Source organism: Rhizobium sp. 05L429, from assembly GCF_056397645.1.
Genome location: NZ_JBFTNV010000027.1, coordinates 1 through 100,084 on the forward strand (window position 1 = coordinate 1; position 100,084 = coordinate 100,084).

82 protein-coding genes and 4 pseudogenes are annotated in these 100,084 nt (G+C 60.0%); 26 read left to right on the forward strand and 60 right to left on the reverse strand.

What is annotated here, in order from left to right; translation table 11 throughout:
* Together AC1DNW_RS24705 and AC1DNW_RS24710 are read left to right on the forward strand one after the other, a co-directional pair.
* Positions 1-753: DUF4082 domain-containing protein (locus AC1DNW_RS24705; protein ID WP_477854628.1), on the forward strand; the 753-nt coding region annotated here is incomplete at its 5' end.
* Between the two features lie 89 nt (positions 754-842).
* On the forward strand, positions 843-2,027 hold the full coding sequence (locus AC1DNW_RS24710; RefSeq protein ID WP_477854629.1) for a GTP-binding protein: 1,185 nt from the start codon (positions 843-845) through the stop codon (positions 2,025-2,027).
* A gap of 65 nt (positions 2,028-2,092) precedes the next feature.
* Here the strand turns inward: AC1DNW_RS24710 and AC1DNW_RS24715 are convergent, their stop codons facing one another.
* The 5 genes from AC1DNW_RS24715 to AC1DNW_RS24735 form a co-directional block, all read right to left on the reverse strand.
* The gene (locus AC1DNW_RS24715) at positions 2,093-3,274 is read right to left on the reverse strand and encodes a M20 aminoacylase family protein (protein WP_477854630.1); all 1,182 of its coding nucleotides are present in this window, start codon (positions 3,272-3,274) and stop codon (positions 2,093-2,095) included.
* An 87-nt stretch (positions 3,275-3,361) separates the two neighbouring features.
* Positions 3,362-4,141, reverse strand: a complete 780-nt coding sequence (locus AC1DNW_RS24720) for an amino acid ABC transporter ATP-binding protein (RefSeq protein ID WP_477854631.1) — start codon at positions 4,139-4,141, stop codon at positions 3,362-3,364.
* The gene (locus AC1DNW_RS24725; protein WP_477854632.1) at positions 4,138-5,079 is read right to left on the reverse strand and encodes an amino acid ABC transporter permease; all 942 of its coding nucleotides are present in this window, start codon (positions 5,077-5,079) and stop codon (positions 4,138-4,140) included. The genes AC1DNW_RS24720 and AC1DNW_RS24725 overlap by 4 nt, the downstream gene beginning before the upstream one ends.
* On the reverse strand, positions 5,076-5,966 hold the full coding sequence (locus AC1DNW_RS24730) for an ABC transporter substrate-binding protein (protein WP_113307988.1): 891 nt from the start codon (positions 5,964-5,966) through the stop codon (positions 5,076-5,078). The genes AC1DNW_RS24725 and AC1DNW_RS24730 overlap by 4 nt, the downstream gene beginning before the upstream one ends.
* A gap of 47 nt (positions 5,967-6,013) precedes the next feature.
* Positions 6,014-6,985 carry a substrate-binding domain-containing protein gene (locus AC1DNW_RS24735; protein WP_477854633.1) on the reverse strand — a complete coding sequence of 324 codons (972 nt, stop codon included), beginning with the start codon at positions 6,983-6,985 and terminating at the stop codon, positions 6,014-6,016.
* Positions 6,986-7,085: 100 nt separating this feature from the next.
* Here AC1DNW_RS24735 and AC1DNW_RS24740 point away from each other — a divergent pair, with 100 nt between their 5' ends.
* Entirely contained in the window at positions 7,086-8,414 is a 1,329-nt protein-coding gene (locus AC1DNW_RS24740; RefSeq protein WP_477854634.1) for an aminotransferase class I/II-fold pyridoxal phosphate-dependent enzyme, read from the forward strand.
* Positions 8,415-8,432: 18 nt separating this feature from the next.
* On the opposite strand, the gene AC1DNW_RS24745 is transcribed toward AC1DNW_RS24740, so the two are convergent.
* From AC1DNW_RS24745 to AC1DNW_RS24770, 6 genes are all read right to left on the reverse strand, one after another.
* A complete protein-coding gene (locus AC1DNW_RS24745; protein WP_477854635.1) occupies positions 8,433-10,118 on the reverse strand; it encodes a GMC oxidoreductase in 1,686 nt (561 codons plus the stop codon).
* Between the two features lie 73 nt (positions 10,119-10,191).
* On the reverse strand, positions 10,192-11,271 hold the full coding sequence (locus tag AC1DNW_RS24750) for an ABC transporter ATP-binding protein (RefSeq protein WP_477854636.1): 1,080 nt from the start codon (positions 11,269-11,271) through the stop codon (positions 10,192-10,194).
* Positions 11,272-11,277: 6 nt separating this feature from the next.
* Positions 11,278-12,156 carry a carbohydrate ABC transporter permease gene (locus tag AC1DNW_RS24755; RefSeq protein ID WP_477854637.1) on the reverse strand — a complete coding sequence of 293 codons (879 nt, stop codon included), beginning with the start codon at positions 12,154-12,156 and terminating at the stop codon, positions 11,278-11,280.
* A complete protein-coding gene (locus AC1DNW_RS24760; protein ID WP_113308007.1) occupies positions 12,153-13,043 on the reverse strand; it encodes a carbohydrate ABC transporter permease in 891 nt (296 codons plus the stop codon). Before AC1DNW_RS24760 ends, AC1DNW_RS24755 begins: the two co-directional genes overlap by 4 nt.
* 74 nt (positions 13,044-13,117) lie before the next feature.
* Positions 13,118-14,347: an ABC transporter substrate-binding protein gene (locus AC1DNW_RS24765; protein WP_477854638.1), complete on the reverse strand. Its 1,230-nt coding sequence runs from the start codon at positions 14,345-14,347 to the stop codon at positions 13,118-13,120.
* A gap of 55 nt (positions 14,348-14,402) precedes the next feature.
* Positions 14,403-15,356 carry a sugar phosphate isomerase/epimerase family protein gene (locus AC1DNW_RS24770; protein WP_477854639.1) on the reverse strand — a complete coding sequence of 318 codons (954 nt, stop codon included), beginning with the start codon at positions 15,354-15,356 and terminating at the stop codon, positions 14,403-14,405.
* A gap of 231 nt (positions 15,357-15,587) precedes the next feature.
* On the opposite strand from AC1DNW_RS24770, the gene AC1DNW_RS24775 reads away from it, so the two are divergent.
* Positions 15,588-16,667, forward strand: coding sequence for a LacI family DNA-binding transcriptional regulator (locus tag AC1DNW_RS24775; protein WP_477854681.1), 1,080 nt, complete (start codon positions 15,588-15,590; stop codon positions 16,665-16,667).
* 225 nt (positions 16,668-16,892) lie between these two features.
* Here AC1DNW_RS24775 and AC1DNW_RS24780 read toward each other — a convergent pair whose 3' ends face one another.
* The 6 genes from AC1DNW_RS24780 to AC1DNW_RS24805 form a co-directional block, all read right to left on the reverse strand.
* The gene (locus AC1DNW_RS24780; RefSeq protein ID WP_162747081.1) at positions 16,893-17,096 is read right to left on the reverse strand and encodes a hypothetical protein; all 204 of its coding nucleotides are present in this window, start codon (positions 17,094-17,096) and stop codon (positions 16,893-16,895) included.
* Positions 17,097-17,218: 122 nt separating this feature from the next.
* The gene (locus AC1DNW_RS24785) at positions 17,219-17,956 is read right to left on the reverse strand and encodes a TfuA-like protein (RefSeq protein ID WP_477854640.1); all 738 of its coding nucleotides are present in this window, start codon (positions 17,954-17,956) and stop codon (positions 17,219-17,221) included.
* Entirely contained in the window at positions 17,953-19,110 is a 1,158-nt protein-coding gene (locus AC1DNW_RS24790) for a YcaO-like family protein (RefSeq protein WP_477854682.1), read from the reverse strand. Before AC1DNW_RS24790 ends, AC1DNW_RS24785 begins: the two co-directional genes overlap by 4 nt.
* A 47-nt stretch (positions 19,111-19,157) precedes the next feature.
* On the reverse strand, positions 19,158-19,376 hold the full coding sequence (locus AC1DNW_RS24795) for a hypothetical protein (RefSeq protein WP_007815536.1): 219 nt from the start codon (positions 19,374-19,376) through the stop codon (positions 19,158-19,160).
* An 11-nt stretch (positions 19,377-19,387) separates the two neighbouring features.
* On the reverse strand, positions 19,388-21,229 hold the full coding sequence (locus AC1DNW_RS24800; RefSeq protein WP_477854641.1) for a peptide antibiotic resistance protein: 1,842 nt from the start codon (positions 21,227-21,229) through the stop codon (positions 19,388-19,390).
* Between the two features lie 9 nt (positions 21,230-21,238).
* A complete protein-coding gene (locus AC1DNW_RS24805) occupies positions 21,239-21,673 on the reverse strand; it encodes a helix-turn-helix domain-containing protein (RefSeq protein ID WP_113296939.1) in 435 nt (144 codons plus the stop codon).
* A gap of 436 nt (positions 21,674-22,109) precedes the next feature.
* Here AC1DNW_RS24805 and AC1DNW_RS24810 point away from each other — a divergent pair, with 436 nt between their 5' ends.
* The 5 genes and pseudogenes from AC1DNW_RS24810 to gltS all read left to right on the forward strand — a co-directional run bounded on the left by AC1DNW_RS24810 (position 22,110) and on the right by gltS (position 28,834).
* Positions 22,110-22,367: a YMGG-like glycine zipper-containing protein gene (locus AC1DNW_RS24810; RefSeq protein ID WP_113296938.1), complete on the forward strand. Its 258-nt coding sequence runs from the start codon at positions 22,110-22,112 to the stop codon at positions 22,365-22,367.
* A gap of 413 nt (positions 22,368-22,780) precedes the next feature.
* Complete coding sequence (locus tag AC1DNW_RS24815; protein ID WP_477854642.1) at positions 22,781-24,328, forward strand: AbgT family transporter; 1,548 nt, start codon at positions 22,781-22,783, stop codon at positions 24,326-24,328.
* 54 nt (positions 24,329-24,382) lie between these two features.
* Positions 24,383-25,585 (forward strand): M20/M25/M40 family metallo-hydrolase, encoded by a 1,203-nt coding sequence (locus AC1DNW_RS24820; protein WP_477832902.1) that lies wholly within the window; start codon positions 24,383-24,385, stop codon positions 25,583-25,585.
* A gap of 113 nt (positions 25,586-25,698) precedes the next feature.
* A pseudogene (locus AC1DNW_RS24825) lies at positions 25,699-27,536 on the forward strand (SLC13 family permease).
* 92 nt (positions 27,537-27,628) lie between these two features.
* The gene (gene gltS / locus AC1DNW_RS24830; protein WP_477854643.1) at positions 27,629-28,834 is read left to right on the forward strand and encodes a sodium/glutamate symporter; all 1,206 of its coding nucleotides are present in this window, start codon (positions 27,629-27,631) and stop codon (positions 28,832-28,834) included.
* Positions 28,835-28,965: 131 nt separating this feature from the next.
* Here the strand turns inward: gltS and AC1DNW_RS24835 are convergent, their stop codons facing one another.
* From AC1DNW_RS24835 to AC1DNW_RS24855, 5 genes and pseudogenes are all read right to left on the reverse strand, one after another.
* On the reverse strand, positions 28,966-30,105 hold the full coding sequence (locus tag AC1DNW_RS24835; protein ID WP_477854644.1) for a helix-turn-helix domain-containing protein: 1,140 nt from the start codon (positions 30,103-30,105) through the stop codon (positions 28,966-28,968).
* Between the two features lie 560 nt (positions 30,106-30,665).
* The gene (locus AC1DNW_RS24840; RefSeq protein ID WP_477854645.1) at positions 30,666-31,709 is read right to left on the reverse strand and encodes an AI-2E family transporter; all 1,044 of its coding nucleotides are present in this window, start codon (positions 31,707-31,709) and stop codon (positions 30,666-30,668) included.
* A 157-nt stretch (positions 31,710-31,866) separates the two neighbouring features.
* Complete coding sequence (locus AC1DNW_RS24845) at positions 31,867-32,364, reverse strand: DUF1269 domain-containing protein (protein ID WP_113296932.1); 498 nt, start codon at positions 32,362-32,364, stop codon at positions 31,867-31,869.
* Between the two features lie 88 nt (positions 32,365-32,452).
* Positions 32,453-35,542, reverse strand: a pseudogene (locus AC1DNW_RS24850) (efflux RND transporter permease subunit).
* A complete protein-coding gene (locus AC1DNW_RS24855; protein WP_113296930.1) occupies positions 35,539-36,645 on the reverse strand; it encodes an efflux RND transporter periplasmic adaptor subunit in 1,107 nt (368 codons plus the stop codon). The pseudogene AC1DNW_RS24850 and the gene AC1DNW_RS24855 overlap by 4 nt, the downstream one beginning before the upstream one ends.
* 591 nt (positions 36,646-37,236) lie before the next feature.
* Here AC1DNW_RS24855 and AC1DNW_RS24860 point away from each other — a divergent pair.
* Entirely contained in the window at positions 37,237-38,388 is a 1,152-nt protein-coding gene (locus tag AC1DNW_RS24860; protein ID WP_477854646.1) for an alpha/beta hydrolase, read from the forward strand.
* Between the two features lie 40 nt (positions 38,389-38,428).
* Here AC1DNW_RS24860 and AC1DNW_RS24865 read toward each other — a convergent pair whose 3' ends face one another.
* From AC1DNW_RS24865 to AC1DNW_RS24895, 7 genes are read right to left on the reverse strand one after another with little or no spacing between them, the layout of a single operon-like run.
* Positions 38,429-41,545, reverse strand: coding sequence for a complex I subunit 5 family protein (locus tag AC1DNW_RS24865; RefSeq protein ID WP_477854647.1), 3,117 nt, complete (start codon positions 41,543-41,545; stop codon positions 38,429-38,431).
* Positions 41,539-41,907 (reverse strand): sodium:proton antiporter, encoded by a 369-nt coding sequence (locus AC1DNW_RS24870; protein ID WP_477832908.1) that lies wholly within the window; start codon positions 41,905-41,907, stop codon positions 41,539-41,541. The genes AC1DNW_RS24865 and AC1DNW_RS24870 overlap by 7 nt, the downstream gene beginning before the upstream one ends.
* Positions 41,908-41,924: 17 nt before the next feature.
* Positions 41,925-42,626 carry a hydrogen gas-evolving membrane-bound hydrogenase subunit E gene (gene mbhE / locus AC1DNW_RS24875; protein ID WP_113307970.1) on the reverse strand — a complete coding sequence of 234 codons (702 nt, stop codon included), beginning with the start codon at positions 42,624-42,626 and terminating at the stop codon, positions 41,925-41,927.
* Entirely contained in the window at positions 42,623-42,967 is a 345-nt protein-coding gene (gene mnhG, locus AC1DNW_RS24880; RefSeq protein WP_113307969.1) for a monovalent cation/H(+) antiporter subunit G, read from the reverse strand. Before mnhG ends, mbhE begins: the two co-directional genes overlap by 4 nt.
* Complete coding sequence (locus AC1DNW_RS24885) at positions 42,960-43,211, reverse strand: hydrogenase subunit MbhD domain-containing protein (RefSeq protein ID WP_113296924.1); 252 nt, start codon at positions 43,209-43,211, stop codon at positions 42,960-42,962. Before AC1DNW_RS24885 ends, mnhG begins: the two co-directional genes overlap by 8 nt.
* A gap of 5 nt (positions 43,212-43,216) precedes the next feature.
* Positions 43,217-43,477, reverse strand: a complete 261-nt coding sequence (locus AC1DNW_RS24890; protein ID WP_113296923.1) for a monovalent cation/H+ antiporter complex subunit F — start codon at positions 43,475-43,477, stop codon at positions 43,217-43,219.
* Entirely contained in the window at positions 43,470-44,072 is a 603-nt protein-coding gene (locus tag AC1DNW_RS24895) for a Na+/H+ antiporter subunit E (protein WP_477832910.1), read from the reverse strand. Before AC1DNW_RS24895 ends, AC1DNW_RS24890 begins: the two co-directional genes overlap by 8 nt.
* Positions 44,073-44,509: 437 nt before the next feature.
* Here AC1DNW_RS24895 and AC1DNW_RS24900 point away from each other — a divergent pair, with 437 nt between their 5' ends.
* Positions 44,510-46,234, forward strand: a complete 1,725-nt coding sequence (locus tag AC1DNW_RS24900) for a hypothetical protein (RefSeq protein WP_477854648.1) — start codon at positions 44,510-44,512, stop codon at positions 46,232-46,234.
* A 72-nt stretch (positions 46,235-46,306) separates the two neighbouring features.
* On the opposite strand, the pseudogene AC1DNW_RS24905 reads toward AC1DNW_RS24900, so the two are convergent.
* Positions 46,307-46,570: pseudogene (locus tag AC1DNW_RS24905) on the reverse strand (helix-turn-helix transcriptional regulator); the annotation flags it as partial.
* A 291-nt stretch (positions 46,571-46,861) separates the two neighbouring features.
* Between AC1DNW_RS24905 and AC1DNW_RS24910 the strand changes: the two are divergent.
* The 3 genes from AC1DNW_RS24910 to AC1DNW_RS24920 all read left to right on the forward strand — a co-directional run bounded on the left by AC1DNW_RS24910 (position 46,862) and on the right by AC1DNW_RS24920 (position 51,046).
* On the forward strand, positions 46,862-47,944 hold the full coding sequence (locus tag AC1DNW_RS24910; RefSeq protein ID WP_477854649.1) for a substrate-binding domain-containing protein: 1,083 nt from the start codon (positions 46,862-46,864) through the stop codon (positions 47,942-47,944).
* Between the two features lie 83 nt (positions 47,945-48,027).
* A complete protein-coding gene (locus AC1DNW_RS24915) occupies positions 48,028-50,271 on the forward strand; it encodes an ABC transporter permease (RefSeq protein WP_477854650.1) in 2,244 nt (747 codons plus the stop codon).
* Positions 50,264-51,046 (forward strand): ATP-binding cassette domain-containing protein, encoded by a 783-nt coding sequence (locus AC1DNW_RS24920; protein WP_477854651.1) that lies wholly within the window; start codon positions 50,264-50,266, stop codon positions 51,044-51,046. The genes AC1DNW_RS24915 and AC1DNW_RS24920 overlap by 8 nt, the downstream gene beginning before the upstream one ends.
* Positions 51,047-51,148: 102 nt before the next feature.
* Here AC1DNW_RS24920 and aptA read toward each other — a convergent pair whose 3' ends face one another.
* Positions 51,149-52,483: an omega-aminotransferase AptA gene (aptA, locus tag AC1DNW_RS24925; RefSeq protein ID WP_477854652.1), complete on the reverse strand. Its 1,335-nt coding sequence runs from the start codon at positions 52,481-52,483 to the stop codon at positions 51,149-51,151.
* A 138-nt stretch (positions 52,484-52,621) separates the two neighbouring features.
* On the opposite strand from aptA, the gene AC1DNW_RS24930 reads away from it, so the two are divergent.
* Positions 52,622-53,170 (forward strand): cupin domain-containing protein, encoded by a 549-nt coding sequence (locus tag AC1DNW_RS24930; RefSeq protein ID WP_113508176.1) that lies wholly within the window; start codon positions 52,622-52,624, stop codon positions 53,168-53,170.
* Here AC1DNW_RS24930 and AC1DNW_RS24935 read toward each other — a convergent pair.
* A complete protein-coding gene (locus tag AC1DNW_RS24935) occupies positions 53,167-53,949 on the reverse strand; it encodes a pyrroline-5-carboxylate reductase (RefSeq protein ID WP_477854653.1) in 783 nt (260 codons plus the stop codon). The two genes, AC1DNW_RS24930 and AC1DNW_RS24935, sit on opposite strands and share 4 nt — an antisense overlap.
* Before the next feature lie 3 nt (positions 53,950-53,952).
* Positions 53,953-54,434, reverse strand: a pseudogene (locus AC1DNW_RS24940) (FCD domain-containing protein); the annotation flags it as partial.
* Positions 54,435-54,804: 370 nt separating this feature from the next.
* On the opposite strand from AC1DNW_RS24940, the gene gfa reads away from it, so the two are divergent.
* Complete coding sequence (gene gfa / locus AC1DNW_RS24945; RefSeq protein WP_113335051.1) at positions 54,805-55,377, forward strand: S-(hydroxymethyl)glutathione synthase; 573 nt, start codon at positions 54,805-54,807, stop codon at positions 55,375-55,377.
* Positions 55,378-55,464: 87 nt separating this feature from the next.
* On the opposite strand, the gene AC1DNW_RS24950 is transcribed toward gfa, so the two are convergent.
* The 3 genes from AC1DNW_RS24950 to AC1DNW_RS24960 all read right to left on the reverse strand — a co-directional run bounded on the left by AC1DNW_RS24950 (position 55,465) and on the right by AC1DNW_RS24960 (position 57,099).
* A complete protein-coding gene (locus AC1DNW_RS24950) occupies positions 55,465-55,695 on the reverse strand; it encodes a BrnA antitoxin family protein (RefSeq protein WP_113296914.1) in 231 nt (76 codons plus the stop codon).
* Positions 55,696-55,726: 31 nt separating this feature from the next.
* Positions 55,727-56,017, reverse strand: coding sequence for a hypothetical protein (locus AC1DNW_RS24955; RefSeq protein WP_477854654.1), 291 nt, complete (start codon positions 56,015-56,017; stop codon positions 55,727-55,729).
* A gap of 434 nt (positions 56,018-56,451) precedes the next feature.
* The gene (locus AC1DNW_RS24960) at positions 56,452-57,099 is read right to left on the reverse strand and encodes a TetR/AcrR family transcriptional regulator (RefSeq protein WP_477854655.1); all 648 of its coding nucleotides are present in this window, start codon (positions 57,097-57,099) and stop codon (positions 56,452-56,454) included.
* 136 nt (positions 57,100-57,235) lie between these two features.
* On the opposite strand from AC1DNW_RS24960, the gene AC1DNW_RS24965 reads away from it, so the two are divergent.
* A complete protein-coding gene (locus AC1DNW_RS24965) occupies positions 57,236-58,447 on the forward strand; it encodes an HlyD family secretion protein (protein WP_477854656.1) in 1,212 nt (403 codons plus the stop codon).
* 24 nt (positions 58,448-58,471) lie between these two features.
* On the forward strand, positions 58,472-60,067 hold the full coding sequence (locus AC1DNW_RS24970; protein ID WP_477854657.1) for a DHA2 family efflux MFS transporter permease subunit: 1,596 nt from the start codon (positions 58,472-58,474) through the stop codon (positions 60,065-60,067).
* Positions 60,068-60,166: 99 nt separating this feature from the next.
* On the opposite strand, the gene AC1DNW_RS24975 is transcribed toward AC1DNW_RS24970, so the two are convergent.
* From AC1DNW_RS24975 to AC1DNW_RS24995, 5 genes are all read right to left on the reverse strand, one after another.
* Entirely contained in the window at positions 60,167-61,240 is a 1,074-nt protein-coding gene (locus AC1DNW_RS24975; protein WP_477854658.1) for an LLM class flavin-dependent oxidoreductase, read from the reverse strand.
* 103 nt (positions 61,241-61,343) lie between these two features.
* Positions 61,344-62,720 carry an LLM class flavin-dependent oxidoreductase gene (locus AC1DNW_RS24980; RefSeq protein WP_477854659.1) on the reverse strand — a complete coding sequence of 459 codons (1,377 nt, stop codon included), beginning with the start codon at positions 62,718-62,720 and terminating at the stop codon, positions 61,344-61,346.
* A gap of 22 nt (positions 62,721-62,742) precedes the next feature.
* Positions 62,743-63,483 (reverse strand): ABC transporter ATP-binding protein, encoded by a 741-nt coding sequence (locus AC1DNW_RS24985; RefSeq protein ID WP_477854660.1) that lies wholly within the window; start codon positions 63,481-63,483, stop codon positions 62,743-62,745.
* Positions 63,459-64,337, reverse strand: a complete 879-nt coding sequence (locus AC1DNW_RS24990; protein WP_477854661.1) for an ABC transporter permease — start codon at positions 64,335-64,337, stop codon at positions 63,459-63,461. The genes AC1DNW_RS24985 and AC1DNW_RS24990 overlap by 25 nt, the downstream gene beginning before the upstream one ends.
* Positions 64,338-64,378: 41 nt before the next feature.
* Positions 64,379-65,404 carry an ABC transporter substrate-binding protein gene (locus AC1DNW_RS24995; protein ID WP_477854662.1) on the reverse strand — a complete coding sequence of 342 codons (1,026 nt, stop codon included), beginning with the start codon at positions 65,402-65,404 and terminating at the stop codon, positions 64,379-64,381.
* 428 nt (positions 65,405-65,832) lie between these two features.
* Here AC1DNW_RS24995 and AC1DNW_RS25000 point away from each other — a divergent pair, with 428 nt between their 5' ends.
* Positions 65,833-67,404 (forward strand): diguanylate cyclase domain-containing protein, encoded by a 1,572-nt coding sequence (locus AC1DNW_RS25000; RefSeq protein WP_477854663.1) that lies wholly within the window; start codon positions 65,833-65,835, stop codon positions 67,402-67,404.
* A gap of 18 nt (positions 67,405-67,422) precedes the next feature.
* Here the strand turns inward: AC1DNW_RS25000 and AC1DNW_RS25005 are convergent, their stop codons facing one another.
* Positions 67,423-68,292 carry a LysR substrate-binding domain-containing protein gene (locus tag AC1DNW_RS25005; RefSeq protein WP_113296903.1) on the reverse strand — a complete coding sequence of 290 codons (870 nt, stop codon included), beginning with the start codon at positions 68,290-68,292 and terminating at the stop codon, positions 67,423-67,425.
* A 144-nt stretch (positions 68,293-68,436) separates the two neighbouring features.
* Here AC1DNW_RS25005 and AC1DNW_RS25010 point away from each other — a divergent pair, with 144 nt between their 5' ends.
* Positions 68,437-69,294: an urea carboxylase-associated family protein gene (locus AC1DNW_RS25010; protein WP_477854664.1), complete on the forward strand. Its 858-nt coding sequence runs from the start codon at positions 68,437-68,439 to the stop codon at positions 69,292-69,294.
* 35 nt (positions 69,295-69,329) lie between these two features.
* Here the strand turns inward: AC1DNW_RS25010 and AC1DNW_RS25015 are convergent, their stop codons facing one another.
* Positions 69,330-70,595: a glycerate kinase type-2 family protein gene (locus AC1DNW_RS25015; RefSeq protein WP_477854665.1), complete on the reverse strand. Its 1,266-nt coding sequence runs from the start codon at positions 70,593-70,595 to the stop codon at positions 69,330-69,332.
* 172 nt (positions 70,596-70,767) lie between these two features.
* Between AC1DNW_RS25015 and AC1DNW_RS25020 the strand changes: the two genes are divergently transcribed.
* On the forward strand, positions 70,768-72,060 hold the full coding sequence (locus tag AC1DNW_RS25020) for an MFS transporter (protein ID WP_477854666.1): 1,293 nt from the start codon (positions 70,768-70,770) through the stop codon (positions 72,058-72,060).
* A gap of 81 nt (positions 72,061-72,141) precedes the next feature.
* Here the strand turns inward: AC1DNW_RS25020 and AC1DNW_RS25025 are convergent, their stop codons facing one another.
* From AC1DNW_RS25025 to AC1DNW_RS25035, 3 genes are all read right to left on the reverse strand, one after another.
* Positions 72,142-73,602, reverse strand: a complete 1,461-nt coding sequence (locus AC1DNW_RS25025) for an MFS transporter (RefSeq protein WP_477854667.1) — start codon at positions 73,600-73,602, stop codon at positions 72,142-72,144.
* A 63-nt stretch (positions 73,603-73,665) separates the two neighbouring features.
* Entirely contained in the window at positions 73,666-74,502 is an 837-nt protein-coding gene (locus tag AC1DNW_RS25030) for an alpha/beta fold hydrolase (RefSeq protein ID WP_477854668.1), read from the reverse strand.
* Between the two features lie 13 nt (positions 74,503-74,515).
* A complete protein-coding gene (locus AC1DNW_RS25035) occupies positions 74,516-75,676 on the reverse strand; it encodes an FAD-dependent monooxygenase (RefSeq protein WP_477854669.1) in 1,161 nt (386 codons plus the stop codon).
* Positions 75,677-75,784: 108 nt separating this feature from the next.
* Here AC1DNW_RS25035 and AC1DNW_RS25040 point away from each other — a divergent pair, with 108 nt between their 5' ends.
* Positions 75,785-76,717, forward strand: a complete 933-nt coding sequence (locus tag AC1DNW_RS25040) for a LysR substrate-binding domain-containing protein (protein ID WP_113296896.1) — start codon at positions 75,785-75,787, stop codon at positions 76,715-76,717.
* 5 nt (positions 76,718-76,722) lie between these two features.
* Here AC1DNW_RS25040 and AC1DNW_RS25045 read toward each other — a convergent pair whose 3' ends face one another.
* From AC1DNW_RS25045 to AC1DNW_RS25065, 5 genes are all read right to left on the reverse strand, one after another.
* Positions 76,723-77,535 carry an inositol monophosphatase family protein gene (locus AC1DNW_RS25045; protein WP_113508185.1) on the reverse strand — a complete coding sequence of 271 codons (813 nt, stop codon included), beginning with the start codon at positions 77,533-77,535 and terminating at the stop codon, positions 76,723-76,725.
* A gap of 20 nt (positions 77,536-77,555) precedes the next feature.
* Entirely contained in the window at positions 77,556-78,596 is a 1,041-nt protein-coding gene (locus AC1DNW_RS25050; protein WP_477854670.1) for a LacI family DNA-binding transcriptional regulator, read from the reverse strand.
* A gap of 493 nt (positions 78,597-79,089) precedes the next feature.
* Positions 79,090-79,395: a hypothetical protein gene (locus AC1DNW_RS25055; protein ID WP_112546130.1), complete on the reverse strand. Its 306-nt coding sequence runs from the start codon at positions 79,393-79,395 to the stop codon at positions 79,090-79,092.
* Between the two features lie 190 nt (positions 79,396-79,585).
* Positions 79,586-81,481: an ABC transporter ATP-binding protein gene (locus AC1DNW_RS25060; protein ID WP_477854671.1), complete on the reverse strand. Its 1,896-nt coding sequence runs from the start codon at positions 81,479-81,481 to the stop codon at positions 79,586-79,588.
* Between the two features lie 23 nt (positions 81,482-81,504).
* Positions 81,505-83,358 carry an ABC transporter ATP-binding protein gene (locus tag AC1DNW_RS25065; protein WP_477854672.1) on the reverse strand — a complete coding sequence of 618 codons (1,854 nt, stop codon included), beginning with the start codon at positions 83,356-83,358 and terminating at the stop codon, positions 81,505-81,507.
* A 309-nt stretch (positions 83,359-83,667) separates the two neighbouring features.
* Here AC1DNW_RS25065 and AC1DNW_RS25070 point away from each other — a divergent pair, with 309 nt between their 5' ends.
* From AC1DNW_RS25070 to AC1DNW_RS25080, 3 genes are all read left to right on the forward strand, one after another.
* Positions 83,668-84,537, forward strand: a complete 870-nt coding sequence (locus AC1DNW_RS25070; protein ID WP_477854673.1) for an aldose 1-epimerase family protein — start codon at positions 83,668-83,670, stop codon at positions 84,535-84,537.
* 275 nt (positions 84,538-84,812) lie between these two features.
* The gene (locus tag AC1DNW_RS25075; RefSeq protein WP_477854674.1) at positions 84,813-86,219 is read left to right on the forward strand and encodes an FAD/NAD(P)-binding protein; all 1,407 of its coding nucleotides are present in this window, start codon (positions 84,813-84,815) and stop codon (positions 86,217-86,219) included.
* Between the two features lie 76 nt (positions 86,220-86,295).
* Complete coding sequence (locus AC1DNW_RS25080) at positions 86,296-88,221, forward strand: hybrid sensor histidine kinase/response regulator (protein WP_477854675.1); 1,926 nt, start codon at positions 86,296-86,298, stop codon at positions 88,219-88,221.
* A gap of 55 nt (positions 88,222-88,276) precedes the next feature.
* Here the strand turns inward: AC1DNW_RS25080 and AC1DNW_RS25085 are convergent, their stop codons facing one another.
* The 5 genes from AC1DNW_RS25085 to cyoA are packed head-to-tail and all read right to left on the reverse strand — an operon-like array spanning position 88,277 to position 93,312.
* Positions 88,277-89,035 carry an SURF1 family protein gene (locus AC1DNW_RS25085; RefSeq protein WP_477854676.1) on the reverse strand — a complete coding sequence of 253 codons (759 nt, stop codon included), beginning with the start codon at positions 89,033-89,035 and terminating at the stop codon, positions 88,277-88,279.
* A gap of 45 nt (positions 89,036-89,080) precedes the next feature.
* Entirely contained in the window at positions 89,081-89,482 is a 402-nt protein-coding gene (gene cyoD, locus AC1DNW_RS25090) for a cytochrome o ubiquinol oxidase subunit IV (protein ID WP_113296889.1), read from the reverse strand.
* A complete protein-coding gene (gene cyoC / locus AC1DNW_RS25095; RefSeq protein ID WP_113296888.1) occupies positions 89,479-90,099 on the reverse strand; it encodes a cytochrome o ubiquinol oxidase subunit III in 621 nt (206 codons plus the stop codon). The genes cyoD and cyoC overlap by 4 nt, the downstream gene beginning before the upstream one ends.
* A 6-nt stretch (positions 90,100-90,105) precedes the next feature.
* Positions 90,106-92,109 carry a cytochrome o ubiquinol oxidase subunit I gene (cyoB, locus tag AC1DNW_RS25100; protein WP_113296887.1) on the reverse strand — a complete coding sequence of 668 codons (2,004 nt, stop codon included), beginning with the start codon at positions 92,107-92,109 and terminating at the stop codon, positions 90,106-90,108.
* A gap of 42 nt (positions 92,110-92,151) precedes the next feature.
* Positions 92,152-93,312, reverse strand: a complete 1,161-nt coding sequence (cyoA, locus tag AC1DNW_RS25105) for a ubiquinol oxidase subunit II (RefSeq protein ID WP_477854683.1) — start codon at positions 93,310-93,312, stop codon at positions 92,152-92,154.
* 374 nt (positions 93,313-93,686) lie between these two features.
* Between cyoA and AC1DNW_RS25110 the strand changes: the two genes are divergently transcribed.
* Entirely contained in the window at positions 93,687-95,018 is a 1,332-nt protein-coding gene (locus AC1DNW_RS25110) for an MFS transporter (protein ID WP_113296885.1), read from the forward strand.
* A 73-nt stretch (positions 95,019-95,091) separates the two neighbouring features.
* Here AC1DNW_RS25110 and AC1DNW_RS25115 read toward each other — a convergent pair whose 3' ends face one another.
* From AC1DNW_RS25115 to AC1DNW_RS25130, 4 genes are all read right to left on the reverse strand, one after another.
* Positions 95,092-95,559, reverse strand: a complete 468-nt coding sequence (locus AC1DNW_RS25115; RefSeq protein WP_477854677.1) for a cyclic nucleotide-binding domain-containing protein — start codon at positions 95,557-95,559, stop codon at positions 95,092-95,094.
* Between the two features lie 96 nt (positions 95,560-95,655).
* Positions 95,656-98,370, reverse strand: a complete 2,715-nt coding sequence (locus tag AC1DNW_RS25120) for an ABC transporter transmembrane domain-containing protein (protein ID WP_477854678.1) — start codon at positions 98,368-98,370, stop codon at positions 95,656-95,658.
* Between the two features lie 194 nt (positions 98,371-98,564).
* Entirely contained in the window at positions 98,565-99,698 is a 1,134-nt protein-coding gene (locus AC1DNW_RS25125; RefSeq protein WP_477854679.1) for a glycosyltransferase family protein, read from the reverse strand.
* The coding region (locus tag AC1DNW_RS25130; protein ID WP_477854680.1) for a glycosyltransferase family 4 protein at positions 99,695-100,084 on the reverse strand (390 nt) is incomplete at its 5' end. The genes AC1DNW_RS25125 and AC1DNW_RS25130, both read right to left, overlap by 4 nt.

Consider the following 100,084-nt stretch of genomic DNA (forward strand, 5'->3'; position numbering starts at 1 on the left):
GGCTCGGCCTTCTCCTTCGTGCTGCCGACAACCACCTTCACCGATGTCGACGGCGGCGAGACGCTGACCTATTCGGCAACGGCTGCCGACGGCACGGCGCTGCCCGCCTGGCTGGCCTTCAACGCCACAACGCGGACCTTCTCCGGCACACCGGCAGCAGCCGGCACCTACGGCGTCAGGGTGACGGCGACCGACCTCGGCGGCCTCTCAGCCAACGAGACCTTCAATATTGCTGCCACAGTGGCGCCTGTGACCTACAGCCTGTTTAACGCCTCCAGCACACCGGCCCAGACCAACCTCAACGACGGTCAGCAGCTCGAAGTCGGCGTCAAGTTCCAGTCGAACGTTGCCGGTGACATTACCGCCATCAAGTTCTATCGCAGCGCCAACGACAACGGCCAGAATGTCGTCGACCTGTGGACCTCCACGGGCACCAAGCTTGCCACCGCCACCTTCACCACCACCACGGCAAGCGGCTGGCAGACGGTAAACTTCGCAACGCCCGTCACCATCACAGCCAACACTACCTATGTTGCCTCCTACCACACGACCGGCGCCTACGTGGCGACGGATGGCTTCTTCACGAACGGTGTCAGCAATGGTCCGCTGTCGGCGCTGTCGAGTGCCGCCGCCGGTGGCAACGGCCTCTATGCCTATGGCGGATCCGCCACCACGGGTCTCTTCCCGACCAACACCTACGATTCAGCGAATTACTATGCCGACGTGGTCTTCCGGCCGCAGCTCGCCGCATGAAGCATCGGACGGATCACGGGCGGGTTTCGAATGAGGCTGAGATGAAGCAAATGCTGGCCGCGGCGGAAGACCACATTCCAAGGAGGCCAATGATCAAGATCGAACGGCTGCCGGTGACAGTGCTCGCCGGCTTTCTGGGCGCCGGCAAGACGACGCTTCTCAGCCACGTCCTGAACAATCGTGAGGGCTTGCGGGTCGCCGTCATCGTCAACGATATGAGCGAAGTGAATATTGACGCCAGTCTCATTCGAGATGGCGGCTGCAATCTGTCGCACACGACGGAGACATTGATCGAGCTCAGCAATGGCTGCATTTGCTGCACCCTGCGCAACGACCTGCTGACGGAGGTCCGGCGATTGGCCGCGKAGGGACGATACGATTATCTGCTGATAGAAGGGACGGGCATTGCCGAGCCACGCCCCATCGCGGCAACATTTTCTTTCTGCGACGAGAACGGTGTCTCTCTTTCCGATTTTGCGAAGCTCGACACGATGGTGACCGTCGTCGATGCGGCAAGTCTCCTGGCCGATTATAGTAGCGCTGATCTGCTGCGTGACCGTGGCCTGCAGCGGGACGGTGACGATCGGCGGACACTCATTGACCTCTTGGTCGATCAGATCGAGTTTGCCGACGTCGTCGTGATCAACAAGATCTCGGACGCGAGCGAAGAGATCCTCAGAGACGTCCGCGAGACGGTTGCGGCCCTCAACCCGGATGCGCGCGTTGTGGAGACGGATTTCGGCAAGGTTTCTCTGGCAACCGTCCTCAATACCGGCCTCTTCGACGAAGCAAAAGCCGCCGCACACCCATTATGGTACAAGGAACTCTACAGCCCCCGGGAGCACGTCCCGGAGACGGAGGAATATGGGGTTTCGAGCTTTGTCTATCGCGCGCGGCGTCCCTTCGACCCGATGCGGTTTCGAGCATTTCTGGACGAACCCTGGCCAGGTGTCATTCGGGCCAAAGGTCATTTCTGGCTTGCCACGCGTCCGCGGCACGTAGGCTCAATGTCGGCTGCCGGGGTGCAACGGCGCTGCGAACCGATGGGGCTCTGGTGGGCGGCCGTTCCTCGACAGGACTGGCCGATCCATCAGCAGTTTCATCAGCATCTTGAGAGCCGGTGGGACAGCGCCTGGGGTGACCGTCGCCAGGAGCTCGTCTTCATCGGCGTGGGCATGGACGAGACAGGTATGCGGACCGCGTTGGACGATTGCCTGGCCAGCGCAGATCCGCGTGATTGGTCCGCTCTCGAAGATCCGTTTCCGGCCTGGTAGCAGGGGCGTGAGATCGTTCTGCCATGAACGCGCTGCGGCGATACTCTATCTGCCGTCGGATTGGCTCAATCGTCGAGATAGCGTTCGGTCAGGCGTGCCCACATCGCGGCCCCCACCGTCAGGGATTTGTCGGCAAAATCGTATTTCGCGCTGTGCAGGATTGCGGAATCCATACCATTGCCGAGCCGCAGGAAGCTGCCAGGCCTGTGCTCGAGGAAATGTGAGAAGTCCTCGCTGCCGGGGATGAGGTTGCAGAGGCCCACCTTTTCCGCACCGACGAGTTCTTCTGCAACCATGCGGGCGAATTCGGTTTCCACTTCCGAATTGACGACCACGGGGTGTCCGCGAGTGTAGTCGATTTCCGCAGTTGCCCCGTAACCGTCGGCAATCGTTTCAGTGAGCCTGCGGATCCTGGCCTCCAGCGTCTCGCGCACCTTCGGGTCGAAGGAACGGATGCTGAGCAGCAGTTTTGCACTTTCGGGGATGACGTTTGCGGCCTCGCCGGCATGGATCGCCCCGACCGTGACGACGGCGGTCTGTGTCGGATCGATGCTGCGCGAAACGACCGATTGCAGGCTGACGACGAGGTTGCAGGCAACGACCACCGGATCGACGGTCAGATGCGGACGCGAGGCGTGGCCGCCCTTGCCTTTGATGATGATCTCGGCGCTGTCGGCAGCCGCCATCAGTGGGCCCGACCGCATCAGCCAGGTGCCTTCGGGTGCGCCGGGATGATTGTGCAGGCCGAAGATAACGTCGAAGGGAAAGCGTTCGAACAGGCCGTCGGCGATCATGGCGGGCGCGCCACTCAGCGCACCTGCCTCTTCGGCCGGCTGGAAAATGAGGTTGACCGTACCGTTGAAGCGGCGCGTGCGCGCCAGATATTCGGCCGCGCCGAGAAGGATCGTCGTGTGGCCGTCATGTCCGCAGGCATGCATCTTGCCGGCAACCATGCTGGCATAGGGCCGACCTGTCTCCTCGGTGATCGGCAGGGCGTCCATGTCCGCGCGGATGGCGATGCTCTTCTTTCCGGCGCCGACCGTCATGCGCGCAACCACGCCATGGCCGCCGACGTTGCGGGTCACGTCATAACCCCAGGATTCCAGCTTTTCGGCAACAAAACGCGCGGTCTCGGCCTCCTCGAAGGAGAGCTCGGGATGCGCGTGGAGATGCCGGCGGACAGCCGTCAGCTCTGCTTCCATCGGTTCGAAATCGGAGAGGCGGGCAAAATCATTGTCGAGGGACATGGCAATTCCAGTTTCATGGGCGCGGTATCGCCGGCCGGCTCACAGTAAAGCCAGCCCGCAGGGCAAGAGCATGGAGGAGCCGCCGCGCTAGATAAAGCGCGACAGGAAACTTCTGGTGCGGGGGTGTTGCGGGTTGCCGATCACGTCTTCCGGCTTGCCCTGTTCCACGACCTTGCCGTCATCCATGAAGACGACGCGGTCGGCCGCTTCCCGCGCGAAACCGATCTCGTGGGTGACGACGATCATCGTCAGACCCTGGTTTGCAAGATCCCGCATGGTGGCGAGAACCTCGCCGACCAGCTCGGGGTCGAGTGCCGAAGTCGGTTCGTCGAAGAGCATCAGCTTCGGCTTGATGGCGAGAGCGCGGGCAATCGCCACGCGCTGCTGCTGACCGCCGGAAAGCTGGCGCGGATAGCTGTCGGCCTTGGCCGAAAGCCCGACCCGTTCCAGCAGCCTCAGCGCGTTTTCGGTCGCAACCTTCCGGCTTTCACCGTGGATGCCGACCGGCGCTTCGATGATATTCTGCAGCGCTGTCATATGCGGGTAGAGATTGAACTGCTGGAACACCATGCCAATCTTGCGGCGCTGCTGGGCGATCTCGTGGTTCGACAGCTGCAGCAGCCGGTCCTTGTGCAGGCGGTAGCCGATCTGTTCGCCGTCCACCTCGATCGAACCCTGGTTGATGGATTCGAGATGGTTGATGCAGCGCAGGAACGTTGACTTGCCGGAGCCGGAGGGGCCAAGGACGACGACGACCTCACCGGGCGCGACGTCGAGATCGATACCCTTCAGCACTTCCAGATCTGCGAAGGACTTGTGGACATTGCGTGCCTTGACGAGAGGCTCGATAGTGGCGATCTCGTTCATGCGCCTGCCTCCGTTGCCTGTGCCATGACGGCCGTCTCCTTTGCAGGTTTGGCGGCGCCCGTGCGGCGATCGCCGCGGCTGTAATAGCGCTCGATATAGGCCTGGCCGATATTCAGGACCGACGTGATGAGCAGGTACCAGAGGACGGCGACGAGCAACATCGGCACGATCTCGAAGGTGCGGTTGTAGATCGATTGCACCGAATAGAGCAGGTCGGCCATGGCGATGACGCTGACAAGCGAGGTGGCCTTGATCATGCTGATCAGCTGGTTGCCGGTCGGCGGAACGATCGAGCGCATGGCTTGTGGGATGATGATGCGGCGAAGCGCGCGAATGCGCGTCATGCCGAAGGCTTCCGCCGTCTCGTACTGGCCCTTGTCCACCGAAAGCAACCCGCCGCGGATGATTTCTGCCATATAGGCAGCCTCATTGAGCGCGAGACCGGCAATTGCAGCCGTCATCGGGCTGATCACCGAATTCGTATCCCAGCTCATGAAGGTCGGGCCGAAGGGAATGCCGATCGACAATGTCGGAAAGAGTGTCGAAAGATTGTACCAGAAGATCAGCTGCACCAGGAGCGGCGTTCCGCGGAAGAACCAGATGAACAGCGAGGCGAGCGAGCTCGCCAGCCGGTCGCTGGACATTCTCGCGACGGCCAGCACGAGGCCGAGCGCGATGCCGATGATCATCGCGACAACCGTCAGGCCAAGCGAGACGTAAAGGCCGCTGATGACGGTCGGGTCGAGGAAATATTGAGCGACGACCGGCCAGCCGAAATTCTCGTTCTGCGCGACCGACCAGGCCCAGTAGGCGGCGATCGCAAACGTGATGCCCCAGGCCGCGACGCGGCCCTTGGGGAAGGGCTTGTGGGCATGGGCCACATCCCGGCTTCTCGCATCGCCGGAGGGCGATGCGAGTGTTTGCGTTTGTGTGCTCATTTCGGAAGTGTCCCACCGAGGTTGATGCCGGGCTCCTTGATCATGTTGTTCTCAAGGCCCCACTTCTTCATGATCGCGGCATAGGTGCCATTGTCCATCAGCACCTTGACTGCGTCGCGCAGGACTGGGCCGAGCGGCGAGCCCTTTGCGACAACCGCGCCCTGATAGAGGTTCTCGAAGCCGTTCTTCTGTCCGACACCGGTCAGTTCCAGCTGGCCGTTGGCCTGCGACACGAAATAGGTAAGCGGCGCCTGGGAGGAGAAGAAGGCATCCGAACGCTTGGAGCGAACGGCAAGGATCGAGCTCGGCTGGTCGGTGAAGGACTGCACCTCGATCGCGCCCTTACCATCAGTCTTGCATTTTTCGGCCTGCACCTGGATGACCTTTTCGGCCGAACCGCCGGCCATGACTGCGATGCGGTTACCGCAGGCGGTATCGAGCGAGGTGATGCCCTTCGGATTGCCCTTCTGCACGGAGAAGACCACGAATTCCTGAACCCAGTCGACGAAATCGTTGGATTCTTCACGGCTCTTGAAATCGCCGACCGGACCGAAGGCAAACTGGTAGCGGCCGGAGTTGACGCCGGCCAGCAGTGCCGGCAGACCGCCGACGGTCTCATGCTCGATCTCGACGCCGAGAACCTGGCCGAGCGCGCCGGTCAGATCGGCGCTGGCGCCGCTCATCTCGGTGCCTGTTACGATTTCATAGGGAGGAAACGAGCCATTGTTGACGGAGATCATCTTGCCGGACGTKCGGATCGCTTCGGGCAACTGCGCATGAAGCGCGTCGTTGACGGAAAGCTTGGGCAGGGCCGCATCTTCAGCGAAGGCTGTCCCCGAGATCACTACGCTCGTCAGAGCAAGGCATGCAATTTTCCTGATCGACATTGTTTATTTCCCCTGTTTGGTTCGAATTTATGCGTTTTGTATTGCGCTCACCCGATGCGGCTACCGTCCACATCGAAGGAGAAGAGGTGTTCCGGCGTCATCAGCTGCGGCAGGATGCCCTGGACGTGAAGCTCGCTGGCGAAGTCGGCGATCATCTTGCGGTTGACCGCAAAGCCGCTGGACTCCCAGCCGACTGGAAGCTCGGTCGCCGACTTCAACAGCTCGTCCATCATGAAGGGCGTGGTGTCGGCGTATTTGCGGCGTTTGCTCAGCCACATCCGCTGCGATTCATCGATCAGCTTGCTGAGCTCTTCGATCACCCACGGGTTCTGCGCGACGATGCCCGCTTTGATGCCGATCAGATGCATGCCGGGAACATAGCCCACATCATCGAAATATTGACGTTCGGCACCTCTGAAATCGGAGAGGACCTGCCGGAACGGCGATCCTCCGCCGAAATAGCCGTCAGGCATGAAAGGCGTGAAGATCGCGTCGAGGAAGCCTTCCTTGAGAAGATCAACCATGGGGCGCTCGCCGGGAGCCGCTTCGATGCGGCCGGCCCGACCGAACCCGTCGAGGCGATCGACAATCGGATGCGCTTCGGTCAGGCGACCTGCATACCACATGGCGTCCTCGACGCCGACGCCCTCGCGGCGTAGCGCCGCTCTGGTCCAGGTATTTCCGGAGTCTCGCCATCCAGTGACGCCGATACGTTTTCCGGCCAGCTGGCGGAGTTCGGTAATGGGGCCGTCCTTGCGGGTAATGATGCAGCGGTGACGGAAGCCGCGCATGATGAAGTTCGGAATGCCAACGACGCTCTCGTCGCCATCGATGCGCAGCTGCGCATAGCGGCTGAAGGACATTTCCGCGACATCGTAGTGGTCGCTCTTGCCGAGATGCGAGAGCAAGGTGCCGACCCGGTCGACCTTGATGTCGAGCTTGTGCGAGGAGACATCGCCAAGAACCAGGGGCGTGATGTAGTCCCAGTCACGGAGGGCAAGTCGGAGGTTAAGGGGCATCGGCATTCACTCGCAAAGACCTTGTTTTCGGAATAATTAAATGTTCAAACTTATCCGATCAAATGTTATTACGTTATTGAACATTAAAAGTGGCGATTAAATGAGCGATATTGTCGATGCGGCATGGTTTGCCCAAAAATTGACCGATCGGACAATTCGAGGAATTGCGATTGAAACCAGTGCCTTGATCCGAGCTGGGGCACTTCCCGTCGGGACGAAGCTGCCGCCAATCCGCCATCTCGCCTTTGCGCTCGGGATCAGTCCGGCGACGATCTCCGAGGCCTGGAGCGAGCTGAGGCGCCAGAAAATCATTACCGGCAGGGGACGGAACGGCACCTGGGTGAGCGGCGATCGTTTCGTGGCGAAACCCGAACGGCTCGGCAGTTCCGGCCGTTATGGAGCCGACGTCCTCGATCTGACATCGGCCGTACCGGATATCAGGCTTTTGCCAAAGCTTACCGAAGCCATGGCCTACGGAGCGTCGGCGGAAAATCTCAACAGCTACGAGCGAAGCCGCATTCTTCCGGAACTCGAAGAGGCTGTCCGAAAGACCTGGCCCTATGAACCGGAGGCTTTTCTGGCGACGAACGGGGGCTATAACGCGGTCTACACGCTCATCCAGGCGCTCGTCATGCCCGGTGCGTCCGTTGCAATCGAAGATCCGACCGCGATGCGGCTTCTTGATATTCTGGAGGACCGCGGCGTGCAGATCCTTCCGGTCCAGTGCGATCGGGAGGGGCCGCTGCCTTCGTCTCTCGAAGCCGCAATGAAGCTGCGGCCCATCGCCTTCATTTTCCAGCCGCGGCTTCACTCGGTAACCGGCCAGCACGTCAGCAGCGAGCGGTTACAACACCTTGGAGACATCCTCGACGGTACGGACACCTTGATCGTCGAGGATGACGGCATTGCCGACATTTCCATGGCCCCGCGTCATTCGCTCGGCGATCGGTTTGCCGACCGGACAATTCACATTCTCTCCTATTCAAAGACGCATGGTCCGGATCYGAGGCTTGCCGTGCTGTCAAGTTCGCGTGCGATCGTCGAACAGATCCAGTCCTACCGCAGCTTCAGCGCCGGCTGGACAAGCCGCATCCTTCAGGCGGCCACAGCATGGCTTCTGCGGGATCCCGTGACGCAAACCTCGCTGCAACGCTCTCGTGATATCTATTTCCAGCGTYGGGCCGATCTGGTCGATGCTCTGAGGGAACGTGGGATCGAAGTGCAACATGGCAGCGGCCTGTGTGCCTGGGTGCCGGTCGCATCCGAACCTTTCGCGATGGTCACGCTTGCGGCGCGAGGCATTGCGGTTCATCCCGGTGCCAAATTCTCCATTCTTGCAAGCGCACATCTTCGCGTGGCGACGGCCATATTGTCGGATCGGGTAAATGACGTKGCCGACTCGATCGCGCTGGCTGCCAGCCCGGCCTAGTCTTTGGTGTTGCTCCAGTTACCCCAACACTTCACCGCGTTTGGAGACGCCGGCAGACCCGCGGTATTGCGCCGCGAGCTTCCGGCAGGCGCGCAGGGTCAGGGCCATGACGGTCAAGGTCGTACCCGCCGTTCCGCCACCGGCAAAGGCGCTGGCGTCGGTCACAAGAAGATTGGGCACGTCCCAGCTCTGATTCCATCCATTGAGGACGGAGTTTTCCGGCGAGGTACCCATGCGCGCGCCGCCGCTTTCATGGATTGCGGCACCCATGCACATGGTCTTTCGGAACCACTTGCGGAACAGGAAACGGCTTAAAGGGTCGGCATCCGGGAAAGCGCCGCGGCCCATTTCTGTCAGGCCAAGCGGTGATCCGATGAAATCGAGCTCGCCGCCGGCACTCTTCACCATGTCGATCAGGGTCATTTCCTGCTTGCGGATCAATTCCTGCTCGGGCTCATGCATGACGCAGCGGATGCGCGGCACCGGAATGCCCCAGGCATCCTTGCGGCTGGCATCGAGAGTGATGCGATTGTCGGCGTGCGGCAGCATCAGGCCGAAGCCGAAGAAGGCAAGGCTTGACGGCTCGTTATCGCCGACCGGCGCGCGGCCGACGCTGCCCTGATAGGCGAAGTCGCCGCGCGGCGCCTTTCCTTCCACATTGTCGAAGCGCGGGACGAAGATTCCGCCCGACGGATTGTAGAACGGGTCCTGCGGCGCCGAATCGTCATGCGACCAGCCGCGGGCAGGCGGAAAGGTTCCAAAGGCCAGGCAAGGCAGCTGGTCCATGAAGTAGCGGCCGAGCGTGCCGGAACTATTGCCAAGCCCGTTCGGGTGCTTTGCCGATGCCGAATTCAAGAGCAGGCGAACGCTTTCGATCGGCGAGGCGCAGAGGACGACGTTTTCGGCATTGACCGCATKGACGCTGCCGKAATTGCGATCAGCATATTCTGCGCCCGTCGCCCGGCCCGTCTTCGCATCTGTGGTAATGCGACGCACGATCGCATCGTGGCGGATCGTCAGCTTGCCGCTGGCGAGCGCCTCGCGCAGTGGGCGCGGCACGCGCTCGGCGTCCGGTGCGATATAACGCCAGGATACGACATGCCGTTCTGGCGCCTGGCTTTCGATGGTCTTCTTGAAGAGCTCTTCGGCCGGCGTAAGGTTGGCGGGGCGGGAATAGACGCCGTCCGGTAAGGTCGAGACATGATCCTGATTGCCGTAGAGGCCAAGATGGCTTTCGGCTTCGGCATAGAAGGGGGAGAGTTCGTCATAGGAGACGGGCCAGTCGACGCCGCGGCCGTTGCGGCTCTCAATCTTGAAATCGTCATCGCTCCAGCGCAGCAGCACGCGCCCGAAACTGTGCAGGCGCCCACCTGACTGCCGGCCGCGGATCCACAGGAAAGGTTCGCCGCGCGGCGTAGTATAGGGGTTCTTCCGGTCATTGACGAAGAAGTGGCTGAAGCGCTCGGTGAAGAAGGCGGCGCGCGCCTGCACCGGTTGGCCCCTAATGGTTGCCCGTGCCCGTTCCCAGATATTGATGGCACTTGCCGGCGGTTTCTTGCGCGTGGGATCGAAGTCTTTCCTGCTGATCTCAGGGCCGGCTTCGAGAACCAGGACGGATAGACCATTGGCCGTCAATTCCATGGCGGCAAAGGAGCCGGCGGCGCCGGAGCCGATCACCAGCGCATCATACACTTTCTCAGACATGTCGTTCAAAACCTGACTTCATCAATGGAATGGGACCGGCAGCGCGATCTCTCTGCTGCCGGCAGAGGACGGCTCAGAGGCGGTCGCCGTCCCCTGCAAAAAGTGATGCCTTGGAGAGATCGAGACCGATGCCGATGACATCGCCCGGCTGGAGCGCGAGATCACCCATGACCCGCAGCGACAGGGTCGTGTCTTTCCAGGTGAGCCAGACAACCGTATCGGAGCCCATCGGCTCCAAGACAGAGACGGTTGCCCTCAGTGCGACTGTTCCTCCATCCTGCCGGATACTCAGATGTTCCGGACGCACGCCAAGAGTTACCGGGCCGGCCGGCGGCCTTGCTGCAAAAGCGTAACCGGACATGTCGAGGGTGAGATCGCCCGCCTTGAATAGGACCTTGTCGCCGTCCGGTTCGATGCTGCCTTGAATGAAATTCATCGAGGGAGCGCCGATGAAGCTGGCGACGAAGAGATTGGCAGGCCGGTGGTAGATCTCCGCCGGTGTGCCCAGTTGCTGGATTACGCCATCGCGCATGATGGCAATGCGGTCGGCAAGTGTGAGCGCCTCCACCTGATCGTGGGTGACGTAGATCATCGTGTTGCCGAGCTGCTGGTGCAGCTTCTTGATCTCGACGCGCAACTCATTGCGCAGCTTGGCATCGAGGTTCGACAGCGGCTCGTCGAACAGGAAGACGTCAACTTCGCGCACCAGCGCGCGGCCGATCGCGACACGCTGGCGCTGGCCGCCGGAAAGCTCGGCCGGGCGGCGGTCGAGCAGCTTTTCAAGGTGCAGAAGCGATGCGGCTCGCTCGACCCGGCTGTCGATCTCCGGCTTCGGCAGGCCCGCGACCCTGAGGCCGAAGGAGAGGTTCTTGCGTACCGACATGCGGGGATAGAGCGCATAGGACTGAAACACCATGCCGATGCCACGATCCTTCGGTTCTTCCCAGGTAACGTTTTCCCCTGAGATCCAGATTTCCCCGTCGGTGATGTCTGCAAGGCCGGCGATCGCGTTCAGCAAGGYCGACTTGCCGCAGCCGGACGGGCCGAGCAGGACGAGGAATTCCTTCGGTGCGATATCGAGCGACATCTGCTCAATCACCGTATGGTCGCCGTAGCTAATCTTCAGGTCCTTGATGGAAACAGCAGAGTGCATTCAGCCTTACCCCTTGACGGCGCCGGCCGCGATCCCGCGGACGAACCAGCGTCCGGACAGGAAATAGATGGCGAGCGGAATGATGGCGGTGAGGATGGTGGCCGCCATGTTGACGTTGTAGTTGCGCTCGCCCATCGTCGTGTTGACGATGTTGTTGAGCTGTACGGTCATCGGCAGATTGTCGCGTCCGGCAAAGACGACGCCGAGCAGGAAGTCGTTCCAGATGCCCGTGAACTGGAACATCGAGGCGACGACGATCATCGGAAGCGCCATCGGCAGCATGATCTCGATGAAAATCCGCCAGAAGYCGGCGCCATCGACGCGCGCTGCCTTGAAGAGCTCTTCCGGAATGGTGACGAAGTAGTTGCGGAAGAGCAGCGTCACCAGCGGCAGACCGAACAGCACATGTACGAGAATGATGCCGCCGAGGCTGTTGTAGAGGCCCATGACCGCCATGGCGCGCACCAGCGGATAGAGAAAGATCTGGTAGGGCACCAGCGCCCCGGCCATTAACAGGCCGAACATCAGTCGTCCTGCCTTCGGCCGCCAGAAGGAGAGTGCATAACCGTTAATCGCGCCGATCAGGACAGAAATGACAACGGCCGGCACGGTGATCTTCACCGAATTCAGGAAGCCCATGCGTACTCCGGTGCATTCGCTCCCGGCACAAGCACCGGCCCAGGCCGTCTTCCAAGCGGTAAAATCCAGGCGCAGCGGCAGGGCGAAAATCTGCCCCAGGCGGATCTCGTCCATGGTCTTCAGCGATGTGACGATCATCACGTAAAGCGGCACGGCGAAGAACAGCGCGGCGGAGATGAGGAAGGCATAAAGGCCGATGCGCGCCACGGTAATCTGCGTCGGCCTGGGGCCGTGGGGATGGATCATAGCGTACCTGCCTGGCGCCGGGCGCGGATATATTGGGCATAGCGGAAGGGTGCGACGATGATCAGCACGGTCAGAAGCAGGACGGTCGCGGCTGCAGTCGCAAGGCCGAGATTCTGACGCTGGAACAGATTGTCCATAATGAATTTCGCCGGCACCTCGGTCGCCGATCCCGGTCCGCCATTGGTGAGCGCCACAACGATATCGTAGGTTTTGATCACGCCCATAGAGAGCAGCGTGCCGGCGGCGGCAAAGGCCGGCGTCAGTTGCGGCAGGATGATCGAAACATAGATGCGCCAGACAGGAATGCCGTCGATGCGGGCAGCGCGCCACTGCTCACCGTCGATGCCGCGCATGCCGGCCAGCACAAGGATCATGACGAGGCCTGCGCCCTGCCAGAGGGCCGCGATCACCACCGCGTAGATCGCAAGATCCCGGTTGATGATCCAGTCGAAGGTGAAACTCTGCCAGCCAAGCGCACGCACGCTTGCCTGAACGCCGAGCGTCGGGTTCATCATCCATTGCCAGATCAGGCCGGTGACGACGAAGGACATGGCATAGGGATAGAGGAAGATCGTCCGGAAAGCGCTTTCGAAGCGCACCTTGCGATCGAGGGCGGCAGCAAGGAGGAAGCCGACAAACAGGCAGCCGAAGACGTAGAGCACGCCGAAGATGACCAGGTTCTGGAAGGAGACCAGCCATTTGGCGGTCTGAAACAGCTTGGAATATTGCTCGAACCCGACGAAGTTCCACGATGGGAACAGCCGCGAATTGGTGAAGGACAGGGTCACCGACCAGACCATGGTGCCGAGGTAGACGACGACCACCGCAGCCCAGGTCGGGATGAGAGCGATGAGCGCCGCCTTCGAGCGGTTATGCTTCCGTTTCATCAGAGCGTCTTTGCAAGGGGCTTCGAAAGTCGCCTGCACCGGTGGTGCGGTGCAGGCGACAGGCTTGTCCGATCTTACTCGAAGATCGCGGCGAACTGCGCAGCCGATGCATCGACATCAGCGGACGGATTGGTCCAGAATTCGCCGATGAAGTCGGTCAGAGCGCCCACCTGCTCCGGCGTCGTGGTGATGGCGTGTTCGGGAACGATCTTGCCCTCGGCCATGAAGGCCATGCCCTTCTGGGTGCAGGCGTCGAACTTGGACTTGTCGACATCGATGCGCGCCGGGATCGAGCCCTTGTTCAGCGAGAATTCAACCTGAACTGCGGGGTCCATGACGACCTCGGCCAGCAGCTTCTGCGCTGCGTCCTGGTTGGCGTCGTTCGTCTTCAGATAAGCGAAAGCGTCTGCGATATAAATGAGGCCAGGGGAGGCGGGAGAGATGGCGCAGCCGAAATCCTTGTCGGCGACTTTGCCGGCAGCCGTGAACTCGCCCTTAGCCCAATCACCCATGAACTGCACGCCGGCCTTGCCGGTGATGACCATGGCGGTGGCGTCGTTCCAGTTGCGGCCGGCAGAGCCTTCATCGACGTAAGCCCGCATTTTGCCGAAGATTTCGAGCGCCTTCTTGACACCGTCGGATGTCAGAGCGGCCTGATCCTTGTCGGCATAGATCTTCATGAAGCCGTCCATGCCCACCTGGGACAGGAGAACCATGTTGAAAACCTTTACCTCCTGCCAGCCCTGGCCGCCCCAGGCAATCGGCGTCAGGCCGGCTGCCTTCAGCTTGTCCATGTCGGCGAAGAAGGCATCCCAATCCTTTGGCTCTTCGCTGATGCCGGCCTTGTCGAAGGCTTCCTTGGAATAGAACATCCAGCTTTCGCCATGGATACCGGTCGGCGTCAGATAAACTTTGCCGTCATAGGTGATGTAATCATAGAGCGCCTTGGGAAGCGCATCCTTCCACTTGCCGGCAGCCGCCACTTCATCCATCGGGTTCATCAGGCCCTGCTCGATCAATTCGGCCGGGTCCTTGCCGACGACGACCTGCTTTGCGGTCGGCGGATCGCCGGCGACGAGGCGGTTCTGGAAGGCGGCATTGGCATTTTCGAAGCCGGCGATCGTGGAGCTCTCCCACACTCCGCCGCGCTTTTCGAATTCCTTCTTGATGGCGTCGACGGCGCGGCCCTCGCCACCTGATGTCCAGGAGGTAAAGACCTCGGCCTTCAGTTTGTCGTCCGCATTCACAAGGCCGGCAGCGCCAAGCAGCATGGTACCGGCGAGCAGGAGCGTCATTTTCTTCATTGTTCCACCTCTTGAATAGGCCCTCTTTGCGGGGCCGTTTGGTTGCAAGGTACGGTTAGCGATAGATCGGCAGCAGCGCCTGACGCACGAGGGTCAGGCCATTGGCAATGTCGCCAACGGGATCGGCAGCGGCATCGAGTTCGAGGATTGCCCAGCCATTGAACTGGCGGTCCCGCAAGAGGCGGATCCAGGCCGGCCAGTCGACGCGGCCAAGGCCGAAGCCGCAGAAGAAGGGTCGGTGGCGCTCATGGATGTCGGCGCCGATCGGCGTGTCTGCCGGCATCTTGCCGGTTGCATCCTTCCAGTGGGCGATGATCATGCGCTCGTGATGGCGATCGACGAGTTGGATCGGGTCGGAACCCTCGAGAATGATGTGCGCCGTGTCCGGGCACATATGCACGTAAGCCGGATCCGTCAGCAGCATCAGAAGATCGACGTCGCGGGCAGCGGCAAAGATCGAATGCGCTTCCGTGTGTAAGGCGAGCTTGACGCCCTTCTTGTAAAGGATGGCACCTAGCCGGTTCAGGAAATCGGCGATGACCTTGGCCTGGTCGAAATCGCGAAAATGCACGGGCTCTTCGCCCGGTGTCTGGCGCATCGGCGCACCGATGACCATGATATCGCCGCCAGACGCCTTGATGAAATCGGCATATTGTTCGGCCTTGGCGATGATGGCCGCCTGTGCGGGAGCCTCGGTGAAATCGCCGGAAGCCTCCAGTTCCGCGAAGAAGCCGGAGGCCAGTTGAAGTCCGCGAGCGGATAGCTCGGCGCCGAAGGCCTCCACAGACCCATAGGTCTTGATCGCGTCCTGCCAGTTGAAGGGAGAGAAGGTGAGTTCGACGCCGGTCACGCCCGAGGCTTGCACACTGTCGAGGATCTTGTCCCAGAACTGCCGCGGCTGAGCCTTCGCATGTTCGACGATTGCGTCGTAGCTGTCGACGCCCCAGAAGCCCGGATGAAAGAAGGTAACCAGGTCCACACCAAAACGCAGATTATCACTCGCGGCCATTACTGTCCCTCCAATCAGGCATAGGTTATCCGTCGCGAAGAGAGTTTTTCGCGCCAGATTTTATTGAGATTATTCAATGTATTGGCAATTGGCAATCGATTGCCATCCCTCGATATTAGACAAGCCGATAAAATATGCAATCCATTTCTTCGGGTTTTTGGCAATCGTTTGCTATAACAGGAATCGTAGGTGTGGTTGATCGCGCCAGCGCTGGGCTAAGTGGATGGAATGATGAAGAAAACCGTAGAGAGCCTATCCACAGAGGGATCATCTGCCCTGATGGCCGACGTCGCGCGCCTTGCCGGCGTGGCGACGTCTACCGTCAGCCGTGCTCTGGCCAACCCGGGGCGAGTCAACGAAAAGACCAGGGCAAGGATTGCAGCGGCAGCCGAACAGCTTGGCTACACGCCCAACGCCGCGGCCCGCAATCTGCGCGTCGGCAAATCCAACGTGATCATGATCATCCTTCCGGGTTCGTTGCATTATGGCGCATCCCAGATCATCCCCCAGGTTCTGGAGGCCGTGAATCGTACAGTCATCCGCAACGGCTACAATCTMATGATTGCCAACCTCGACCGCGACGAAAGTTCCGAGCGGCATATCCTTGACCTTGCCTTCGGAGGGACGGTGAGGGGGGCTCTGATCCTGTCGTCGCAGCTGCCGGTGGTCGCAAACAGATCGCTTGCCGAGGCTGGTCTGCCGATCGTCTCGCTTTTGCTCGATATGAGCGACACTTCTGTTCCAAGCATCATCACCAACGACAGAGAGGCTGTCAAAGAGGCTGGCCGTGAGCTCCTGGCGCTCGGGCACCGCCGCTTCTTCTACATCGCCGGTCCGACGGGCAACTATCACGATATCGAACGCTATGCCGGTCTCGTCGAGGCCTTGCAGGAGGAGGGGCTTTCCGAACGGCATGTAACGCGCGCCGGTGGCGAATTCACCTTCCAGTTCGGATTTGAAACGGGTCTGCAGGCTGCCGAGGACTTTGCAAGACTCGACGAAAAGCCGACCGCTGTCGTGGCGACGAGCGACGATATGGCAATCTCCTTCATGAGCAAGGTTCAGAAGATGGGATGGCGTGTACCTGAAGACCTGTCGATCGTCTCGTTCGACGGATCTCCGGTCTGCGAATATTGTGCGCCTCCGCTCTCGACGATCGAGCAACCCATGGAGGCTCTCGGGGAGACCGCGACAGAATTCCTGATTGCCAGGATGGAAAAGTCGGATGAGAGGCGAGAACTGCGCGTCGTCATTCCGAGCCGGTTCATTCGCCGAGACAGTATCGCGGTGAACTCAAAATCGACGACCTGACTTCATTTTGACGCGAAGACGCGTCCTGAGCACCAAGCGCGATCGGGATTCCTTCTCGGAATCGTTTGGATGCAGCCTTCGGCTGACCGCATCGACAGGCGCGAAATCAGCCACCGAGTCCCAGTATGTTCTGCCAGCTTTGTTTCCGCGCCAACGAATCTTGGATGAGAGAGCGCTCAACGAGTTTTAGTGAAACAATGACCGAGATATTAGTCGCAGGGTCGATCAGTGCAGCTCGATACTCACATCCGCGAGCAACGGTTCCAGACCAGGAAGATCTGCATCCGTCGCCCTGCGCAGTTCCCGCGTAACCGCGGTCAACGCCAGGTCGAGAGACTGAGCGCCTAGTTCGATCTTCAGATCTTCCGCTACCGCCTTTGCATAGGTGATCATCCGAGCCAAAGCCGTGAGCTCGTCAAGATCATCCATGGCTGTCGCCGCTGCGTGCTGAAGCTTTCCCGACCCTATGACCGACATATCGATTCTCCAGATGCCGGAATGACCATAGGGAAAGTTCAGTACTAAAGTGCGTGAAAAACGCGTGAAACACCTTATGGGTGTAATATGACCGAAGCCTTTGAGCGGGACAGTTGTTTTGACCACAGCGTGGTTTTCCTGAATTCCCAATGGCGATTTATCGGCACGCGCTGATCATCCGCGTCGCGAACAGCTTCAAGAAGAGCCAAGGCATCGATCCGTTTCTGATCGATCGCGTAAGTCTTCAGCATGGCCAGCCAATACTGCTTTTGCGATGCCGGTATTGCCGCACATGCGGAAACGATGAGTGCCCAGCTTCTCTTCTTGAAGAAGAGGTTTGCGGCGGTTCGTTCGAGAGCCTTGCGAAAGGCTTTGTCGAAGAGCTCCAGCCTTTCCATCTCGTCCAAAGTGCTTCTCACATTGACCATCGGCACGGTCAGCGCTCTGCCGCCCAATTCCATCGGTTCGTGCAGAAGCGCGACATCGGCGTCGTCGACGATTGTTCCATTGACATAGTCGTTGAAAATCCGGCCAACGCCGATCATTCCAAACGCTTGGCATTCGGCGGCGCGCAAGGCGCCCATGCTGGCGGCGCCCAGGACCGCGACATTGAGGGAGAGAGCGAAGAGAATTTCCTTATGCCAAACCGGCGCGGTATTTTCAAAGCCGCCATCGACCAAACCGATGATGTTTGCGCCATCTTCCACCGCCCTTAACACATCTCCCTGAACAGCGGGGGGCCGGAAAACGACATCCGTAGCGGCGTGGCTTGCTGCGTCAGGCAAGCTCGGKCCAATGAAGACGACCTTCACCAGCGCATCGCCCTTGCAAGGGCGCGTTGGCCGAAACGATGGAGCCTGTTGCCCTCGGGGTTCTMGAGATCGGGTATGAATATCTTCACCACCGAGAATGGCAGGTTCGCAGGCGTCAGGGGAAGGGCAATCACCGAGCCGATCCCGCTGGCGCGAAGTCTCGTCAGCAGTTCACGCAACAGGACGGATATATTCCCGGCCGGTCTTATGATGCCAGCCGCAGGTACAGAAACGGGGGTGGCGAGAAATGCGCTACGGGTTTGTGCCGGAAGCGGCGTCGTGAACAATTCGGGCCAGACATCGTCGCGGGCGCCGCTGATATAGGTCAGTCTAGACTGAAGCGCTTCCGTTACGGCGCGGATTGCCGCCCGCACGGCCCAGGGATGAGCGCCGCTGCCGCCGGTTACCTCGACGAACCGGAGCGGCACTTTGCCGTTGACCGTTGATGGGGCGACGAGCGCAGTATAGCAGGGGATACCGATATCGCTCGTGATATCGAAGACTTTCAAGACGAGCCCGGCGGCCTCGATCCTGTCGATCAGGCCCGAGAGCGCGGCGTCGCCAAAACTCTTGGGATCGACGCAGCATGCGTCGCGCTTGTCATCGCTGGCAATCTGCCAAAGCACATGGGCATCGCGTTCGATGCGCTCCAGAATGCCATGGAATATTGCTTCTTCCATGGTGTTGCCCGAGGCAAGACCATCCGACGACATCCAGAACCGGTTATGCCGCGTTCGGTCGAGGAGGGCGGCATCCTGCGGGACATAAATCGGCTGGTCGTGAAGCAGCTCGGTTGCCAGACTCCAGGCCAATTGCTCGTCTTCGCCTACGACCTGCTCGCCGCTTGCGATCAGACAGTCGAGCGGTTCGGCGCAATCGCCCCGGCGTCTGAGCTCTCGTACCGACGAAACCGTGGTGACGGTGATGGGTTCGCCCGCTACCGCGCGTTCCAGAGCCTCCATCGCCGCCGAGACTTTGGCGTCGATATCCTCAAGTCCCTTGCCCTGCGCGATGACAATGGAGCGGGAGTTTGGGGTAAAGGCGCACCAGACCGGAAGACCGACACAATCGAGATCAGTCTGTCGTGACAGGCGGGTGATACCCATCGCCTCCAAATAGTGAGCGACGCGGGACAATGTGTCCCGCGGCGCAATTGTTCGGTCGGAATAAAGGTCGGAATGACCGGTCAGCGTCGCGCGCCTTAGCCGTCCACGTGGCCGGAGAAGACCGTATCAGCCGAGGAGACGGCAATTGCGAAATCGACATTCTTGATGAATACGCCGCCGGCATCGCGCTGCTTGACGGCTGCCGCCAGATCGCCGCTGGCGGGCACCTGCACCGGTGTTACTGTGCCCGCGGCGATATCCACGAGCCAGAGTCCCTTTTCGCCTGTTACACCCAATACAACAACTTTTGCCATAATATTCTCCTTCAGGTTTTTGAAAATCCGGCCTTGAAAAGACCGTCTCGGTAAAGCTCTTTTTGCCACTGCTCCTTGAAGGGCACCAAGGCGAGCCACTTCTCGACCTCGAAAGCAGGATTGAGGAGCTCGGCGCGTTGCCGATAAAACTGTGCCCGTTTTCGATCGCCGATCATCGCGCAGCTGGCGGCCGCGATGCGATAGGCCGGTGCCTTGTCTTTCATCCGGTCGACATAGGCGAGTGCTTCCTCGTAGTGTTCGAGGAAGTAGCTCGCCCCAGCCGCACACCAGAGGTAGGCGTCGGGTGCGATCGGATTGAGCGAGATCGCTTTCTTGATTTTCTCCAGCGCATCTTGCGGCCGCGATGCATGGACCAGCGTGTCCGCATGGCTATAGATCACATCGGCATAATGCGGGCTGAGGCTTTCGGCGAGGTCGAGTGCTGCAACGCTGTCATCGACAGCACCTTGGTAAAGCTTCGTTACGCCAAGTTCCCGATGCCCGGCTGCCGATTCTGAATCCCTCTCAATCGCCCGAAGTGCTTGATCCTCCGCTAGCTGCAGCAGGGCGGGATCGCCTTGCGTGGTCAACAGCCACTCGCTGGTGAATGTCCGTGACAGACCCGTGAAAGCAGGGGCATAGTCCGGAGAAAAATGCAGTGCGCGCTTGAAGGATTTCCGTGCGCGCCGGATATCCGGCAGGCTGAGCTTGGTGAGCAGGCCGGCGCCGATGAGATAGGAATGATAGGCTTGCGGATCCGCCTCGTTACGAAGGCGAATGCTTTCGTTTCGCTTCAATTGTCCGGAGACGGCATCGGCAAGTTTTTGGGCGATCAAGCGCCTCTGTGTCGGCAGCGTTTCGACCGCCATGTCAAATCGGGCTGCCCACAAAATCTCGTCGGTTGGAAAATAGATAAGCTGTGCAAAAAGCCCCTCTCCGGAAAGCCGTGTGTCCAGGAGGTAGGAAATCGAATGCCGTTGAACGATGGTCGCCTTGTCGGAGTCGCGGCGGATCTGCTCGGCCGTATGGGGTGCGACGACGGATATGTTGCGTAGAGCGCAGAGCTCGATCGTGACATCCTCGATAAGGGCGTCGGCAATTGCCGCCTCCCGTGTCAGGCCAGCCGCACCGGGGGGCAGCAGTACCAGCCGCGGCACAGATGTCGTGGTTATGATTTGCGGCAAGCCGGCGTCTTGCTGCTCGACGATGCGACTGCGCGCCGTTGCCACGGCTCTCGCCGCCGGCGGGCGGCTTTGCGAATGATCATCTGCCGTACCACGAAGGATAGAGCGGATCTGATCGTCACCGGGAAAGGCTTCAAGAAGTTGAAGACCCGAGCGTCGCAGAAGGCGGCGCTGCTCATCGTCGCGAATATGATCCGCCGCCCTGACGAAGATGTCCCTCAGGGTGAGCAAATGCAGCTGCCGTTCGCGCTCGATCCATCCATCGATTGCCTTGGTTGACGCGCTGAGACCGGGAATGAAGCCACGTTGCACTAGGTCGCTGACGACGGCCAGTTGCGCCACCGGCTGCTCTTCCCGGCGCAATATGTCGAGATCAACCGATAGGATGTTCTTGTTCAGGCCGACGAAAGGCGGCCCAAAACTCAGTATCTGTTCGTCGGTAATGGACGTTGTGTCGCGAATGCGTGAAATCAGCTTGCGCAAATTGAGATCCGCAAGATGATCTCCTGTCTCGTTCCACAAGAACCGCGCAAGCTCTTGTCGGCTTCGCTGCTGATCCGGCGAGCAATATAGATAGGCCAACATCACCAGAGCCTTGACCGGATAACGGATCGGCGTGCCGAGGCCGTCCGTCAGTCGCAACTCGCCAAAGGTCTGGAGATGGATCACGAAAATTCCTCAGGCTCCGGCCTCTGGGTGGGTGACGGCATCAATGTCGGACGTCGTGTTCCTGGCGAGGCTCTTGGCCAGGCCAATGAGCTTCTGCCGAATCTCTGGGCTCTCGATCGCCATGAAGGCGCGGTTGAGTGCCTGAGCATCCTTCGACATCAAAAAAGCATTCACGTCATCGCGGCCGTTGCTGACAAGGCTGTAGGCGGCAGGCTCGGTGTCATTTTCGAAGAAGAATTGAACGGGTACACCCAATGTCTTGGCGATCGTTTGCAGCCTGCTCGCGCCAATGCGGTTTATGCCTTTTTCATACTTCTGGATCTGCTGGAAGGTGACGCCGATCTGTTCGGCAAGTCCGACCTGCGATAACCTGAGCAGCTTGCGGCGCGCTCTTACTCTGCTGCCGACATAGACATCGATCGATGTGGGCGATTTGGCCTTCATGGCTGGAACCTCCGGTCACCGGATGATCATTGCGAGGTTTGCATCAAAATGCAACCGAAAGTAATATAATAATTTTTAAGATCGACGCCGTGGCACTTGCGCTACATAACAACACAGGCTCAATCAGCTAGATTCACCGCTTTCCAATTCGAGCATGTCTGGGAGGTGGGAGGCGTCCTGACATTAGAACGACATCGAGGCCACGGTTATGCCCCGCGGGTCGTCAGAAGCGCCCACGCCGTACTTGCAGAACGGCGGCCTCGTTTGCGATGCATCCGACCTGATCGGCCAGCCACTTCGTCAAGAGATTTGAACTCAGAGCTTGGTTTTTGGATTCTATGCCGATCACAGACATCTTGGCCACACTATAGTCACTGCGAGGGATGCCCTTCTCCTACCGTCTTCGGACTTGTCGAGCTTCGTAAAGGGGAGAACAATGAATAGATTGCTGCTGTGCTTCATGGCAAGCCTGGCGCTTGCGAGCTGCACGCCTACGCAACAGGGTGCGGGTATTGGCGCCGCGACGGGAGCGGTGGTTGGCGGTGTCGTCACGAACGATGTTCGTGGCGCCGCCGTTGGCGCTGCGATCGGTGGAGCTTCCGGCGCCGTGATCGGCAATGTGGCCGGTCGTCCTGGGCAGTGCGAGTTTCGGGATCGCAACGGTCGGCGCTACATCGCAGCGTGCCCACGCTGACGGATGATGAATATGAAACATGGTCGGCGTCATTCACGTGAGCGGCTTATGGGCCAACAAATTCTCAACGCGGGCAATCCTGACGCCGGCTGGATTTTTGCGATACCCGGCATTCTCGTCACCGAATGATCGGGCTGATCTTGACATATGTTGCGGCCGGCTATGGTGAACGGGCAGGCAATAGTAGCGCTTAGTATATTGAATTATTTCGTCTTTTTGTTCCGTGCATGCAAAGGCCTTAATTGCCGTCGGCACGAAAGAGCGGTGGATCCATAGCGCTCCATTCGGGCGACGGACACGCATTGAGAGCCGCGCCAATTCGCCGGTCGACCACTGTTAAGGCAACGCATCAAGCCAAGCTTATTGACCACCCCTTTGGGTGCGACACACGTCGGTTCAACTGGAGGCAAGACATGGCCACTGCCAATGCCGCATCAAAGACCACGATGCAGAGGTTCCTCGACGGCGTCGAAAAGGTGGGAAACATGGTTCCCCATCCTGTGATCATCTTCCTGATCCTGATTGGCATCGTCATCCTCTTGTCAGCCGTGCTTGGCGCTTTCGGAATGGGCGTGAGCTACGAGCGCATTAATCCCGATACGCATGAGATCGAGCAGGCGTCGACATCGATCCGAAGCCTTCTGAATGTGGAGGGTATTCGCTTTCTATATTCATCCCTCATTCCGAACTTCATGAGCTTCACGGCTGTCGGGTTGATGATTGCTGCCATGATCGGTGCGGGCGTCGCCGAAGAATCCGGTCTCGTCACGGMGCTGATCCGCAAGCTCGTCATTGTCTCCCCGAGCTGGGCGTTGACCTATATCCTGGCTTTCGTCGGTATCCTCGCAAGTATCGCGGCAGATGCCGGTTATCTCGTGCTGATACCGCTCGCCGGTGTTGCCTATCTGGCAGTCGGGCGGCACCCGTTGGCTGGTCTTGCGCTTGGTTTTGCCGCCGTGGCCGGTGCCTTTACGGTCAACATGCTGATCAAACCGCTCGATGCCGTGCTCGTTGAATTCACCAATGACGCGGCGCATCTTGTTGATCCGGGACGGTCAATCGGTCTGGCGTCCAATGTTTGGTTTTCCATCGCCTCGGTGCTGTTCCTGACCGTTCTGATTGCCTTTATCACCGATCGCATGATCGCCCCCAGGCTTGGAGAGTATGATCCGGCAGCGGCGGAAGGCGGTGTGCAGGCTCAGGGGGCTACCCTTTCGGAGCAGGAATCGCGCGGTTTGCGGTTCGCACTGTATGGCCTGATCGGCCTTCTGGTTGTTTTTTTGCTACTGACCGTCCCGAGCGGCGCGCCTTTGCGCAATCCCGATACCGGAGAGCTCATCGGCAACTCACCCTTCATGAACGGCCTGATTGCTCTCATCATGCTAATCTTCCTGGTGACCGGATGGACCTACGGCATCGGCGCCGGTACGTTGAAAACGCTTGCCGAGGTCATCGCGGCGATCGAAAAGTCGATCAAGAACATGGGCGGCACAATCTTCCTGTTCTTCGTTCTCAGCCAGTTTGTTGCCTATTTCACCTATACGAACATCGGCACCGTTATGGCGCTCAGCCTCTCGGGCGTGTTGCAGGCGGCCAATATTGGCGCGTTGCCACTGCTGATCGGTTTTATCGTCGTGGTCGCAATCATCGATCTTCTGCTCACCGGCGCCATTGCGAAATGGGCTATCTTCGCTCCGGTCTTCGTCCCGCTTCTGATGAAGCTCGGCGTCGAACCGGAAGCTGTGCTTGCCGCCTATCGCGTCGGTGATTCACCGATGAACGCGATCACCCCGCTCAATGCATATTTCGCGCTGGTCGTCGGCTTTGCCCAGAAATACGACAAGTCTGCTGGTGTCGGCACGATCGTCTCTCTGATGCTTCCGTATGTCGTGCTGATATTCGTGCTGTGGACTGGCCTCTTTGCGGTCTGGAAGGCTCTCGGGCTGCCATGGGGCCTGTGACGCCAGGCCGGCAATCCGTAAACGAATAAATACTCGAATGAATGGATGGACATCATGAGCAACATCTCAATTCCTCTCGACGTCGCCGCAGCTGAAGACCACCTCATGCGCTTCCTCTCAGTGGAAGGTGTCACCGGACAAGAGAAGAACATCGGCCTTGCCGTCTGCGACGCCCTGAAGAAGATCGGCGTCCCGGAATCGGCTATTCGCTTCGACGATGCCAACAAGCGTATTCCGCTGCCGACCGAAACAGGCAATCTCATCGTGGATATCCCGGGAACGCGGCCGGGGCCACGGCTTCTCTTTTCCACCCACCTTGACACCGTGCCACTTTGCGCGGGCGCCAAACCAAAGCGCGAGGGTGACCGCATCGTGTCCGACGGTGCCACTGCACTTGGCGGCGATGCCCGAACCGGAGTGGCCCTTCTTGTCGTGGTTGCCGAGACGGTGATCAAGCACAAGCTGCCACATCCGCCAATCACGCTTTTGTTTACCGTGCGCGAGGAGAGCGGGCTGCATGGGGCACGGGAACTCAACCCTGCTGATCTCAACGGAGCGGCTATGTGCATCAATGTCGATGGCCAGATGGCTGCGGAACTTATCGTCGGCGCTGTTGGGCAGGAAAACTGGGAAGTCGAAATCAAAGGTCGCGCGTCGCATGCCGGCGTGGCGCCAGAGAAGGGTATTTCGGCAACGCTGGTTGGCGCCATGGCGTTGGCGGAAGCAAAACATAACGGCTGGTTCGGCAAAGTTGTCAAACCGGACGGCCGCGGCACAAGCAACGTCGGAATTTTCGGTGGCAAGGACAACAAGCCTGCCGGGGATGCGACCAACGTCGTGACCGATTACGCTTTCATCAAGGGTGAAGCGCGCAGCCCTGAAGCTGCCTTCGCGACGAAGATCGCCAACGGCTACAAGGAAGCGTTCGCCAAAGCCCAGAGCGAAGTGACCGCCGATCAGGGCGACAAGGCAGAGGTGACGTTCAGCCACAAGCCATCCTATCCGCCATTTGAGTTGGGCAAGGACACGCCGATCGTGAAGCGCGCGACGAAAGCGTTGCAGATGCTCGACATCGAGCCGGTCTATGTCTTCTCGAACGGGGGATTGGATGCCAACTGGCTCGACAAGCATGGCGTACCAACCATCACCATCGGCGCTGGGCAGGCCGAGATTCACACCATCAAGGAATATGTGAACCTCAAGGAATACGAGAAGGGCTGCCGTCTGGGCATACTCATGGCGACACTCGGCGATTGACGTGTTCTGGAAGGTTGATTTGGTCGGCCGCAGTCGCCCCGGCGCTCATGGAGGTCTGCGCTAGGCCTGCTTGATTTGTACGGTTAGGGCAAAGGCAAGAGGGAGCAGGGCGGTTGAGTCCAATAGCATACACAGCAACTATCATCGCCGCTGCCGTCTTACTGTTCGTCTGGAACAAGCTACCGGTCGTCTTCGTGGCCATGCTGACGGCGCTTGCACTGTGGGCGAGCGGCGTCCTGACGCTGGGACAGGCTCTTGGCGGTTTCGGCGATCCAGCTGTCATCTTCATCGCCACTCTTTTCGTCGTCAGCTCCGGGCTCGAGGTCACCGGAGTGACTGCCTGGGCCGGACAGTTGCTGATCCGCGGCGCCGGCGAGGAAAGCCGGACACGCCTTCTCCTCCTGACGATGGCACTTGTATCGCTTCTGACCGCGTTGATCAGCGTCAATGGCGCTGTCGCCGCCCTGCTGCCGGTTGTGGTTGTCATAGCTGTCCGCCTCCGGCGCAGTTCGTCGCAGCTGCTGATGCCGCTGGTGTTTTCCGCGCATGCCGGCTCGATGCTGGCCCTGACCGGAACACACCGGTCAACGTGCTGGTTTCGGAAGCAGGGCTCGACGCAGGCGTCGGTGGGTTCGGCTTCTTCGAATTTGCACTTGCGGGCATTCCGCTCCTAGCAGGCACCATGGTCATCATCATTCTCTTCGGAAAGCAGCTGCTTCCCGAGCGTAACGGCGCAACCATGCCGGCCGATTTCAGTCACCATGCCAAGACGCTTGTCGAGCAATACGGCCTCGCAAGCGGCATCTACCAGATGCGAGTGCGTGCAAGCTCACCCTATGTCGGCAAAGCCGCCAGCGATCTGGATCTTTCGGCCCATCCGGGATTGCAGATCGTCGCGATTCAAGAGGGCGAAACGGCCGGTCCACTGCGCCGGCCCGTCATCGCCGAGGGCGATCATCTTCTCGTGCGCGGCGAGCCTGAAGTCGCCGCAGCGTTCACCGCCGAAATGCACCTCGCCTTTCGCGACGACAAGGCGACCGGTCAGGGCGAGGAAACCTTGTTTAATCGCAGCTCGGGGCTTGCCGAGGTCGTCATCCCACCGCGCTCCGGCCTCATCGGTGAAACAGTTTTTCCCGGCATGGTCACCGAGAGCGGCGATCTGATCATTCTGGCAGTCCAGCGCGCCGGCACCGGATTATCGCCCGGCAGAGCAACAAAGGAAGCAGGCGGCATCGTCCTGCAGGCAGGCGATACAATGTTGTTGCAGGGAACGTGGAAGGCGCTCGATGTGCATCTGAACGATCCCGACATTCTGGTCGTCAATTCGCCCGAGCTTGTCAGACGCCAGGCGGTCCCGATGGGTCCTGGCGCGCGTCAGGCCGTTATCATCCTGATCGCGATGGTTCTGCTGCTTGCCACCGGTATCGTGCCGCCGGCGGTGGCTGGTTTGCTTGCTGCAGGTGCGATCATCCTGTCAGGTATCATGAATGTCGAGCAAGCCTATCGGGCTGTGGGCTGGACGACTGTCATTCTCGTTGGGGCGATGATGCCGCTTTCGACGGCAATGGTAGAAACAGGTGCGGCGAAACTGATGGCGGAGCATCTTGTGAACCTCGTGGGTGACGCCGGTCCAGTTGCGCTGCTCGCCGGACTTTTTGTCCTGACGGCAATCATGGGGCAACTCATCTCCAACACCGCAACCGCATTGATTGTCATCCCGATCGGTGTTGCGGCGGCGGCCGCCATGGGAATTTCTCCGCGTCCAGTCCTTATGAGCACGGCCGTTGCAGCAGCTGGCGCCTTCCTGACACCGATTGCGACACCGACGAACCTGATGGTGATGGGACCGGGGGGCTATGCCTTCAACGACTACTGGAAGCTCGGCTTGCCGTTGCTGATCTGGTTCTTTGTCGTCTCAGTATTCATCGTACCCCTGATCTGGCGCTTTTAAGCTGCCGGCTATCCGGGCGGACGCGGGTTGAATCAACAGTTGATCCTACTACCGCAAATGCGGCAAGGCCGCGACGTCAGCAAGGGTAACACATGTCGCTGATACAGGTTCCGGGACTATTGTCCTTTACCATCGCAATTCTCGTCTTCTTTACTGGTGCCAATCTCAATCGCGTCATTCCCGCACTGGCGCGCTGGAGCATTCCCGAAGCAGTCACCGGCGGGCTTCTCGCGGCGTTGGCGACGCTCGTTGCCTACGAATTCTTTTCCGTCGAGATCAGTTTTACGCTTGCCGCACGCGACATGCTGCTTCTCTACTTCTTCACGGGCGTCGGGCTGAACGCCAGGCTTTCCGATCTTGTAGCAGGCGGAAAGCCACTTCTCATCCTCCTCGCCATCACGCTTGTCTTCCTTGTCATCCAGAACGCAATTGCCATCGGAACCAGCAATCTGCTTGGTCTCCCCCCGGGGATGGCGATACTGCTGGGATCGACGTCCCTTATCGGCGGTCATGGCACCACCATCGCATGGGCTCCGATCATCACCAATCGTTTCGGACTGACGAGCGCTCTGGAGGTGGGCATTGCCAGCGCTACACTTGGTCTCGTGATTGCCAGTCTCATCGGTGGACCGATCGCGCAGTACCTCATCACCCGTTATCGACTGAGCGGGCGCAAAGACGAAGAACTTACAATAGGAGTGTCAAGCACAGCAGCCCGCACTCACGATGACGAGGTGAGCTACATCGGCCTTTTGCGCGTTCTCCTCGTCACCAATATCGCTATCCTCATGGGATACGCATTGCATGAAATTATCCTGGACGCCGGCATCAATCTTCCGCTCTTCGTTGTCTGCTTGCTGGTCGCTATTGTGATGACGAACACCATCCCGTCCGTGGCGCCGAACCTGCCTTGGCCAACGCGCAGCCGCGCGCTCTCACTTATCTCAGATCTCTCGTTGAATGTGTTTCTCGCAATGTCGCTGATGAGCATGCAATTGTGGGGATTAGGCGGGCTCGGGCTGGCGCTCATCATCGTCCTGGCAATCCAGACGATCGCGGCCGTGGCCTATATCCTTTTCGTGGTGTTTCCGGCTATGGGGCGCAACTATGAGGCGGCGGTCATTTCGGCCGGGTTCTGCGGCATTTCACTGGGTGCGACCCCCACAGCGATCGCGAATATGACCGCAGTGACCAAAATCCATGGTGCCGCAACGATCGCGTTCATCATCCTGCCTCTCGTTTCGGCTTTCTTTATCGACCTTGCCAACGCTGCGGCTCTTKGCTTTCTTGTCCGGTGAAATTACGGGCTTCAAGCCTTGAATCCGAGCAAGGCTCCACCTGCCGGCAAGGATCATCGAGAACGCTCGCAAACGCCGGTTCTTGCAGACGTGTGCGCCGGTGCTCAATTCGCCCGGGTGCACGGTCAGGGCTAACCCTGCAACCTCCTCAGTAGCACGCCAAGTCTTTCCTCAGACGGGCAATCCTMGAGGTCTGGGCGAAGTGGAATGCCGCCACCACCTCGGTTCCTGACCTCGCTCGGGCTATGGCCAAACGCCCGCTTGAACGCGCGGCCAAACTCGGCGCCGTCGCTAAACCCGCGCTCTTCGGCAATCTGGAATATGAGACGCCGCTCGTTGGGGTCGGTTAAAGCGGCGTAAGCGCTGAGCAATCGACGATGCTGAATGTAGTGCATTACCCCGCCGAAGGGCTCGAACAAGTTGTACAGCCGCGTGCGCGAGATGCCGAGCTCCCGGCGTACCAATTCACTACCGAGTTTTGGGTCGAGTAACCGGCATTGCACCAGCTGGCGCGCCCTTTCGAGAAGCACATTGGCAATCGGCCCTTCTGCCGCCTTGATATGATCTGCGGATGGTGAAACGCAGGCAAGGATCATTGCCCGTGTGGCTGCGGCCAGCCCAGGCAGGTCAGCCTGGGCCAACATTGGCAGGCGATTGCCCACGTCAATCAGATAGTCAGAGAACAGTCGTCCCATGCCTGTCCCAAGCGTCGAGAATTCGGCCGAGCCAAGCGTGGCCGCCGTTTCGAGAGAAAGATCTCGCGGCACGAACAGCATAAGCATCTCGCTTTTATCGACGATGCCGGTGAAAGAGCGACCAAGCGAATGGATCTGCACTTCACCTAAACCGGCGGAAAACGCGTGTCTTGCCGTTTCAGTGCTAATTTTCCCGGACAGCAAGACTGTCATCGTCCAGTGGTCGACCGGATCTCGCCGAACATGTCCTGGAAGGCTGGAAAAAGCCAGGCTGTCAGTGCTGATCCTAGCAAGTACAAAACTGCCAAGGTCCCAAAGCTCCTGCCGCCCGCTAAAGTTGGCCGTCATTGGATCGGTGTCAGAAAGCTCGAGCATAGGTGCGAAGCTATTATGCCATGCTGCAAACTGATCCGGTCGCGACAGCCCCTCGGTCGAAAATTCAAAGGAAGGCAGGAACGAAGGTCTGCCTTCCTCCGGCATCGTATCAACTGCCTCGCAATCCAAGCTCGCAAGGTTCGCGTGGTCCAGTTGCCGTTCCGGCAATCTGGCATACGTCATGACGTCTTCGGTTGTCATCGCGTCACCTCCAGTTGACCGGAGGCAAGACGGCACCGTCTGGCGCTGCTTGCCCGGTAACCATATTGTCGCCGTCTTGCCGACTTATCCTACCAGGCTTAGTGATGAAGGCTTCCGTGCAGGAGTGGGAAGCGCTGACTGGTGTCCCTCGGGTTTGCATTAAAAACCACGCTCGAAATGGCGACGATCCTTTCGAGTTCGAGATTCCGAGCCAAGTATGCACTGACCGATAGGCTGCTTGAGAGAACGGTTATGCAGTTCATTCTTACTCTCCTCTTGGCCCCAAGAGCGAGGGTCTGATGATGTCTGAATGATGCGTAGTGGTTTGCCAGCGGTTGAAGCGAGACCACTTTGCGCGGCGAAAGCCGGTTCTTCAGCCTTCGTCTCTGTCTTGCGTCAAAGCTGCCGTGTCACTCGATATTCCTCCCTGCCGCAATCTACCCCTTTCGACGTCTTTTCTCAACCGTCAGATGCACAAGCGTCAGGCGGCGTCGTTTATGGCGTTTTCAAGTTGATTTAGTGGGGTCTAACGTATCTCTGTGCCCGCTGGAGATCCTGCTTCATGATCCATCGTCCGCGTCTGCCTTAGAGCCGCCCGACAGTAGCGTTGCGACCCACTTTCCAGATGGTGTGCCTGCGCAATAGACAGTGAACGCGATCAGGATAGGCACGCCGATGAAGGCCCCCGATATGCCCCACATGAAGCTCCAGAAAAAGACTGAGAAAATAACGGCGAAGGGGGATATTGCCAGCGAGGCACCGGTAAGCCGCGGCTCCAGATAGCTCCCGATGATGAATTGGATGACGTTCAGGCTCGCGAAAATGAGGACTGCCGTCTGCCAGTTGTCGAATTGGGCAATTGCAAACAGCGTTGGAAGCGCGGTTGCGACAAACGGCCCGAGGAAAGGGATGTAGTTGAGCGCGAAAGCAATTGCGCCCCAAGCGGTGGCAAGTTCAAGCCCTGCGCCCAGCGCAAAAAGCCAGACCACCAACCCGGTCAGGATACTGGCAAACGTCCGCACGATCATGAAACGACGCAGCTTTGCACCAATCACGCGATTGGCCGTCAGGATGCGTATTCCATGGGGTTGGGCTGCGGGCGCGACAAGCCGGCTGTTGAAGTCCTCGACCTCAAGGAGGCCGAGCATGACGAAGATGAAGACCAGCAGTGCGAAACCGGCGAAGCTGTTTACGCGGCCGGCCATCCCCTGCACAAACCGCACCAACCAGGCAACATCGAAGCGGTCGGCCAAGGGACCCGCGACTGCAACGCCGTGCCCTTCCAGCCAATTTGTCCAGTCGACATAGATCGCCTGGAAACGGTCCGCGTTAACGAACAGCCACTGCCCTAGCTTGCCAAACCCCCATGCCACCGAGGACCCGATGGCCACAATAACAACCATGGTGACGACCAGCGTGATGAGAAGGGCAACAAGCTTTGGAAGCCAGCACTGCAAGGCCGCCTGACATGGCCAGACCAGGGCAATGACGAACAAGGAAAAGATGAGCGGTGCGAAGATCGATTGGGCGACATAGAGCAAAGCAAGCACAAGAATACCGGCTGTTACCGAACCGATCATGCGATTGCCGCTGGCTTCCTGCATACTCGCCCCTTGAATATTGATCTAATTTCCAAGCTCCGGCTGATAGTGGCGGAGCTTGGGCTCGCATAGGAATGCACTAAGAAAGGCCCTCTCTGAGACCCGGCAGTCAGTCGTCTGCCCTGTCATGTAAAGGCGCTAGATACACCTCACGACTGCACTAGCTGACGGCGGTTGCCTTTTGCAACGCGTCACGCAAAACCTGCTCCTTCGTCTCGTCGAGCGAGGTCTTGAGCACGACGCCGCCATAAGAGGATATTTCCTTCAGCACCTTATCTGCTGTCATCTCCTGGATCAGCACGAACAAGGCTCCTTTACCCGGCTCAAGATTGGCAGCGAGATCCTTCATGAAGACGTCGTTTATACCGACGTCCGTCAGAGCTCCGCCGATCGCACCGGATGCAGCACCCATGGCTACGCCCAAAAGTGGATTGAGAAACAGAACACCGATCAGCAAGCCCCAGAAGCTGCCCGATGCAGCACCGGCGGCCGTGGTATTGACCAGCTGATTCAATTTGATCTTTCCGCCTTCGGTCTTCGTCGCGATCACGGCATCCCCGACTTTGATCAGGTATTCCTTCTGCATTGCGAACAAGCGCTGACGCACTTCTTCAGCTTTGGCTTCGGTAGGATAAACAATTGCAATCAAGGTAGACATGCCTACTCCTCCTATATGAGACCTGCTTGTGTCGGATTGGAAATGTTGGTCATTCTTGGGTTCCAGGATGGTTGCGGCTGGAGAGCTCTCACCCCCCAGCGGCGGCCGGTCTCGTTGCTGAGGTTTCGATATTCTCGGTTTTGGCTTTGGCCGGAATGCGAAACCACAGGACGTAGAGCACCGGCAGGAAGATCAGTGTCAGCGCCGCGGCGACCACCAGACCGCCGATGACGGTAAAGGCAAGGGGTGACCAGAAGGGATCGCGGATGATTGGTAGCATTCCGAGTACGGTCGATCCCGCGGTCAGAAAGACCGGTCGCAGACGCTGGGCGGTAACATCAATCACACTGCGCCACGTCCGGCCTTTTTCTTCAATGGCAAGGTCGATCTGGTCGATGAGCACCACGGAATTTCGGGTGATCATACCGATGAGGGCAATCATCCCCAGAACGGCGATGAAACCCACCGGCGTATTGGTTATCAGCATGATCAGCACCACGCCGATCAGCCCCAGAGGCACAACGCTGATGACCAGAAGCAGTCGCTGTACGCTCTGCAGCTGAAACATCAGCACGATCAGGATGATGACTGCCATCACTGGAAGCATCTCAACAACTGACGCGAGCCCTTCTTCTGCACCTTCGACTGCACCACCAACCTCGATCGGATAGCGCGGGTTGGCCTTGCGCAGCTCGTCGATCTTGGCGGCGGCAGCCTCGACGACACCGGCCGCCAGCACGCCTTCGGCGGTATCTGCCTGGACGGTGATGGTCGTCGAGCCATCGCGACGCCAGATGACGGGCTGTGTGGTCTGATAGTCGATCGTGGCGATGCTGGAGAGGGGCACCGTATTGTTGGGGCCGACCGGGATCTGCAGCGTGCGGATGGTGCTGATGTCGACGCGCTCGTCKGCAGCCGCTCTGGCTACCACGTTGATGAGGTAGATCGAGTCTCGAACCTGTGTGATCGGAATTCCCGATGCCGTGGCAAACAGCGTCTGGGCGATCACAGAGGAATTGAGACCCACCAGTCGGGCACGATCCTGATCGACATTGATGACGATTTTTCGAACCGGTTCACTCCAGTCGAGGTTCGGCTGAACGACGCCGGGAACCTTGCTGATGGCATCGGCGACCTGCCAAGCGACATTCCGCACGCCGGGAATATCAGGTCCGCTGACGCGATACTGAACGGGCCAGCCGACCGGCGGTCCCATTTCCAGCGGTGAAACGCGCACGATGATATCGGGTAATTTCTCGTCGAGTGCCTTTTGCAAGCGTGCCTGCAGCGCCTCACGCACGCCAACGCTCTTGGCGATCACCACCGCCTGGGCACGGGACGGTGCTGGAGCCTGCAGGTCCATCGACAAATAGAAACGAACCGGATCGGAGCCGATATAAAAACTCCAGTCGGCCACATCCTCGTCAGCGGCAAGAACTTCTTCCGCTTTCGAGACTTCGACAGCGGTTGCCTCCTGCGACGCGCTCTGCGGCAGGGTTAGCTGCAGGATAAGCTCCGGCCTGTCGGACGCCGGAAAGAACTGCCGTTTCATGGCGGACGATCCAAGGAGAGCTGCCACAAACAAAGCGACGGTGGCGAGCACGACCAAGAGGCGCATTCGCATGCAGGCATACAAGAGGTTCTTGAAGCCGCGGATGAGTGCTCCATCCTCCTTCGGACCCGTTGCAGCCCCTGATTTGAGGACGGCAAGACCAACGATCGGTGTCAGCAATACCGCCACCAGCCACGACACGATGAGCGCGAAGCCGATCACCAGAAAAAGGGATCGCGCATACTCGCCCGAAGAGCTGCTTGCAAAACCGACAGGAATGAAGCCGGCAATCGTTACCAGCGTGCCGGCCAGCATCGGAAATGCTGTTGACGTGTAGGCGTGGGACGCGGCCTGAACCCGCTCTTAACCCTGCTCAAGCTTCGCCATCATCGTCTCGACGGTCACCATCGTGTCATCGATCATCAGCGTCAGCGCGATGATCAATGCTCCCAGCGATACGCGCTGTAGGGCAATGCCGGTGATGTCCATGAACAGGAAGGTTAGGGCAAGAACAAGCGGGATTGACACCGCAACCGCGATGCCGGCTCGTATCCCGAGAGCCAGGAAACTCACACCAAGAACGATGACGACAGCTTGACCGAGCGAGGTTGTGAAACCCCGGATCGCTGTCTTGACGACCGCAGGCTGGCTCGCGACGTGTGTGAGGTTGATGCCAATGGGCAGATCGTCCTCAAGCTTCTGCATCGTCGCTTCGATATTCTGGCCAAGCTGCAGAATGTCGCCTCCCGACGCCATGGAGATGGCGATACCGATAGCCGGTTTACCCTTGATGCGGAATCGTGGCTGGGGCGGATCCACCGTTCCGCGCACGATACTGGCAATATCTCCGAGGCGCACAAAGCCGGATGCGGTTGGAATGTTCAGCTGTCGGAGGGTTGCCTCGTCGGCGAGACTGCCGGAAACCTGAAGAATTGTTCGATCCTGCGCCGAGGTGATGAGACCTGCAGGCAGGACGGCGTTCTGCGCCTGTATGGTTCCGATCACTGTCGMGGCACTGAGGCCGAGGCTTGCAAGCCGCCCGGTTGAGAATTCGATATAGATCGTCTCGTCCTGGGTCCCGATAAGCTGGACTTTTCCGATATTATCGATCTTGAGCAGGCGGGTACGGGCTTCGTAGGCCCAATCGCGGACTTCGCGATCGGTAAAGCCATCGGAAGTGAAGCCATAGATTATGCMAAAGGTGTCGCCGAAGTCATCGTTGAAGAAAGGGCCGCGCACGCCTGCCGGCAGCGTCGATATCATGTCTCCGACTTTCTTGCGGGCCTGGTACCAGGATTCTCCGACCTGATCGGGCGGCGTGGAGTCGTCGAGCGTGACATAGACGATCGATTGTCCGGCCGTTGTCAGGCTGCGCAGACTGTCGAGATGAGGCACTTCTTCGAGCGTCCTTTCCAGACGGTCGGTGATCTGATCAGTGGTCTGCTCGATCGTCCCGCCCGGCCATCCGGCCGATACGATCATTGTCTTGAAGGTGAACTCCGGGTCCTCGTCGCGTCCCAGATTGATGTAGGCAAGAATGCCCGCTATGGCGCTTAGAACCACGAGGAAAATGACAAGGCTCTGTCGCTGGATCGCCCAGCCCGATAGATTGAAGCCCTCCTTCATTCGACGCTTCCTTCAAGCAAGCGAACGGGCATGCCGGGACGCAGTTGCTGCACTCCGGCAATCACCACATTGTCTCCGCTTGAAAGGCCCCTGGTCACAAGGAAATCCTTCGTGTCGAAGCGATGCACCTCGACTGGCACAAGCTTTGTCGTCTTGCTGGCCGCATCGACAACCCAGACGGCACTTTCGTTTCCTTGGCTGAACAACGCCGTTATCGGCAGCCGCGCCGCCGGCTCACCGGAAAGCCGGATGCTGCCACGCACGGCGCTTCCGAAGCGGAATTCGTCCGGCGCGCTATCAAGCCCGATACGGACCGTAAAGTTGCGGGTGATCGGATCAGCGGTCGGCGAAATCTCTCGAACCGTTCCTGTCGCCTTGATGCTCGGATTGCTGAGAAGCTGCACGTCGACGCGGGCATCGCCTCCGGTCGTCTGGATCGTGGCTTCGGGAACCTGGAAGACGGCATCACGTGTTCCAAGCTGTGCAACGCGCACCACCATTTGTCCGCCGCCGACGATCTGTCCTACTTCACCTCCGATAGCGGTAACGACGCCTGCGGCATTTGCCTTCAGAACGCGGTTATCAAGATTGGTCTGCGCTATCCTCAGACCCGCTTGTGCCGCGTCTACGCCAGCCTGTGCCATACTCGCCTGGGCGGTCGCTGCATCGAAAGCCTGACGGGTGGATGTGCGTGGGTAAAGCTGCTGCTGACGCGCGCGCTCGGTCTCTGCGTTCTGGGATTGGGCCTGAGCCGCAAAGAGATTTGCTTCGGCCTTTCGCATTGCGTCCTGCGCGTCCTCGGTATCAAGGCGGGCGAGAACAGTGTCCACTTTCACGAGGTCGCCAATCTCGACGTCGCGCTCGCGAACCTCGCCACCCTGCCGGAAGCTGAAGCTGGTTTCTGTGCGCGGCCGGATCTCGCCGACGAGCGACCCGTAAGTATCCTCGGGGTTGAATGAAACAGCCACTGTTCTGACCGGTCTTGGTGGACGCTCTGAAGCCTCCTCCTCGTCTCGGCAACCTGCCAGGAGGATGGCTGCCAGTATAGCGACCGACACGCCAAACATTGCGCGGGCTTTCGAAGCAGCCAGATGCATCTTCATGGACGGTTCCCCCGAATACCTACCGGCGCGATGGCGTTTTTCGATGCGCAGACAGCTGTAAAAATGACATCGGTTCAATGAGATATATGCATTTTGTYGGGCTTGCTGCGTGACGGGGCATTGGAAATATACGCCCATCACACATCAATCGATCTGTGTCAGTGATCAACGCGAACGGTAGAAGTCCTGAGTTGGGACTCAAGTGATCGTGCTCCCTTTAACGTTCGGCTCGGCTTACGCAATCTCCGGAACCGAAGGCGCAGCGCTCTGGTTGGGAACTATAGAGCGGTTCAAGAAGCGAAGTGATCAGCATAGAATCCCGCAAACATGCCTGCAGTCCAGATTTTGGCAGTCTGTGGCCGCGAGGATCATTATCGATGCAAGTTGTTCAGCATCATTTTTTGTCGCCCGACCGACACGGAAATCTGAATACTGCAAGTAACAACTGGAATTCATCTACCGCACCCGCTGCGGATAGCTTAGAACAAGGAAGTGCTTCGCCTCATGCGTGTGGCCAGCGTGAGCGATCCGAACCGATTGTCTTTCTTGTTGAACGATTTTAACGGCTTCCCAGGGAACTAGATCGAGCCCGTGTCCTCAATTCGATTGTCCGTCATTGTGATCATTCTGTTGGCTCTCGTCGGCTGTGGCGGACCACGCGCGGTGCTTGGCCTTCCAATCGCATCATCGTCAGGAGCAGAACCGCGGGCAATCGTTCCGATCTACGTCGCGACCACGCGTACCCGATCCAACAATCTTTCCCTGCCATATTCGGCCGAGCGGTCGAAGACGTTGAATTTTGCGAAACTAGACATTGGTATCCCGCAAAACCACGTTGCCGGCCGCGTCGAGAAAAGCGGACGGAGCCCTGATCCAAGCAGGCACTTTTCAGCGCGGACCTATCAGCCGATTGCCGAGCGGCAGGACTTCATCAGGCAGCTAAATGTCGCGCTCGCGCAACGCTCGCCGGAAAATCGCGAGATCTTCATTTTCGTCCACGGATACAACAACAACTTCGCCGACAGCGTCTTCCGCAACGCCCAGATCAGCTATGACTACGGTATCAAGTCGGTCTCGCTGCATTACGCCTGGCCGTCAGGAGCATCGATCCCGCTTTACGTCTTTGATCGCGACAGCGCCCTTGTTGGCCGGCGAGGACTTGCCGAGACGATCGAGATCGCGGCAGAGACCAATGCGAAGAGAATTATTGTGGTTGGCCATTCCATGGGCGCCTATGTCGTCACGGAAGCTTTGCGTGATCTTGCCCTCAGGGGACGCACCAGCACGTTGAAGCGCCTGGGTGGCGTGGTTCTCGCCGCACCTGATATCGATGTCGACGTCTTCCTGAGCCAGATCGACGACATTGGTGACATCCCGCGACCGTTTGCAATCATCGTCTCACAGCGCGATCGCGCTCTCGGGTTTTCCCGGCGATTGGCGGGCGGCCACCCGCGTGTCGGCAGCGGCTCCGACGTCGCCGTCCTTCAAAAGAGAGAGATCGCGGTTATCGATGTCTCTGATATCGATGGCGGCCGGCACAGCGTCTTTGCCAGTTCACCGACACTGATGGACGTGGTCAACAACGATGCCTTGATACGCAGTGTACTTAGAGAGGACCAGGGACCTGCCAGCCAGACAATGCTCGCCGACGGCGCATCGGTGATCGAGGGTGCTGCATCACTGATAATTTTTCTTCCGAGCCGCATTCTGGGTGGGATCGCACAGGCAGCCGCCAGCCAATAGCGGCCGTGAGGGCAAGATTGTTAGCCTGCTTGCTGGCACATCAGATTGGATTCCTGAAAGTCCCCAGCAGATAGATCGCGATTGCATAATAGAGCACATAGAGCACGTATGTCTGGCCGTTGCCCGTGTAGACCCTTCGCACTAGTCCCGCCGCGCCGACCGTCAGATCGCAGATTCCATCCCAGATAAAGTTTGCAATTGGGGTGACGAGTKGAGCAAACGCCGATCGATAGAAGGCGTAAAAATGCGCCGTGCTCACGGGAATGGAGCGCCCGTGCCCGGTTCGATAGACCAATACGAAGCCCCCGAAGAGGACCACTGTGATCGCGACAGTGACCGCCATCACAGGGACAGGATTCCAGTAGCCATAGATGGTCTCAAGCGACATACCCTGCCAAACCAGCGTCGAGGCGAAATAGGGATCGATCGCGGCAGACACGGGGTCCATTACCAGTTTCGGAAAAAACGACAGCAAGATAATTGCGAGGATCAGAACGAACTGCGCGACCAGAAGCGGCAAGGGCGCCTCCGCCGCAGCCGCGGGCCTTCGCGGACCAAGGAAGATCGAATAGCCAAATCTGAACATGTATAGAAAACCGATGAACGTCGCGAGAACGCCAACGATCGCGAGACCATACCAGCCCCTGTCCATCATCGCGCTCAGCAGCAGCCATTTACCGCCGAAGCCGGCAAGCGGCGGCAGACCGGACATCGAGACAAGTGCAACAATCACGCAAGCAAAGGTGAGCGGCATTTCTCTGGCGAGGCCACCGGTCTCATCGAACAACCTGGTATTGGTACGCAAGATGACGGCCGCGGCTGCGAGAAAGAGGATGCCCTTGACCATCAGGTGATTGGCAACAAGGTAGAAGGCCRTGACCCAGCCGAGATGGCTCATCAACGCAATCGCAGTGATGATGTAGCCGATCTGGCTCATGCTGGAATAGCCGAGCATTCGTTTCAGATCGGTTTGCTGGAAAGCCATAACAGCCCCAGCAATGGTCGTCAGAAGTCCGATCCAACCCATCACGTGCGCCATCTCGAGCCCGACGTCGGAGCGAATGGCGAGGTATGTCACCATGAACAATCCGAAGACCGCCACCTTGCTGATCACGGCGGAAAGCATGGCCGACAGGTCATCGTCGGCCTCGGCATAAGCGCCGGGCAGCCAGACATGGACGCCAACCGCGCCGGCCTTGATCAGAAAGCCGATCGCGAGGAACATGAAGGCAGGTGCCGCATCCGGGCCGGCCGTAGCGAACGCCGAAAGTGCGGTGCTGCCGTTGGCATCGGTGGCAATGCCGAAGCCTGCGAGCAGGCAAAAGGCCGATACCAGGGAAAAAAGCAGGAACTGCAGCACGTAGGAGTGAGCACCAGGCCGTTGCGCGATCAGGAAATAGGAAGAGAGAGTGATGATTTCCCAATGGAAGAAAAACTCCAGGCTGGTAGTGGCGCGTAACAGACTGGCGATCGACAAAAGCAGGATCGCCATCATTGGATAGAAGCCTCGGCGAGCATCGGTGCGATAGAGACTGGCAAAAGCAATGACCAGGCCGCCGGCGAGAAGAAGTGCGGCAAATAATCGAGGCAAACCTTCGAGGTCGGCAGTGATCCACGCTCCGACAACCAGCACCGCCGCCAGTGTCAATACGCACTTGATCCTACCGGGAAGGCCATCGAGAAGGCAAAGAACGCCACCGACACAAAGGGGTGCGACAAGCCATAGCGACACTGCGCCCGCAAAAACTGCCGCCACGTAGCCGCTCACAAACAGCAAAACAGCGCTGGCCACCACCGGAACCAACCTGGACGGATCAAGGCTGAACGAGGCAGGGGGACCGGTCAGAAAGCTGGTGTGTGTCGCGCTCGACGGCGGTCGCGTCGCCTGCTTGAACCAGCGGAACATATAGGCTGCCTCAAGCAGCGATCCGACCAGGATGACGGCTATCCAGACAGATCGCTCGCCAGCCGCAGCCTGCATCACGAGCTCCCATTTCGCCCAGAATCCTGGGAATGGAGGCAACCCGGAAATAGCGACCAAGAACACTGCAAGGATCGAGAGCAAAAGACGATTTCCGGCAATCTCGGACCACCCGTCGACTTGGGTGCGCTCGACGATGCCGGCAAGCCAGAACAGGCCGGCCTTGGCCAGTAGATGATTGACGAAGAGCCCCCCGACAACCAGCGGCAGCGACTGCTCGGCTTTGAGCTGATGGAGCAGCGCAAGTGCCAGTACCAGAAGTCCCATCTGTGCGATCGAGGAATAGCCAAGCATTCGTTGCACGCTTGTCTGCCTGAGCCCGACGAGATTGGAGAACAGGAAGGTTATGCCGCCCGAGACAGCGAGAATGCCCAGATGATCGTCAAAAAGCGGCAGCAGCTTGAAAAGAGCAAAGAATACGCCGGCCGACACTCCGACGGAGGAAAGTGCCGCGATGCCGCTATGGGCCGTCTCGTAGACGTCGAGTCCCCACCCGTTGGCAGGGAACGGCTTCAGCTCGAGTACGAGACAGGTAAGCACGAACAGCAGTGCAGTCGCCCCGATCGGGCCGAATATGGCCGCCCGGTTGGCGATCATCTCGTCGATATTGAGTGTGCCGGTCACATGGTAGAGGAGCCCGGCGCCCAAAAGAAAGAATGAGGAGGCGAGCACCGTCGCCATGATGTACTTGAAGCTGGCTGCAAGCGCTGCGGGGGTCCGCTCCAGTCCAAGAAGCCCATAGGTCCCGATCGACATGATCTCCAGGAAAACGAATTGGTTGAAGAGGTCGCGGGTCATCACCATCCCGTTGATGCCCATGATCAGGATCAGGTAGAGCAGAAGCGTCGAATAGTTTGAGCGCAGCCGCTGCCAGAGGTGCCAGGCGCCGAGAAGCGCGACGACATTGACGCAAACCGAAAAAAAACCCTCCCACGGACCAAAACGCAGATTGATCGAGAACGGCGGGACGCTGCCGGCGGTCAGGATCTCGAAGGTCGGCCCGCCATTGTGGATACGCCAAAGGCAGACGCATGAAATGACGGTCATTCCTAGGAGCGCCACGACAAAACCGATCGCCGGCAATGGCTTGGCGATGCGATAGAGCAGGGGGATGAGAAATCCTCCACCAAGGCCAAGCAGGAAAATGTTCAGCGGCTGCAGAAGGCTGTCTACCATTTGGACTCCGTCAGCGCGTCGATCGAGAGTGTTTTCCTCACGGCGTGGAGTCTGATCGCGAAGGACAGCATGATTGCGGTCACCGAAAAGCCGATGACAATGGCCGTCACGACGAGCGCGGCCGGAATCGGGTCGACGGCGTGCTTGGCCGCATCTGATGCGTTGAGCGCTTCGTCGACAATCGGCGCGGTCCCACCGGTGACATAGCCGGTCGCCACGAGGACCATGTGCATGCCGGTGTCGATCAGCGAAAAGCCGATGATGATGCGAAGGATGTTGCGATGCCTCAGCATCCCCCAGAAACCAATGAGGATGAGAAGAAATCCCGTGGCCAGAAGTATGTGTGATATCGGCAGCCCCATGGCGCTCCCCATCTCGTCTAGCTGCGAAACCGGTCGATAATGACACTCAGTTCCGCGCCGACCTTGATGCCCAGCAGAGCCGAAATCAGCGGGATCGCCCCGGCACTGAACAGCGTCCCAAAATTGCCCCGCGGTAGAATATGGCTGTCGAGAAAGCCGCTGCCGAAGGCGATGCCGACGATGCCGATCAGGACGTAAAACACGCCTGCAAGCGATTCCGTTGTGCTGAGAAAGCCGTGGTTGATCGATCCGGAGGGATAGGCGAGCATTAGGAGCATGACACCGGAGGCAACGACTGCGCCCCCCTGAAAACCACCGCCGGCCGACAGGTGACCATTCATGATGACATAGGCGCCGAAGAGGAATATCAGCGGAAGGACAACCTCTGCACCGTTGCGCACCAGTTCGCTCGGACCGTGTCCGGTACCATCGGATCCGCTGTTGCGGGAAAGTGTCTTCTCGCCCGTGTCACTCGCAAGCAGCAGGCCGACACTTGCCGCCACCATGAACAGTACCGCGACTTCGCCGAGCGTATCAAACCCGCGAAAGGTAATCAGAATTCCGGTCACGACGTTTGGCGCACCAAGATTGGCGGGGACCTCGGTCAGATAGTGCACCGCCAGTGCCGAAAGCGTCTGGCGCTCGTCGTAGTTGCTGACGAGTGAAGCGAAGATGATGCCGAATATCAGCACGCCGAGCAGGCTAAACGCGCGCCTCATGCCGAGCCCTCTTTGCCGGCGCCGTCGTTCTCGTCGCGCAGGGCGTCAATGATGGTCGCAGCCGCCATCGGCGTGCGGATTGCATGCGCGGCCCGCGACAGCGCATGTGACGACAGCGGATTGGTCATCAGCACGAAGTAGGCGATGATCAACAGCTTCAACGACCAGTCCGGATGATAGACGCCAAGTCCGGCTAGAACGAGAATATTGCCCAGGGTCGAGGCCTTGGTGCCCGCTTGAATGCGGGTGAAGACATCGGGCATGCGCAGCAGGCCGACACCCGCGGAAAAGAGGAAGAACGCCCCAACGAGGATCGTCAGACTGCCGACCAACTCATTCATCGACAGGTCCTCCGCCTCTGGTCTTGCGGATCGCATAAAGGAAGATCAGCGTTGCTAGGCCCGAGCCGATCGCGGCTTCGGCCATAGCGACATCAGGCGCGGCCAGGAGCACATAAGATGCTGCCGCAAACAGGCTTGCAAGACCCGCGCTGACCATCGCCGCCATCAGATTGGTGAGCAAGACGGCCAGCACTCCGCTCACCAGAATGCTGCCGCAAACCAACAGGATCAGCATCTCGAGCATGGCGGCTACGGCCCTTTTTCCAGGAAGCCGGCAATGGCAAGAACCGCCAGAAAGCTGAGCAGTCCGTAGACAAGAGCAACGTCGATATAGACAAAGCGGCCCGATATGTGGGCGTAGAGCGCTATCAACGAGATTGTGACAACGGTCAGCATGTCGATCGCCACCACACGATCAATCGCCGTGCGGCCGATTATCAGCCGCAGCACGCCAAAAACGATGCTGAAGAAGATCAGAACCACGGCAATCTGCAGGATAATCTCAGCCAAATACCGCCCCCAGGTGCTTTTCGAAAGGGCCGATGATCATCTGGCTTGCTTCCTCCGGGTCGGTGGTCTTTACGTCAAGCCAATGAATGAAGAGGGCATCTCCTTTGAGATCCATGACAAGCGAGCCGGGCGTAAGCGCGATTGAATTGGCAAGAGCCAGCCGACCGATCGGCGACTTGAGCGGCATCTTCACCTTGACGATCCCTGGACGAATAATGATACGCGGCGCGTAAACGTAGCGCAGCATGTTCATATTCGCCTTTACCAGCTCAACCAGGAAAACGCCGGTATAGGCAATGAAATGCAGGACCTTGGCGGGCGTTACCGTGATTTTCCAGACATCGCCGCGACGCATGAAAATCGATGCCAGGACCAAAGATACCAGCGCGCCGACGGCCACGATCGGGGCCTCCATAGATGAATTGACCACCAGCCAGACGACAAACAGGAAACCCGAGAGAAGGATCAGGCCCTGTGACAATCCCGATGGGCGTGGTTGGAGTGTTGCTCGATTTTCTGGCATCGCGCAGGCTTTCGATGGGTTCGAGTGGAGTGGTGGCGTGCAGTCTGGGTAGGCGGGGTTAAGTTCATGCATCTCCCCCCACGGGCCGATTTCGATCCGGCGTTTTGCCGGTCACCACGAGCTTGGTGGGTCTTGACKCCACATTAGCATCGGCTGCATCGGGCTGTGATCGGCACTGAATCCAGAAACTATGCTTGGGGTCCGATATGCCGTCGCATCCCCGCGCATTTTTGTGCCATCTCTTGACCCGTATCCAAAACGGCGAAATCAATCACGCTGCGCGTCAGGCTTACATCCGGAACATGCTGTGTGTCACATCGATCGACCTATTTGATTGGCGACACGCTCACCGGCGAAGATTAGCGTAGGCGTCGTGTTGGAGGGAACGATGTTATGAATTTTCACGCCTCTCAAGTCGGTCAGATGATGCACAGATCAGGCACGGTTACTCCTCTGCAGCGCCGTTTCGGAGCAATAGATGTAGCCCGATCCAAACGGATGCCGGTTTCATGAACGAGAAAGCCCCGCAATCGGGATCTGTCGTTCCCGTCGCACCCAGCCTTGCTGATTATTGCCCACTCAGCTTGGCGGAAGAGAAGGTGGTTGCACATCTGCAGACGGGCGACTTTGATCGGTTGGGCGATGGCCTGCGCCCGGAAGACGAAGATCCCGAGCGAACTGTGCGGGCGGATGTTTTGCGCTATCTCATCCTCGGTAGCGATGGATACCGTCTCCATGAAAAAGGGCTGAGGCTGACTGGAGCTTGGATAACCGGTATCCTTGACCTCGAGGGGTGCAGAATTCCTCGCGACATTGGCCTTAAGGACTGCCATTTCGAAGCTTCGCCCATATTGCGCTCCGCCATTATCGACAATCTGTTCCTGGACGGCTCGGCCTTGCCCGGACTGCAGGCTGATAGGCTCGAAGCACGCGGTTGCCTCTCGCTTCGCGCCGCGATCGTAACTGGCGAAATCCGGCTCCCGGGCGCGCGTATCGGTGGTAGCATTGAAGCGGATGGCGTCTCGATTGCTTCGCCTGACGGGATCGCGCTCGACGCCGATGGATTGGAAACCGGCGGCGGCATCCTGTTGCGCGGTGCCGATGTGCGCGGTGGCCTCAATCTTTCTGCGGTCCGCCTTGGTGGCGATGTCAACGCGGTCGGCGCTCGCTTGGAGCGGCCGGGCGAAGTCGTGCTGAACGGTGACGGGATTGTGGCAGCAGGGGACCTCGCTTTAAGAGGGACGACCATTGTCGGTGAGACGCGTCTGCTCGGTGCCCGTTTCCGTGGCGACATTGATTGCACGTCGGCCTCACTTTCGCAGCCGGGGGGCTACGCATTGAGGCTCAATCGAACCACAATCGACGGCGCGTTCTTTTTGCGACAGAACGCATCTGTTGAGGGCACGCTCGACCTGACGGCCACGACGATCGGTGCGATTGATGATGAGCCGGCGAGCTGGCCGAAAACCGGCGACCTGCTTCTAAACCGCTGCCGGTATGGTGCTTTCATCGGTGGTCCTGCGGACGCGGAAAGCCGCCTTGACTGGCTGGCACGCCAAACCCCTGAACGCTGGAAGGCGGACTTCTGGCCTCAGCCCTACGAGCAACTGTCGAAGGTCCTGAGGGAGATGGGCCATGACGAGGAAGCCCGCGCTGTCCTCATCACCAAGGAGCGGCTGCAGCGAAAGGCACGTCGGGCGCGTGCCAAAAACCCCGCCTTGAGGGTCGCCCTGGCGGTTATGGACGCCATTCTCGCGGTGACGCTGCGCTACGGGCGGCAGCCTCTCCTGGCGCTGGTCTGGCTGATGCTCTTCTGGGCGATCGGTACCGGGGTCTTTGCGATTGCCTACCGAGGTGGCGCGATGAAACCAAACAGCCCGGTCGTGCTGCGCTCCCCCGAATGGACGATGTGCGATCTGCAACGAACCGAAACCCGCTTCATGCCAAATGCCGGACAGGATCTGACCGGACGTGCCGAGGTCGGTCAGAACCAGCTCACATGCTTTCGCAATCAGCCGGAGGCAGCAAGCTACCCGGAATTCAATGCACTGATGTATTCGCTGGATGTTCTCCTGCCGGTGGCGTCGATCGGGCAAAAGGAATACTGGCGGCCGGACTCCCTGAAACCAAACGGCACCTTCACCTTGAATTACTATTTCTTCCAGTCGGTGATTGGCTGGGCGCTCAGCCTTCTGGCCGTCGCCGGTTTCTCGGGACTGGTGAAATCGCAGTAGGGCGAGTGCCGTTCCAGACGCAGTCCGTCGGTCGTTATTCAGGATGCGAGTTGACCCGGGGCGCGGATCGGCACGCGAGCGAAATGTTACAGGCGGAGCGCCGATGATGCGCTTGAATGCATGGCTGAACGAGACCTCGGATTCATAGCCGAGTCGTTCGGCAATCGCGCCGACACGCTATCCTTCGCGCAGCCACTGATGCGTTTGACGCATGCGCATTCGGGCGACATAGCAAGCAGGCGTCTCTCMAACTGCCCTGGTGAAGCGTTCGGCAAAACCGGATCGAGAAGCTCCCATCTTCCGTGCGAGTTCTTCGACCGCCCAGTCTTGGGCAGGATGGCTCTGTTCCAAATATTCCTGGCGGCCGGAGAGGGACATATAGTCTCCGCCTTTAGGCAGCCTGCTGCTTGAGATATTGAGCGAGTAATGCTGTCGCCTTCGTCAATTGGCTTGGTTGATCTGCGGGCTCTTCCATAGCGAACAAATTCGCAAGCACGATGGGATTACTGTTTACTTGAAACAGAATTGCGCAGAATATTAGCAAATGGGAGGATAAGCCTTCGGCCCCACTCTCGATACATTGCGCTCGAACGGCTTTCCTCCCTTGGTTACAAGGGAGGACCAATCATGAGGCGGGTATTGTTCTACGCGGCATCGGCCGCGATACTGTCGCTCGGCGTCTCGCATGCATTTGCGCAGTCGGGCGGCGTCGAGAAAGCGGTTGGCGGCTACAACTTCGAGGAAGCCGCAAAAGAGGCCCCCGGCACGAAGGATTTCCATTCGGCTGACGGGCATTTGACCTTCGCGATCGTAACGCATACGGCAGGCAATGGCTTCTTTGACCCTGTCTATGTCGGCGCGACCGTTGCCGGCAATATGATCGGCGCCAAGATATTGCTGCTCGGTTCGGAATCGCCGGTGGACGACCCCGCCCGCGAGCTCGAGATCCTGAACCAGATCATTCAGGACCCGACCATCGACGGCATCATCATGACGACGCCGCAGGTCGGCGCCTATAACGACATCGTCAAGGCTGCCGAGGCGGCTGGCATCCCGATCGCGACGACCAACTCGTTCGACGGCAACATTCTGCACCGGAGCGCGATCAGCCACACCGGCCAGGATGCGTCGGCGGCGGCAATCGGCGGCGAGGCGCTGGCCAAATGCGTGCTTGACAGCGGCGCGACCAGCGGCTCGATCCTGCTGCCGTCCTCCACAGCGATGGGCAATATCGAGGTGAACAACCGTGTCACCGCCGCCTTCAATGCCATCGTCAAGACGTTGAAGGACGCCGGCAAGCTCGATGCCTTCAAGGTTGACGCCGGTCCGGAGAATGTCGGCATCGACACGAACCCGAACGACCCCGTCAACGCCCTTGTTTCGCTCTTCGAGTCCCGCGGTGACGTGGTCGGCGCCTTCACAGCCAACAACGTCTTTACGCCGCCGCTCGTCAAGGCGGTTGCCCAGATGGGGAAGACCGGCAAGTTGTGCGCTTACGGTTTCGATCTCGGCCCGGCACAGCAGGAAGGCATCGCAGCGGGGAACCTGACCGGCTCGCTGGGTCAGCAGCCCTTCCTGCAGGGCTTCTGGCCTGTGATGCAGCTTTATCTCCAGATCGATCGCGGTATCTCGGCTGCCAATCTCGACACGCGTGCCCAGCTGGTGACGAAGGATAACGTCGCCAAGGTCGGCAAGCGCTTCGAGAACTGATTTCGTCTAGAACGCCTGAAATCGTGGCGGGAGGGCGCGAACCCTCCCGCCACACGGCAGCAAGGATCGGTCGGTAAAAACACATGGAGCTCGCCACGACGACATCACTCGGCCGTGCGCCGCCCCAGCTCGTCGGCGGTTGGGAGGCGGGGCTCCTCATGTTTCTTGCGCTGCTCTACTTCTGCGGAGCCCTCGTCAATCCGGCCTTCTTCGGATCGACAGAGGCCCTTCACGCGCTTCTGCGCGATACGTCCCGTGTGGGGATTATCGCGGTCGGAATGACTTTCGTCATCGTCAACAGGGATCTCGATCTGTCGGTCGGTTCGACCTACGGTCTGGTCGCCGTCGTCTTCGCCAGGCTTTTTGCCCCGAACTTTCTGGATTTCGGCATCATCCCGTCGGTGATCCTCTGCGTGCTCTTGGGCTCGGCGATCGGCCTGATCAACGGCGTGCTCGTCACCGTCCTGAAAGTGCCGGCCTTCATCGCGACGTTGACGATCCTCTTCATCGGTCGCGGCTTCGTGCTAGCGCTCACACATGGTCAGGCAATCTATTACTCCGACAAGGCGAAAGACCATCCGCTGTTCTTCCATCTCGGCGAGACGAATATCCTCGGCTTCAACAACCAGATCGCGATCTTCTTCCTCATCGCCATAGTTGGGGCCACTGTGCTTGCCAAGACCCGCTGGGGCTATGAGACTTTCGCCACCGGCGGAAACGAGCAGGCGGCGGTCTATGCCGGCATTCGCTCACGCTGGGTGCGCATTCKCGCCTATCTGCTCTCCTCGCTTTGCGCCACCCTTGCGGCTCTCCTGTCGGCCGCACAGGACAAGGGTGTCACCCCTCTCTATGGTGTCAGCTGGGAACTCACCGTTATCGCAGCCGTCGTCATCGGCGGCGCATCGATCCTTGGCGGGCGCGGGCGGGTGATCGGGTCTTGCCTCGGTGCTGCGGTCGTCGTGCTGATCGACAAGGTGCTGCGCGAGGGGTGGCCGATCACGCGCATCGTCGTGATCGACGGTGAAAGCATCGCAGTCGGCGCCAAGTTCACCCTGCCGGCAGGCGCCGTGCTGGTTTTCCTGGGTCTGCTTCTCGTCATCGCCGTGCTGATCGAGCCCTTCCTTATCCGGCGCCAGGTTGCGGCCCGGCTATGGGCATGGCTGCGCGGCCGGCCGCCTCCGCCGGCCTACGAGATGGGCGGCGTGGCGATTGAAGGTGTCCAGACCAAGGGGGCGATGGCGGCCGACATGGCGCTGTCTGCCACCGGGCTCGGCAAGTTTCTCGCCCGCCGCGATGCCCTCGCCATCATCCTGACGGCCGTGTTGTGGCTGACGGGCCTCGTGCTGAGGCCGGACTATTGGTGGAACCTGCCCAACACCTTTGCCATCCTGCTCAACTATACGGAACTCGCCCTCATCGCGGTCGGGCTCACCTATGTCATCGCAGCCGGCGATATCGATCTCTCCGTCGGCGCGGTGCTTGCCCTTGCCGGCAGCACGGCTGCCTATTTCCTGAAGGTGCTCGGCGCCGACCCGCTCACTGCCGTTGCGATGGGCCTGTTTGCGGGGATGACTGCCGGCGCCGTCAACGCCATGGTCGTCGTCGGCTTCAAACTGCCTGCCTTCATCGCCACGCTCGGCATGTTCTACATTGCCCGGGGGCTGGCCGCCTGGTTCGTCGCTGGACAACAGCTGACCGGCTGGCCCGAGGGCTATAACCTRCTCGGACGCAAGGTGAATGATATTCTCCTGCATTTCGGCCTTGCATTGCCGCCGGGGATCATTCGCTCGGTGGCCGAGGTCGTCAGCATCCAGACGATCTGGATGTTTTTCGTTGCCGTGATCGCCGGTATCGTGCTTGCCTATACACCACTCGGGCTGAAGGTCTGCGCCGCCGGCGGCAACGTGCGCGCCGCGGCCTATGCCGGCATCAATACGAACCGCGTGCGCTTCATCTCGCTGATGCTGTCGGCGATCTGCGCAACCATGGCCGGGATCATCAACGTCGCCTACTTCCGCAGCTTCAACCCGGTCGCCGGCCAGTTTCGCGAGCTCGATGCGATCGCTTCTGTCATCATCGGCGGCGGATCGATCTTCGGCGGTTACGGCACGATGATCGGCTCGCTTGCGGGCGCCGCCGTCATCACGCTCGTCCGCGCACTGCTTCAACTTAACGTCCAGGGGTTCAGCATGCCGCAGCACTGGATCAACGTCTTCATCGGCGTCATCCTCATCGTCGCGGTGCTGATCGATATATGGGTGCGCCAGGCCAATATTTTCGGGCGCCTGCGAGCGCGGCTGAGAAGAGGGGACAGCAGTCATGGCTGAGGCGACATCATCCGCGCCGATCGTGGAAATGCGCGGCATCGAAAAAGCCTTCGGGGCCGTCCAGGCGCTTCGCAAGGTCGATCTGACGCTTTATCCCGGTGAGATTCTCGGCCTGGTCGGCGACAACTCCGCCGGCAAATCGACGCTCATGAAGATCCTGACCGGTGCCTATCAGCGCGATGCGGGTGATATCCTCGTTGCCGGCCAGACGGTGCGCTTCAAGAGCCCGCATGAGAGCCGCGACGTCGGCATCGAGATGATCTACCAGGATTTCGCGCTCTGCGGCAACATGGATGTCGGCCAGAACATCTTCCTTGGCCGCTGGCCGCTCAAGGGCCCTTTCGTTAACAGGCGGAAGATGTATGCGGAAGCCGACAGCGTGCTGAAACGGCTCAAGGTCGACGTGAACTCCGTCTATCAGAAGGTCGAAAGCCTGTCGGGTGGCCGCCAGCAATCCGTCGCGATCGCCCGCGCAATCTCGTTCGAGCCGCGCGTCGTGATCCTCGACGAGCCGACCGCCAACCTTTCCGTGATGGCGACGGAACGGTTGCTCGAAACCATGCTGGAACTGAAGAAGCAGGGCGTCGCCCAGATCATCATCTCACACCGTCTGGTCGATATTTTTGCCGTGGGTGACCGCGTCATGGTGCTCAAGCGCGGCGAATATGTCGGCGATCGCTACATCAGGAATACCGACGAGCATGAAGTGCTGGAGATTATCGTTTCCGGCACGCGAGAGCGCGCGCGGACAGCCGACGAGGCAAGAAACACCTGATCAGCCATCGAAGGCTCGGCGTTCCACGCACACTGCGGGGCGTAGCGGCATGCATGTGTTGCTTGCGGCGAGGCCGGTCGTCCGACCCCGCCGCAATCGAAGTCAAGCCGCGCGGCTCAGTGCGTCGCCGATCGTGGAGACGATCGTGTCGATCTCGCTCTTCTCGACGACCAGCGGCGGAGAGAGCGCGATGGTGTCGCCGGTCACGCGGATCAGCAACCCCTTCTTGAAGCAGTCGACAAAGACGTCGTAGGCCCGCGTTCCCGGCGCTCCGTCGCGAGGCGCGAGTTCCACCGCACCGACAAGGCCAAGGTTGCGGATGTCGACAACGTGAGGATGGTCCTTCAGTGAATGCAATGCATCCTGCCAATAGTCCGCAAGATCCGCAGCGCGGGTCAGCAATCCTTCCTCCTCGTAGATGTCGAGGGTCGCAATGCCCGCGGCGCATGCGACCGGGTGGCCGGAATAGGTGTAGCCGTGGAAGAGCTCGATCGCGTTTTCCGGACCGGCCATGAGGCCGTCGTAGATCTTCCGGCTGGCGAAGACGGCGCCCATCGGGATCGTGCCGTTCGTCAGGCCCTTTGCCGTCGTGACGAGATCAGGAACGACGCCAAAATAGTCTGTTGCGAACGGCGTTCCGAGACGGCCGAACCCGGTGATCACCTCATCGAAGATCAGCAGGATGCCATACTTGTCGGCGGTTGCGCGCAGTTTCTGCAGGTATCCCTTTGGAGGAAGGATGACGCCCGCCGAGCCGGACATCGGCTCGACAATCACGGCGGCGATGGTTTCGGCGCCGTGTAGCTGGACGAGACGTTCGAGATCGTCGGCGAGCTCGACGCCATGTTCCGGCAGACCTTTCGAGAATGCGTTGCGCTCTACGTCGAGCGTATGACGCATGTGATCGGCGGGAATCTGCGGAAACATCCGGCGATTGTTGACGAGGCCGCCGACTGAAATGCCGCCGAAGCCGACGCCGTGATAGCCCTTCTCGCGGCCGATAAGGCGCGCGCGGCTGCCCTGGCCGATCGCCCGCTGATAGGCGATCGCGATTTTCAAGGCAGTGTCGACCGATTCCGATCCGGAGCCCGTGAAAAAGACACGATCAAGCTTGGCGTCGGCACCACCGGGGGCAATCCTCGCCAACTTGGCGGCGAAGTCGAAGGCGATCGGATGCCCCATCTGGAATGTCGGGGCAAAGTCCATCGTCGAGAGCTGGCGTTCCACCGCCTGGGAGATTTTTTTGCGCCCGTGGCCGGCGTTGCAGCACCAGAGGCCCGCTGTTCCGTCGAGAACGCGGTTGCCGTCGACGTCGGTGTAGTACATACCCTCGGCAGATGCGAGGAGACGCGGTGCGGCTTTGAACTGCCTGTTTGCCGTGAACGGCATCCAGAAGTTATCGAGTATGGGCGCGTTCGTCATGTTGATCTGATCCATTGTGCTCTCCTTCGGCTCGGCGAACACTTCAGGTATTTCCATGACCGAACAAGCCCTTTTCTTCTCTGATATAACCCATTGAAAAAACGGCATTTCGAATCTAGGATTTGGCTATTCTGAACAACAAGAACAACGCTCATGTCCATCGATATTGGAAATCGCCTGCGCCACGTGCGCACCGCCCATAACATGTCCCAGCGTGAACTGGCGAAGAAGACCGGAGTTCCGAACTCGACGATTTCATTGATCGAATCGAACAGCTCGAATCCTTCGGTGGGTGCGTTGAAGCGCATCCTGGATGGGATACCGATCGGGCTGGCCGAATTCTTCGCTCTCAAGCCGGAGGCGCCGAGGAAGGCGTTCTATGCGGCGGAGGAACTGGTCGAGATCGGCAAGGGAGGAATCTCCTACCGGCAGGTCGGCGAGAGCATGTTCGGCCGAAGTCTGCAGATGTTGAGGGAATGTTATCAGCCCGGCGCCGACACCGGGAAGGTTGCGCTCGTCCACGAGGGGGAGGAAGGCGGGATCGTCCTTTCCGGAAGGCTGGAGGTTACGGTCGACAACGAGCGTCGGATCCTTGGTCCAGGGGACGCTTACTATTTCGAGAGCCGACGCCCGCATCGCTTCAGATGCGTCGGCCCGGTGCCCTGTGAGGTTATCAGCGCCTGCACACCGCCGACGTTCTAGGATTGACCCTCGATGCGCGCGAGCACCCGGTCGAGTGCTGTATGCAGGGCGAAGCGTCCACCCATGGTCTCGAAGTCTGTTAGAACCTGTTCGTTGAGCCCGCCCTTGGTGGCGAACTCGCGGCTTAGGTCGGAGAAATCCTCCCYCGAGTTCTCGCTAGCCCGCCTTGCCAAGCTTTCGAAGAGAGGCGCGAGATAGGCCTTCGCCTTCGATTTCTCCAACCCATTCTCCTCGAGCCATGCGGTTGTGATTTCCATCACGCCGAAGTAGGTCGACATTAGCGCGCTCGCGGCGGCAAGAAGATCGTATTCCTTCCTCGATGCGCATTGCACGGCACTGCCAAGGGTATCGAAGAGCGCCGCGACGCTCGTGTCGGGAGGATAGATCGCAGTGACGCCCTGCCTTCCGGCGACGCAGGGCAGCGGGATTGCCTGGACCAGATGCACGTCTGCTCCGATCCAGTCCAGCAGGGTCTGCCTCTCGGTCGCCGCGACGAGGCTGATCACCGACTGGCCGTCCCGGAAGACGAGATCGCCGACGACCTCCCGGGCGATCTGCGGGCGTATCGCCAGTACGACGATGTCACTGCGATCGACGACCGTCTGGTTGTCCGACGCGACCGCGACTGCATGGAATTGGGATGCAAGCCGACCCGCGGTGTCGGGGTTGCGAGGGGAGAGATAGACCTGTGATGCAAAGGCCGGTTCGGCGAGAAGACCGCGCACCATAGCCTCGCTGATGGCCCCCGTTCCGACGAAGCCGATGCTTGTGATTGTCATGGCCTACTCCGCAGCCCTGAGAGGTCCGAGCGTCACGTCGGTCGTATAGTTTTCTCGCATGAAGTTGATGAAATTGTCCTGGAATTGCCACGTATCTGCGTGAGCCAGTTCATCGGCAAGATCGACGTTCCGATCCCGGATCGCTTCAAGCATCAGGCTGTGCTCGTCGGTCAAGAGAGAGCCTTCGCGCGTTCGTTCCAGATACTCGAAGTTCAGGTGCAGCATGCGCTGGCCCTGGGAGAGCAGCTTGTCATAGAACGATGCAAGATACTGGTTCTTGCCGGCGTAGGCGACTGCCATATGGAACTCCTTGTTTGCCTTCGACATCGCCGGGTGGCTGCCGGCCTTGACTGCGGTAGCAGATRCCTTGTCGCGCTTGGCGATCACCTTGATGTCGGCGTCAGTGCGTAGCGCCGCTGCAGGCGGGTATTCTTTCGCTGCGAGATGTCGAGGGCTCCCACATATTTGGGGAAGGTCGCGACCTCAGTCTCGTCAGACGTTAGGTTCCTTTCATTCGCATAAGCGGCATTGGGCCAGAAAATCGGGTTGGCGGCAATGCAATTTTTCCGCTTGAGTTTATCGGCCCGCTGTTGACATAAATTCGTCAGTCGACACGTAGCCGACATCAAATGACAAGAAACGGCGAAAGCCGACGAGTGGAACAACGCGCTTTGCACGGCAAAGAGGAATGTTGACCGCGTCGACCGCTCAGAGGAGCGGACGATATCGGCGACGTGGTGATATACTCACCCGATGAGGCAATAAATCTCGCGCTCCCCGTCTAGTGATCTGCGCGATGACACAGGGCTTGGCCGCGGCATCCCGCCTCGGCCCAGGAAGGGAAGGAGACAACGCATGAACAATGTAGCGATCCACCCGATCGTGGATTCCGGATACCGGGCGACCGATGCGTCATTTGTCGGGGGCACGCTCGTGTGCAACTGCGCGAGCAACCCGGTCAAAGTCCGCATCAAGGGCGATATCGCCCATAACCATGCCTGTGGCTGCACGAAATGCTGGAAGCCGAAGGGTGCGGTCTTTTCGGTGGTTGCCGTGACTCCGACGCAGAACGTCGAGGTTCTGGAGAATGGAAACAAGCTGGCGGTCGTCGACGCGTCCGCGCTGATCCAGCGCCATGCCTGCAAGGATTGCGGGGTTCACATGTACGGGCCAGTCGAGCGCGATCATGCTTTCCAGGGACTTTCCTTCGTCCACCCCGAACGGTTCCAGGAAAAAGGCTGGGCAGGACCGGGCTTTGCGGCCTTCGTATCGTCCATTATCGAAAGCGGATACGACCCTGGGAAGATGGTCGTCGTGCGGTCGCATCTCAAGGACGTTGGACTTGAGCCTTACGATTGCCTGTCGCCAACGCTGATGGACGTGATCGCCACATGGACGGCAAAAAAGGCGGGGGTTCTGGCGGCCTGACGCGTCGCGGAAATTCGCTTTGGGTACCGTCGCGATTTTGCGGCGGTTCTCCAAAAAAGGCACCCGACGCGTCGTCACAAGGTGCGGTCAGTCCTTGTTGAGAATGGCTGCCCGCAACGCGTCGTTGATGCGCTCTTGCCAACCTGGACCGCCGGCCTGGAAATGGGCGAGAACCTCGCTGTCGAGCTTCAAGGTCACAAGCTCCTTCGCGTTCGGCAGAGCGGGCCGCTCGACGGCTGGTGTCGCTGATCTCTTGACGGGTTTGAACAGGGCCTCGGCCGCTTCATGCGGGTTAGCGGGGCGTCTCGGCGTGCGCATGCGCGTTCTTCTTCCTGATTTTCGAGCCCGACTATTCGAACTCAGGACCGGGTTTGTCGGCAGTATCTGTCGTGTCGTCAAGTGGAAACACCGGCCAATCGGCCTCGCCGGCATTGCTCGGTTGTTTCTTTAGTCTCATTCGACTTGCTTCGGCCCGTTCGGCGAGCCGCACGCAGTAGCGTCGGCGCATCTCGGCTGCGTCGATTGCCCCTTCGGCCCACTGGTTGATGAGCGCAAGAATTTGCGGGTCGGTGTCGATCGGCAGCCCGCGGGCTCGGGCCCGGGCGATCGCCCGGTCTGCGATATCTCTGCGTGACTGCATGGCTTGTCCGTCCCTTGTGGCCCATCATGGCCAAGGCCCGCGGCAATAGCAATTTGGCACATCGACGGCCATCCGAAAGGATGAGTGCGCAACAGTTTCCCACGGGGTTATGCTTGCGATCTGGCCAAAGCAAACAGACCGCCATTGAGCGCGGGAGGAGAGACCTCTCAGAGAACAGAGGACACAACGCGATCGGACGCGCCCGGCAGCATATATCCAAGCCGGATCAAATGAGTATGAGGACGAGAAGCAACAACACCGTGATCGGGACGATTGGCAATGACGATGCGTTCGTCATCCTTCCTTCTCGTCGGGTCTTGTATTTGACAGTGGGCGGTCACTTGCGTAGATGACAGCGAGACGATTTTCAGGGGTAGGAACTGCCGCGCCGTGTTCTGGGGAAGCCTGCATTCAKACCCGCATTTCCCATGTCCCTAAACAGAGCATCCCTTTAGAAAGATATCCGCGCACATTCTTGCCCTTGCGGCGATCTCCTCGATGTTGGGTGCGGGCAGCTGGCGCAGCATGGCGGCGCGCTGGGGTTCCATGATCATCATGCCCCGCAACATGCCGCAAGCGGCGTGCGGGTCTTCAAGCTTGATCAGCCCGCGTTCCACCTGACGGCTCAGCCAGTTTTCCATCGACGTATTGGTTCGGACGATCGCCTTTTCGTAGAAGGAGGTGGCGAGTTCGGGGAAGCGGTCGGATTCGCCAATGACGAGACGGGTAATCGTGATCGTATCCTGCGAAAGCGTCAGCATGCCATAGGCCATCAGCATGCGCTCCAACCCCTGGCGGAGCCCGGCCGTCGCCAGCGTACCAGGATCGAGCGCCAGCAGGAAACGCCCGGTCCGATCCGAGACCATTTCGGAAAACAGATCTGCCTTCGTCGGGAACAGACGATAGAGCGTCTTCGTCGAAACGCCGGCTTCCTGGGCAATCGCGGCGATGCTCACTGCGGCATAACCGTTCTCGTGAAACTGCCTGTTAGCGGCCTCGATGAGCACGCCGCGCGTATCGTCGTCGCAACGCACCTGCGGCCTGCCACGCGGCTTCTTCTCGATTTTGTGATTTTGGACCATCTCAATTTTCCAAATTCTTGTTGACTTTCCTTTTTTAACTCATATTTTGGAAAATATCAAGTTTCCTAAATTGGACTTGAGCCAGATTTCAAGGCCGCGGCCGAGACGACAGCGACCTTCCACCAGGAGAGTGACGATGTCCGTCAACAAGCTGCATGCCCTGAACAACAATGCCGCTCCAGCCGATGCGTCGGCCAGCGAAACGGCAGCGGCAGCCGCGCCCACGACCCTCGATGCCGGCAAGATGCCGCCTGTCACTGAGCCCGCCGTCACCGCTCCGGCCGCAGAAGCACCGGCCCGCAAGCGCGGTGGCCGCTCCCTGCTGATTGGTGTGGCTGCCATCGCCATCATCGCCGCAGCCGCCTATTACGGGCACAATTACTGGACGGTCGGCCGCTTCGAGGTCTCGACTGACGATGCCTATGTCAAGGCAGACAGCACCACAGTCGCACCGAARGTCTCGGGTTATCTTTCCGAGGTCCTCGTCAGCGACAATGAAACGGTGAAAGCCGGCCAGCCGCTTGCCCGCATCGATGACCGCGATTTCCGCACCGCGCTCGATCAGGCGAAAGCCGACGTCGCCGCTGCTGACGCCACCGTCAGCGCCAAGCGGGCTTCGCTCGATATCCAGCAGTCGACCATTGCGGCTGCCCGCGCCACGCTCGACGTTGACCGGGCCAACGAGACCTTCGCGGAGCAGAACAACAAGCGCTATACGAACCTCGCTACCAACGGCTATGCGCCGGTCCAGACCGCCCAGCAGGCAGCCTCGGCAATCGCCGCCGCCCAAGCAACGATCGTACGTGACAGTGCTGCCCTCGATGCCGCAACCAAGCAGGTCGAGCTTCTGAACGCCGAGCTTGCACAGGCCAGGGCGACACTTGCCCATGACCAGGCCGTCGCGCATCAGGCCGAGCTCAACCTCTCCTATGCGACGATCGTCGCGCCCGTCGACGGCACGATCGGCAACCGCACGCTGCGCGTCGGCCAATATGTCCAGGCCGGCACCCAGCTGATGGCAGTGGTGCCGACAACGGCGGCCTATATCGTCGCCAACTACAAGGAAACGCAGCTGACCGATGTCCGTGCAGGCCAGCCTGTTGATATCGAGGTTGATATGTTCCCGGGTCGCACCTATCGCGGCCATGTCGATAGCCTGTCGCCGGCGAGCGGCCAGGAATTCGCGCTGCTGCCGCCCGACAACGCCACCGGCAACTTCACCAAGGTCGTTCAGCGCATCCCGGTGAAGATCGTGCTTGATGGCGATGCCGCCGAAAAGGGCGACCTGCGCCCCGGCATGTCCGTCCAGCCGAGCATCGACATCAAAGCCGATGCCGGCAGCAACTAAGCGAAAGGGCAGGAGACCCGTGTCATGTCCAGTATCGCAACAACAGCCGGCGCCATCCCGCAGCCGGGMGCCAGCAGCAAGGCCAGTACCAGGGAATGGATCGCCGTTCTCGCCGGTATGATCGGCGCCTTCATGGCGATCCTCAATATCCAGATCACCAATGCCTCGCTTCTCGATATCGAGGGCGGCATCGGCACAGGCGTCGATAATGGCGCCTGGATCTCCACTTCCTATCTGATCGGTGAGATCGTCGTCATTCCGCTGACGGCCTATTTCAGCAATGTCTTCTCGTTCCGCCGTTATATCCTCGTCAATTCCATCCTGTTCCCGCTCTTCTCCATGGCCTGCGCCTTCGCGCATGATTTGGGCACTATGATCCTGCTGCGCGGCCTTCAGGGTTTTGCCGGTGGCGTCTTGATCCCCATGGCCTTCACCATGGTGCTGACCAAGCTGCCGAAGAACCAGCAGCCGCTCGGCCTTGCCGTCTTTGCTCTGTCGGTTACCTTCGCCCCGGCCATCGGCCCGACGATCGGCGGTTACCTGACGGAAAATTACGGATGGCAGACKATTTTCTTCATCAACACCATCCCGAGCCTCATCATGGCGGCGGCTCTCGCGCTGACGCTCGAAAAGCAGCCGATGCAGCTGCATCTTCTAAAGGAAGGCGACTGGGCCGGCATCGTCACCATGGCCATCGGCCTTTCCGCCCTGCAGACCGTGCTGGAGGAAGGCAACAAGGACGACTGGTTCTCATCGCCCTTCATCGTCAAGCTCGCCATCGTCGCCTTCGTCTTCCTGGCAGCCTTCATCTGGATCGAGCTGACCGTCAAGAAGCCGCTCGTAAAGCTGAGCCTGCTCACCCAGCGCAATTTCGGCATCGGCGTGCTGGTCAATGTGCTGGTTGGCGTGGCGCTCTTCGGCACCGTCTATATCCTGCCGCAATATCTCGGCCAGGTGCAGCGCTACAATGCCGAGCAGATCGGTAACGTGCTTGCCTGGACCGGCCTGCCGCAGCTCTTGCTCATCCCGCTCGTGCCTGTTTTGATGAAGCGCTTTGATGCTCGCTATATCGGCTTTCTCGGTATCTCGATCTTCGCAATCAGTTGCTTCATGAACATCACGCTCTCGGCCAACAATGCCGGTGACCAGTTCTTGATCCCGAATATCGTGCGCGCCATCGGCCAGGCCCTGGTGCTGACCCCGATCACCGCCATCACCACGGCCGGTATCGCGGCCGCCGATGCCGCCGCAGCCTCGGGTCTGACCAACATGCTGCGCAATCTCGGCGGTGCGGTCGGCACGGCTTCGCTCGGCACGATCCTGACCAAGCGCGAGCAGTTCCATTCGAACATCATCGGCCAGTCGATTACGCTGACCCGTGATGAGGTGCGTAATCGCCTGACCCAACTGTCGGGCTATTTCACGCAGCATGGTGTCACCGACCCGGCCGTCGCATCGCAGAAGGCGATCGTCGCCCTCGGTCAGATCGTCAAGCGCCAGGCACTGATCATGGGCTTCAGCGATACATTTGCTGTCATCGGTGTGGTGCTGGTGCTGGCAGCAATTGCCCTGCTTTTCACCAGGAAGCCGCAAGGCGGCGGAGGTGCTGGCGCCCATTGAGGCGCCCGACTGACACGGAAACGGGCCCGACGGGCCTGTTTTTCGTTGCGTCTCGTGTAGCCCGATTAACGGTGACGGAGATATGCTTGTCGCGCACCGTTATGCGGCATTGAGCAAGGGCAGCAGCTGTGCGCCCTGCCGTTTGATTTCCGAAAGATAGGGCGTGTCGGACAGCACGAAATGAGTGATGCCGAGCTCCTGGTATTTGCGCAGCGAGCGGGCGACATCTGCGGCGGAGCCGACCAGCCAGGTCGTGCCCGCCCCGCCGCCGCCAAATTTGCCGGGCGTGGTATAGAGATTGTCGTCGAGCACTTCGCCGCGCTGATGAAGATCGAGTAGGCGCTGCTGGCCGACAGCGACCGTTCGCTGGTGATCGTGCCAGCCGGCACCGGCGTTCTTCGCCATTTCGGCGATCTTCCCCTCGGCGTCGGCCCAGGCCTCTTCTGTGGTGTCGCGCACCAGCGTCGTTATCCTCAGCCCGAATTGAAGCGGCGGCAGATCGCGGTCGAGGTCCCGGCTCAGCCGCTTCAGGCGCTCGATCCGTTCCCGCACGCCATCGAGCGGTTCACCCCAGAAGAGCTGGACATCGGCTTCCGTGGCCGATACGCGCTCGGCTGCTTCCGATGCACCGCCGAAATAGAGCTTCGGATGACGGCGCTCGCCGCGGGCCTCGATGCGGGGAACGACCGTGGATTCGGTGACCCCGAAGTGCTCGCCGGAATAGGTAACGTTCTCTTCGGTCCATAGTTTTCGCACCAGTCGCATGAATTCCTTGGTGCGGCCGTAGCGGTGCGCCTGGTCGCCCTCGCTGTCGCCATAGGCGGCAAGATTGTCTTTGCCCGAGACGATGTTGACGCGCACGCGGCCGCCGGTGAGATGGTCAAGCGAGGCCGCTGCCGACGCGAAATTCGCCGGCCGCCAGTAGCCGGGGCGGATGGCGATCAGCGGCTCGAAGGTGGTGGTGCGTGCCGCAAGCGCGGTGGCAAGTGTGAAGGTATCCGGGCGACCCCAGCCGGTGCCGATGAGAGCACCCTTCCAGCCGTGCTCTTCCAGAGCCTTGGCATGGCTGGTCAGTGTTTCCAGGCTGTTGTGGTCTTCGGCCGTGGAATCGCCGCGATGKCCGGGCTTGACGGCATTGGGGATATACCAGAGGAATTCCGGATTGCTGCTCATGCGATGCGCCTGCACTTCTTTGTGATTGAACGACGAAGACTAAGGATAGGGTGGCCGGGCTCCCTTGCTATGCCCGCCCATCTCACATTTCTTGGGGCAAGGCTTATCCGGCGGCTCGCACAGCTTCGCCCTGTCGCGCCTTGAGCGCCAGCGCATTCGGTGGACGGCGAAGACCGAGGTTTTCGCGCAGCGTCGTGCCTTCGTATTCCTCACGGAACAGGCCTCGCTTCCGCAGGATCGGAACGACCTGATCGACGAAGTCTGTCAGTCCCGTCGGCAGGATCGGCGGCATGATGTTGAAGGCGTCCGCCGCGCCGTAGTCGAACCATTCCTGCATCGCGTCTGCMACTTGCTCCGGCGTGCCGACGACCGTGCGGTGTCCGCGCGCGGTCGCGACTGCCAGGTAGAATTCGCGCAGCGTCAGATTGTTGCGCGATACCAGATCGGTGACGAGCTTCAGGCGGCTCTTGTTGAGCTCGGTATTGTCAGGCAGCGGCGGTGCCGGATCGTCAAGCGAATAGCCCGAGAGATCGACGCCCTTGTAGTGGCGCAACAGGATGTTCCAGGCGATCGAGGGGTGAACCAGCGACTGGATATAGTCGTAATTTTCTTTGGCTTCCGCCTCCGTGCCGCCGAGAACCGGAAAGATGCCCGGGCTGATCAGCAACTCGTCGGGGGTGCGCCCATAGCGGGCGAGCCTGCCCTTGACGTCCGAGTAGAATTCCTGGGCATCTTCCAGCGTCTGGTTGGCGGTAAAGATCATCTCGGCGGTGCGCGCTGCGAGCTCGCGTCCCGGCTCGGATGCGCCGGCCTGAACAATGACGGGATAACCCTGCACTGGGCGGCCGACATTCAGGGGACCACTGACGGAGAAGAACTGACCCTTGTGATCGAGCTGATGCACCTTGCCCGGATCGAGGTAAACGCCGCTTTCCTTGTCGCGGATGAAGGCATCGTCCTCGTAGGAATCCCACAAGCCTTTCACCAGATCGACGAATTCCTCGGCTCGTGCATAACGGTCGGCATGGGCCGGATGGCCGGGGATCGAGAAGTTCTTGGAGACATCGGCACCTGTGGTGACGACGTTCCAGGCCGCGCGCCCGTTGGAGATATAATCGAGCGAGGCGAATTTGCGGGCAAGCAGGTAGGGGTCTTCGTAAGTGGTGGAGGCTGTCGCGACGAAGCCGATACGGCTTGTCGCCTGCGAGAGCGCCGCCCACAGGGTCACCGGCTCGAAATGGGCGCCCTGGGAGGTGCGGCGCAGTGCTTCTGGATCCTTGGCGCGCTCCCAGCCAGCGGGACTGTCGGCAACGAAGACCAGATCGAATTTACCGYGTTCGGCGGTCTGGACGAGCTCACGATAGTGATCGATGTTCAGACCGGCGTCGGCCTGTGCGTTCGGATGGCGCCAGGCAGCGACATGATGGTCCGTGGCCATGATGAACGCGCCAAGCCGCATTTGTCGTTTCTGCGTGGCCATGATGACGATCTCCGTTGGGATTTCAGGCGGCGCGACGGCCGGGAACATCAACCCCGAGCCGGCTCAGAAGACGGGTTCGGATTTGCGCGAAACGCAGATCGCCGTGATCGCGCGGCGCCGGCAGGTCGATGCGCAGGTCCTCCACGAAACGGCCTTCGTCGAGAACAAGGATCCGGTCGGCGAGCGAGATCGCTTCATCGACATCGTGGGTTACGAGGAGAACGGCGGGACGATGCCTGGCGCAGAGTTCGCGCAACAGGTCGTGCATTTTCAGCCGGGTCAGCGCATCGAGAGCGCCGAACGGTTCGTCGGCCAGAAGCAGGGCCGGCTCCCGCACCAGCGAGCGGGCAAGCGCCACCCTCTGCTGTTCGCCGCCGGAAAGCTGGTTCGGCCACGCACTTTCCCGTCCTTCGAGACCCACTTCTGCCAGTGCTTTCCTGCCTGCTTCCTGTCCGGTATTGCCCGGCAGGCCGAGCGTGACGTTTTGGATGACTGTGCGCCAGGGCAGCAGACGGGCGTCCTGAAACACCACCGAGAGTTTTTCGGGTGTTTCTAGCGTGCCGGTTCCCTCGACCTCGTGGTCAAGGCCGGCAAGGGCGCGCAGGAAGGTGCTCTTGCCCGAGCCGCTTTTCCCTAGGAGGGCCACGAACTCGCCTTCTCCGATATCGAGATCCACGTCGTCGAGGATCGTCTTTGCGGCGAAGCGGCGGACGAGGTTTTCGACGTGGACAGCAGGTTTCAGTTGGCCAGGGTGCGGCGCCATGAGAGAGCCCTCCGTTCGATGAGGCGGACGAGACCGTCCGAGACGAGGCCAAGCAGCACATAGACCACGAGTCCGACGAGAATGACGTCGGTCTGGCCATAAGTGCGGGCGAGATCGATCATGTAGCCAAGGCCGCTGGTGGAGTTGATCTGTTCGACCACCACCAGCGAAACCCAGCAGAGAGTGACGGCAAAGCGCAGGCCGAGAAGGAAGCCGGGCAAGGCGCCGGGCAACACGACCTGGAAGATGAAATCCTTCTGGCTCATGCGCAACGTTTCGGCGAGTTCGACATAGCGGCTGTCGATGCTGCGCAGCGCACTATGCGTGTGGATGTAGATGGGGATGATGACGGCAAGCACGATGGTCGTCACCTTCATGCCTTCGCCGATCCCGAACCACAGGATGAAAAGCGGGATCAGCGCCAGCGTCGGGATGGCGCGCTTGATCTGGATCGGCCCATCGATCAGCGCCTCGCCGACACGGGAGAGGCCAGCAATGACCGCAAGGGCTGTGCCGATGACGAGGCCGATGCTGAGGCCGAGCAGCGCGCGGGTCGCAGAGGTCACGAAGTTATCCTGCAGGCGGCCTTCTGCGATCAGCCGTCCGAAGGCCTCTACGACCGTCCAGGGTGCCGAGAGAATGCGCGGGTCGATCCAGCCGAGTGCCGATCCGGCAACCCAGACCAGCACCAGCAAGGCCGGGCCGATCTGCAATCCGAAGGGTATCTCGCGTCCGGGCCCGAGCCTGCGGCGAGCGCGGGAGGCTGCGGGTTTTGCCGTGGGTGTTACGCCAGCGCTTTCACGCTGCGATATCCGTGATGTCTTGACGTTATCTGCGTCCCAAGTGGTTGCCATGCTTGCGATCTCCTCTCTTCGCTATGAAACGGCACGTGCGATCACTGGCTTCTCGTCAGAGCGCCTGCCGCGATTTTCTCGAAGCGATTGTCGAAGATTTGTTCGACGTCGAAGGGCTTGTAGCCAAGCTCGTCGGCCAAGAGGTTAATGGTTTCCTGGTGGCGCCTCTTCACGTCGGCCCATCTATCGGGGATCACCTGGGTGCCTGTGAGCTTGACGAGAAAATCGGCGTCTTCGCGGCTCAGGCCCTGCTGGCCGATGTAATATTCCTTGATCCAGATCTCCGGATTCTGATCGATCCATTCGGTTGCGCGCGCCCAGAGGCGGACATATTCGGCAAGGGCAGCTGCCTTTGCGGGATCGTCGAGAACCCATTGCGGTGCGTAGAGATGGGAGGGGTCGTCCCGCAGGCCGTGCTCGACGAGGCTCGCGCCGTCAGGGCCATACTGGGTGACGTAGCGGCGGATATTGACGCCACCGATCGGTGCAATATCGACCTGTTTGCTGGCGAGAGCCTTCGGATAGACGTCGCCCGTGCTCGGCAGCTCGACCAGCGTCGCGTCTTTCTTTGTCAGGCCTGCGGCATGCAGCGCACGAAGCACGAGTGTCCCCTGTGCCTGGCCGGGGCTGAAAGCGATGCGCTTGCCGCGGAAATCCGCCAGTGACTTGACGTCGACACCGGGTGCAATGCCGAAACGGTAGATCGGATTGGCAATCGGGTCTTTTCGTTCGCGATAGGCGATATTGCGGACGGGCAGGTTGTTCCAGGTGGCGAAGATCGACGGGATTTCGGCGACGGAACCAACATCGAGCGCATGCGCGCGGAAGGCTTCCGAGGTTTGTGGACCACCGCTGAGATTGGCCCATTTGACCTCGAAGGTGAGTTCCTTGATGAGGCCGGAAACCTCCAGAGCTTTCTGCGTGACCGGATCACCGATCGTCAGCACCGTTCCCGGCGGCACCTTGTCGAGCAGCGGTGCGCTCGTCTCGGCCGCCGCCACGTTGCCGAACATGCCGAGGGAGATGAGGCCGAGCACAGCCGTTCCCAATGTTTTTGCCAGTGTCATCGTTGATGTTTCCCGTTTCAGCTCGCAGTGTCAGGGAGCGATGACGGAAAGGGTGTCGAATTCTCTATGAAATCTATAGACTATTTATTCCTTTCGTTCGCCGGTTAATGAAAAATCCTACCAAGCGTAAAAGACATGGCGGATTCCCGTGTTGCTTGTCGAAGGCGGGGTGATTTTGGTCTCGGCGAGAAGACGCGGCCTGAAGTTGTGATCAGAGCGAAGTCACTGCAGTGAAGCGAATGCAATCGTCAAGCCGTTCGTCATGGAACCGTACAACCGGATCTTCTCTTAACTTTCTGGAAACCCTATCTTGCTTCGGAGGTGGCATGAAAATCTCCTGCTGCGAGACATGGTTACATTCCTTTACGTTCCGCTGTTAAAGTCACACCCGAAAGATCTGCTGCAGCGACTTTACGGTTGGGATAACGATGCTTGGTGCTGAGATCGTTGCATTCCTGGAGGCGTGTCCGATGGCGGTGCTCGTGCTCGACGCCGCTGGGCAGGTCATGTTTACCAACGCCCAAGCCGAACATCTCCTTGATCTCGAAGACCGGCTTGCCGGCGCCGATGTTGGCGAACTCATGCCGGAATGGCCGTTGTTGCCAGGCATCTCCACCGTATTCATCAGCGATCGTCTCGGTCAGCGTCGGCTATGTCGCGTACAGGTCTTGAGCTGGCCCACAGGCACGGAGACTGCAACGGCAGCTTTCCTCGAGCCTGTCGATGACGAGCCTCCGGCAGGCCATGCGGCACGCGAGGCCAATCTGCGCCTGCGCTATGTCATCGAAATGTTGCCGGAGGCGGTCTGTGTGTTCGACGCCAACGACCGCTATGTGCTCTGGAACCAGAAATATGCAGAGCTCTATGCCGACATAGCCGAGCACCTCAGACCTGGTGTCGCCTTTGAGGATATTTTGAGGACCAGCCTCGCCGGCGACGGGATGCGCGAACTTGTCGACGACAAGAAGGCTTGGCTCAGCGCCCGCATGCAGAAATTCCATCAGCCGGTTTCCCAGGACGAACAGCAGTTGCGGGACGGCCGATGGCTGCGCCATGACGACCGGCGCACGCCTGATGGAGGCGCGATCGGCATGCGCATCGATATTACTGGCCTCAAGCAGCGGGAGGACTGGCTTCGCCAATTGTTCGACGCCAATCCAATGCCGATGCTTTTGTGCGATGGCGATAGTCTCGCCATTCTGCAAGCCAATAGGGCAGCCGTTGATTTCTATGGAGTCCAGCCCGCGGTGCTGCAGTCTAAGCGGGCCTGCGACATGCATACCGATAGCGAGCTCCGGGCATTCGAGAAGGCCCTCCTTAATCTCGACGGTGACTGTGACGCCCGGACGATCTGGCGTCAGAAGACGAGCGACGGATTGGAGCGCCACGTGCTGATCTATATTCGGCTCCTGCACGAGGGATCCGAGCGCCGGCTGCTGCTCACCGTTGCTGATGTCAGCGACAGAATCCTTGCCGAAACTGAAGCCAATCGTCTGGCACATCACGACATTCTGACAGGCTTGCCCAACAGGATGCAATTCTACAAGGCACTCGGAAAAGCACTGGCATCGGATGAACGTGAAAATGTCGTTATCTGCTGCCTGGATCTGGATGGCTTTAAGCCCGTCAATGACACGTTTGGCCATGCTGCTGGCGATGAAGTACTGAAAAATGTCGCCCACAGGCTGGAAGTGCATGCGCCTGGCCATCTGGTCGCCCGCCTCGGGGGCGATGAATTCGCAATCCTGATGACGGGAGAACGGGTCGACGCAGTTGATCTGGCCGAGCGCTGCATCGCCGCCTTCGAGCAGCCCTTTGCTATCAATGGTCTTGCCATCCGCCTTGGCGTCAGCATCGGCATTGCTGCTGCTGAAGGGCTGGACGGCGAGGCCCTCATGCAGGAGGCGGACCGGGCGCTCTATCGTGCCAAGGCCGGCGGTCGCAATACCTGGCGCATGATGTCTGAGGATTTGCATATTCCAAAGCGAGCCAAGGCCTGATCGGTCCCGGCCGGATCGTCAGCCCTCGTCCTGTCTTGCCGCAAGCAGCCAATCCCGAAGCGTTTTTGCCTCGCGCGAGAGGCCTTTCGCCTCGATGAGCCAGTAGGCCTTGTCCGTATCGGACGCCCTCTCGAAGAGGGAAATGAGCGAACCCGCCGCGATCTCGTCTGCGATCAGCGCTGTCGGGCAAAGGCCGACACCCTGGCCACCGATCAACGAGCCGATCATGAGATTGAAGTCGGCAAAAACAGGTCCGAGCTTCGGTGCGGAATGGATGCCGGTGCCTGACAACCAGCGTGCCCAGGCATCGGTCGTCTCGTCGTGCAGGATTTCGCAACCAAGCAGGTCGGCAGGCGTATGAAAGGGACCATGTCGAGCGAGGAATTCCGCCGAGCAGGTTGGTCTGGTCTCGGCATCCAGGAGCTTGATGGCGCCGGAACTCGGCCGCATCCCGTGGCAGATCAGCAGGTCGGCGCCGGCCGCTTCCGGCGTCTTGGCATCGAGCGCATAGACGATGTTGATCCGGATATCAGGATAAGCAATTCTCAGCCTCGGCAGCTGCGGAATGAGCCATCGCACCGCCATGGAGGGAATGCACGCAACGCTGACAGGACGGCTGTTCGCCTCCAGCCGTAATTGCCCGGCGGCGATTTCGATATGCGCCAATGCATGCGTGACGGCTGCGCCGAATTCCCTGCCGGCGGCTGTCAGCGTCACGCCGCGGCTATGGCGCAAAAACAAGGGAACACAAAGCCAGTTCTCTATCGCCCTCACATGCTGGCTGATGCCGGCGGGCTTCAGGTTTAATTCGGCAGCTGCCCTGACGAAGCTTTCATGACGTGCGGCGGCTTCGAATGCCCGCAATGATGCGATGGGAAGGTTTCTCATGTGAGATGGCTAAGCAAAACTTGCCCATTGAGCAAGAAACATCTCGGTTGCCCCATGGTGCAACCGCGCTAAGAGTGCTCGTCGACTTATCGCGTGTCGCGGGGCAGAGCACCCGAAGATCGCCAGCCGAGCGGAAACAACAAGATGTCGAAGCAGTCCATGATGCCAAGCCCTTCTGATGCAGCCGAGCGACGTTCAGCGCCGCCCGTGGTCGTCTATCCCGTAGAAACGCTTCCCTCCGCCGATCTCGAGCTGCTTGCGGCCGCCCGCCAAACGCTGACGAAGGTCACGGAGGTGATCGTGCCGCCGCGCGAAGCAGGCAGCTTCCACGTTGCGCAGGGGCATTTCTTCCGCATCGTCAGCATGGAGGGCCCTCAGGTCGGCGATCTCAATCTGTGGAATGCCGGCGATCTCACCGAACGTTTTTTCAGCGGCAAGACGCGGGCCTTGCACGCCACCCATGTTGGCATTGGTGATCGTCTCTGGAGCACGCTGCCATATCTGCGTCCCATGGCAACCATCACCTACGACAGCCTTGGCTGGTACGGCTGGGACGATGATGGCGCCGGCGTTCACGATGTCATCGGAACACGCTGCGATCCCTATACCAACCGGTTGCTGGAAGGTGGCGATTATCATCACTGCTGCCATTCGAACCTGACACGGGCGCTTGCCGCCGACTGCGGCATACCGATCGAGCAGGCCGAGATGCATGTCCATGACGTGCTGAATGTCTTCATGTGCACCGGCTTCACCAGGGATACACATCAGTATTTCATGAAGGCCAGCCCTGTGCGTCCGGGAGACTTCATCKAATTCTTTGCTGAGATCGATCTTCTCGGTGCCCTGTCTGCCTGTCCGGGAGGCGATTGTAGCGCAAGTCATTCCAGTGATGCGGCCGCCTGCTATCCTTTGAAAGTCGAGGTATGGAAGCCCGATCCCGCGACGCTCGCCAACTGGACGCCGCCGGAGCCCAATCCCTATCCGAGAACGCATCGGTAAAGCGGTGAACCGCACGGGCTTTCGTGGACGAGCGGTCAGACGATCAGGATTGCCCTGAAGTCGTTGACATTGGTGCCGGTCGGGCCGGTTTCGAACAGGTCGCCAATGGCCGTGAAGCCGGAATAGCTGTCATTGCCGTCAAGCACGCGGCGCGGGTCGAGGCCGGCTGCGCGCAATCTCTTGACCGTGCCACCATCCGAGAATGCGCCGGCATTGTCTTCCGAACCGTCGATGCCATCGGTATCGGCGGCAAGCACGTGAATGGCGTCATGCCCGTCGATTGCCAATGCGAGTGCGAGCGCGAATTCGCCGTTGCGGCCGCCTTTGCCGCCCCTGACGCGCAGCGTCACCGTCGTCTCGCCGCCGGAGAGGATGACGACAGGCTTGGTGAAAGGCCGGTCGCGACCGGCTACCTCGCGGGCGATCGCCGCATGCACCTGTGCCACGTCGCGCGATTCCCCTTCGACGGAATCCGACAGGATTGCCGGCGTTATACCCTCAGAACGGGCCAGTTCGGCGGCCGCTTCGAGCGACACGCCGGCCGAGGCGATGATGTGATGTTCATGACGGGCAAAGACCGGATCGTTCGGGTGCGGCGCATCGGCCTTGGGGGAGTTCAGATGATCGATCGCCGCCTGGGGCAATTTAAGGCTGTATTGCTTGATGATTTGAAGCGCGTCGTGACGGGTCGAGCCGTCAGGAACGGTTGGGCCCGAGGCGACATGGGCCGGGTTGTCGCCGGGAATATCCGAGACGATCAGGCTGACGACGCGGGCTTTGGTCGCAGCGGCGAGCCGGCCGCCCTTGATGGTGGAAAGATGCTTGCGCACGACGTTCATGGCAGAGATCGGTGCGCCGGAGGCGAGCAGCAGCTCGTTGAGCAGGATCTCGTCCTGCAGCGTCAGGCCCTCGGGCGGGGAGGGCAGGAGCGCCGAGCCGCCGCCGCAGATCAGGGCGATGACGAGATCGTTTTCGCCAAGACCGGCGACTGCTTCCATCAGGCGTTTACTGGCAGCAAGACCGGCGGCATCGGGAACCGGATGGGCGGCTTCGATGATGTCGATATTCTGTGTTTCACAGCCGTAGCCGTAGCGGGTGACGACCACGCCTTCGAGCGGGCCGTCCCACACGCTTTCCAGTGCGCGCGCCATCTGCGCAGCACCCTTGCCGGCGMCGATCACAACCGTCTTGCCGCCAGGCTTTTCCGGCAGATGCGCCTTGATGCCGGTCACCGGATCGGCGGCGCGAACGGCCGCGGAAAACAGGCTGGTGAGAAACTCGCGGGGAGAGGACAGGGCCATGATGATCTCTCTTGAGATACGACAGGAGGGGAAGCTTACCGCTACCCTACGCTTGGACTGACGGCATATGGATTGTCAATCTCGAAGGCAACTATCCTCTCGGTGCGATTGATAATCGTCCGGCCGCGCTATCTATTCGGGGGAAAAGCAACAATCATTTGGAGAATTTGCAATGGTCAACGAACAGCAGTTGATCTCGAAGATTACCTGGCGCCTCATGCCATTCCTCGGAATCCTTTACCTCATTGCCTATATCGATCGTCAAAACGTGAGTTTCGCCAAGCTGGAAATGGTCGATGCGCTCGGTATGAGCGAATATGCCTACGGCCTTGGCGCCTCGCTCTTTTTCATCGGCTATTTCCTTTTCGAAGTGCCGAGCAACCTGTTTCTCGACAGGTTCGGCGCACGCGTCTGGTTCGCGCGCATCCTGGTCTCCTGGGGTATCGTCACCATCCTGCTCTCCTATACGCAGAACGCGACGATGTTCTATATCTTGCGCTTCCTGCTCGGCGTCTGCGAGGCGGGCTTCTTTCCGGGCGTCCTCTACCTTCTGACACTCTGGTTCCCTTCGGATTATCGCGGCCGCATGGTGGGGCTCTTCATGATCTTCAGCGCGCTTGCCAATGCCGTCGGAGCGCCGGTCGGCGGCATGCTGCTCGATCTTGACGGCTTCCTTGGCCATGCCGGCTGGCAATGGGTGTTCCTGGCAACCGGCATTCCGGCCGTCATCGCCGGTATCGTCACCTTCTTCTATCTCTATGACCGGCCCGAAAGTGCAAGTTTCCTCAGTGACGAGGAGAAGGGCTGGCTCGCAAACCGGCTTGCATCCGAAAATTCCGGCATGGACCACAATGCCGGAAACGGCTTCAAGGCGCTTGTCGATCCCCGCGTCCTGTTGATGGCGCTCTGCTACATCGCCTTTCCGCTCGCAGCTTACGGCCTCAGCTACTGGTTGCCGACCATCGTGAAGTCATTCGGTGTCAGCAACACGGTAAACGGCTTCATCAACATCATCCCGTGGATACTGGTCGCGATTGCACTCTGGGCGGTGCCGGCTGCTGCCGACAAAGTGAAGGTGAAGACGCCCTATATCGTCATCCCTGCCTTCATTGGGGCGGCTTGCCTGCTGCTCTCCGCGCTCGTGCCGAACAACACGGTGCAGTTCATATTCCTCTGCATTGCCGCAGCCGGCATCTTCGCGCCGCAGCCGGTCTTCTGGAGCCTTCCGTCACGCTTCCTGAAGGGGGCTGGGGCTGCGGCCGGCCTCGCCGCCATCAATTCCGTCGGCAATCTTGGCGGCTTCGTCGCCCAGAACGTCGTGCCCTGGATCAAGGATGCGACTGGAAGCACGATTGCGCCGATGTTCTTCCTGTCAGTCTGCCTTGCCGTCGGCGCGCTGCTCGTCTTTGTCGTTGCCACGGTGATAGCACGCAAGGAGCATGACGCTGTACCACGCGGCGCCTGAAAGCCTTTAAATATCGAAGTCCCGGCACGTTTGTGCCGGGACTTCTCTCCACGGAGCGTGCAGGGCACGGGGTGACGGCACCTAGGAGGATATTTCCTCGAGCTTGCGTCCACCGGTCTCGATCATCTGCGTTGCGGCCAGCGCGCCGATGACGGCGACGATCCCGAACATGATGAAGACCGAATTGATGCCCTGGGCGCCGACCATGTAGCCGACCGTCATCGGACCGACGGCTGAGGCGATGCGCAGCCATGATGTGGCAAGACCCGTTCCGACCGCACGCATGCGCGTCGGATAGATTTCCGGCGTATAGAGATAGAGCACGGCATTGACGGAACCGACGACGCCGTAAGCAAGCGTCGCAAGTAGAATGAGTGACCAGAGACTGTTTGCCCCGCCGGCGGCGAGCGCTGCCAGCAGAACCGCGCCGACGAGGAAGGAAACGACGGCCCAGGTGCGCCTTCCGATGCGGTCGATGCAGAAGGCGCAGGCAAGCAGGATGACGACCTGGGCGACATTGGTCATCGAGGCTGCTCGCAGCGCACTCCCGAGTTCCAGCGAATAGACGGTGTGATAGAGTGTCGGCATCCAGTTGTTCAGGCTGTTGGCGACAAAGAACGAACTTGCCCAGAGGATCCAGGCGACGATAGTGCGCACACGGAAGGTCGGTGACAACAGTTCCCGCCAGCGGCTGCGTGGCCGCGGTGCGGCGGCCTGGCTCTGACCGCCGAGCGCCAGTGTGGCTTCGTTATAGGCGCGGTCGTCGAAGGAATAGCCGGAATCCTTGCGCCGCGCACTTTCCTCGGCCTGGCGGATCACCTTTTCGGCTTCGTCGAGCCGGCCCTGGCCGATCAGCCAGCGCGGCGATTCCGGCAGGCGGTACAGCAGATAGGCAATCAGCAGGCCGGGAATCCCGCCAAGCAGGAAGAGCGATTTCCAGCCGAAGACCGGCACGATCAACGTGCCGACCTGCCCCGTCACCATCAACCCGATCGGGAAGATCAGCTCGTAGAGCATGAAGTTGCGTCCGCGACCCTTGGCGCGCAAAAGCTCGCTGATATAGGTGGCAGCGACGGGCATTTCGCCGCCAACCCCGATACCCTGGATCAGTCGGCAAATGAACAGCATCCGGAAATCGCCGACCAATATGCAGGCCAGACTCATGACCGACATGAGCGCGGTCGCGGATGCTGCCATGTGAACGCGGCCGAACGTCTCTGCAAGCCGGCTGAAGAGCAGCGCGCCGACGAGCTGGCCGATATAACTTGCCGCGATCATCCAGCCGATCTCGGCCGGCGTCAACGCCCAAAGCTTGATCAGGATCGGCAGGACAAAGGCAAGCGAAAGCGCATCGAAGGCATCGAGAAAAGTGGCGCTGCCCATGACGATACGCGCCCGGCGATGCCAGGACGTAAAGGGGATCGCTTCGAAACGCGCGGTCAAGACCGCTGCGCGGCCTGGCAATCGCATCTGCTGCGGGCCGTCTTGCGAGACTTCGCCTGCAGCCGAGCCAGCGACCAGTATGCTATTGTTATCGTGCATATCATCCTCCCAGATCGGCACGGTTAAACAGGCTGGCGGCGCCTCCTTGCCGCCAGCTTCGCCCTATTTGGCGGCAGCTTCAATCATCATGCCGATCGCATCCGCGATGACATCGCTGCATTCTATCGGCGTCAGATGCCGGGCGCCTGGCAGGATCGTCAGGGACGCCCCCGGGATCGCCTCTGCAAGCTGGCGCGCGCTCTCGACGGGGGTTGCATAGTCCTCTTCGCCGACAATGACGGAGACCGGGAAATGGAAGCCGGGAAGGGCGCTGCGAAGGTCGGCATCGCCGAGCATGATGCAGGTCGCTTCATAGGCATCGAGATCGTTGCGGACAAAGATCTCCATCATCTCCCGGATCTTGACGGGGTTTTGCGCCCTGAATCCGTCTCCGAACCAGCGGGTCGCCTGGAAGGCCGCCATCGAGGCGAGGCCTTCGGTCCTCGCTTTTTGAGCCCGCGCCCGCCATTCCTGCGGGGCCTTTTCTCCATACCAAGCGGTAGTATCGATGAGGATCATCGCAGAAACCCGTTCCGGGTGATGGGCGGCGAAGGCCTGCGTGATACAGCCGCCCATGGAACAGCCCGCAACCACCACTTGGTCCCAGCCGGCCTTGTCGAGAACCTCGGCAGCGTCGTCGGCGAAGCGCTCGATTGCGTTGGAAAGGGGGGCACGGCTACTCCAGCCATGCCCCCGGCAGTCGATACAGATTATCTCGGCCTGTCCTTCCAGTCTGGAGACGACATCCGTCCAGATGCTGCCATCAAGGGCAAGCGAATGGATCAGCAGCAGGCGCGGCTTTCCCGGCGTGCCGTACCGCCGGAAGGCGATGGTTGCGCCATCCGAGACGGTCACGAACTCATAGTGACCGTCCATTGCGCGGGTTTCTTGCTTCAGCATCTTGCCGTTCCGATCAGCCGGCCATTGCCAGGTCATTTTCGCCGACCAGCGGCACGTTCCAGGCGTCATAGCCGTAGAGCCATGTCGTATCTTCGTTGCCACCCGACATCCATGTATTGGCGCTGGAGATCGCCTGGATGCGAGACGTGCGCGGCTTGCGGTTTGCCTCGTAGCGGCGGAAGGCGCCTTCGATGTCGTCATTGTCGACGGCCTCGAGGCAGCGAGCCAGCACGGCGGCATCCTCGATGGAGGTTGCGGCACCCTGGGCCATATAGGGCGTCATCGGATGGCAGGCGTCGCCCAGAAGCGCAACGCGGCCATCGCTCCAGCGTGGCAGCGGTTCGCGTTCGAGAATTGCCCATTTATGGCAATCCGGGCAGGCGTTGAGCACCATCTGAACTTCCGGATGGAAGCCTTCATAGGCGGCGCGCAACTCCTTGACGTCGCCCTTTGACGACCAGGATTCGGTTGTCATCCAGTCGGCCGACTCGGGAACACTGGTGACGAAGTAGAGCGAGCTCCGGTCTGCTGCCGTATAGTAGATGACGATGTGCCGGTCGAGGCCCCACCACTTTGTTCTGGAGGGTGCAATCGTGCCACCGTTCATCAGGCTGGCATCGAAGACTGCGCGATAGGCGATGCGTCCCTTGTGGAGCGGCGCGTCGGGACCGACGATGGTCTCGCGCACCACCGAGTGAACGCCATCTGCGGCAATGACCGCATCCGCTTCGACCTTCGTGCCGTCGGCGAAAGAAAGGCTGACGCCGCCGTTTTTCTGATCGAGGCCGATGAGCTTCTTGCCGAGATGAACGATCTCGGGCGGAAGCACTGAATAAAGCGCCTCATGCAAGTCGGCGCGATGCATGCAGAGGAACGGCGCGCCATAAAGATCTTCCGGCATCGGCAGCTCGCGCTTGATCTCGCCGGTGTCCCAGACGCGGTTGAGGTGGGAATAGGGTTCGAAGGCAATCTTCTTGAGGCGATCCAGCACGCCGATGCCGCGCAGGACATGCGATGAATTCGGCAGCATCTGAATGCCGGCGCYGACGCGCGCAAATTTCGGCGCCTGCTCGTAAACCTGGACATCTATGCCGACCTTGCGCAGTGTCGCCGCTGCGGCAAGGCCGCCCATTCCGGCACCAATGATTGCGATTTTCGGTTTGCTCTTGGCCATGTCGTCTCCTCCGTGTCGGTCAAGTTGGGACGAGCCTAGAGGCGTGACATGTGCATGTAAAATATTTATATTGTTCAACACTTAAACTCAAAAAGTTCTAGGCTATCGATGGAACTCAGGCATCTCAGATATTTCGTGGCCGTCGCGGAGGAGGGGAGCTTCAACCGCGCCGCCGAGCGCCTGCACATCCAGCAGCCGCCTCTCGGCCAGCAGATCAGGGATCTCGAATATGAGCTCGGCGTCTCGCTGTTCGACCGGTCTCCCCGCCGGGTCGCCCTGAACAGTGCGGGCGAACTGTTCCTGCAGGAGGCACGCGATATCCTTCGGCGGTCGCAGTTGGCGGTCGACAATGTGCGCCGCTTCAGCAAAGGCGAAAGCGGCCGGCTGTCGGTCGGCTTCACCAGCTCGGCCTCGCTGCATGTGCTTGCGCCGCAATTCCTCCAGCAGTTCCGCCGCGCCTTTCCGCTTGCCGAGATCGTGGTCGAGGAGAGCGAGACCTATGAGCTAATCCTTGCCCTTCAGCAGCAGCGCGTCGATGTCGCGCTGCTGCATATCGATGCGAAGCGCTTTCCGGAGCTGACGGCACGGGCTCTCTCGGAAGAGGACATGCTGGTCGCTATCCCGCGCGGCCACCCCTACGCCGAGGCGGAGGGTGAACCGCTGACGCTCGGTATGCTCCACGATGTTGATATGGTCGTCTATCGACGCACGGATGGACCCGGGATCTTCGAGCGCCTGATGGAAACTTTCCGCACAGCCGGTGTTACACCGCGGATCGTCGATGAGGTCTCGCGAATCATCGCTGCCATCAATCTGGTGGCCGGCGGGCGCGGTCTGACTGTCGTGCCGGCATCGATGCGGGTGCTGCACCGGGAATCGGTCGTCTATCGGCCGCTCTTTCCGGGCGATCTGCCGCCGCTACCGCTTTATGTCGCCCACCGCGCCGACGCGCGCCTTGCGCTCATCCGCAATTTCGTCGATCTGACGGAGAGGATCGCATCAAGTTCATCCCCGACCAGCGAGGCTGGGCGAACAACCTAGTAGGTTTAGGCCAATTCATCCTGCAGAGAACGGCCGACGAGCGTCAGGAGATCGTCCCTTACCCCGGGCGCTGCGGCGATGACCGGGCCGCCGGTCAAAAGTGTGCCCTTGCCGGGGAAGGCTTCGGTCCAGCCGCCGGCTTCACGGATCATCAATAGCCCGGCCATGCAGTCCCAGGCGTTGATATGCGGTTCGTAATAGCCGGCGAGCCGGCCGCAGGCGACCTGTGCCAGCATCAGTGCGCCGGAGCCATTGCGGATGAACATGCCACCGGCTTCCAGCAGCAGGTGGATGAAGATCGAGACCTGCTTCAGCGGGATGCGGAAATTGGCGCCGACGCCGAGAAGGCCGGTACCAATCACCGTCGCCTTGTCGATGCTGATCGCATTACCATTCAGGAAGGCGCCTTCGCCTTTCTTCGCCACGAAGAGATCGCCTGTCGTCGGCTGGCAGATAAGGCCGAGCACAGTCTCATCAGCCTTCATGACGGCAATCGAGATGCACCACTGGTCGATGCCATGCACGAAGCAGCTCGTGCCGTCGATCGGATCGACGACCCAGAGATAGCCCGAGGGACCGTCCGCCAGCCCTTCCTCTTCACCGAGCACGCCGTCATCCGGGAAGGCGGCGGTTATGCGGTCGCGGATCATCGCCTCTACGGCCTTATCGGCCTGGCTCACCACATCCTGGCCGTTCAGCTTATGGCCGGTTTCGAGCGAGGCGAGATCGGAGAAGTAGGAGAGCGCCTTTCCGGCCGCATCGAGGATCACGTCTTTGGCAAGCACGAAGCGGGCATCATCAGGAAATTCGCAATGCATGGGAATCTTTCGGACAGGAATCAGGGCCTGAAGCTCTGGCGGATGACGAGCTCAGGAATGACGCGTTCATACCCCGGCGGCAAGTCCGGATTTTCGAGGCGGCGCTCCATCAGTTCGACGGCACGCAGCGCCATGACGAGCGGATCCTGGCGGAAGGTCGTCAGCTGGTAGCTCAGCCAGGATGCCTCTGGAACATCGTCGAAGCCGATGATGGCGACATCCTCGGGAATGCGCAGTTTCACCTCCTGCCGCACGTAGTCCATAAGCCCGAAGGCGATCTGGTCGTTGGCGCAGTAGACGGCATCAGGGTGCACGGATTTCGAAAACAGGGCGCGGCCGGCGGTAATGCCGCTCTCATAATCCGAATCCGCGCCGCGGCCGATGAACACATCCGCACCCAGACCTTCTGCCGTCGACAGGAAGGCGCTTTCACGCTCGATGATGCTCGGTGTGCCGGTGTTGGAGCCGGCGACTGCCAGGCGGCGTCGTCCAGCTTCGAAGAAAACCGTTGCTGCCTTCCGGGAGGCCTCCGAGTTACCCGCGCGCACGTGGTCGGCATCCGGTTCGGAACGGCCGATGACCACAAGCGGCTGGCCGTTGCGCTGGGCAAGTTCGAAGAAGCTTGCTGGCGGCGAACCGGAGAGGATGATGATCGCTTCGGCACGGTGACCGATCAGCATCTTCTGGGCGGCCAGCAGTTCGTCCTCCGTCTGGCCGGTATTGATGAGGATTGKAATGCTGCCGCGCTGGATCAGGAATTTGGCGAGGGCGGCGGCGAGATGCGCGCGGAAGCCGACTTCCGGCTTGGTGGCGACGATACCGACGAGGCGGCTCTGATTGGCCAGCACGCCGCGCGCAAGATCGTTGACGTGGTAGCCGAGTTCCTCAGCCGCGCGCAGGACCTTCTCGCGCGTCGCCGGCGCAACGCTTGCTCCCGGCGTAAAGGTGCGCGATACGGCCGAACGGGAAACGCCGGCAAGTTGCGCCACCTGTTCGGCGCTCACGAAGCGCATACGCTCCTTCTTCGGCGTCTTGACGTCGTTCACCGGACCATCAGTCATCGGTTTTCCCTCAATGTCTCACGCACGACAACTTCCGCCTTCTGAAACCGCTCAACAACGGTCAGCATTGAAAACCAGCGCTGGATGAGCCGCCGAAGGACGGGTGATGAGATTCGGCAATCCCCGCCGGCACATATATAGAGAGCGATGGTAGCAAGTTGACATGGGTCGCGGAGCGGGTTGCAACGTTCTGCCGTTTCAGGAAATCGTCCCGGTTCATTTCTCTGCCGTTGCATTGGTGCAATCATGTCGCACAGCCATGCAATTGCCCAGGCCGACACCTAACGGCGGTTCTTTGCAGGCAAATGACAGATGAGGATTTTTCGCTTGGCTGGAATGGTTCGCAGCTGATGTCGCTGGCAGCTCTTGTCAATTGCTGGAAAAGTACGGCCGGGACTGCAGCTGCAATCCCGGCCGAAGGGGCGAGAGGCAGCGGCGATAACCAAGGATCAGGTCAACGCCGCTTTAATGCATCAGGCGCTTCTCGAAGCCACTAGTCGCAGACCCGTACGGTTTCGGTATGATAGCCGCCATCATAGCGGTTGCGGACGTCACGATCCTCGTACCAGCACCTCGGTGGCGGTGGGCCTGCATCATAATAACGGGGGCCGTCGACATAGCGGGGACCGCTGTTGACGATGGCGCCGCCGATCAGACCACCGACGACACCCGCTGCCAGTCCGCCGGCAATGGCACGGCCGGTGTTGTCGTGGTGATGATGGTCGCGTGCGGCAGCAGGCTGAATAGCCGAGCCCACAAGGGCCGTCGCAATCAACAGACTGCTAACAATTCTCTTCATAACATTCTCCTTAGTCGCAAATCGCCCCTATAGAACATAAAATGCTCCACGGGGGCGTTTGTTCGTTCAAATCTTGCACCTTTTGAGGCAAGCCCCCCGGAAACGGCGCGTAGGGCCTCAATTTATGTTTTGCACTGAAATCCTCAGGGCGAATTCGGCCGGGTCAAACGCGCAATCGCGACTGCCGGCATCAGGTAGCCGATTCCGTCGCCGTCTCTTCCAGCACATCCTCGGGAATATCGTCGAAGGATGCATAGTTGAGATTATAGAGCTTCGAATAAAGCTTGCCGTTCTTCATGAGTTGCTGGTGATTGCCGCTCTCGACGATCTCGCCATTCTGCAGCACGATGATGCGGTCAGCTTCCCGGATCGTTGCCAACCGGTGGGCGATGACGAGGCCGGTCCGGTTTTCGAGCAGCTTTACCAGTGCCTTCTGGATCAGCATTTCGGTATAGCTGTCAATATTGGCCGTTGCCTCATCAAGCACGAGGATCTTGGCATCGGCCACCAGCGCGCGGGCAAAGGAGAGCAGCTGGCGCTGGCCGAGCGAAAGATTGCCGCCGCGCTCTCCAAGCATGCTGTCATAGCCGAGTGGCAGGCGCATGATGAAGTCATGCGCGCCGACGGCCTTGGCGGCCATGATGATCTGTTCCCGTGTCGCTTCAGCCTTGTGGTAGCGGATATTTTCGAAGACGGTGCCTGTGAAGAGGAAGGGTTCCTGCAGCACCATGGCGATCTGCTGGCCGAGAGAATCCTGTGTCAGCTCGCGCACGTCGTGCCCGCCGACCACGACCTGTCCCTGCTGCACTTCATAGAAGCGGTGGATCAGCGACATACAGCTCGATTTGCCCGATCCCGTCGGGCCGACGAGAGCGACCGTCYCGCCGGGATTTACCCTGAAGCTCACATGTTTGAGCACCGGATGCTTCGGATTGTAGCCGAAGACGACGTCGCGGAACTCGACCGATCCGTCCATATCGGGCGACAGGACCTTGGCGTCGGGTGCGTCCTTGATATCGACGGGCACGTCAAGCACATCGGTCAACCGCTGGCCAGACGCCATGGCGCGCTGCATGACCGAATATTGCAGGGTCAGTGAGCGGATTGGGTCGAAGAAACGCTGAATGTAGAAGAGGAAGGCGACAAGCACGCCGACGTCGAGCGCCTGGTTCAACACGCGCGAACCGCCGACAACGATGACGAGCGCCATGGCGATACCGGTCAGCGAATCGACGATCGGGACCATGACCTGGGCGTACCGCGCCGCCGTCAGATGCGTCAGCAGGTTGGCATGCGCCTTGTCGTCATAGAGCGTGAAGTTGACATCCTGCCGGTCCATGCTCTGGACCGCGCGCACGCCGTGAATCGCTTCCGCCAAGGCGCCGTTCGCCACCGAATTCGTCTCATGCGCGGMCATGAAGGATTTGCGCGCAAGCGGCAGCCAGAAGAGCCGCACGATGAAGAGCACCGGCAGCACAGAAAGTGTCAGCAGGCCGAGCTTGAAATCCAGATAGAGCATCACGAAGACGATGCCGAACAGCAGGAAGATATCGCCGACCGACAGCACGCAGGTCTCAAGGAATTCCTGCATCGAATTTACGTCGCCTTGCAGGCGCGACATCAGCCGGCCGACTTCCGTTTTGTCCATGAAGGACAGTGAAACGCGCTGGAGATGCGAGAACATGGCCCTGCGGATATCGAAGAGCACGTTTTCCGCCACGCCGCCAACCAGTGTTTCCTGAAAGTAGCTGGCGCCGTAGTTGATGAGGATGGCGATCAGGAAGGCAACGATCGCCCATGTCAAAGCCGAGCTGTTGGTGTCTGGCTGCATGCCATGGTCGATGGCGTAGCGGATGATCAGCGGGATCATGAGCTGCATGCCGGTGAAGACGAGCACGGAAATAACCGACAGAATGACGTCGCGCCGGTAGGGATGCACAAAGGCCCAGATGCGTTTGACGATGTTGGAATCGAAGACCTTGCCGAAAATTTCCTCTTCGACGCGCTGCGACCCGACGACCGCCCGCGGCGGGCGTCTGCCATCCTCGCGAACATCGGGACGTTCGGTTTCCAGTTCCTCGGCCATGTATTTCCTCCAGCGCCGGTTTCTTACGCGCTCAAAGCGTCGTCGCCCGGTCGCACCTGCAAATCGTAAAGTGCCTTATATCGTCCGCCGAGCGCCAAGAGCTCGTCATGCGTGCCCTGCTCGACGATACGGCCGCCCTCAATGAAAAAGATCCTGTCGGCATGCATCAGCGAACTCAGACGGTGGGCGACAATGATCGTCACCCGATCAGCGGCGTAGCGGCGCATGGCGCTGCGGATGCGCTGTTCGGTGGCTGCGTCGATCGCAGCCGTCGAATCKTCGAACACCATCACGGCGGGTTTGAGCATCAGCGCGCGGGCGATCGAAAGCCTCTGGCGCTGGCCGCCCGAAAGTGAGACGCCGCGCTCGCCGACGACAGTGTCGTAGCCGGTCGGCAGGCCGAGCACATAATTGTGCAACTGCGCGCTTTCGCTGGCGCGCTCGATCCTGCCTTCCTTGGCCCAGGGATCGCCGTAAGCGATGTTGTTTTCGATCGTCGTGGTGAACAGGAAGGAATCCTGCTGGACGACGGCAACGGACCGGCGAAGCGATTGCAGCGTCGCCTTGCGGATATCCTGACCGTCGATGGTAACCTTGCCGCCTGTCGGGTCATAAAAACGCGGGATCAAATGTGCGAGCGTCGACTTGCCGCTGCCGGGCGGGCCGACGATGCCGATCGTCTCACCGCGCTTTGCTTCGAAGCTGACATCATGCAGTACCTCGTGCATGGGTGAGCTCGGATAGGCGAAGCTGACATTCTCAAAGCGCAGCGTGCCGTCGGTGATCGTCAATTCCTTGGCATCGGGTGCATCGCGCACGGCGATCTCAAGGTCGAGCAACTCGAACAGACGCGTACCGCAGGTCGAAGCACGTGCGAAGGCGTTGACCATCAGGCCGAGCTGGCGCACTGGCATCTGCAGGATGGTCATGAAGGTGAGGAACGAGGCGAGCGTACCGACGGTGATCTCGCCAGAATGCACCTTGCCGCCACCGACCCACAGCACCAGCCCCATGGCCACAAAGAAGGAAAAGGTCATGGCGCTGGTATTGATGACACGAATGCCGACACGCTGATGGGCAAGTTCCAGTGCATTCTTCGAGGCCTCGTCGAACTTCGAGAGTTCGTGGTCCTGGGCTGCGAAAGCGCGCACGACACGAATGCCGCCAAGATTTTCTTCCATGATGCGCGTCAGCACCGAAAGCCGCTGCTGCAGGTCGAGCCAGGTGGCGCGCAGGCGAAGCTGGGTCGCAGAAGAGCGCCAGCCGACGAAGGGCACGAAGGAGAGCGCCAGCAGACCGAGCACCACGTCGGTCGAGAGCAGCATATAGGCGCCGATGCCGATCAGCATGGTCAGCAGAAAAACCCGCACGAGCGCGGTGGAAAAATACATGCGCACGCCTTCCAGATCGAGCAGGCCGACCGTGATCAGGTCACCAGAATGCACGCTGTCATGGAAGGAGAAGGAGAGGCGCTGAATCTTCTCGTAACACGCAAGGCGCAACTCGTAGCCCATATGGTGGCCGACCKCCTCGCTGTAATAGTTCTGGACCATCGTGAAGAGGCCGCGCAGCACGCTGGCGCCGAGCAGAAGCAGCGCCGTCGTCAAAAGCGCATCCTGCGCCTGCTGTCCGACAGTGCCGCCATGAAGCGCCACCTGCGTATGGTCGACCGCCTGGCCGAGCAGGCGGGGGATCAGAAGCTGGAAGGTTGAGGCGATCAGGGTAGCGCCGATGGCGAGGCCTGCTTGCCAGGGATGGCGGAAGGCCATGACGGTGATGCGGAACAGTGTGTAGAGGCCCTTGCCCCACCCTGCCGCGGTTGCAAGCGCCAGCGAAGCCGAAGGCTTCGTCGCGCGTGTGGACGCATCGCTGCTCACGGTATTTTTCCAATAAATGTGTGCTCGGACCAAGTGGCCCGGAAGGACGGCAAATCCATGAAGGGATTGATAGCACATTCAGTTTTGCCGATTCCGGCAGGGGGTTCAAGTAAAGAATTCACCAACCGGTTATTTTTACGTGAGCCTTTCTCGGATTGGGCGGCAACGTCATGTCGAGGACTGCCGACCACACGCAGCAGGCGCATTTTTCTGCCTGAAACTGAAAGTCTCAGAGCGTAGCATCACCAGTGGAAATCCGCTTACCGGGCATGTATGGTCCGCTCGCCAATCAGCACGAAGGGGCGTTCGATGTCATCCACGGTCCGGATCTCAAATCAGTTTCTTACCGTCGACGTTTCCTCGCTCGGTGCGGAAATGCAGGCGCTGACATCGAGCGACGGGCGCTCCTGGGTCTGGAACGGCGACGCCGCCTTCTGGACCGGCCGTTCGCCGATCCTGTTTCCGATCGTTGGCAAGGCGCCGAACGATACTCTTAAAGTCGATGGCCATAGCGCACCGATGGGCCAGCACGGTTTTGCCCGCCGCAGCGAATTCATACTGGCGTCCTCGTCCGAAACGAGCTGCCGCTACGAGCTTTCCGCTTCCGAATCGACAAGGGCGGTCTATCCCTTCGATTTCCTGCTGGCCGTCATCCATAGCGTCGAAGGCCGGGCGCTGACCGTTGCTGGAGAAGTCACCAACCGCGATATCAGGCAGATGCCTTTCGGTCTCGGCTTTCATACGGCTTTCCTCTGGCCGCTGCCCGGTGCTGTCAACAAGCCGCATACAGTCACGCTCGACAATGGCGCCGAACCTGCGCTTGTCCGGCTCGAAGGTGGGCTGATCTCGCCGACGAAGCTTGCCTCGCCCTTCAAGGCGGGCAGCCTGGTGCTCGATCATTCGATGTTCGAGCAGGATGCGATGATCTTCCCCGAAGGCACAGGCGCTGGCCTGCGCTATGAGGCTGAAGGCGGTCCGGCCATGCATTTCAGCTTCGAGAACCTTCCTAATTTGGCGCTCTGGACCAAGCCTGGCGCTCCCTTCCTCTGCGTCGAGCCCTGGCACGGAACGGCCGCCGAAAATGGCGGTTCGGACGATCTGGAGGGGCGCCCCTATACGAAGGTACTTGCTCCGGGCGAAACGGCGCGCTTTTCGTTCACTGCCGAAATCCTGACATAGGCCGAACCAATTTCCGTTTTGGATCAGCGTGTTGTGCAGGTGGTAAAATAAACTTCTTGCCACCTCGCGCTTTTCACGCTTTCATACACGACTAGTTTAATAGACTATGGGTCGGCATGAGAATGCCTTCTCCAGCCTGGAATGGTTCCAAACGGAACCCGATTTGGCGGCGAACGTTTTGCATGGCCGCATGAACCTGCCCAACGCATGGCCTCAGACGTCCTGCGTTGAAACCTTGATCGAGACACATGCGGATGAGCCGCAAGGGAGTTGAGATGACGGTTCAGGGACTTTTTTCCGGCAAGGCGAATGCGGCGGCGCAGATTTCCGCCATGCCGCGCATTGCGATCGTCGGCCGCGGTTTTTCCGGCATGATGATGGCGGTCGCGCTGATGCGCACCGTGCGCACGCCATTCCACCTCCAGCTTTTCGATCCGAATTCTACTGTCAGCGGTGGTCAGGCTCTCTCCGCGGCGCGGTCGTCCACCATTCTGAATACGCGCGTTCGCGACCTCTCCGTCTCGCTCGGCGACACCGACGATTTCAACGACTGKCTCTGTAGCAACGCCGAATTCCGCGCCGCCGTTCCGGCAGCGATCCCCGGCTTCCGGCAGATTTTCGTACCCAGGGAAATCTTCAGCGACTATGTCTACCAGCGCTTTTCCGAAGCGCTCGCCGCTCGCAGGGATATCACCGTTCAGGTCTGCCATGATCCGGTCGTGGCGATCCGCAGAAGCCATGGCAGCCGCTTCCTCTTGGAAAGCGCCAATCCGTCCAATCCACTTTTCGATACCGTGATCCTGGCGACAGGTTACGGGCTGCCTCGACCCGAGGCCGGGGAGCAAGAGGTTTCACCGGTCAGGGCGCAGCGCCTCGTCGCCCGGCCGCATACGGTGCTTCTCGGCAGCGGCATTCGCGTCGTGGACCAGCTGCTGCAGCTTCGCGACGCCGGTTATACCGGCCAGGTAACGATCATTTCACGGCACGGTTTCCTGCCGCAGAGCCACACGCCGAATTCTGCCGATCCGGTTTTCCCGGTCGAGGCGCTACCCCAAAGCCTGCCTGACATCGTCAGCTTCATCCGCCAGGCCTGCCGCGAGGCGGAGGAGGAGGGGCGAAGCTGGCAGTCGGTCATGAACGGCCTTCGCAGACACGCTCGTTCGCTTTGGCAGTCGCTGCCGGCGCGCGAGAAGCGCCAGTTCAACAGGCATCTGCGAGCGATCTACGACAGCCACCGCAATCGCCTGCCGGAGACCATGCATCTGCGCCTCAAGCGGGAGCTTGCCGAGGGCCGCACGGTGCTCAGGCGCGGTCGCGCCGGGCGTCGAGGTCTCAGCGGCCTGTTCTTCACGCCGGTCGGTTCGTCGAGCGAGGAGGTCATCCATGCCGAACGCATCATCGATTGCCGTTGCCATGCGCCTGATCTTTCCGCTCCTGTGATCGAGAGCTTGCTCGCGGCGCATCTCGCCATGCCCGACGAGCTTGCGCTTGGACTGGCGGTCAATGCCCGCGGCGAAACTTTCCTGGACGACGGCTCGTCAATCGATGGGCTTTTTGCGGTCGGCCCGCTTGGCCTCGGCAGCCTGCCAGACATCGATCTCGTGCCTGAGATCGTCACGCAGGCCTATTCGGCGTCGGAACGAATTGCCGAACGGTTTTATCCGCAAAGCCAAGCCGTCTGAGGGAATCGTCGTTTCAACGGGAACCATCGGCCCGAGCCGGCGTTATAGTGCGCTGGTGGATCGTTTAGAGGGGCAGATGGAAGCCGTGGATCGATATGATACGTCTCTTCAGGACGAGGGGCGTTTCCGGTTGCTCGTTGATGCAATCACCGACTACGCGATCTACATGCTGAGCCCCGAAGGTTATGTGACGAGCTGGAATTCCGGCGCCCAGCGTTTCAAAGGGTATCGTGCCTCCGAAATCATCGGCCAGCATTTTTCCCGCTTTTATCTGGATGCCGACCGGGAAGCCGGCCTGCCAGCCCGCGCGCTCTCGATTGCTACGAATGAGGGACGCTTCGAGGGGGAGGGCTGGCGCCAGCGCAAGGATGGTACGCGCTTCTGGGCCCATGTCATCATTGATCCGATCCGCCATTCCTCGGGCGAGCTGATCGGGTTTGCCAAGATTACTCGTGACCTGACGGAACGCAAKGCGGCAGAGAACGCGTTAAAGCGCAGCGAAGAGCAGTTTCGCCTTCTCGTTCAGGGCGTCTCCGATTATGCGATCTATATGCTCGACCCCGAAGGCAACGTGACGAGCTGGAATTCCGGTGCCGAACGCATCAAGGGTTATCGGTCGCAAGAAATCATCGGCCGACACTTTTCCACTTTCTATACGGATGAGGATCGCCTTAACGGATTGCCTGAGCAGGCGCTGGCCACCGCCAGCCGCGACGGACGGTTCGAAAGGGAAGGCTGGCGCCAGCGCAAGGACGGCTCCCGCTTTTGGGCCAGTATCGTAATCGACGCGATCAGAGACGATTTCGGCGACATTATAGGCTTTGCCAAGATCACCCGTGACATCACCGAGAAGATGGAAACGCAGCGTGCTCTGGAGCAGACCCGCGAAGAGCTTTTCCAGGCGCAGAAGATGGAAGCGATCGGCCAACTGACCGGCGGTATCGCCCACGACTTCAACAATCTGCTGATGGCGGTGCTGGGCAGCCTCGAAATCCTCAAGAAGCGCATGCCGCAGGATCCGGCTTTGTCGCCGCTTGTCGACAACGCCATGCTCGGCGCGCAGCGCGGTGCGGCTCTGACCCAGCGCATGCTCGCCTTTGCGCGCCGCCAGGAGCTGCAGGTGGAGAGGATTGATGTTTCCGAACTTTTGCGGGGCATGATGGACATGGTCTCGCGCTCCCTCGGTCCGGTCGCCTCGCTCGAAACCGTATTTCCCGAGAGCCTGCCGGCGATCGCCACCGATCCGAATCAGCTCGAGACGGCGGTGCTCAACCTCGTCGTCAATGCCCGCGACGCGATGCCCGACGGCGGGTCTATCAAGATCAAAGCCACTGAAGAGGTCGTGCCCGACGGCGGCACTCTGCCGGCCGGCCATTATGTGCGCGTCGCCGTTACCGATGAGGGCGAAGGCATGGCCGAAGAGACGTTGAAACAGGCGGTGACCCCTTTCTTCACCACCAAGGGTGTCGGCAAAGGCACAGGTCTCGGCCTTTCCATGGTGCAGGGGCTTGCAGGCCAGTCTGGCGGCAGGCTCGTGCTGAAAAGCCGGCTCGGTGAAGGCACGACAGCCGAGCTGTGGTTTCCAGTCACGGAAGCCGAAAAACTCTTCGAGCCGTCCGAACTGCCCTTGGCTGAAGCCGTGATCGGCCTGCGGCCGTTGCGCATCCTTGCTGTCGATGATGACGGACTGGTCTTGATGAACACGGCGCTGATGCTGGAGGATCTCGGTCATACCGTGTTCGAGGCGACGGCTGGCGCCGACGCGCTCGACATCCTTCGACGGGAAAGCGTAGATCTCGTCATCTCCGACCACGCCATGCCGCGCATGACCGGCTCGCAGCTTGCCGCAGCGATCCGCAGGGAGTGGGCGGACATACCGATCATCCTGGCGACCGGCTTTGCCGAGATTCCGGAAGGTGCTGGTATCGCCGACGTACCGCGGCTGGGCAAACCGTTCTCGCAGGCTCAGCTTGCTGAAGCGATCGGTCGGGCGGTGGTTTGATGTTAAGATTGACGACTGACGGCGAGGGCAGGCTGCGTCTCTACCCTGTGACCGCTTAGGTTTTACGACGAAGACTGACCTCGTTCCGCACGATATAGACGAGCAGCCCCGTCACCATGATCGCCAGCACATACCAGGTAATCGCATAGACAAGGTGGTTGTTCGGGAAGTCGACGACCGTCAACCCTCCGAGCGGAAAGCCGCCGGCATTGGGTGTCGCGTCCGCGTCGATGAAGAAGGGGGCAACGTCCGCAATGCCACGCTTCTCGGCAATGGCTGCGACATCGCGCGAATACCAGCGGTCGCCAGCCGGATCGTTGGAGCGCAGCAGCATGCCCTTCGGCTCGGTCATGCGCATCAGCCCAGTGACATCAGCAGAGCCGCTGATCTCGCTTTCGGGCCGCGAGGCCGGGTCGCGGTGGTCGGTCGGCACGAAGCCTCGATTGATTGTTATCGCGCTGCCATCCGCGAGCCTGAGCGGCGTCAGCACCCAATAGCCAGAGCCGAGCGCTGTCGATGCCGTGACCAGCGTTTCCTTGTCGTGTTCGAAGGTACCTGATGCCGTAACCCGGCGGTATTCGTCATCGGCGGCGTTGACTTTGCTCCAGTCGGCTTGCGCGGGCGGTGCGATGGGCTCGGCGTGGACGCGCGCATCGACGCGGGCGATGAGATCGAGTTTCCAGGAGAGTCGGTAGACTTGCCAGGTGCCGAGCGCGAGCAAGGCGGCGATGAGGGCCAGAAGGACGAGCCCAAGGATCGCAAGTGTGACGGGCGAACGCGGCCTGTCCTGTTGGTCGGAAGAAATATCGGTCATAGGTAAACCGCAACGGGCGACGTTGCCGCCGCCCGTTCCCAGCCTCTAGGGCATATTCTTCATCAATTCAGGGCTCATCGGCATCATGTTCGCATTCAGATGATACATGACCCAAAGCGAACCCGACAGCGCGATCGCGACGATGATGATCGTGAAGATCAGTGCCATGATCGTCCAGCCGCCTTCCGACTTCGTGTTCATGTGCAGGAAGAAGATCATGTGAACGACGATCTGCACGGCGCCGAGTGCCATCACCAGGATGGCTGTCACGATATGGTTTTCGAAGACCTCTCCCATGACCAGCCAGAAGGGGATGGCAGTGAGGATGACGGACAGAATGAAGCCCGTCACGTAGCTCTTGAAACTGCCGTGACCAGCCTGGTGCCCATGGCTGTGGCCGTGGTGAGCCTCGTGGGCATCCTCATGTGCGGGTGCTTGCGAACTCATCCGAGAACTCCCATCAGATAAACGAAGGAAAAGACGCCGATCCAGACGACATCGAGGAAGTGCCAGAACATGGAAAGGCACATCAGACGGCGGCGGTTGGCTTCATGCAGGCCGTGCATGGAGACCTGCACCATCAGCGTGATCAGCCAGATGATGCCGAAGGTGACGTGCAGACCGTGCGTACCGACCAGCGTGAAGAAAGACGACAGGAAGGCGCTGCGCTGCGGTCCGGCACCTTCATGGATGAGGTGCACGAACTCGTAAAGCTCGAGGCCGATGAAGACCGCGCCGAAGAGGCCGGTCACGGCCAGCCAGAACAGCGTTTCCGCCTTGGCGTTCCGCTCCATCTGCAGCATCGCAAAACCGTAGGTGATGGAGGAGAGCAGCAGCATCGAGGTGTTGATGGCGACCAGCGGCAGATCGAAGAGATCGGCTGGCGACGGGCCGGCCGCATAGCTGCGGCCAAGCACGGCATGGGTGGCAAACAGCACCGAGAAGATCAGGCTATCGCTCATCAGATAGAGCCAGAAGCCCAGATTGGTGCTGTTCTCCGGATGATGGTCTTCCGTCAGATAGAATTCAGGCTTTTCGGCCGTGTCGATAGTATGATCGCTCATGGTCTCTTACACCTGCTCGGCAAGCAGCCGAGTGCGCTTGCCTTCCGTTTCGGTGACTTCTTCTCCGGGAATGTAGAAGTCGCGGTTGTAGTTGAACGTATGGCCAATCGCGACGACGAGCATGGCAACGGCTGAGACGACCACCAGCCACCACATGTACCAGATCAGGCCGAAGGCGAGCGCTATGCTGATCGCAGACAGGATCGCGCCGGTGCCGGTATTCTTCGGCATGTGGATCGGCTTGAAGCCGCCGAGCGGACGCTCGTAACCGCGATTCTTCATGTCGTACCAGCTGTCGTGATCGTGCACGACCGGCGTGAAGGCGAAGTTGTAGTCCGGCGGCGGCGAAGAGGTCGACCACTCGAGCGTGCGGCCATCCCACGGATCGCCGCTGTCATCGCGCAGCTCTTCGCGCTTCCTGAAGGAGACGACGATCTGGATCAGGAAGGCGGCGATGCCAAGCGCGATCAGGCCGACGCCGAAGGCGGCGATGATGAACCAGATCTGCAGCGACGGATCATCGAACTGGCTCATGCGGCGGGTGACGCCCATCAGACCAAGCACGTAGAGCGGCATGAAGGCGAACCAGAAGCCGATCTGCCAGAACCAGAAGCTCATCTTGCCCCAGAAGGGATCGAGCTTGAAGCCGAAGGCCTTCGGGAACCAGTAGTTCACGCCGGCGAACATACCGAAGAGAACGCCGCCGATGATCACATTGTGGAAGTGGGCGATCAGGAACAGCGAGTTATGCAGTACGAAGTCGGCCGGGGGCACGGCAAGCATGACACCGGTCATGCCGCCGATGACGAAGGTCACCATGAAGCCGACCGTCCACAGCATCGGCACCTCGTAGCGGATGCGGCCGCGATACATGGTGAAGAGCCAGTTGAACATCTTCGCACCCGTCGGGATCGAGATGATCATCGTGGTGATGCCGAAGAAGGAATTGACGGAAGCACCCGACCCCATCGTGAAGAAGTGGTGCAGCCACACGAGGTAGGAGAGAATCATGATCACGCAGGTGGCATAGACCATCGAAGCGTAGCCGAAGAGGCGCTTGCCCGAGAAGGTCGCGACCACTTCTGAGAAGATGCCGAAGGCTGGCAGAACCAGGATGTAGACTTCCGGGTGGCCCCAGATCCAGATGAGGTTGACGTACATCATCGGATTGCCGCCGAGGTCGTTCGTGAAGAAGTTCGTGCCGGCGTAGCGATCGAGCGACAGGAGAGCGAGCGTTGCGGTCAGGATCGGGAAGGAAGCGACGATCAGGATGTTGGTGCAGAGCGCCGTCCAGGTAAAGACCGGCATCTTCATGAAGGTCATACCCGGAGCACGCATCTTCACGATTGTCGCGATCAGGTTGATGCCTGACAGTGTCGTGCCGACACCGGCGACCTGCAGGCCCCAGATATAATAGTCGACGCCGACGCCGGGACTATAGGCAGCACCCGAGAGAGGGGGATAGGCAAGCCAGCCGGTCTGGGCGAATTCGCCGATGAAGAGCGAGAGCATGATGATGATCGCGCCCGCCGTCGTCATCCAGAACGAGAAGTTGTTGAGGAACGGGAATGAGACGTCGCGCGCGCCGATCTGCAGCGGCACCACGAAGTTCATGAGGCCGGTGACGAAGGGCATCGCCACGAAGAAGATCATGATGACGCCGTGGGCGGTGAAGATCTGGTCATAATGGTGCGGCGGCAGGTAACCTTCATTGCCGTTGAAGGCGATTGCCTGCTGGCCGCGCATCAGAAGCGCGTCGGAGAAGCCGCGCAACAGCATGATGACGGCGAGAATCACATACATGATGCCGATCTTCTTGTGATCGACGCTGCAGATCCAGTCGCGCCAGAGCGGACCCCAGAACTTGAAATAGGTGATGATGCCGAGCACCGCGATGGCGCCGATAACGACGCCGATGAAGGTCACGACCAGGATCGGCTCGTGATAGGGGATCGCGTCGAGGGTCAACCGGCCGAAGATGAACTTCAGGAGGTCAGGATTGGAAAACATGGAACAACCCGTTCATTATGTCTTGCGACGCAAAGCGCCAGGTTAATTGTTATTGTTGAGCTGCGCCGGCGCCGGATCGCCGCCGTTGCTCGTGCCAGGCATGGAGTGACCCTCATGCTGCATGTCCATTCCGGGCATGTCCTGCATGTCGCCGCCGCTGTTCCTGGCCGGCTCGCTTCGCGCGGGAGCCCCGGTTGCGGGCACGGTCGCCGCAGGTGCAACGATGCCTTCGTCCGCATGGCGGTTGTCGTAGGTCAGCTTTTCGCGGTTTTCTTGGCTTTCCTTGCCGCCGCCGCCCATCATGTCGATGTGCATCATCTCGCCTGCACACATCTTGCCGGGCGTGGCGCACATGTTGAGGATCGCGTCGTAAAGGTCGGCATCGGCACCGGCATAATAGCGCACCGGCTCGTTCTCGCTCGGCTTTTCGAGCTTCAGATAGGTGTCGCGATTGAGCATCGTGCCGCGCTGCTTGACCTGCGCCACCCAGGCGTCGAAACCCTCTTGGTTCAGGCCGTGGAATTTGAAGCGCATGTGCGAGAAGCCTTCACCGCTGTAATTTGCGGAGAAACCGTCATACTCGCCTTCCTTGTTGATGACGGCGTGCAATCTCGTTTGCATGCCGGGCATGGCATAGACCTGGCCGGCAAGGGCAGGAATGAAGAAGGAGTTCATCACCGAGGAGGCGGTGATCTTGAAACTGATCGGCATGTCGACGGGAGCTGCGAGCTCATTGACCGTCGCAATGCCGAGGTCGGGATAGAAGAATAGCCATTTCCAGTCGAGTGCCACGACCTCGACGGTCAGCGGCTTGGTATCTGCCGGAATGGCACGGTCCGCATCGATACGGTCAAGCGGGCGGTAGGGATCGAGCTTATGCGTGGAAATCCACGTGATGGCGCCAAGCGCGATAATGATGGCGAGCGGCGCGGCCCAGATCACGATTTCGAGGCGCGTGGAATGATGCCATTCGGGCGCGTAGTTCGCGGCCGTATTGGAGCGCCGGTAGCGCCAGGCGAAAAACAGCGTGAGAAAGATCACCGGAATGATGATCAGCAACATCAGCACCGTGGAGACGATGATGAGGTCACGCTGTTGGGTGGCGATATCACCCGAAGGCGACATGACCACCAGGTTGCATCCTGCCAAAAAAAACAGCGGCAAGATCAGTAGAAGGCGGGAAAACTTTGACAGTTTTTGCACGTCTCTAAGCTCTTTTTGTTTCGTTCGATTGCCGACTAAAGCACTGGCACGCGCAGCGATATGAGGTCTTTGGTCGCAGTGCAACACGCATTTTGCACTGCGGGAGAAGTCAGCCTCCCTGACGCCGTTGAATCCTGATGAAATCAAGAAGGAATTTGGCGGGCGTCGATTTTTGTATATCCGAAATGTAAGGCTTTGCCCAATAAAACTCTGGAATAGGTCGGCCGGTATATTGGGCGATTTTTTCGGCCGCATTGATTTTTGARAATTCGGGAAAACTATTTGCGCAATCGGACTTGATAAGCTGCAAAGATGGAACAAGATCAGCTTGGGGTGCTTTGTCACAGGCACCTTGAACGAGGGAGGCGTTTCATATGGCTACTGCCAGACATTTAGGACCATCATCTTCATCGCTGGAAAGGGATGCGCGGCGCATTCACGACGACAAGCCGGTTTCGCCCGGCAGTATCGCGGTCGGCGTGGTGATCGGTCGCATGTCGGAATTTTTCGATTTCTTCGTTTACGGCCTTGCATCCGTACTCGTCTTTCCGCAGCTCGTCTTTCCCTTCGCACCGGATCGGCTGACAGGCACGCTCTATTCCTTTGCAATCTTCTCGCTCGCTTTCCTTGCTCGCCCCGTCGGATCGGTCGTCTTCATGACGATCGACCGTTTGTACGGGCGCGGCACGAAGCTCACGATCGCGCTCTTCCTGCTCGGCGGCTCGACGGCGTCGATCGCCTTCCTGCCGGGCTATGATGAAATCGGCTACTGGTCGATCGCCCTGCTGGCACTCTTCCGACTTGGCCAGGGCTTCGCGCTTGGCGGCGCATGGGATGGCCTTGCTTCGCTTCTGGCGCTCAATGCGCCCCCGAATCATCGCGGCTGGTACGCAATGATTCCGCAGCTCGGCGCACCGATCGGCTTTGCGCTGGCGAGCATCCTGTTCGGTTACTTCGTCGCAAACCTCTCCCCGGAAGACTTCCTCTCATGGGGCTGGCGTTATCCGTTCTTCGTCGCCTTCGCGATCAACGTCGTCGCACTCTTCGCCCGCCTTCGCCTTGTCATGACCAAGGAATTCGGCACCCTTCTTGAGCAGCATGAGCTTGAAGCCGCGCCGATCCTCGACGTGCTGCGCGTCCACGGCCGCGATATCCTGATCGGTGCTTTCGTGCCGCTGGCAAGCTTTGCCATGTTCCACCTCGTCACCATCTTCCCACTCGGCTGGATGAGCCTTTACGGCAACCAGCCGATCGGCGCCTTCATGGTGGTGCAGGTTATCGGCGCCATGGTTGGCTTCGTCGCCATCATCGCCTCGGGCATGATCGCCGACCGCATCGGCCGTCGCGCGCAGCTTGCGATCTGCGCTGTGCTCATTGCGATCTTCAGCTTCATCGGCCCGTTCCTGATTGGCGCCGGCAACAGCGGTCATGACGCCTTCGTCATCATAGGCTTCGGCGTGCTCGGTCTTTCCTTCGGCCAGGCGACCGGCTCGATATCGTCGCGTTTCGGGCGCGGCTATCGCTACACCGGTGCGGCCTTCACCTCCGACCTTGCCTGGCTGATCGGTGCCGGCTTCGCACCGCTGGTCGCGCTCAGCCTGTCGAGCCAGTTCGGCCTGACCTTCGTCGGCTACTACCTGCTCTCGGGCGCGATCTGCACGCTGGCGGCTCTTGCCTTCAGCCGGGCGCTGGAACAGCGCGAATAGCGCATAGGCATAACAAAAAAGCCCGCCTGGGAAACCCGGCGGGCCTTTTTGTTTGGGATCTTATTTTCGGACTTTATTGCGCCATCTGCGGCTGCTTGGCAGCGCGCGCGGCGGTCAGTTCGGCGGTCGTGTGGTTGAGACGGTCGGCGAGCACGCGCATGATCTCCACGGCCATTTCCGGGAAATCACTCAGAAGCTTGAGGAAATGTTCCTTGCTGATGCGCAAGACTTCGAGCGGAGAGGTCGCACGCACGGTTGCCGTACGCGAGACGTCGCAGAGAATGGCGATTTCGCCGACGATGGAATTGACCTCGACATCGGCAACCTTGATCTCGCCGGCAGGCGAGGAAACGATGATATCGGCCGTGCCTGACAGTACKACATAGGCGGCGTCGCCGACATCGCCCTGTCGGAACAGGTTTTGGCCGACGTGGTACGTCATGCGGTCGGAGGTGAAAGCCAAGAGCTTGAGTTTCGCTGGTGCGATCCTCGAGAAGATCGRCACCCGCCGCAGCATTTCGACTTCATCTCTCAACAGCATGAGCGTTACAATCCCCTGCCGCATGGTCCGTGATCATGCGCTAAAAACCAACTCCAAGCACCTTGCGGGCGCCGTCTCTGCCGCCCCAATAGAATATTACGATAACAGTTCCTTGAACATCCCGTTTTTCTCGGAAAGTTCCGGATAGTTGCCCGCCTCGGCAAGATCGCCGCGATCGAAGAGCAGAATCCGATCGAAGATTTCGGCAAGCTTGGCGTTTGACAACACCCAGATGATCGCCGGGCGTTTACCTTCCTCGTGCAGGCCTTCGATGATGTTGCGGGTGATCTGGTCCTGGATGCGCTGGTCGAGCGCGGGGATCGGCCGGTTGAAGATGAAGTAGTCGGACCGCTTGAGCAGCGCGCGGGCAAGATTGAGCTTCTGCCGCTGCACCCCCGTCAGCCGCTTGCCGCCGGAGCCGACGTCAAATTCAAGGCCGATCGACAATACGTCGTCATAGAGATCGAGCGCATCGAAGAGCTCACCCATGATGAGGCGAATGCGGTCGGAGGCATCGGCCTGCTGATAGGCGATTCGGCCGAAGAGCACGTTGTCCATAAGGCTCGCGGAGGCCGTGAAGCGGCTGATGTCATAACGCTCGATCAGTTCGGCGAGGTCGTCGGGGATATTCTGATGGAACTGCTTGCGGGCACTGACGATCTTGTCCGTCAGCGCCTGGGTCAGTAGGCCAAAGCGGTGCCGTGGTTCGATATAGGCAAAGCTCAGACGGATGATGCTTGCCCGGTCTTCCGGCGTCGCATCCTCGAAGCGCTTGCCCTGCAGTTTCTGCAGCAGCGCCTGATAGGTCGGGATGTCATCCGCCGTCATGAAGGTGAGCTGCTGGAAGAAGGGGTGGTCCGGCGGCAGGTCATGGAAGAGTTCCACCGCGTTCTCTGCAATTTCCAGMCCCATAGCATAGAGATCGGTGCTGAGCCCGGTATCGCGGAAGAGTTGCTGGAAATAGGGATGGCCGGCAAGCCGTCGGTTGTTCATCAGCGGCCGCTTCATCGTACCGAAGAGCAGGTTTTCGCCGACGGTTGCCTGCGTATTGTAAGCGTCGAAATCGAAAGGCACGACGATCGCGTCGAGGTTTTCCCCGGCAAGCCGCTCACGCAGCGACGTCCTGAGTTCGACGATATGGCTACCGAGCGCAGTATGAACCTCGGTATTGACGGTCGAGCGCAGCGCCAGATCCAGAATGTCCTGCGACATCATGACTGCGTCGAGCACCGGCCGGATCGCCTTCAGCAGGTCTTCAGGTCCATTTGCGCCGGCAGCGCCGTAGTCGACCCAGTCGCTGTTGAGGTCGAGCGTCGGATTGCCGGCCTTCTGCGATTCCGCCACGTGCCATTTGTATTCCTGGGCAGTCTTGTCATCATATTCGGGTTCTTTCATCGGCGCATGCTTGAGGCCGTAGACCAGGTTGTCGCGCAGCGTGCCGTGGAAGAAATAGCTGTCGGCGGCCGCATAGGAGATGCGCCGGCCGGTGATCGATTCCGGCAGATCCAGCAGATCCTGTCCGTCGATGGTGATGCGGCCGGAATCCGGCCAGACCAGACGGCCGAGCGCTTCGGCGAAGGCCTCCGCGCCGCTGCCGTTCGGCCCGACGATCGCAACTGTCTCGTTCGGTTTGATCTCGACGGAGACGTGATCGACGAGGCGTGCGCCGCTGTCGTCGCTGACAGAGAGGTTTGTGACGACGAAGGCGCTCGTCAGCGGCGCGATCGGCGCCGTTGCAAGCTCCTGGATGCGGCTATCGATCAGCGGCTCKACATTGAACTGCTCGTAGACCTGCGCATACTTGACCTGCACGTCCTGGCGCATCTGGTCCCAGTCGATCAGCTCCTTCAGCGGGCCGGGCAGGTCCTTGTAGGCGGAAATGACGGCGATGAGCTGACCGATGTCGAGCCGGCCCTGCAGCGCCAGATAACCGCCGATTGCGTAGAACAGGAAGGGCGTGACCTGGGCGAGGAAGTTGTTGATGAACTTGACCAGAAACTTCCACTGATAAAGGTCGTAGCGGATCGAGAAGATGCGGCCGAGGCGGGTCGCGATATCGGCACGCTCGAAATTGGAGGTGTCGTTGCCGTGGATCGTGCCGATGCCGTCGACGATCTCGCCCACGCGTCCCGAAAGTTCACGCGCGGTCAACTGGCGCTGGCGGCCGAGTTCCAAGAGACGCTTGCGCATGCGGGGAATGACGATGGCCTGCACGCCGACGATGCCCGCCGCGATCATGCCCAGCCAGAAATTCTGGATGATGATGAAGGCCAGCGCGGTAATCGCCTGACCGCCGAGCAGGGCGGGTGAGACGAAGGCGTCGCCCGTGAAGCCGCCCATCGGCTCCACCTCGTCCTTGATCATGGTGGCGATTTCGGCCGATTTCACCCGTTTGAAATGGGAGGGCGGGAAGCGCAGCACGCGATCGATAAGCTCGAAGCGGATGCGGCGCAGCATGCGTTCGCCAAGCCGACCCTTATAGGTGTTGATATAAAACTTGAAGAGGCCGTTCAGCACCACCAGCGCCAGGAAGACGAGGCTCAGCGCCATCAGCATCTGGAAGCGGTTGAGCTCCAGGCCCTTGAAGAATTCGACATGGCCGATCAGCGGGATGTCGTAGGCGATGTGCATGAATGTCTGTCGCGCACCCGGCCCTTCGAAGCCGTCACCCTGAATAGGTCCGTTGACGATCTGCTTCGGCAGGTCGAAGGATAGAAAGTAGGGCACCATGGAGGCTGCGACGACCAGCAGAATCCAGAGCTGCTGCAGCCGCGTGTTCTTCCAGATGTAGCGCGCGAGGCTTTTTTCCATGGCTAACCGTCAGACTGTGGGGAAAGTCCGTACAGCGATCCTGATGCTGGGGAAGGGAGAATCTCCGAGTACAGGACCATGCAGTCAGACCGCCGATATCGCAACGAAAACAAGGCGKAGCGGACTAATGTCGAAACGCCGATTCTCGCCGGAAATTTTCTTATATCACATGAATTTTAGAATAGGCGAGGGTTTCAGCCGATCATTGAGCGAATGATGGCCGCACTTTTTGCCGCTCCGTCGAGATTAAGGGAAACGGCCGGACGCAACGGTGCTGCAAGAGCCCGTTCGACCGCAGCCTTGACATCGTCGACGGTCAGCCCGTCCTCCGGGAGGATTTCGGCAAGACCAAGCGCCCGCAGCCGTTCGGCGCGCACGGTCTGCTCCGTCTCACCGGCCGCCATGAAGGGGATGAGGATCGAGTGGCATCGGGTGCGTAAGAGATCACCCACCGTGTTGTAGCCGGCCTGCGAGATCGAGACTTTCGCACCACGCAGCAGCGAGGGGAAGTCCTTGCGGAACCGCACCAGGGTGACATTGGCAGGCGCATATTCAGACAATGCGGAAAAATCGGCTGCGGGAAGGTTGGGACCTGTAATCAGCAGCCAGCTGATATCGGCAGGCAGGAGTGCGGCCGCACCGCGCGCGGCGCGCATCAGCTCCAGCCCAACGGCGCCGCCGCCCGCCGAAGCGATGATGTCGAATGTCTCGGATGGTTCCGGTGCCGGCGGCGGAGCAACGAGACCGGTATAGCGCAGCCGGTCGGCGATCTCGACGGTGAACGGAAAAGTGTCMTCCAGGCGCACGAATTCAGGATCGCCATGCACGAGCACGGCGTCGAAATGGTCCTTGATCAGCTTGACCGTTTCCTCGTCGCGGCCGGGCTTGCGGTTTTCCTGCAGGATGTCGCGCACCGAACTTAAGAGCTTCGGCCGCGGCTCGACGGTCTCAATCGCATCGAGCAGCGGCAGCAATTCGAAGCGCATCTGCCGACGGCCGAACGGGAAGGCCTCGATAATGACGACATCAGGCCTTGCTTCCTCAAAGGCTTTGAGAAGCAGGTCGCGTCGCCTGGAAAGAAACTCTTCGCCCGCAGCCTGCCCATCGACATCGGCAAGGCCGGAAAAGCCGATATTGCTGGCAACGACGGGTGGCAGCTCGATCGTCTTGACACCCTCGCCTGGAAAGCCAGGTACTGGCAGGCCGCCGGTGACGACGGTGACCTCGAAGCCATCCTTCACCAGCGCATTGGCGATGCGGCTGGCGCGTGCAATATGACCGATGCCGAGCAGATGCTGAACATAAAAGAAGATGCGGGGAGCTCTCATGACGCCTTCTGCCATTCTGCTTCGAACAGGCCGCTCAGCTGCCGGATGCTGGAATGATAATCAAAATGGTCGCGCACGCGCGACTCCGCCGCATCGCCCAGCCGCTCGCGCAGATCGGGATTGCGGATCGCCATCTCGAGCGCCTTTGCAAGGGCTGCCGGATCTTCGGGCGGCACGACCAGACCGTTTTCGCCGTCGCTCAGCAGTTCCGGCACGCCGGAGACGTTGGTAGAGAGACAGACGAGCCGCTGGCTGGAAGCCTCGACCAGCACGTTCGGCAAACCGTCGCGGTCGCCATTGGCGGCGATGCGGCAGGCGAGCGCGAAGAGGTCGGCGCGGCGATAGTGATCGAGCACGTCGTCCTGCGCCAGTGCACCCTTCCAGGT

What these genes read in the sequence shown, in the direction of transcription:
- mbhE (WP_113307970.1), bottom strand. Translation starts at nt 42,626, where the DNA reads ATGAGGCGCGCGTTTAGCCTGCTCGGCGTGCTGATATTCGGCATCATC.
- AC1DNW_RS25055 (WP_112546130.1), bottom strand. Translation starts at nt 79,395, where the DNA reads ATGAAGAGAATTGTTAGCAGTCTGTTGATTGCGACGGCCCTTGTGGGC.
- AC1DNW_RS24950 (WP_113296914.1), bottom strand. Translation starts at nt 55,695, where the DNA reads ATGCGCACGCCGAGACGCCCCGCTAACCCGCATGAAGCGGCCGAGGCC.
- AC1DNW_RS25020 (WP_477854666.1), top strand. Translation starts at nt 70,768, where the DNA reads ATGGTCAACGAACAGCAGTTGATCTCGAAGATTACCTGGCGCCTCATG.
- AC1DNW_RS24990 (WP_477854661.1), bottom strand. Translation starts at nt 64,337, where the DNA reads ATGGCAACCACTTGGGACGCAGATAACGTCAAGACATCACGGATATCG.
- AC1DNW_RS25030 (WP_477854668.1), bottom strand. Translation starts at nt 74,502, where the DNA reads ATGCTGAAGCAAGAAACCCGCGCAATGGACGGTCACTATGAGTTCGTG.
- AC1DNW_RS24810 (WP_113296938.1), top strand. Translation starts at nt 22,110, where the DNA reads ATGAATAGATTGCTGCTGTGCTTCATGGCAAGCCTGGCGCTTGCGAGC.
- AC1DNW_RS24840 (WP_477854645.1), bottom strand. Translation starts at nt 31,709, where the DNA reads ATGCAGGAAGCCAGCGGCAATCGCATGATCGGTTCGGTAACAGCCGGT.
- AC1DNW_RS24920 (WP_477854651.1), top strand. Translation starts at nt 50,264, where the DNA reads ATGGCTGAGGCGACATCATCCGCGCCGATCGTGGAAATGCGCGGCATC.
- AC1DNW_RS24930 (WP_113508176.1), top strand. Translation starts at nt 52,622, where the DNA reads ATGTCCATCGATATTGGAAATCGCCTGCGCCACGTGCGCACCGCCCAT.
- AC1DNW_RS25040 (WP_113296896.1), top strand. Translation starts at nt 75,785, where the DNA reads ATGGAACTCAGGCATCTCAGATATTTCGTGGCCGTCGCGGAGGAGGGG.
- AC1DNW_RS24845 (WP_113296932.1), bottom strand. Translation starts at nt 32,364, where the DNA reads ATGTCTACCTTGATTGCAATTGTTTATCCTACCGAAGCCAAAGCTGAA.
- AC1DNW_RS24760 (WP_113308007.1), bottom strand. Translation starts at nt 13,043, where the DNA reads ATGAAACGGAAGCATAACCGCTCGAAGGCGGCGCTCATCGCTCTCATC.
- AC1DNW_RS24765 (WP_477854638.1), bottom strand. Translation starts at nt 14,347, where the DNA reads ATGAAGAAAATGACGCTCCTGCTCGCCGGTACCATGCTGCTTGGCGCT.
- AC1DNW_RS24855 (WP_113296930.1), bottom strand. Translation starts at nt 36,645, where the DNA reads ATGAAGATGCATCTGGCTGCTTCGAAAGCCCGCGCAATGTTTGGCGTG.
- AC1DNW_RS24720 (WP_477854631.1), bottom strand. Translation starts at nt 4,141, where the DNA reads ATGAACGAGATCGCCACTATCGAGCCTCTCGTCAAGGCACGCAATGTC.
- AC1DNW_RS24910 (WP_477854649.1), top strand. Translation starts at nt 46,862, where the DNA reads ATGAGGCGGGTATTGTTCTACGCGGCATCGGCCGCGATACTGTCGCTC.
- AC1DNW_RS24885 (WP_113296924.1), bottom strand. Translation starts at nt 43,211, where the DNA reads ATGCTCGAGATGCTGATCCTGTTGGTTTGCGGCAGCATTCTGGTGAGC.
- AC1DNW_RS24995 (WP_477854662.1), bottom strand. Translation starts at nt 65,404, where the DNA reads ATGACACTGGCAAAAACATTGGGAACGGCTGTGCTCGGCCTCATCTCC.
- AC1DNW_RS24985 (WP_477854660.1), bottom strand. Translation starts at nt 63,483, where the DNA reads ATGGCGCCGCACCCTGGCCAACTGAAACCTGCTGTCCACGTCGAAAAC.
- AC1DNW_RS25025 (WP_477854667.1), bottom strand. Translation starts at nt 73,602, where the DNA reads ATGCACGATAACAATAGCATACTGGTCGCTGGCTCGGCTGCAGGCGAA.
- AC1DNW_RS24820 (WP_477832902.1), top strand. Translation starts at nt 24,383, where the DNA reads ATGAGCAACATCTCAATTCCTCTCGACGTCGCCGCAGCTGAAGACCAC.
- gfa (WP_113335051.1), top strand. Translation starts at nt 54,805, where the DNA reads ATGAACAATGTAGCGATCCACCCGATCGTGGATTCCGGATACCGGGCG.
- AC1DNW_RS24805 (WP_113296939.1), bottom strand. Translation starts at nt 21,673, where the DNA reads ATGAAGGCCAAATCGCCCACATCGATCGATGTCTATGTCGGCAGCAGA.
- AC1DNW_RS24895 (WP_477832910.1), bottom strand. Translation starts at nt 44,072, where the DNA reads ATGCATGAACTTAACCCCGCCTACCCAGACTGCACGCCACCACTCCAC.
- AC1DNW_RS25085 (WP_477854676.1), bottom strand. Translation starts at nt 89,035, where the DNA reads ATGACCGATATTTCTTCCGACCAACAGGACAGGCCGCGTTCGCCCGTC.
- AC1DNW_RS24725 (WP_477854632.1), bottom strand. Translation starts at nt 5,079, where the DNA reads ATGAGCACACAAACGCAAACACTCGCATCGCCCTCCGGCGATGCGAGA.
- AC1DNW_RS24900 (WP_477854648.1), top strand. Translation starts at nt 44,510, where the DNA reads ATGAACGAGAAAGCCCCGCAATCGGGATCTGTCGTTCCCGTCGCACCC.
- cyoC (WP_113296888.1), bottom strand. Translation starts at nt 90,099, where the DNA reads ATGAGCGATCATACTATCGACACGGCCGAAAAGCCTGAATTCTATCTG.
- AC1DNW_RS25000 (WP_477854663.1), top strand. Translation starts at nt 65,833, where the DNA reads ATGCTTGGTGCTGAGATCGTTGCATTCCTGGAGGCGTGTCCGATGGCG.
- AC1DNW_RS24870 (WP_477832908.1), bottom strand. Translation starts at nt 41,907, where the DNA reads ATGGGGCTGCCGATATCACACATACTTCTGGCCACGGGATTTCTTCTC.
- cyoD (WP_113296889.1), bottom strand. Translation starts at nt 89,482, where the DNA reads ATGAGTTCGCAAGCACCCGCACATGAGGATGCCCACGAGGCTCACCAC.
- AC1DNW_RS25070 (WP_477854673.1), top strand. Translation starts at nt 83,668, where the DNA reads ATGTCATCCACGGTCCGGATCTCAAATCAGTTTCTTACCGTCGACGTT.
- aptA (WP_477854652.1), bottom strand. Translation starts at nt 52,483, where the DNA reads ATGGATCAGATCAACATGACGAACGCGCCCATACTCGATAACTTCTGG.
- cyoB (WP_113296887.1), bottom strand. Translation starts at nt 92,109, where the DNA reads ATGTTTTCCAATCCTGACCTCCTGAAGTTCATCTTCGGCCGGTTGACC.
- AC1DNW_RS24960 (WP_477854655.1), bottom strand. Translation starts at nt 57,099, where the DNA reads ATGGTCCAAAATCACAAAATCGAGAAGAAGCCGCGTGGCAGGCCGCAG.
- AC1DNW_RS24715 (WP_477854630.1), bottom strand. Translation starts at nt 3,274, where the DNA reads ATGTCCCTCGACAATGATTTTGCCCGCCTCTCCGATTTCGAACCGATG.
- AC1DNW_RS24795 (WP_007815536.1), bottom strand. Translation starts at nt 19,376, where the DNA reads ATGGCAAAAGTTGTTGTATTGGGTGTAACAGGCGAAAAGGGACTCTGG.
- AC1DNW_RS25110 (WP_113296885.1), top strand. Translation starts at nt 93,687, where the DNA reads ATGGCTACTGCCAGACATTTAGGACCATCATCTTCATCGCTGGAAAGG.
- AC1DNW_RS24955 (WP_477854654.1), bottom strand. Translation starts at nt 56,017, where the DNA reads ATGCAGTCACGCAGAGATATCGCAGACCGGGCGATCGCCCGGGCCCGA.
- AC1DNW_RS24770 (WP_477854639.1), bottom strand. Translation starts at nt 15,356, where the DNA reads ATGGCCGCGAGTGATAATCTGCGTTTTGGTGTGGACCTGGTTACCTTC.
- mnhG (WP_113307969.1), bottom strand. Translation starts at nt 42,967, where the DNA reads ATGAATGAGTTGGTCGGCAGTCTGACGATCCTCGTTGGGGCGTTCTTC.
- AC1DNW_RS24780 (WP_162747081.1), bottom strand. Translation starts at nt 17,096, where the DNA reads ATGGATGATCTTGACGAGCTCACGGCTTTGGCTCGGATGATCACCTAT.
- AC1DNW_RS25045 (WP_113508185.1), bottom strand. Translation starts at nt 77,535, where the DNA reads ATGCATTGCGAATTTCCTGATGATGCCCGCTTCGTGCTTGCCAAAGAC.
- AC1DNW_RS25005 (WP_113296903.1), bottom strand. Translation starts at nt 68,292, where the DNA reads ATGAGAAACCTTCCCATCGCATCATTGCGGGCATTCGAAGCCGCCGCA.
- AC1DNW_RS24735 (WP_477854633.1), bottom strand. Translation starts at nt 6,985, where the DNA reads ATGCCCCTTAACCTCCGACTTGCCCTCCGTGACTGGGACTACATCACG.